The sequence below is a fragment of the Flavobacterium soyae genome, assembly GCF_021245985.1.
GTDB lineage: Bacteria > Bacteroidota > Bacteroidia > Flavobacteriales > Flavobacteriaceae > Flavobacterium > Flavobacterium soyae.
This window is the reverse complement of the sequence record NZ_JAJQXA010000006.1, coordinates 230,686-312,271: the sequence shown is the minus strand read 5'-3', so window position 1 is coordinate 312,271 and position 81,586 is coordinate 230,686. Positions and strand designations below refer to the sequence as shown.

The window sequence follows — 81,586 nt, the reverse complement described above, 5'->3', positions numbered from 1 at the left end:
CAAAAAATAGCGTGAAAACACAAATGGCTTTACACGCTATAGAGACTAGCTCAAAGACTGTCTTGAAAAAACAAAACTAATAAAAATTAAGATTTTAATTTGGAAATCAACACAGAATCTTTGCGGTTAAAAAAAACTTTTAGTAAATCTTACAAATCATTCTCAAAATTATACAAACCGTTGTAAATCTTACTTCGGAAATTTGCATTGTAATACCTTAAAAACGAAAAAACAATGACTCATCAATATATAATTTCAGGAATGTCGTGTAATGGCTGCCGTACCAAAGTCGAAAAAACACTAAATGAAGTTGAAGGAATTCATGCCGAAGTAACGTTAGACCCGCCAGTAGCAGCCATAACAATGGAAAAACATGTTCCAACAGAAAAATTTCAGGAAGTTTTATCTGCTGCTGGAAAATATACTATTGAAATGGATTCTCCTAAAAAAGCCGAATCTACAGTAAAATCATGTTGTTCAGGTCATAAAAAAGAAGATCATACTTCGCATTCTCATAAAAAAGAAAAAATGGTAATTCCTCATAATGCAACGGGAGTTTTTTACTGCCCAATGCATTGCGAAGGCGATAAAACTTATAACAAACCCGGAGACTGTCCGGTTTGCGGAATGGATTTGGTCCCTCAAATAGCAATTGGAACACAATTTACCTGCCCGATGCATCCGGAAGTTATTTCTAATGAGCCGGGCGACTGTCCAATCTGCGGAATGGATTTAGTGCCAATGCAGGCATCAGATTCTGAAGAAAATAAAACCTATACCGACTTATTAAAGAAAATGAAAATTGCGACGTTGTTCACACTTCCTATTTTCATTATTTCAATGTCGGAAATGATTCCTGATAATCCTCTTTTTAAAATCATGTCTATTGAAAAATGGAACTGGGTTCAGTTTCTGTTTTCAATTCCGGTTCTGTTCTACGCCGGATGGATGTTTTTTGTACGCGCCTGGAAATCAATTATTACTTGGAATCTCAATATGTTTACTCTAATTGGAATTGGGACCAGCGTTGCGTTTCTATTCAGCGTTGCGGGAATGTTCTTTCCGGATCTTTTCCCGTCCGAATTTAAATCGCATCACGGAACTATTCATCTTTATTTTGAAGCTGCAACGGTTATTATAACACTGGTTTTATTGGGTCAGCTATTAGAAGCCAAAGCCCACGGACAAACTAACGGTGCGATTAAAGAATTACTAAAATTAGCGCCAACCGAAGCTACTTTGGTTGAAAACGGAACTGATAGAACAATCTCCATTCATGATATTAAAAAAGGGGATTTATTACGAGTAAAACCAGGAGAAAAAATTCCGGTTGACGGAAAAATAACTTCCGGAGAAAGCAGTATTGACGAAGCCATGATTACCGGAGAACCTATTCCGGTTGATAAAAAAACGGGCGATAACGTAATTTCGGGAACTATAAACGGAACAAAATCATTTGTTATGACTGCCGAAAAAGTAGGTTCAGAAACTTTACTTTCGCAGATTATTCAAATGGTAAATGACGCAAGCCGTTCGAGAGCGCCAATTCAAAAACTGGCAGACCGCGTTGCAAAATATTTTGTTCCAACTGTTGTTGCCATTTCTATATTAACTTTTATTATCTGGGCAAAATTTGGCCCTGAACCTTCTTATATCTATGGATTAATAAATGCTATTGCGGTTTTAATAATTGCTTGTCCTTGTGCTTTAGGACTGGCGACTCCAATGTCGGTTATGGTGGGAGTTGGAAAAGGCGCTCAACATGGAATTTTAATCAAAAATGCCGAAGCACTCGAAAACATGAATAAAATTGATGTTTTAATCACCGATAAAACGGGAACAATTACAGAAGGAAAACCAACTGTCGAAAAAATTTATGCGATCGATAATAACGAAGATATTTTATTGCAAAACATTGCTTCACTAAATCAGCACAGCGAACATCCTTTGGCGCAAGCCGTTGTTAATTTTGCGAAAGAAAAAAATCAATCCTTACTTGAAGTTCCGGATTTTGAGGCCGTTGCCGGAAAAGGAGTTTTAGGAACCGTTAATAATTCAAAAATTGCATTAGGAAATAAAAAACTAATGGAACAGATTAAAGCTTCGATTTCTGATAATTTTGAAAGCAAAATTACAGCCGAGCAGAATCTTGGAAAAACAGTTTCATACATCGCCATAAACAATATTGTTGCTGGTTACGTAACCATTACAGATTCCATAAAAGCTAACAGTGCGAAAGCAATTAAAAATTTAATCGATCAGGGTATTGAAGTTATCATGCTTACGGGTGACAATAAAAACACAGCCAAAGCGGTGGCAGATCAGCTTCATTTAAGTTCTTTCAAAGCGGATTGTCTTCCTGAAGAGAAACTGAGAGAAATTGAACGTTTGCAAGCTGAAGGAAAAGTGGTGGCGATGGCCGGCGACGGAATCAACGATGCTCCGGCTTTGGCAAAAGCTGATATTGGAATTGCAATGGGAACCGGAACGGATGTTGCCATTGAAAGTGCTAAAATAACGCTTGTAAAAGGAGATTTAAACGGAATTGTAAAAGCTAAAAAGTTAAGTTTTTCGGTTATGAAAAACATTAAGCAAAATCTGTTTTTTGCTTTTATATACAATGTTTTGGGAGTTCCAGTTGCAGCAGGAATTTTATATCCGGGATTCGGGATTTTGCTTTCGCCGATGTTAGCTGCATTGGCTATGAGTTTAAGTTCGGTTTCGGTAATTGCAAACGCTTTACGATTGCGAAATCTCAACCTTTAAAAAATCAATATGAAACTACATACTATTTTAATTGTCTTTTTAATTGCTTTGAGTGCAAAAGCCCAAAAAGTAGTTCGTTATGATTTACACGTTCGGGACACGATTGTCAATTTTTCGGGAAAAGAAAAACGGGCTCTAACTGTAAACGGGCAAATTCCGATGCCGACATTGACTTTTACGGAAGGTGATATTGCAGAAATTTATGTGCATAACGATTTAAAAAATGAAGATACTGCCCTGCATTGGCACGGATTATTTCTTCCGAATAAAGAAGACGGTGTTCCGTATTTAACGCAAATGCCTATAAAACCTGGAACAACGCACAAATACACTTTCCCTATTATTCAAAATGGAACGTATTGGTATCACAGTCATTCAGGATTACAGGAACAAATTGGTTTGTACGGACTTTTCATTATCAATAAAAAGAAAGACGATACTACCTTTAGAAAAGGGATTGACGATTTGCCGACTGTTCCGGTTATTTTAAGCGAATGGACGGATCTTAAACCGGAGAATGTACAGCGAATGCTTCATAATGCTAACGATTGGTTTGCCATAAAAAAAGGAACAACGCAAAGTTATGCTGAAGCAATTAAAAAAGGTCAGTTTTCAACAAAAGTCACTAACGAATGGAAACGTATGAATGCCATGGATGTGAGTGATGTTTATTATGAAAAGTTTTTAATCAACGGAAAAAATGAAGATCAGCTTTCGCAGTATAAAGCCGGAGATAAAGTTCGATTACGAATTGCAAACGGAGGTGCATCAAGTTATTTCTGGCTGACATATGGCGGTGGAAAAATAACGGTTGTGGCGAGTGACGGAAACGATGTTGAGCCCGTAGAAGTCGACCGTTTGATTATTGCCGTTTCTGAAACTTATGATATCGTGGTTACGATTCCTGAAGATAAAAAATCCTTTGCTTTTTTGGCTACAGCCGAAGACAGAACCGGATCTGCTTCTTTATTTTTAGGCGAAGGAACCAAACAGTCTGTTTCTCATCTTCCCAAATTAAAGTATTTTGAAGGGATGAAAATGATGAACGATATGATGAAGATGAACGGCGAAATGAATGATATGGGTATGAATATGTCGCTGAACAAAATGGACATGAATGCCGTAATGTATCCTGAAATTTCCGGCGAAGAGGAATCTGCAAAAACTGAAGATCATTCGATGCATAATATGGGAGGTATGGAAATGTCTAATGATTCTATCGGAACTTCTGAAATTGTAACACTGAATTACGGAATGCTGAAATCTCCAACCAAAACAACATTGCCAAAAGACGCTCCGGTAAAAGAATTACGTTTTACATTATCTGGAAATATGAACCGTTATGTTTGGAGTTTGGACAACAAAGTCATTTCTGAAACGGATAAAATCTTAATTAAAAAAGGAGAAAATGTCCGAATCGTATTGTACAACGGATCGATGATGCGTCACCCAATGCATTTACATGGACATGATTTCAGAATCATTAATGAACATGGTGATTACTCTCCGCTTAAAAATGTGATTGATATTATGCCAATGGAAACGGATACTATCGAGTTTCAAGCAAATGCGGATGGCGATTGGTTTTTTCATTGCCATATTTTATATCATATGATGGCGGGAATGGGACGTATTTTTAGTTATGAAAATTCGGCTCCGAATCCGTTGATTCATCATCCTGAAATGGCTTACAAAATGCTAAAAATGGACGATCGTATGTTTCACTTTATGGCTGAAAATGATTTTGCTTCAAATGGAAATGACGGAGAAGCGATGTACAGCAACACGCGCTGGAGCATTGGAACAGAATGGAGACTTGGTTATAACGACAAACACGGTTATGAAACGGAAACGCATATTGGCCGATATATTGGGAAAAATCAATGGCTTATGCCTTTTATAGGTTTTGACTGGCGATACCGAAAAATGGGAATGGACGAACAGGAACAAAATCTTTTTGGACAAAAAAACACGAAAGACAATCGCTCGGTTTTCAGCATCGGTGCCGAATATACATTACCAATGTTAGTAAAAGCTCAGGTTGAAATGTATACGGACGGAAATGTGAGAGTTCAATTTGAACGAAAGGATATTCCGCTTTCGAGACGTCTGCGAATGAATTTAATGTGGAATACGGATAAAGAATATATGGCTGGTTTGAAATATATTGCGGGACGAAATTTCGGAATTACAACACATTATGACAGCGATATGGGAATTGGTTTTGGAGTGAATTTGAATTATTAACAATAATTTTAATATTGTTTTGATACGCATTAACTTATCGTTGACAATTTCCAAAACTAAATCGCATTATATTTGAACCAACATCTTCAATCAAAAAACGAAAATTACTAACAACTAAATTTCACAAAAAATGCAAAAATTATTTACTGTTTTAGCCATCGCTTTATTTACAATTGGATTACAAGCTCAGGATACTACACCTGCTAAGAAAGAAAAAGCTAAAAAAGAATCTTGCTGTAAAAAAACAGATGACAAAAAAGACAAAAAATCATGCTGCGCTAAAAAATAATCGCAACATGTATTGATGAATTTAAAAGGTCTCAAATATTTGAGGCCTTTTTTGTTGTGTTTTTTTCGCCACAGATTTCACAGATTAGCACAGATTTTTTTTAAACAAACTTTGTCAAAGTTATTCACTCAGAAATCTTTTTAATCCTTTTAATCTGTGGCAAAAAAACTTAAAAAAACTATTTCACCGTTGCAACATTTCCTGTTCTGGTCAGCACTCCCCAGCTTTGACTTTCGCCTTTTATTGCTCTTCGCAATGCTCTAAATAAAATTACATACATCAATTGTCTGTATACAAATCGCTGCGGAATTAGCCATATTAATTTAGTCAGTCTTTCTTTTTCGAAAATAAAAGCAACCACACTAACCAGCATATCTACAAGCATAAAAGCTATATAGTAAACCAATATTTTATGAAGACTGTCCGGATCATTGAAATTCCAGATTAAGCTCAAAATAAGAACTAAATCTGCCAGAGGCGCAAAGATTGGCAAAACGATTTGAAAAAGAAGAATGTTTGGCAGAGCGACCATTCCTAATCCTTTATATCTTGGGTTAAAACACGCATCCCTGTTTTTCCAGAAAGCCTGTATAATGCCATAACTCCAGCGAAAACGCTGTTTCATAAATTCTTTCAAACTTTCTGGAGCTTCTGTTACCGCAACGGCCTCAATGCAGTTTATAATACGATAATCGTTTCTTAAAATCCGAATCGTTAAATCGCAGTCTTCAGCAAGTGTATCGGTTGTAAAACCTCCTGCTTTTTCTATTGCTTCTTTCTTAAAAGCGCCAATTGCTCCGGGAACAACCGTAATTCCGTTTATTAAATCAAAAGCCCTGCGGTCAAAATTTTGTGCTGTTGTGTATTCAATACTCTGCCATTTGGTAAGCATTGTATTTTCGTTTCCTACTTTTACATTTCCCGCAATGGCGCCAATTTCTTCATTATTTTCTAACTGAATGGTAAATCCTTTCATTAATTGCGAAATAGCATCGGTTTTTAGCTGCGTATCGGCATCTATACAAACAACATATTCATTTTCGGTTAATTTAATTCCGTAGTTTAAGGCAGATGCTTTTCCTCCGTTAGGCTTGGTATTAACTTTTACTTTCGGGTTATTGGCAAAAGCTTCATTAATCATAGCGAAAGTTTTGTCTTTAGATCCATCATCTACAAAAACAATATCAAAATCAGGATAATCCTGACCCAATAAATTTTCGATTGTTTTTACTGCATTTATTTCTTCATTATAAGCCGGAACAATAATGCTCACTTTTGGAAGAACTTCACTAGATGGCTTATAAACAGGCGGATATTTGTGATCTTTCCACTTTTTTATAAAAGCCATAACAGCCATTAATGCAATTCGGAAAAAACCCAGAAAAATAGCAACCCAAAAAGTAGCCGTAATAAAATGTCCAAACCAATATCCGAAATCAAAAATTAAATTATCGACTGTAATAAAAGGCCCTTCTGCTTTTGGCATGATTTCGTCTTTGGTTTTACCAAGCAAATGAGCAACAGTTGTAAACTGAATATGTCTGTCTTTAAAATATTTAATAATTCGGGGCAGAGCAGCAACTGTAGCTTCTCTGTTTCCTCCGGCATCGTGAAGCAGGATAATTCCTTTATCGGGATTTGCTTCATATTGTTTTATGGTTCGAATATAGACAGAATCGGCACTGACGCCTTTTTCCCAATCATTTGGGTCGATACTTTCTCCAACGGTATAATAATTTTGTGCTTTGCTTAAGGCAATTGGTTTCAGTTCGGCTTCTGTTGTGGGTTCAGCATCTGCATTATAAGGCGCTCTAAAAAGCACGGTACTTTTTCCGGTAACGGCTTCGATTAATAACCGGGTCGTTTCCATTTCTTTCGCAGCCCTTTCCGGACTTACCAAAGCAATATTTGGATGCGTAAAAGTATGATTTCCTATTTCGTGGCCTTCTTTATAAATTCTTTGCAGCAGCGGAATATTATTTTCTCCCTGAATGCCAATCACAAAAAATACTGCCGGTACTTTTTCTCTTTTTAAAATATCTAAAATCTGTGGGGTATAAACAGGATCCGGCCCGTCATCAAAAGTTAAAATAACTTGTTTGTTTACGTTTCCAAATTTGCTGATTACGTATTTTGTTGGTAATTCTACATATTTCTGTTCTGTAATAATATCATCATCTTTATCGATTTCCAGTTCTATTTTTCCTGGTGCTGGATCGGCAATAACATTTAATATTTCGCCGTCACCAATATAAGCGGGACTTTCTATTCGTGTATTGACACGTTTCATTACATTAAAGTCAAGAGGCTTTTTATTGATGCTTTCGTTTGTTAAGCTGCGCTGATAAAAGCTCCACAAACGCTGATCTTCGCTTCCTAAACGCCACAAAGCAGTTCCTCCCAAACCATATTCGTCACTAAACCTTATGGTATTAAAATTAGTGGCGGCATCTTCAAAATTAACCACATGTTTTTTACCATTACCATCGGTATAATTAAAAGAGTTACTATAACTGTTATTATCAAATTTTATCACGGCATTATGCTGTTTTGCAATGGCAATTGCCTGATCGTAGGTTATGGTTTCTCCTTCTTGTTTTTCCTGCCAGTCGTAACCATAACCAGCAAAACAAAGAATAATTTTATCTGACGGAATTTCCTGCGCAGTTTTATCTACTATGCGTTCTATCCATTTTTGACTGCTTACATCTCCCGGAACACTGCTGGCATAATGTTCATCATAAGCCATCAAAAACATGTAGTCATTGTATTGTGCCAATGCTTTTACGTTAAAATCATCGTCTGATGCCATAATATCCTGCGAAACAAGATAACCCAGCGGATGCAGTTTTTCATATAAGGCTTTTTGAAAAGCGATTATGGGTTCATCGCTGTTTTCTTTAAATTCCTCAAAGTCAATATTTATCCCCTGTAAATCATATTTTTTTAATGCTTTTGCAATGTCATTAATTAGTCTTTCTCTTTTATTTGTATCGTGAAGAATGCGATGAATAAGATCGCCGTCAAATTCTCCTTCACCTAAAGATTCGTTAATGTTGTTAATTAACGGAAGGATTTTTACTTTTCCTTTTTTCATTGCTTTCAATGCTGCCGTATCAATTTCTGTTCGCAGCAAATCTGTTTTGGGATCAATAAAAAACCATTCCGGAACGACCATATTGAGTTTATCAATATTTTTTTGCAGTGAAAATAAACTCTGCGGATCCCAGTCTACATAAAAAGCAGCCCGAACCTCAGCAGCTGTTTTTGGTGCGATTGGTTGTTTTCGTAATTTATCTATTTTAGTTTTTTCTCTTAAGAAATAATCAAACCCTTTAAACTTTTTGAGTTCTTTATCACTTAAATCTTTTGGTGTAACAGGGTTTTCTAAACTATGTCCGGCTCGGCTGCTGTTAGCCAAAAGCGGTAAAGGCGGTTTTAATCCTCTTTTTAAAGTGATGAAAAAAATTGGAACCATTAAAATAAGAAGAAACAAAATAAGCCGGCTTGACCATTGAAAAGTTCTCCAGCGTTTTTGGGTAACCGTCTGAAATATTTGTTTTTTATCATCCATATACTTTACTTTTTTAGGTAAATGCTATAAATATTTATCATACTTTACAGCTTAATTTGAATGTAAAACTATTATTACTAAATGAAGATCAAATTAATATGCAGAATTTTTATAATGGGAATTACAGAATAAAATTACAAAAGAAAAACTCAACAAAACAACAAAAAGTACTGATTAACAAATAAATACAAATAAAAAAGACCTCAATTGCCTGAGGTCTTTCTTTATGTTTGTTTTTGCCGCAGATTAAAAGGATTAACACTGATTTTTTCTATACATAAACTTTGTCAAAGTTCTTCAAACTGAAATCCTTTTAATCTTTTTAATCTGTGGCAAAAAAACTAGAAAAATTATTTCAATCTAACGCTCCATTCAAAATCCATTTCAGAAACCTGAACGCCTTCTTCATTAGTTCCAATAGATTTCATCCAGAAGGTTTGCCCTTCGCCTGTTGCAATGGTCTGCTTAATGGCTTCAGCAATTAAATGTCCGTCATTGCAGACAAAAGTTATTCTTCCAGTTGCTTTTTTTGTGAAGTTTCCTTTATTATTTGCAACCAGCATTGAGATTTTTTTACCGCTTTGCTGAATTTGAGAAATAACCAAAGCTCCGGTTGTTAACTCGGCAGCCATTGCCTGAACTGCAAAATACATTGAATTAAAAGGGTTTTGATTGATCCAGCGGTGTTTTACACTTACTACACATCTGTCTTTGTCGATTGCTTTTACGCGTACGCCACAAAAGTATGCCGACGGTAATTTGAATAATACAAATTTGTTAAGTTTAGATACAGATATTGCCATTTGATATATTTTTTATGTAAAAATACAAAAAAACTATGCATGCACAATAAATTGATATTACTTTATAAAACTATCAGTAAAATCAATACTTTACAGTGATTTTCAGTTATTTATATTTCTTAAATTCACTTTGATTTTGTTAATATTTTGTTAATATTTGGTACTATGCAAAACAAGATACTGTCTTTTAGATATATATTTGCATAAGAAATTACTATATACTTTTAATCATGCAATCATCAACACCACTCATCATGGAAAAATCATCAGAAAAGAATACTTCGGCATTTGCCCATTTAAGTACATTAAGTCAATACATTATTCCGTTTGGAAATTATATTTTTCCAATCATCATTTGGTCAAGCTATAAAGACAAATCGGAGTTTGTAGATCATCACGGAAAACAAGCTTTGAACTTTCAGTTAAGTTTATTGCTTTACACGTTAATTCTGGCTTTAATCGCAATCCCGATTTTTGTTACGGTTTTTTTACAAAACCTTCCAATCGAAGCTGTTTTTAATGACAATGAAGATTTCTACATCAGAAATTTCAATTTTGACGGAAACATTGGCCTATTAAGTATTGGCGCTACGGCAGTAGTACTTTTTGGACTTTTAAAATTTGTTGAATTCTTTTTAGTGATTTATGCTTCTATAAAAGCTTCAAACGGAGAATTATACAAATATCCGCTAACGATTCCTTTTATAAAGTAACACTTCGATTTCGCTCAGTGTGACAAAAAGATTAAAGGTTATAGCACAAAAAACAATCAATCATCAATCAATTATCATCAATCAAAAAACGAATTGTTCAATCTAAAAAAAACAAAATGAAATTATGAACATTGAAAACACAAAAGCACAGATGCGCAAAGGTGTTCTTGAGTTTTGCATCTTATCAGTATTAAAAGAAAAAGACGCATATACATCTGAAATATTAGACACTTTAAAAAACGCAAAATTACTAGTTGTAGAGGGAACAGTTTATCCTCTTTTAACTAGATTGAAAAACGACGGTTTACTAAATTATCGATGGGAAGAATCGACATCCGGACCACCAAGAAAATATTATGGATTAACCGAAATAGGGCAGACATTTTTAAACGAACTTAGCGGTACCTGGACAGAATTGTCTGACGCTGTAAAACTAATCACCAATCAAAATCAATAAGTCATGAACAAAACAGTAAATATTAACTTAGGCGGTATGTTTTTTCACATCGATGAAGATGCATATTTAAAATTAACACGCTATTTTGACGCTATAAAACGATCACTTAACAATTCATCTGGACAAGATGAAATTATTAAAGATATCGAAATGCGTGTTTCTGAATTATTAACAGAAAAACAAAAAAGCGAGAAACATGTTGTTGGACTGAAAGACGTTGACGAAGTGATTGCAGTAATGGGACAACCTGAAGATTACATCATTGACGAGGAAGAAAAATCGAATCAGTCTTTTAAAAATTATAGCGGAAGAAGTCACAAAAAATTATACCGTGACAAAGAAAATGGTATGATTGGCGGTGTTGCAACCGGTCTGGCCCACTATTTTGGAATTGACGCTGTATGGATTAAAATCGTGTTCTTAATATTTGTTTTTGCAGGTTTTGGAACTGGGATTTTAGCTTATTTCGTTCTTTGGATTGTAACTCCTGAGGCGGTTACAACTTCTGAAAAACTTGAAATGACTGGAGAACCGGTTACAATTTCGAACATTGAAAAAAAAGTTCGTGAGGAAATAGATTCATTGTCTGAAAAATTTAAAAATGCAGATTATGACAAAATGGGAAACCAGGTAAAGTCGGGAGCTGAGAGAATAAGTAGTTCATTTGGAGACTTTGTTATGACGGTTTTTAAAATCTTTGCTAAATTTTTAGGGATAATTTTAATCATGTCAGGAATTGCCGTTTTAATCATGTTATTGATTGGGGTTTTTACTTTAGGAACTAATGCTTTTGTTGATTTTCCCTGGCAGAATTTTGTTGAAGCCGGAAACTTTACAGAATACCCACTTTGGTCTTTTGGTTTATTAATGCTTTTTGCCGTTGGGATTCCGTTTTTCTTCTTAACATTATTAGGATTTAAATTGTTGTCTCCAAACCTAAAATCAATCGGAAACATTACTAAATATACATTGCTTGCCGTATGGATTATCGCTATTGCAATAGCAATTAGTATTGGAATTAAACAGGCTACAGAAATCTCTCGAGATAATAAAGTGGTCGAAAAGAAAACAATTGCCATTACACCAAAAGATACTTTGTATGTAAAATTCAGATACAACGATTATTACGCTAAAGATTTATATCGTCATGGAGATTTTCAATTTGTACAGGATTCAGCAGGTAATGATTTAATTTACTCTACAGATGTTCGTTTACATGTTTTACGTACTGATGAAGCTTCTCCTTATATTCAGATAGAAAAAAGCGCAAGAGGAAATTCATTTACTAATGCTAAAAAAAGAGCAGAAAAAATCAATTTTAAGTACCAGGTTAACGGAAATCGTTTAATTTTGGATAATTATTTTCTGACTGATGTTAAAAATAAATTTAGAGGTCAGGAAGTAGATGTATTCTTATATTTACCAGAAGGTCAATTATTTAAACCAGATGCATCTATACAAGATTACGATGATTCTGAAGATGATTTCTTCAACCTGCACTTCAGCGGAAATTACAATTATAAAGTAGAAGGTTCAAAAATTAAATGTTTGAACTGCCCTGCAGAAGAAATTGACGATGAAGATAATGATGGAAATTATAATGAAGAAAATCATATTGAAAGTGATACTGTAAAAGAAGTTTCTATTAAAATAAACGGAAAAGAGGTCCTAAACGGAAAAAAAACTAACGGAAAGTTAACCACTGATAAAAACGGAGTTATAATTAAAATTAACTAAGCCATGATAAAAATAATCATTCATATTACGAAATTTATTATTGCCACAATTACTGCACTATTGTTTGCTTCATGTAATAACTTAAACCTGAACACCATTGAAGGCAGCGGCAATGTAACAACTGAAAAAAGAATTATTCAGGGAGATTTTAAAAACATCGAAGTGAGCAATGCAATAGATTTAGTTATTCAGCAATCTGATTCGGTAGACATTACAGTTGAAGCTGATGATAATATTCAGAAAGAAATCATTACAAAAGTCGAAAACGGAACTTTGGTAATTAAATGTAAATTCAGTTCTTTCCGTAATGTCAGCATGAAAAAAGTAACGGTAAAAATGCCTCATATTGGTAAAATAGAAGCATCGAGCGCCGCAAGTGTTTCAAGTAAAAATGCTCTTCAGGGAGAAAACATAGAGTTGGAAACGTCAAGTGCAGCATCGATGCATGTAGATGTAGAGTCTGATAATATTTCTTGTAATTCAAGCAGCGGAAGCTCAATTGACATTAAAGGAAAAGCATTAAAAGTGCAAACTTCAGCTTCTAGCGGATCTTCAATCGAAGCCGGAAAATTATTAGCAAATGATGTTGATGCCGAAGTTTCAAGCGGGTCAGTGATAAGCGTTCATCCTATTTTAAGTCTGAAAGCCCAAGCAAGCAGCGGTGGAAATATTAACTACAATAATGTTCCAAAAACGATCAATAAAGAGACAAGTTCCGGAGGAAGCGTTAGTCAGAGCTAACATTTTTTAACTGTTAAATATAAAAGAAATCATTCATCTAAAGTGGATGATTTTTTTATATTTGCCAAAATCAAATCTAAAATAAATGAAAAAAAATACAGCCCTGTTCCTATTGCTTTTGGTTACAACATTAACATTTGCTCAAAAAAGAGAAAAAATAAAAGGTTCTAAAATTGTAATTACTTCAATTAAAGAAGCAGGAAGTTTTGATGCCCTTGAAGTCGATGATAATATAGAAGTTTATCTTGAAAAAGGAGAAAAAAACGAAATAAAAATTGAAGCCGATGACAATCTTCATGAAATCATTGGAATGGACTTAAGAGATAAAACGCTTCGTTTATATACATCAAAAGAAAGTACTATTTTTAAAAAACTTTCGGTAAAAGTTACTTACACCAGTTCATTAACGAAAGTAATTGCAAAAAATGAAGCAAAAATTTATGCCATTCAGGAAGTTCAATTAGACGATATTACATTTAATAGTGTCGATTATTCTAAATTATACCTGAATGTTAATTCAAAAAAATTCAGTTTAATTGCTGATGACAAATCAAAAACAGAATTAAACTTAAAAGCTGAAGACGGAAGTTTGCAATTGAGCAAAAGTGCTTCGATTAAAACTCTGGTTTCTGCTATTAAATTTAAATGTGATTTGTACCAAAAAGCAAATGCAGCTATTGAAGGAATTGCCGAAAAAGCTACTATTCGTTTAGATAATAATTCGGTTTTCACCGGAACAAAGTTTACTTTGAAAGATGCTAATGTAACTGCCGAAAACAATTCTGTTGGAAGCATTTTAGCCGAAACAACTGTTTCTATTGCAGTTGGGGATAAAGCAGAATTATCTTTATTTGGAAATCCAAAAATTGAATTAACCCGCTTTTCTGAAGAAGCTAAACTGATTAAGAAGATTAAATAATTTGTTTCAGGTTTTCTTTGTTTCAGGTTTCAGGTTGAAATTAGGGACGTTAATTATAAAAAAATCCCAATCTAAAATTTAGATTGGGATTTTTTATTTTAAGTTTTACGCTCCAATAACTTGAAACAAGAAACCTGAAACTTTTAACTTACTCCTTTGAAGCTAAATAACGCTCTGCATCAAGTGCAGCCATACAACCCGTACCTGCGGCAGTAATTGCCTGGCGGTAAACGTGGTCTGCAGCATCTCCGGCAACGAAAACACCTGCTACATTTGTATTAGAAGTTCCTGGTGTATTTACGATATATCCAGTTTCATCAAGAGTGATGTAATCTTTAAAAATATCTGTGTTTGGTTTGTGACCAATTGCTACGAAAAATCCTGTTGCTGGAATTTCAATAGTCTCACCAGTTGTTTTATTTAATGCTTTAATAGCGTGAACAACGTTATTGTCACCAAGAACTTCAACAGTATCGTGATTCATTAAAATCTCGATATTTTCTGTTTTACGAACGCGTTCTTCCATAATTTTTGAAGCTCTGAATTTCTCGCTTCTTACCAACATCGTTACTTTTTTACAAAGTTTAGATAAGTAATGTGCCTCTTCACAAGCAGAATCTCCTGCTCCAACAATTACAACTTCTTGGTTACGGTAGAAAAATCCGTCGCAGACAGCGCAGGCAGAAACACCGCCGCCCATATTTAAATAGTGCTGTTCTGATGGTAATCCTAAATATTTAGCTGTAGCACCTGTAGAAATAATAACAGTTTCACAGTGCAATTCGATTGTATCGTTAATCCAAACTTTATGAATATCTCCAGAAAAATCAACCTTTGTAGCCCATCCATCACGGATATCAGCTCCAAAACGTTTTGCTTGTTCTTGTAACTGAACCATCATTTCCGGTCCTGTAACACCATCAACATAACCAGGGAAATTTTCTACTTCATTAGTCGTTGTCAATTGACCCCCAGGCTGCATACCCTGATATAAAACCGGATTCATGTTTGCTCTGGCCGCATAAATTGCTGCAGTATAACCTGCAGGGCCAGAACCTATAATAAGGCATTTAATTTTTTCGATTGTATCTGACATAATGTGTATTGTTTTTTTGTGATGCAAATGTAAACTTTATTATAAAAAATAACACCGAAAATAAATCTGAAATAGCTATCTCAAAATAAGTTTTATTTATTTTCATTTTTTCCTTTCGTAAACAAATTTTATTACTATATTTGCATCCGCTTACGGGCATTACAATAAATACATCTTCGGGGTGTAGCGTAGCCCGGTTATCGCGCCTGCTTTGGGAGCAGGAGGCCGCAGGTTCGAATCCTGCCACCCCGACAAAAGTCTTTTCATTTACTTGGAAAGACTTTTTTTTTGCCTTAAACTAAAATAAAATAGAACGGTTATCACGTCTCGATTAAAAATCGGGAAGACCACAGCTTCTCCCGAAAGTTTTCGGGACTGCCACCCCGACAAAAGTCTTTTCATTTACTTGGAAAGACTTTTTTTGCTTTAAACTAAAACAGAACGGTTATAGCTTCTTGATTAAAAATCGGGAAAATCGCAGAATACAAAAGATTGTTTCCACACAAGACAAGATGCCGATATGTGCAAATCCTATGGTTTAGCCGCTGCCGTTAATATTTAACAAGCGAGGTAGCTTTTTGATACAAAAGGATACCATAGTATGGCGAAGTTTTAATGAGGTTTGCAGATGAAATTTTTTATTGCATGACAAACTGAATAGGAATAGTTAAACTAGTTTGCTTTTAAAATCTGGGACTTTTAGAGTCTCCCTTCTTATTCTTATAAATACATTAATGACATTTTTACTAAAAAATATTTTTTATGAAGACCCAGGTTCTGACAATTAAAACCTATGACGACCACAAACTTTGGAATAAACTTAAAGCGGGTGACGAAAAGTCGTTTTCTCTGCTTTTTGAAAAGTACTATGGTGATTTAATTAAATATGGAAACTCATTTTCTCCTTTTGCTGAAAGAGTTCAGGATTGTGTTCAGGACGTATTTGTAGATGTTTGGTTATATCGTGAGTCCCTGCAAGAGCCAAATGTGGTAAAGGCTTATTTATTGTCAAGTGTACGAAAGAGAATTGCACGTATGTACGAACGGGATCATTTTTTAAGAAATACTACAACTACAGCTTCAATTGAATTTCTTTTTGATTTTTCGATTGAGAAAGAACTTATTGATGATGAAATAACAGCAGAAAGAGTTTTCTATCTCAATAAATTATTAAACGATTTACCCCCACGTCAAAAAGAGGCTTTATTTTTAAGGTATAATCAGGGGCTCGGTGTAGAAGAGATTGCAGAAATGTTAGACGTTAATTATCAATCGGCAAATAATCTTTTGCATCGCGGATTACTTAAACTTCGCAAAGAATGGAAAGGAAATCTTCCGATTATTGCATTACTGTCTTCAGGTCTTTTTAAATTTATTTAAAAAAAAATATAATTGGTGAGTATTTAATAACAAAGCCGCCCTCTGTGTTTTTGTAACCTTATTTTATAGATGCAAAAACGTAATTATTATATCGAAATTGAAGATTTCTTATCTGATGAATCATTCCAAACATGGATTTTGTCCAAAGTTGATGAACAAGGCTGGGAAGAATGGACTTTAGAAAATCAACAACGTGCCAAATTAGTTGAAGATGCCCGGCTTTTATTACTGGCAATGAAAGTACCTGCTATTGTTTCTTCTTCAGAACTAAAAACTGCATTACAATTAACATGGGTTAAAATTGAAGATTCAGAAAACACCCATAAATCTGCTAAAAGCAATACCAGCATCTACTTAAAAAAATATTGGTTAACAGGAGTTGCCGCTACTATGTTTTTTGCCTTTTTATCTATTTGGTTTTACAAAGATCAATCACAAACCAATCATACTGTAGTTACATATAAGGAACTTGTTAATGATAATAAAGAAGGACTTGTTGAGCAAACAAATAATTCTAACAAGCCTCAGGTAATTACCCTATCCGATGGCAGTTCTGTCATATTAGAACCCAATAGTAAATTAAGTTATCCAAAAATCTTTACAGGAAACGAAAGGAAAGTTTATTTATCCGGTGAAGGCTTCTTCGAAATTAGTAAAAATCCCCATAAACCCTTTTTTGTTTACGCAAACGAAATTATTACAAAAGTAGTTGGTACAAGTTTTCGTGTAAAGGCTTACTCGGACCGGCCAAATATTGAAGTGCTTGTTCGTACAGGCAAAGTCAGGGTAAGTTCAAATGAATTGGCTGCAGATTCAGACCTGAAAAAGGAGGTTGTTTTACTTCCTAATGAAGCCCTGCGCTTTTTTAGAAGTGATTTCAGTTTCAATAAGATCACTAATATCACAGAAGACAAAACATTGGCAAGTAAAGCTGGCAATATTGAACAATTGAGTTTTGAATTTACTGATATTCCTGTAAATCAAATTCTTAAAACAATAGAACAGGCATATCTGATCAAAATTGATTTTCCTAAGAATAAATTAAAAAATTGTCATTTAACAGCTTCATTAAGTGACGAGCCATTATCAGAAAAACTTAAAATTATTTGTAAAAGTATTGGCAGTGATACCAATTTTGAAATGAATGGAAATCAAATTATAATAACCTCACAAGGCTGCTATTAAGCAACATACAATCAAACTCAATATATAAACTTTAATAAAACTCAATTTTTGCCTATGTGACAAAACTATATTAAAAAAAGTGTCGAAATGTTGCAACATTTCGACACTTGATAAAATAAAATAACTCTCTGGAAAGAGTCATTTTATTGTGTTTCTAAAAAATACGCTTGAACAGTATTAATCAAAACAAATCAAAATTATGAAAAAATCAGTTGGTAAACAACGATTACTCTATCGAATAAGAAAAATAACACTATTTCAGTTCGTCTTGTCACTTGTGTTTTCAAGTGTAGCTCTGGCTAACAATGTAAATGGACAAAGAAAATTAGATACAAAAGTCACCATAGCTGTTGAAAATTTAAGTCTAGATAATGTTTTATCTAAACTTCAAAAGTCTGCACATGTAAAATTTTCATACAATTCAAGATTACCTCAGTTAAATCAAAAAATTAGTATACAGGCTCATCAGGAAACATTGTCAAGTATTCTCAACCGAATTCTGAAACCACTCAATCTAACTTATACAGAAATAAGCGATCAGATTATCTTGCAAAATAATCTAAAATTTGAGAGTCATACCGATCCTGTTATTAAAGGAAAAGTTACAGACCAAAATGGAGCACCCCTGCCTGGGGTAACAATCACGGCTAAAGGAACTAATACTATCGTAGTCACTGATTTTGATGGTAGTTTTTCTATAAAAATACCTATAACCTGCCACCATCTGATCGCTTCTTATGTTGGAATGGAGACCAAAGAAGTTGAAGCAGAAAGTACTTTTCTGACGATAGTTTTAAATGAAGTAGAAAAAAGCTTAAAAGAAGTCATAATTACAGGTTATGAAAAAACATCAAAAAGAACTTTTACAGGAGCTGTTAGTAAAATTCCCAATGAAGAACTTAAAGTAGACGGAATTGTTGATATAAGCAGGGCAATAGAAGGAAAAGCGGCAGGGGTTATTGTACAGAATGTTTCAGGAACTTTTGGTGCAGCTCCAAAAATTACAATTCGCGGATCTTCTTCAATTTTTGGAGACACAAAACCATTATGGGTTATTGATGGTATTGTTCAGGAAGATATTATTAATGTATCGGCATCTGATTTGGCCTCCGGAAATTCTGCAACATTATTAACCTCTTCTGTTACCGGAATCAATCCTAATGATATACTGAGCATTGAATTTTTGAAAGATGCATCTGCAACTTCTATTTATGGATCAAGATCCCTAAATGGGGTTGTGGTTGTAACTACAAAGCAGGGAAAAAAAGATTCTGCTTTGAAGATAACATATTCATTAGATCAAACGGCCAGAACAGTACCTAATTATAGTCAATATGACATCTTGAATTCAAAAGAAACAATGGGTATTTTGAAAGAAGTTGAAGCAAAAGGATTTTTAGATCTTCCTTCAACTGCACAGGGGCGTTATGGAGGGGTTTATAATATTTTAGCCAGAGGAATTAATACTTATATTCCCGAAACAGACAGCTATTTAGTAAAAAATGACAGGGCTGGACGTAATGCTTTTTTAAGAAAATATGAATTAGCCAATACCAATTGGTTTAAAGTACTGTTTAGACCTTCGATTGCCCAAAATCATTCCTTGAGTTTTTCGGGAGGAGATAAAAATAATGCTATGTACGCTTCATTAGCTTTTTATAATGATCCGGGATGGAGTATTGCTGATCATGTAAAACAACTTTCATCAAACTTAAAAGGTACTTTTTATGTTAACGATAAATTAGATATTACATTAACCACACAGGCTTCTATAAGGAATCAGGGTGCTCCTGGAAGTTATGATAGTGAAAAAGATATTGATTTTGGATCGAAAACCAGAAATTTTGATATTAACCCTTTTAAATACACCTTAAATACAAACAGAACACTAAGGCCTTATGATGACAATGGAAATTTAGAATATTATAGAAGTAATTGGGCGCCAATTAATATTTTAAATGAACTTGCAAATAATTTCATGGAAATTCAGGTAAAAGACATTCGTTTACAAATGGATTTAGATTATAAAATTAATCCTTACCTAACTTATAATTTTACCGGTTCAGCCCGTTATGCCAACACTGACAGAGAGCATAAAATTCTTGAAAATTCAAATGTAATAGGGGCTTATAATGCTGCAGAAACAACTATTGTAAGAGACGAAAATATATTTTTATATCAGAATCCAAATGATTTAACAGCTCCAAAAGTTTCAGCGCTGCCAAACGGAGGAATCTTAAGAAAATTTACAAACGACCTGACTTCCTATTATATAAGAAATAGTATAAACTATAAACGTATTTTAAATGAGAAACATGAATTTGAGGGATTGTTTGGTACTGAGTTAAGGTCTCTAAATAGAAACAGTGACAATTTTACTGCCTATGGGTTACAATACGATAAAGGCCTTACAGGTTTTACAGATCCAAGAATATTAGAAAAAACTATTACCGAAGGAGATTCGTATTTTGGATTTAATGAAGAAAGAGAAAGAACGGCAGGTTTTTTTGGAAAAGCAGGATATACCTACAATCGACGTTATACAGCATCTGTTACCGGGCGCTATGATGGTTCAAACAGACAAGGCAGTAATACTTCATCCCGCTGGCTTCCTACCTACACTTTTAGTGGAAAATGGAATATTAAGGAAGAGGATTTTATGAAAGAGGTTGAACCTATAAATAATTTAGCATTAAGAGCTTCTTACGGACTTACCGCTACGGCAGGACCGGCTACCAATTCATTAGCAATTTATAAAAGTTATATCACGAACCGTTTAAATCTTGATGACAGGGAATCTGGTATTAGTATAGACCAATTGCAAAATGCAAATTTAACATGGGAAAAACAATTTGAAACCAACTTAGGTTTTGATCTTGGTGCATTCAGTAACAGAGTGCAATTAACTACAGATGTATATAGCCGTAACGCTTATGATTTAGTTGATTATGTAATAACATCAGGAATTGGCGGACAAAAAATAAAACAAGGCAATAATGCCGATATGAAAACCAAAGGTCTTGAGATTAGTCTTGCCTCTAAAAATATAGTTACTAACAATTTTAAATGGTCAACCAATATTAATTTTTCTATATATAATCAGAAAATTACAAAACTGGGGAGCCAGGCAGCAGCTTATGATCTAATCGAAGGATCAGGAGGAAATACTATTGGTCATCCAAGAAACGCTCTGTATTCTTATCATTTTACCGGATTAAATAATCAGGGTCTGCCAACTTTTATAATGAAAGACGGACAATTGGATAACGTTGCCGGTGCAAATTTTTTTGATAATGATAATGTAACTAAATATTTAAAATACGAGGGATCTATAGAACCTAATAAATCTTTTGGACTTTCAAATACGTTTACTTACAAAAGTTGGTCATTATACGTTTTTGTTGTTGCATCTGGAGGAAATAAAGTTCGTTTAAATCCTGTTTATTCAAGCGAATATAATGACTTAACTGTTTTTACAAAAGATTTTACCAATCGCTGGATCAGTCCCGGAGATGAAAACAGAACCAATGTACCCGTAATAGCAGATAAAGCTTTGATTAATAATTATGATGCTCAGTCCAAATCATTAGAAATTGCTTATAACACATACAATTTCTCAGATGTGCGTATTGCAAATGGGGATTTTGTCAGATTAAAAAATGTATCCTTAAGCTGGGAATTCCCGAAAACTTTGAAGGAAAAATTAAGAGTAACAACTTTTACATTAAAAGGATCAGCAATTAATCCATTATTAATTTATTCTGATAAAAGATTAAACGGCCAGGACCCTGAATTTCGTAATACGGGAGGTGTAGCATTACCTGTTACAACCCAATATACATTTGCCCTAAATATTTCATTATAATCTATAAATTTTTATGAAAAAGTTAAAAATTATACCAGCATTATTACTGCTTATAACTATTAGCAGTTGTGATAATTTTCTTTCTGAAGTACCCGATAACAGAACACAAATAGACACACCTGAAAAAATTTCCGAATTATTGGTTAATGCTTACCCTGATGCATGTTATATGGAGTTTGCCGAAACCATGTCCGACAATGTTTTTGACAGCGGTGATCCAGGATTATTTGTACCTCTGAATACAGAAAATTACAACTGGGAAATGAACAACAGAACAGACATAGACAGCCAGGCCAATTATTGGAATGCCTGTTATAATGCAATTGCACGCGCAAATAAAGCACTTGAAGCTATTAAGCAATTGGGCGGTCCTGCAAGTCTTAATCCGCAAAAAGGTGAGGCTTTACTGGCCAGGGCTTATGCACATTTTATGTTAGTTTCTTTTTGGTCTAAACGTTATGATCCTGCTACTGCCGATACCGATTTGGGAATACCATATGTAACAGAGCCAGAAGATGTGCTGATTAAAAAGTACAAAAGAAATTCTATGCGTGAAGTTTTTGATTATCTTGAAAATGACATAGAAGAAGGCTTAAAATATGTTACAAACGAATACAATCAGCCAAAATTCCATTTTAATAAAGATGCTGCCAAAGCTTTTGCATCACGCTTTTACTTAATTAAAGGAAATTGGAACAGAGTCATTGAACTTACAAATGAATTAACTGCTAACCCGGAAGGAAAACTAAGAGATTACAGCTCTTATCTGAATCTTGATTATGATACTCGTTCCAAAATTTATGCTGACCAGAGCCAGGAAACAAATTTATTAATTGCCTCAGTATTGTCTTTGTATTCAAGATCTTTTTATCAAAACAGGTTTCAGCTTACAGTAGCCAAAGAAGGTGAAATCTTAAGTTCCTCAACAAACATTTTTAATAAAGACTGGTTCATTACAAGTACAACTTACAATTATGTTACATCATTCGTACCCAAATTTAGTGAATATTTCAAATATACAAATTCCAGTGGAACTGGTGGTGACGGATTTGATGCAATAGTATTATTGAGCAATGATGAATTTTATTTAAATGGAATAGAAGCACTTGTGATGACAGACAGAATAGATGAAGCAAGGGCAGCATTACAATATTTTATCGGAACAAGAACGGCAGATTATGATCCGGCAGCCGATATTTTGACAAATGAATTAATAGTTAGTAAATATCCTGTAATTCAAAATGAATATACTCCTTTTTATGCTTTAACCGATCTGCAGAATTCATACATAAAAGCAATAGCAGAACTACGCAGGAGAGACTTTATACATGAAGGCATCAGATGGTTTGATATTAAACGATTTAATTTAGAGGTTAAACACGAAATATACAATGGACCATCAAATGTTTTAACTAAAAATGACAATCGCAGGGCGTTACAAATACCACTTCAGGCATCAGCAAATGGTATCGAAAAAAATCCAAGATAATTTAACATCAAGCAAATGAAAATAGTAAAACAATATACAATGACATTTTTGGCATTAGCAGCAATTGCTTTTGCAGGATGTACACATGAGGATCTGCCTGAAGGGAGTGATTTAGATGTCTCAAATCCTCCTCAGTCAACATTAGATGAGTGGATTACGACTAATTATTTTAATCCTTATAATATAAATGTCCAATACAAATGGAACCCGAATAACGTTGACCTAAATACTTACCTGTACCCGCCGGAGGAAAATAAAGTACAGCCCGCTTTAGAAGTTATACAAAAAATCTGGTTAGATAGTTATCAAACAATTGCCGGTCCTGATTTTATAAAGAAAATTGCTCCCCGGGAAATTGTATTGGTTGGGGGAATAAGTTTGGATTTAAACGGAGTTACTACTTTGGGGCTGGCAGAAAGCGGGCAAAGAATAATACTTTTTGAAACTGATAAAATAGATAAAACGGACAGGGAAAACGTAAAAGAATTTATTCATACAATTCAGCATGAATACATTCATATTTTGAACCAGCATAAACCATACGATGAAAAATCTATGGCAAAAATAACACCATCCGGTTACACGGCCAGCTGGTTTGATACCTCAGATAAGGATGCTAATGAACAAGGGTTTATTACAGCTTATGCAAAAATGAATATTAATGAGGATTTTGCTGAAATGGCTTCTGTTATGCTGATTAATTCTAAAGATGAATATGAGGCTATTTTGGCAGGTATACAAAATGAAGACGCTGTTGCAGCCATAAGGGCCAAAGAAGCTGTTGTTGTCAAATATTTTGAAAAAGAATTCGGCGTGGATTTTTATGCTTTAAGGGATGAAGCACAAAAAAATACTACTGCTGTACTGAATGGAAATTAAAACTAATTTAAGTTAGGATAACTTAAAAAGAAAACATTATGAAAATAAAAAATATATTTAAGTTTCTAATTATTGCTTTTCTAACAGCACAATTAGGAGCCTGTGTTAGTAATGAAGCAGAACAAAAATTTGATCAGACACCTGCTGAAAGATTAAATGCCCGCGAAAAAGAACTTAATGATCTCTTGCTTTCGTCTGAATATGGGTGGAAAGCAGTTTATTTTACAGATAACACACAGCTTGGCGGATTTACACATTTGTTTAAATTTTCTGCTGACGGAAAAGTAGCCATGGCATCTGATTTTGACAGCAATACCAGTACTTATAACAGTGATTATAGTATTGAGATTGGGAGTACGATTAGTTTAGTGTTTACTACTAAAAACAGAATACACCTGTTATCTGATTCAAATAATTTTCCTGTGCCCGGATTAAAAGGCAGAGGATACGAAGGAGATTTTCAGTTTTTATATTACGGAGAGGAAAATGGCGAAATCATTTTTAAAACCAAACGCAGCTTTGAAGAATTACGCTTCGTAAAAGCAACTGCTGAAGATTGGACAGATCTGGAACTAAATACAGAAATGGCTCAAAATATAATAGGTTCAGATAAACGTTCTCTTTTTAGATTATTGGAAATTAATGATGGTACCAATATCCATAAACTAGATTTTAATTATGCTCCCAGACCCCGGTTTGCAATTGCAAATTCTGTAGAGCAGGGTTACAATATGAGTTATAATATGGGTATTGCGTTTACAAAAACAGGTATTATTGTGAGTCCGCCAGTAGTGGTCAACGATCAGAAATTAACTGAATTTATTTATGATGACAGCACAGGTAGTTTTACTGCAACGGGTACAAATGGTGTGAGTGCTGCAATTAAATATACTGATAAACCTTTGATTTTAACGGATGATTATACATTACTATTGCCCGGAATTGGAAATGGAAATAATGCCTATGCTTATATACATGATTATACAGAACTTGAAGGAGCAAACTCTGCATTATTTTTATCTTTATTAAATGATATAGAGGAAGCTAACGGTGAACCCCTGCAAAGAGCACAGTTTTGGTTTAATAATGCTGATGGCACTAATTATGTAGAATACAGAATTGGAAGCGTAATATATTATCATTACTTTACTTTAAAAGCAGATGATGTAAACAAAACAATCACATTTATTCCTGATGCCTGGAAATCTGGTCGTAATCCCAAATCACCAACAATCACAGCCCCTTCTTTTTTAAAAACACTCGATGATGAATTTATGAATCCTCAAGGTCTTTATTTTGCAGAAATACCGGTTGTTGGTTATAGGGCTTATACTTTTACAAGTACAACAACCCCTTTTAGAATGGTTGCTTACTCATTTCAATAATTAATTTAAATACGATTTAAAAAGAAAATAATCATTACAAGATTCAGAAAAGAGGACTTCCAAAACAAAGATTCACACTCCTGATGATGAAAATTACACTCAAATACAAAACGATCCGCATTATACCATTATTTCTCCGGCAAATGCGAGATTAAACAATCCCAGTCTGTACTGTACCTACAGTATTTTAAAAAAAGTCGTCTCAATTTAAAACTTGAGGCGGCTTTTTGATTTTTTCATATAAACAAAAATTGTTAAAGACGTAAATTCAGGTATAATCAGCCGCCTGTTTTGTTTTATTAAATTCAGGAACCAATAATTGGTACATTGAAATATATAAATGCTTAAAATTTATAACTTATTCCTGCCTTCAGGAAAAAAGGGGTACCGGGAGTAAAATGAATTTCTTCTACACCAGTCGTTTCATTCTTTAATCTGGATTCTGTGGCAAACTGAGTTTCATTCCATTTTGAATTGAATATATTTTCAATCGATACTCCAAAAACTATTCTTTTAAATGTATAATTTATATTGAAATCAGAGATAAAATATCCTTTTGCAACAATCGAATTATCTTCGTTGGCTGGACGATTTTTCATGTATCGGTAACGTAAACCTCCTGAAAAACCTTTCCAGTTTTGAAAACTTAGCCCTCCCGTGGAAGTAAAATCCGGGGCCAGCGGAATGTAATTTTTCCCTTCAGGCTCATTAATACTTCGTGCATATGTATAATTGGCATCCAGATTAAAAAAGAAATAATCACTTAGCTGATAGCGAACTCCCAAATCAAAACCAGCCCGCCTCGTTTCTCCGCTTGGCTCAACAACTCCTGCATCGCCTACGTATACAAACTCTTGCTGCAAATACAAATACCACAAGGCCGAATTAACAATTAATCTTGGAAACGGTTTCCAAATCGTGCCTAAATCTGTACCAACTGCAGTTGGTAAAATTTCTTTTCCATTATTTGCTGTCACAACTCTGGCATCATTCGAGTGAAACCCCATTCCTGTTTTGAGATAAAATTGTAAATCATTATTTTGTGAGTAAACAAAATTTAGTTTTGGCGATACTTTTACCTTACTTTCGGTCTGTGTTTTGTAATTAGCAGCCAGCTTATCCTGATACCCAAACTTAAAATAATCCAGTCGAACAGCAGGATTAATCAGCCACTTACCCAAACGAATCTCTGAGTTTAAATACGTAAATATATTTGACTCATCAATATCGCCTAATTTAATTTGTTCTAAAGTGGTTTTTCTATTCAATGTATGTGACAATTCGGTATTGGCTGCAGCATCGTTTCTCACACCAAATCCCAGTTGAAATAATAAATCAACGGATTCTTTATGAATGTTTTTATTCAGCTCTGCATTGATTCCGAAAAGATTTCTATCTTCTTTTTGCTTAATCTGATCCCCATTTACAGGATCTTCCAGAAAAAAAGTAAAATTCGAAAACAATTCGAATTTATAATTTGAATAAAAGGTATTGGCTTTCAAAAAAGTATTCTCATCGACCGGTTTAATCAATGAAACATTAAAATTAGATCTTGAAGTTGATCCGCCTTCTGTATCATCTACAGATCCAAATCTCGAAATCGTTCCGGCATCCACCAATCGCTGCGGCACTTGTCCTGAGGCATCCCATTTGCTGGTGAAACGGGAAGCTGTAACTGAAAAACGGCTGTTATCTTCTAAAACAAAAGAATATTTTCCAAACAAATTAATTCTGTTAAAATTTTGAGGCGAATCAAATGGTCCGTCAGTAAGAATATATTCGGCAGCAATATAAGCACTTTGCTTTTTGTTATTTCCCAAAAGATCAAACAAACCTACTGTTCTAAAAGTATTAAACTGCCCTGCTTCTATTCTAATACTGCTAAAATCGAGTTTTTCTTTTGTTCCAAAATCAACATATCCGGCCGTTGCAAAATCACCTTTGTCTGCATAATACGTTCCTTTTCCAAAATCTATTTTCTCGACCGTTTCCGGGATAACAAAATGTAAATCGGCATAACCTTGTCCATGCGCATGAGAAACCATATTTACGGGCATTCCATCCACATTAATTGCAATATCAGTACCATGATCGATGTCAAAACCCCTTAAAAATATTTGTTCTGCTTTACCCCCGCCGGCATGCTGTCCAATAAACAATCCCGGTACTTTACGCAAAATTTCCTGCGAAGAATTCACCGGAGTGGTTTCCAGATCAATTTTAGAAATCACATTAATTGCCGCTATTTTAGACTGAATAACCACTTCTTCCAGTTTAAAACTATCACTTTCCATCACAATACTAATTTCAGAATTGGTAATGGCATAAATCATTTTTTTGTACCCAAATGCAATTATATTCAGTACATCTCCAATATTAGATTTATCAATATTAAATACTCCGGTTTCGTTAGTATGCGAATGTGTATTTGATTTTGGATTAGTAATCGTGGCGTTTTCTATTGGTTTTCCGTTTTCATCAATAACAATTCCTTTTTGAGTCTGGCTGAAAGTGGTTAAACTAAATAATAATGCGAAGGTAAAAGCATGTTTTCTCATATTTAAATCAATTGGCACTTTAAAAACAGTTCAGGAAATGGTAGATTGGTTTGTATTCTTTTTACGTTTGATCCAGTAGTGTCCTCCAAAAATAGTTAAGGAAAAAAGTGCTAACATAAAAATTCCCCAAGGAGCAAGCCCATAATTATTTTGTATTAGGATTGATATCTTATTTGGTTTTTCAAAAACCCGTTCCGAAATCCAGGCCAGGGAAGCAATTCCGGCTAACAGTGCCCATACAACTCTAACCCATTTATATACAGGAGTCTGACTCAATAGAATTAGCCATGGAATTATGAGAATAACTACAAACATCTGCATTATTTCTATACCAATATTAAAACTCAAAATACTTAAAGCCATAACACCTGCATCTAAATTTAAAACGGAAAGTACTGTCGCAAAAGCCAAACCGTGCACTAACCCAAAACCAGCTGCAACATAAACTTCTTTGTTTGGAAAAATAGGATAAATGGCATGTATTGCAGAAATTAAAATAGAAACAGCAATTAAAATCTCAACAGGTTTCACCGGCAGGTTAACCCAGCCTGATGCTCCAATTAAAAGTGTAACAGAATGTCCAATTGTAAAAGCGGTGACAATTTTCAGCAATCGCATAATGCTGTATTTGGTTCCTCCAAAATTTCCCCATTGTTTTCGTTTTATCACCAGAGGGGCCGGTAATAATAAGACAAGCAGAAACAATAGATGATCGGTGCCTTCACGTATATGTTCCATTCCTAAAAAAAACATTCCTTTGAAACCTGTCCACCAATTACCTCCTTTTTCTAAATTTATTTCTAATGGATAAATAAGCGATGATTGGGTGTCTACTCTTATAACGCCAGCTTTTACAGGCTCTTTGTTTGTTTGTCCCAATTCCCAGTCACTACGAATAGAAACCAAAGCACTATGGGTGACCAATTGATGCATAATTACATCATAATCAAAAATGAATTTTCGGGTACTTTCTCCTGTTGGGGGAATAAGAACAAGTTGTACAGTAATTTCCTGATATTGCCCGCTCCCTGTTTGTTCAGCTTTTCCAACAATCATATTGGTCACTTCAACTATCCAGGGTTTATTTTTTTCAGTCATTGGATGAATATGCGCTAATAAATATTCTTTGAGCTGTGATCCAAATTTTTCAATTAAATGCTCAGGGTCTTTTGTAATTTCATGCCCAAAAGCAAGTTCTAATTCCCCAAGAGGCAATTGGAGTTCGACAGAAACCGCTTTAGGATTTACATCTAATAATACAATCGTACTTGGTGTTTGATGCGCAAATATTCCTTGAGAAGTACAGCACATTACCAATGTTAAAAAGAAAAACAACCTCCATCCCAAAGGATGGCGGTTGCTTAAAATTAATTTATGAATCATAGTTTCGTATTATTTTACAATCCGATATAATCACGGGTATGATCTCTAAAAACGGTATGATAATGAATTCCTGAAAGCACTACTCCGCTTTGGCATATAAATTCTATCCAAACACTTGGCCCATCAATTCTCACATAGTCAGTATTTGCTGTTAGAAAACTACTTGCACTTCCTGAAACACCACTATTATTGCTCGCATAGGTTACATAAGTATTGGCCAATTCATTCGTATATAGGGTCGTAAATGTCGCTGCTGACGCTGCATCTACATCATTAATCCAAGGCAGCATTGCTGCTAAAACTTTTGCCTGGGCAGCTGTACTTAATTCGCTTACCTTAATCCCTAATTTTGTAGACGGGAAAGTATTTGTTGTAGAACCAGGTACCATTAAACAGTCAGAAAACGTTGAAGAAGTTTTCGCAGCAGCTAATTCGGCAGTTGAAAAAGAAGCAAGCATATTTGCCATTGCAGCTTGTTCCGATGCTAATGGACTTGTATATGTTGTACCGCTGTAAGTAAAAGAACCTGCCGGCTCAACCGCTTCGTGCATAGGCGTAATACTTGTTACAGCTCCTGCATCATAAGTAATATTTTGAGCGTAATGATGCCCGCCAAACTGCAGCATCCATTTTCCGGTTGTACTTGGTGTCCCTAAAAATGCAATTACATAATTACCTGACGAATACCCGGATGCCGTTGTTCCTAAATAATCATCTGCTGTTCTAATTGTACTAAATTCATCATACCCTTCGCCAGAATCAGTACCTGCAGCCGCTTTAATTAATGCTAATGCAGCTGTTTGCTGAGCAGAAGTAAGACTGCTAAATAATAACCCATTTCTACAGGATAAGGCACAAGGCAGATTAGACCATCTTTTGGCATTGGAAAGATTTAGTGTAAGCATCACTGATGTTTGCTGCGTTGTAGTTAATGTAGCCAAAAAAGCATTGGCTAAACAAACTACTTTTGTAACTCCGGTTTCTGAAGAGCAATCTACCGTAGTGGCAGAATTTACCGTTAAAGTAATGGTTACAGTCTGCCCTCCAAATGTAATTACAAAACTGGCAGTCCCTGATGATGCAGGTGTTCCTGTAATAGTGTACGTCAGGCTGCCGGCACCGTTTGCAAGTGTTCCTGCCGTCAGGGTAGCTGTTAATCCGGTGACACCAGTTGAGGCAATAGCTGTTCCTGCTGAATAAGACACGCCGTTACCGCCTGTGTAAGGGAGTGTAGCAGTTCCTGTATAAGCAACATTAATAGTGGCTGTTGAAGAAAAAACAGCAGATCCGCTTACAAGTGTCGTAACCGAGGCTGAACTAGAAGAGTCATCATCACTTTTGCTGCAGGCAAATACAATTGCTAAAAGGAAAGCAATAACTCCTAATAAAATTAATTTTGTTTTTTTCATAGTAATTTATAGGTTTAAAGGTTTATTGGATTTTCAAACTTCAAAATTATATGATTATTTCAGCGGGGTTCTTTTTTGTGGCCAACAGTACTTTTGTAGTGGTAAGTAAATGAAAATCATCCCCTTTTCTTTTCACAACAATATACACAACTACATTTTCCCATTTCACCACATTTTTTTTGCTGCTGTTTAATATTGTATAATTTTACATCATTATGCAAGAGAAACTAAAATCATATTTGTTTTTAATTATAGGAAGCTTAGTCTTTCTGTTTCTTCCTCTATTGTTTTCTCCTCGTCCTCCTGAGGAGGAAAATTATTTGTTTACAAAAGCTACCCAACGGGATTTTTTAGCCAATTTGTTAATGCTTCTTTTCTTTTTTCTTAATTTTTATGTTTTGATTGAAACTCTTTATATAAAAAAGAAATATGTTTTGTATGGTTTTATTATTATCATTTGTTTATTGATTGTTTGTATTGTACCGTCTATCCTTACAGGTCATAATCCTTTTACCCCGCATAATGAATTTCTTCCCGACATCCATAAACCTGACAGGGATTTTATGCCTAAAAAACGTCCAAACGGATTCTTTTTTCTCGAAGAAATCAGGCATCATATTTTTCTATTTACAGCCGTAATTTTTTCTTCTGCGTTTCTTAGGGAAAAAGTTCGGAACAAAGTCATTGAAAACGAGAAATTACAAGCAGAACTTTCCCATCTTAAAACACAAATTCATCCTCATTTTTTATTCAACACTTTAAATAGTATTTATGCTTTGTCTATCAAGAAAGACGATAAAACTGCCGAAACAATTGTAAAATTATCGGAGTTCATGCGCTATTTGCTTAAAGATTCTAATCAGGACGAAGTACTTTTAGAAAAAGAGATTACCTATATTGACAATTATATTGATTTACAAAAATCTCGATTGCGAAATGCGGTCGATTTAGAATATAAAACCAACGGCGATTTTTCAAAGTACAAAATTGCACCATTATTATTATTCCCGTTTATAGAAAATGCTTTTAAATATGGGGTAAACCCTGATGAAAATTCAGTTATAAAAATAGCAATTGAAGTATCTGAAAACCATTTAAGTATGACGGTTTTTAATCACAAAGTAAGCATTATAAATATAGAATCTTCAAAAATTGGCCTGCAGAATACCTATGATAGATTACAGTTATACTACCCCAAAAAGCATACTTTAAAAATTGAAGAAAATGAACATATTTACACTGTAAATCTAAGAATTGAACTAGTATGATAACAGCAATTGCATTAGACGACGAATTACCGGCACTGGAAGTTTTAGAAGCTTTTTGCAATCAAAGCAAAGAAGTGAATTTAATAAAATTCTTTACAAAAACGCAGGATGCACGGTTTTACCTGGAAGAATATCCGATAGATTTACTTTTTTTGGATATCAATATGCCTTCTGTCTCCGGAATTGATTTTTACAAGTCAATCTCACAACAAACAACAGTAATATTTACAACGGCTTATGCAGAATATGCTGCAGAAAGCTATGAATTGAATGCTGTAGATTATTTAATGAAACCATTTAGTTATGACCGCTTTTTGAAAGCTATTGATAAAGTTAAAAAGCTAAATCAAATTCAAAAAGCTGATAAACAAAATTATATTCTTTTTCGTGTTGATTATGGTTTGACCAAAGTGTTACTATCAGATATTTTATACATCGAAGGATTAGATAATTATTTAAAAGTACATATCAAAAATCAAAAGACTTTGGTTGTAAGAATGACAATGAAAATGTTATTAGAAAAATTACCTTCGCAAGAATTTTGCAGGGTGCATCGTTCTTATATTGTATCCCTATCTTATGTACAGTCTTATCGCAATAAAATTATAAAAATTAACGATCAGGATATTCCGTTAGGGAATAATTATGAGACTGATTTTTTACAGATATTTAATGATTTATCTCAGTAATATTCAGGAAATAATTAAATTTCTTTATATCCCACGGTTGAAACCTTGGGATACAAATCTCATAAAAATATAATGTCCTTCAATGGTTTCAACTGCTGGCAATACTTATAATAAATTGAGTTTTACTTTGTTTGAAAAATTTTCCAGTGTGTATCTTTTCTTATTTACTTCTCCATAACAATATACGCAGGATATGATTCACGATTGGGCAAATCAAATTCTTCATCAAAAGGTTGTGTGCCTTCTCTATTATTGTATAATGCCACACGTTTTACACCAGCTGCTGTGCTGCCGCCAATACCATTAATAACGTTTTGAATATTACCCGGGCCAGCAAAACGGGTGATACACATTTTTTCGAGTTTCACATTTGGGTTGTTAGGCGCTTCAAAGCCATTTTTCTTATTCACATTACCATCAGTTCCTGTAAAAACTGCATAAGAACCCATTCCTATACTATGATAATCTTTTACAGTGTTCGCTATTTTAAATGCTGCATAACCATCAACTTTACCTCCCTGACTGCTCCAGCTTGCTTGATTTGGAGCATCGTATGGCGGTTCATTTTGGAAGAAATAAGTTCTGCCGCGTTCTCCTAACCATAAAACTTCATATTCCTGAAAATGTTCTGTAAACAAAGCATAAAGTGTAACATCATTTCCTGCAACAATAAGTCCGTTTTTACATCTGTCCCTTGTCCATCGCAAATCTCCGCCTTTCTGCGAACCATGATCGGCACGCCACAACCAGAAGTGATCGCCCGCCACATTACTGCTGTTTATTTGCATAGCTGTATGTATCTGAATATTTTTTGACTGAACCCCGCCTACTCTACAAGTAATATCTGATAGCAAAATCGGATTTGCTGCATGGTCTGCTTTTGCACCTTCCTCACCAATTCTAACCTGATACGTTGTACTATTAAATGAATCTGTAAGAAGTCCGGCAATGATAATTCCATCCTTGTCATCAGCATAGATACATCCCCAAATATTTTTCTCAGTAGGCTCCAGTGTAACCGAAGCTATACCGGCACCCAGAAGGATTGCATCTTTTCTATTTACCTGAATAGGCGCATTCAACGCATAATGCCCCGGTGTAAAAAATATATTTTTACCTGTCTTTAATGCATTATTGATTTCTACATCGGTGTCACCTTCTTTAGCAACGTACCAATCAGTAAGTAAATCTTGAATTTTACCTTTTCCTATATCAGTTGACGACCATGAAACTCCTACTCTATCTTTTTGCCATGCCGGAACAAATACTTTGTATTCACCATCATTATCCATAAAAAGAAAAGGTTTTTCTCTGATAACAGGTGTAGTAGGAATTGGAGAGTTGACATCATCTGCTTGCGGAGGATTAACACAGCCTTGCCAAACCATATTATACGAGCCTCCCATAGCTCCTGAGTCCGACGGAAAAATAGTATTTCTCGTGTACCATTGCTGCTGTCCGCCCCAATTTGGTCTGTTTGATGTATAATGAGTATCGGCAATAAAACCGCCGCTGCCCCAAAAGTTGGTGTTTCCAACATCTGAAATATATTTTGAAGTACTTTCAATCAGCATTCTTCGTGCGCTTGTTGATTGAGAAACTGTCCAGGCAAAATCCCGTATTACTTCTACATTTTCTACAGAACGCCAAAATGTACACGTCGCATTTGCCCCGCCAGAAAGGTGAGGTCTTGTGAAGATAGAACCCAATTTAACATCTGATGGCACTTTGCCCAAACCTCCAATGTGAGAGTAGAACCCTAATTCTATTGAATTGGCCTCTGCCGATGATGCAGAACCCAACCCGCCTGAATCATAAGTCTGGCCATGAACATTTGCTTTAAAATAATAGGCCTGACGTTTTGTTGTCCATTCACCATTTGCTCCGCCCATGCCAATAGCACTAAATTGCGAATTAATATCAATTCGTGCAGTTTCAGCTTTTTCATATTTTCTATCGTAGAAATACATATTACTGCCAAAAATTTGGTTTTCCAGCGAAACTATTATTGTTATATCGCTGCGAGTAATTTTATAATAGTTCTCGTATTTATCTTTGTTTGGTTTATTATCTGTAAATGTCAATTTTGAAGTCGAACCCACCGACACAAAATTGGATGCCAGACGACTGCCTCCTCTTGTAATCACATAATTTCCCGAAGAGCCAAATGCCGGCCACGATAATGTTATGTTATGCTTTTTCTTGTTGTAAACAATTTTACCTTCTGTTTTATTCTCCTGTTTTTTCTTATCAGATGAAGATGAACTGGATGCTGCAAAACTGCATAAAATCAGCATAAACACAAATGCTGTAAATACTGAGGTTAACTTTTTAATCATAAAAATTGTTTTTGGTTTAATAGTTTTTAGGGTTCCTAAAATAGTCATAATCTTTAACCTGTATCTTTCAATTTTCTTATCAAAAACTATACAACGGTGCCAAATATGCCTTTTAATAGCATAAATAAACCGTATACGATATTCTCATTTTTTAATAATAGATTTTTTTTGCGCCCAATAGAAATTAGAAAATGAAAATAATACTACTCTATATTGCTTTAGCCTTTTCAGCAGCAGCCGCAGCACAAGAAAACTCAATTGATACAGACCCCAATGCTGAAAACAACCAGTATATCTTATATAAAGAAAATGCGCACGCTTCTTATTATCATGATAAATTTAATGGAAGAAAAACAGCAAGCGGTACAAGATTCAACAATGATGAGCTGACTGCTGCCCATAAAAAACTTCCTTTTGGCACAAAACTTAGAGTTACAAACGAAAAAAATAATAAATGTATTATATTAGTAGTTACAGATAGAGGACCTTTTATTAAAGGAAGAGAAATTGACTTAAGCAAAAGAGCTTTTATGAACATTGCTTCAAATATAAAGAGCGGTTTAGTTTATGTAAAAATTGAGATTATAAAATAAAAATCTTGTTCATTATTTTTTATTATTGATATTTTTAGAAAAGAAAAAACAGAATGAGATCATTTCTACAAAGTAAATTTTAAATTCGTTCACTTTTTACTGCAAAAACAACTTTCATCATGACCAGAATCTGGTCTGTAATTCTGCTCAAAACTTAAATTAATTTCTGCCGAACACGCACGAAACAACGATTAAGCGAAGTTTCATAAATGTTAACAAAATAGATTTTCAAAAACCATAAATAATTGTATTTTTACGGTTCAAAATTCAGAAAATAAATGGGCAAAATCATTGCGATTGCTAATCAAAAAGGAGGCGTTGGAAAAACTACAACATCTGTAAATCTTGCAGCCTCATTAGGTGTTTTAGAGAAAAAAGTATTATTGATCGATGCTGATCCTCAGGCAAATGCTACATCTGGCCTTGGGATTGATGTAGAATCTGTTGAAGTTGGTACCTACCAAATACTTGAACACAGCCATACACCAAAAGAAACTGTTATACAATGTACAGCACCAAATGTTGACGTTATTCCTGCTCACATTGACCTTGTTGCCATCGAAATCGAATTGGTTGACAAAGAAAACAGAGAATATATGCTTAAAAAAGCATTAGAAAGTGTAAAAGACGAATATGATTATATCATTATCGACTGTGCTCCTTCATTAGGTTTATTAACCTTAAATGCTTTAACAGCTGCCGACTCAGTAGTAATTCCAATTCAATGTGAATATTTTGCACTTGAAGGATTAGGAAAATTATTGAACACTATAAAAAGTATTCAAAAAATCCACAACCCTGATCTTGACATCGAAGGTTTATTACTTACAATGTATGACTCAAGATTACGTTTATCTAATCAGGTTGTTGAAGAAGTTCAAAAACACTTTAACGATATGGTTTTTGATACCGTTATTCAGCGAAATGTAAAATTAAGCGAGGCACCAAGTTTTGGAGAAAGTATCATTAATTATGATGCTACAAGCAAAGGGGCCGTTAATTACATTCATTTAGCTCAAGAAATTATAAAGAAAAACAGTAAATAGTTTTTATGACAAAAGCAATTAAAAAACAAGCCTTAGGAAGAGGATTATCAGCGTTATTAAAAGATCCGGAAAACGACATTACATCAGTAGAAGACAAAAATGCTGACAAGGTTGTTGGAAATATTATTGAGCTTGAAATAAGTGCTATCGAAATAAATCCGTTTCAGCCTAGAAGCAATTTTAATGAAGAATCATTGCGCGAATTAGCCACTTCTATTAAAGAACTTGGTGTGATTCAGCCTATTACTGTTCGAAAATTAGATTTTAATAAATACCAGTTAATTTCTGGAGAGCGTCGTTTGCGTGCTTCAACTTTAGTTGGTTTAACTCATGTTCCGGCATACATTCGTATTGCTAATGACAATGAGTCTCTTGTTATGGCACTAGTTGAAAACATTCAGCGTCATGACTTAGACCCAATCGAGATCGCACTTTCTTATCAGCGTTTAATTGACGAAATTCAATTAACACAAGAGCAAATGAGCGAGCGCGTTGGAAAAAAACGTTCTACAATTGCCAATTATTTACGTCTTTTAAAACTTGATCCAATTATTCAAACTGGTATTCGCGATGGTTTCATTAGTATGGGACACGGCCGTGCCATTATTAATATTGAAGATTTAGACGTTCAGACTGATATTTACCAAAAAATCGTAAGTCAAAATTTATCTGTTCGTGAAACAGAAACTTTAGTAAAAAATTATCACGAAAGTTTACAGCCAAAAGCAGAAGGAAAGCCTAAAGCAGATTCTTCGTTTGTGGTTAGGGAAACACAAAAAAACACTTTCAATGATTATTTTGGTTCGAAAGTTGATATAAAAGTCGCTGGTAACGGAAAAGGAAAAATCACAATCCCGTTTAATTCTGAAGCCGACTTTAATCGAATTATAAAATTAATAAACGGATAGTGAATAAAATTGTCCCCATAAGTCTATTGTTCTTTCTCATAGGAACCGTTTCTCTTTTTGCCCAGGCAAAAAAAGACACGGTTTTAGTCGTTAAAGACACAACTGCATTAATAGAAATAGATCCGCTTACACCTGCAAAAGCAGCTTTCTATTCGGCTATTTTACCTGGTTTGGGTCAGGTATACAATAAAAAATACTGGAAAGTCCCGCTCGTATACGGAGCAATTGGTACAAGTTTATACTTTTATATTGATAACAATAAAAAATATCATGATTATCGTGATGCCTACAAACGAAGATTAGAAGGCTATAATGATGATAAATACCAATATCTTGACGAAAGCAGACTTATTGCCGGTCAGAAATTTTATCAGAGAAACAGAGATTTATCTGCCTTATTTGTTGTTGGCTTTTACGTTTTAAATATCATTGATGCCAATGTTGATGCGGCTCTGATTCAATTTAACGTAAACGAAAGATTATCACTTCGTCCAGAAATTTATCCCGCCGATGTAACATTTAAACCAAATGTCGGACTAACTTTTAATTATCGTTTTTAAATAGTTTCTTCTATTTAAAAATTCACAAATACATACAAAATGAAAATTGCGCTTTTAGGATACGGAAAAATGGGTAAAGTAATCGAACGAATTGCTTTAGAAAGAGGTCATGAAATTGTTTTAAAGAAAGACGAATTCAATACATATGACGGACTTTCGACTGCAGATGTTGCGATCGACTTTAGTGTTCCGTCAGCGGCAGTCGACAATATTACTGCATCTTTTAATGCTAATGTCCCTGTAGTTTCAGGAACAACAGGATGGCTGGAACATTATGATGAAATGATTGCTCTTTGCAATGAAAAAAAAGGAGGCTTTATTTCCAGCTCAAATTTCAGTCTGGGCGTGAATATCTTCTTTGGGTTAAATGAATATTTAGCCAAAATCATGAATCAGTTTGATTCTTATAAAGTTACGATGGAAGAAATTCACCACATTCACAAACTTGATGCTCCAAGCGGAACTGCAATTTCTTTAGCACAAGGCGTTATTCAAAACAGTGATTATTCGAACTGGACTTTAGATGAAGCAAAAAAAGGTGAAATTCATATTGAAGCTAAAAGAATTGGAGAAGTTCCGGGTACACATACCGTAAACTACGATTCTGCTATCGACAGCATTGAGATTAAACATACTGCCCACAATCGTGAAGGTTTTGCCCTTGGCGCCGTTATCGCAGCAGAGTGGCTTGCAGGAAAGCAGGGAATTTTCACTATGAAAGATGTATTAAACTTACAATAAATTGATAAAAATTCTGGATTAAACCAAACATTCAATCCAGAATTTGAAACTTAAAATACTATATTATGACTCTTTACTCTTGGTTCGTATTTTTCTTAGCTGTTCAAATTATTCATTTCGTTGGTACTTGGAAATTGTATCAAACAGCAGGGAGAAAAAGCTGGGAAGCGGCAATTCCGGTATATAATTCAATTGTTTTAATGAAAATTATCAGCCGCCCAACCTGGTGGACATTATTACTTTTCATTCCAATTATTAACTTAATTATGTTTCCGGTTGTTTGGGTTGAAACACTTAGAACGTTTGGCAAAAAATCAACTTTAGATACTATTTTAGGGATTTTTACTCTTGGTTTTTACATCTACTATGTAAATTACACACAGAAATTAGAATATAACGCTGACAGAAAATTAACTCCTGAAAACAAAACAGCAGATACTGTAAGCTCTTTACTTTTTGCAATTATTGTTGCCACTTTAGTACATACTTACGTTATTCAGCCTTATACAATTCCAACTTCTTCCTTAGAGAAATCATTATTAATTGGAGATTTCCTGTTCGTAAGTAAGGTAAATTATGGCCCAAGGGTTCCAATGACAACTATTGCGCTGCCAATGGTTCACGATTCTATCCCGTTAACGAAAAGAAAATCATATTTAAGCTGGCCGCAATTACCCTATTTCAGGCTTCCGGCTTTTGAACAAATAAAAAGAAATGACATCGTAGTATTCAACTGGCCGGTTGATACGGTACATTATTTTTATGAGCCAAAAGGAAGACCGGGTGTTATTAAACCAATCGATAAAAAATCAAATTATGTAAAAAGATGTGTTGGTATTCCTGGCGACAGTTTATCAATTAAAGACGGCTTAGTTTTCATCAACGGAAAAAAACTTATTTTACCTGAAAGAGCAAAACCTCAATATTCTTATTCTGTAGCTTTAGACGGAAAAACATCTATTGATTTTGAATCTTTATTTAAAGAATTAGACATTACAGATCCAGCAGGTTTTAGAACTGAAAAAAGAGATACGCTTTATTTTAGAGCTCTGACCGAAGCAAGTGCTGAACGTTTAAGAAATACTCCTGGCGTTACTGCTGTAAAAAGAGAGATTGACAAAGGAAATGACAATGCCATTTTCCCGCATATCAACAAATGGAATCAGGATAATTTTGGCCCAATTTATATTCCGGAAGCTGGTAAAACAGTTGCTTTAACGAATACATCTCTTCCGTTTTATAAAGAGATCATCACGAATTACGAAGGAAACACTTTAGAACTAAGCGGCTCTAAATTTATCATAAACGGAAAAGAAACAAACACTTATACCTTCAAACAAAATTACTATTGGATGATGGGAGACAACCGTCACAACTCTGAAGATAGTCGTTATTGGGGTTACGTTCCTGAAAATCACATTGTAGGAAAACCAGTTTTCATCTGGATGAGCTGGGACACAAACGGAAAAGGTATCAACAAAATTCGCTGGAGCAGAGTTTTCACTACTGTTGACGGTGAAGGACAGCCGCAATCGTATTTCAAATATTTCCTAATTATTCTTGCCCTATACTTTGTTGGAGAATTTTTCTGGAGAAAAAGAAAACAGAATAAAGCATAAAAAAAACGTTAATTCGTTGAACTGGTAAATCGTTTAATCGTTTCTTAAAAGTACGGTTAAACGATTTACCGATTAAACAAAAAAAAATAATCATGAATTCCTTATTACTTCCTACATATTTTCCATCAATTAGCCACTTTGCAGTTATGGCTCAATCTGAGAATATAACTTTTGAAATGGAAGATAATTTTCAAAAGCAGACAAATAGAAACAGAACGTATATCTATAGTCCGAATGGAATTCAATTATTAAACATTCCTGTTAAGCATTCTAAATCTGCGCATCAAAAAACAAAAGATGTATTGATTGAAAACGAATTTGACTGGCAGAAACAGCATTTTAAATCCTTAGAGGCAGCTTATAGAAGTTCTCCGTTCTTTGAGTATTTTGAAGATGATATCGTGCCTATTTTCGAAAAGAAACATACTTTCCTTATGGATTTAAATATGGAAGTTTTTGACACGGTTACAAAGTGTCTCCGAATGAAATTAGAATTTGGCAAAACTGCTGAATATTTTCATGAAGTTGAAAATATTTCTGATTTCAGATACCTGGCAAATGGAAAAAAAGATCAAAATTCTTTTGAAAAATATACTCAGGTTTTTGATGACAAACATGGTTTCATCAACAATTTAAGTGTTTTGGATTTACTTTTTAACGAAGGTAAGTTTGCAATGGATTACTTAAAAACTCAGCAACTAATATAAGTTATAAGTCAAGACTTATGAGTTTAAAGTTTGAAGTGTAATGATTTATAACTCATAACTTAACTCATAACTTTTTTTAAAACTCTCTACTAAAACTGTTCTATTGAAAGTCTGGTCATTATTGGGTAATGATCTGAATTTTCAAAATCAGAAAAGCTTTCGAACTGCTTTACTTTCATTTTAGTATCTGTAAAAATATAATCGATTCTGGCCGGATAATATTTAAATTTATAAGTCGCTCCAAAACCTTCTCCTGCTTCTTCAAAAGCATCTTTAAGTTTTCCTTTAATATTACGGTAAACGTATGAAAACGGACTGTTATTCATGTCTCCGCAAATAATAATCGGATTCTTGCATTGTTTGATGTTTTCTTTAAAAATTTCAGCCTGTTCCTGCTGTTGTGTAAAACCTTTGCTTATTCTGGCATAAATACGCTGAGATTTCTGCTGGTTTACCTTATCAATATCATCAGAGATCTCACTTACATCAGGAGAAATTTTAATCGACTGCAAGTGCATATTATAAACACGAATTACGTCTTTCCCGCGTTTAATATCAGCATAAATCACATTATTATCTGATTTAGGAAAAATAATATTGCCTTCGTTTATAATTGGAAATTTAGAAAATATTGCCTGTCCGGTTTTAATCTGGTTTCCGTCAATAAAAATATAGCGGTGCGGATACACTTTTAAATCCAGATGCGCTGAGTTTGAATATTCCTGAATACATAAAATATCCGGGTCTTTTTCATCAATAAATGCTTTTATATTTTCCGGGATATCATCACGGTCCAGCCATTTAAAGACATTAAAAAGGCGCACATTATAACTCATTACAGAAAAATCCCTTTCGTCTTTTACGTATTCTTTAGCCGAGAATTTATAAAATTTGCTAATAAAAGTAATTCCGGTAAGCAAAACCAAACCAGATAAAATAAGGCGTTTTTTAAACTGAATTGCCCAATATAAAAAGAAGAGTCCGTTTGCCACAAAAAAGGCCGGCATAAACAAAGTAAGCACCGATAAAAGCGGAAAGCTCTTAGGTGCTAAAAACGGCAAAACATAGACACTAAATGTAAGCACAGTCAGTACTATATTCAAAAAGAACATTATTTTATTAAACCACGAAAGGTTTTTCATATTTTTTTGCTAAGGATTATTTTCCAGCTTTAAATAAAAACTCTTTTTCTTCTTTTGTCAGGCAGTCATATCCAGACTGGCTGATTTTATCTAAAATCTCATCAATTTGCTGCTGCGTTTTGTCTTTTGTAACAATTCTCGATGAAGTTTTTTCTGTAGGTTTTTTGTAATTTTTATGAACTTTTGTAAATGGGGTCGTTGGGGATTTTCTAAAAAGATTAGCAAAGAAATCTAATGTTCTAGAAACAATAATACTTAAATCTGTACCATTCTGAAGTAATTTTATATAGGCAAATCCAAAGAATGCGCCTGCCAAGTGCGAAATATGCCCGCCCATATTACCTGAACGTAATTGCACTAAATCTAAAATCAAAATTACAGCCGTTATATGCCAAAGTTTTACGTTTCCGAATAAAAACAAGCGAACATTCATTAATGGAAAATAGGTCGTAGCAGCAACTAAAATTGCCATTATTGCAGCCGATGCGCCAACTATTGAAGCAGAAGTTCCTAAAACATAAAAACTTAAGACAAAAACAACTCCAGCAAAAAGAGCACTTAAAAGATATAGTCCTAAATACTGTTTCTGATTAAAAAAAGTCAAAAACAAATTACTTGCAAAGTTCAAGACCATCATATTAAATAACAGATGCAAAAAATCGAAATGAAAAAAAGCATAAGTTAAAAATGTCCAGGGCTTAAACAAGAATACTTGAGGATCTGAAGACAGAGCCAGCCAATTTGGGTAAGCAAATGCTCCAGCAAAATTCGGCCAGAAAAATACTAAAGAAATAAGAAAACAAGCGATGTTCCAATAAATAACCTGCATCGCAATGCCGCCTAATTTATATTGAAGTTTTAAATCGTCAAGAATATTCATAAAGTCTTCTTTTGGTTTTTAAATTTAATTAATTAAAGTTAAAAATTAATTCCATCGATTATTGTTAAACTGATTTTTTTTCCAGTATAACATCATTAAAAAACCAGCAACTGCACCGCCAATATGTGCAAAATGTGCAATTCCTGTTCCTCCGCTTCCAAATAATGAACTTCCTTTAAATCCTAAAAACAAATCGATTGCCAAAATTCCAGGAACGAAATACTTTGCTTTGATTGGAACCGGAATAAATAACAAAGCAAGCTGTGCATTAGGAAACATAAAAGCAAACGCAGTCAATAAACCATAAATTGCTCCGGAAGCACCTAACACAGGGGACTGTACAATTCCGGCTGCCTGTCCTAAAACATTAAATTGTTCTTGAGTACAATGTGCGTTTTTTAGAATAGCTGCAACCTCACCTTGTATAATTTCGCCAGATTCATATCTTGTATTCAAAATCAAATGAAGGTCAGCTTTAGATAAATTTAAATCTGACACAGAATTTAAAAGAGATTGTAATTGCAGATAATTCACTCCTGTATGAAGCAATGCTGCTCCAAGTCCGCAGGAAATGTAGAAAAACAAGAATTTTTTTCCTCCCCAAAAATGCTCTAGCGCAGAACCAAAACTATATAATGCAAACATATTAAATAAAATATGGGCAAAGTTTGGTAATGGTGCATGCATAAACATGTGGGTAATAACCTGCCAAATCCTAAAATTATCGCTTTCCGGATAATACATTGAAAAATATTCATAAGAAACCGGCACCAGCTGAGCACCAATAAAAAATATAATATTAATAATTAGCAGTTGTTTAACTACTGGAGTCATATTCATCATAAGGCAAACTTTTTATCTATATCTTCAACACGCATAGTGATGAAGGTAGGTTTTTGAAAAGGTGAAATATTAGGATCTTTACAAGCAAACAAACCGTTTACTAAATTATCTTGTTCTTTTTCGGTTAAATAAGATCCTGTTTTAACCGCTAAACTTTTTGCCATCGATTTAGCAATGGTATCATTTTGACTGTAGCTGCTTGCCGGAATTCCGTCCTGCAAATCGCTTAGTAATTGTTCAATTACAATAGAAACTTCACTTTCGGTAATGTTTACCGGAATTCCCGAAATTACAATATGATCTGTTTTTGCTTCTTCAAAAATAAATCCGGTTGTTTCTAACGAAGGCTTTAATTCTTCGATTAATTTCATTTCTGCAGAAGAATAAAATAAATCTAAAGGAAAAAGCAATTTCTGACTTGAAGCTTGGTTCACAGTCATATTCAACAAAAATTGTTCGTATAAAATACGTTGATGCGCACGCTGCTGATCAACGATTATCATTCCTGATTTTATTGGCGAAACAATATATTTTTTATGAATTTGATACGTTTTCTGAGCTGCCTGTTCAACTTCATCATCATTAAATAAAGATGATGTTACTTCTTCATTTTCGAATGTAAATGGTGAACTTTCGATACTTTCAGCATTTTCTGTATCTAAACCAACATACAAACTTTCCCAGCTTACTGTTGGCTCTACTCTTTTTGAATAGCCTGAATAAGACGAAGATGAATTTGAAGAGGAAGAAGATCCTGAACTATAACCAGAACTTGATCCTGAACCCGCTTTTGTGTAATGTTGATTGGTTTTATCATCTGTAAAAGGATTAAAAGTTCCATCAACCTGAATTGTTGGCACTTCTGCTTCTACATCTTTATAATGATAAGGTGTATCTAAATTTGAATCTCTGTCAAAATCTAAAACCGGAGCCACATTAAACTGCCCTAAACTATGTTTGATCGAAGCTCTTAAAATAGCATATAAGGCTTGTTCATCATCAAACTTAATTTCGGTTTTTGTGGGATGAATATTGATATCGATTGTATTTGGCGGAACTTGCAGATATAAGAAATAACTTGGCTGAGAACCATCTTTCAAAAGTCCGTCATAAGCTGCCATAACCGCATGATGCAGATAACCGCTTTTTATGAAACGATCGTTTACAAAAAAGAACTGTTCTCCCCTGTTTTTCTTGGCAAATTCTGGTTTACAGACAAATCCCTGAACATTTATAATTTCTGTATCTTCATTTACTGGAACTAATTTTTCATTGGTTTTACCAGACATAATCCCAACAATACGCTGACGATATCCTGCCGCAGGAAGATTATACAATTCGCTTCCGTTATGATAAAAACTAAAATGAATATTTGGATGCGCTAACGCCACGCGTTGAAATTCATCCATTACATGGCGAAATTCAACTGTATCTGATTTTAAGAAATTACGACGCGCCGGAATATTAAAAAACAAATTCTTAACAGCAAATGATGTTCCTTTTGGTAAAACAGCCACTTCCTGCGAAACAAATTTACTCCCTTCAATAACAATATGTGTTCCTAGTTCATCCTGTTCTTGTTTAGTTTTCATCTCCATGTGTGCGATTGCCGCAATAGAAGCCAATGCTTCGCCGCGAAAACCTTTTGTAGCAAGAGAAAACAAATCTTCGGCCTGGCGAATTTTTGATGTAGCGTGACGTTCAAAACACAAACGTGCATCTGTAACGGTCATTCCCACGCCATTATCAATAACCTGAACTAATGATTTACCGGCGTCTTTTATAATCAATTTAATATCAGTTGCCTTTGCATCAACAGCATTTTCTAACAGCTCTTTTACAACTGAGGCGGGTCTTTGAACCACTTCTCCAGCAGCAATTTGGTTAGCAACGTGATCAGGAAGTAATTGAATAATACTCGACATTGAAAATTTTAGATTGTAGATTAACGATTTAAGATTTTTGATTTAAATCTAAACCAAGCTGCACAAATTTAGTGAATTTATACTGGCTTTTTGAATATGTGAAATCATAAAAAAAACAAAAAACCTATACTATTATGACACAGTATAGGTTTTAATATTTTAAAACAAATGTGTTTTTATTCGTTCTCTATTTTTCTTGGAGAATCTTCTATCTGAAGTGCACCAGAAGTCAATAAAGGCTGATTAAAAGGATGCGAGATAGAGGCCTGCTGGCGAATGTATGCCATTTTTATGGCAGCAATTGCAGCTTCAGTCCCTTTGTTTCCGTGAGCACCGCCGCTTCTGTCAATTGACTGCTGCATATTATTATCTGTTAAAACACAAAAAATAACCGGAATATCTGTTTGAACATTCAAATCTTTAATTCCCTGCGTTACACCTTCACAAACAAAATCAAAATGCTTGGTTTCTCCTTGAATTACACATCCAATTACGATTACTGCATCAACGTTTTGTGTTTGAAGCATTTTTTTTGCACCATAGATAAGCTCAAAACTCCCTGGTACATTCCAGCGAATAATTTGCTGCGCGGGAACATCACAATCAATTAGTGCGTCAAAAGCGCCATTGTAAAGTCCTTCTGTTATAACATCGTTCCACTCAGAAACAACAATCCCAAATCGAAAGTCTTTCGCATTTGGGATTGTGTTTTTATCATATTCTGATAAATTTTTATTTTCAGTAGCCATCTTTAATATTTAAGATTTTAGAATTTTGATTTCAGATTGTAAAAATACAAATCTAAAATCTAAAATCTTAACTCTACAATAATATTATTGCGCTAATCCAATCAAGGCATCAACAGCACCAGCTTCTGGAGCTGCATCGAAGTTATCTTTAATATCGTTTAGATATTTTAAAGCATCTTCTTTTTGACCTAAAGCAATTGCTGTTTTAGCAGCTTTTAACAAGAAACGAGGTGTTGTAAAATCGTTTTTGTTAGCCTCAGCAGCTTTTACATAATAGTTTAAAGCTTCTTTTTGATTGTTTTTTTGAGAGTAAGCATCTCCAATTGCTCCTTTAGCCAGAGCGCTTAAGATTAAATCATCTGATTTAAATTCTCCTAAATACTTAATAGCATCATCAAATTTACCTGTATTTAAATATGCCATACCAGCATAGTAATTTGCTAAATTTCCAGCGTCAGTCCCAGAATATTCGTCAGCGATTTTTACAAATCCAAATTTACCTTCAGACCCGTTTAATGCTAATTTATACAATGAATCACTTGCAACACCATCAACAGCTTTTTGAAAGTTCTGTTGTGCAACAAACATTTCGTTTGCAGCTTCGTCTTGTTTAGGATTTTCAATAAATTTTTGGTAAGCCAAATAACCAATAGTAGCAACTGCAATACCAGCAACTAAACCAATAATGATTTTTTGATTTTTAGCAACCCAATCCTCAGTTCTTGAAGCAGTTTCATCTAATTTAGAAAAAACACCAGCTGTTGTGCTGTCTTTTTCGTCAATAATTACCTGTTGTTCTTCATTTACTTCTTTAACTTCCTTTTCTTTTGGTGCTTTATATCCTCTTTTATTGTAAGTAGCCATTTAAAATTAATTTAGTGAACGGCAAAAATAAAATTTTTCTTGAAACTGAGGCAAAAAAAATCAATTTTATCACTATTTTAAAACAAATATTTTTAATAATCCTAACTCCTTTCGCATCAGCACCAAAATAAATCAACTTGAAACGCACCAAAAGTCCTTTATATCGATAATTTTCGATAATTTGCACCCTCAAATTTTTGATGTTTCAAATAACATTTTTCTGAGCTAAAGCTTGGTTTTAGCCACAGATTTCACAGATTTTCACAGATTAAAGAGTCTCTGTAAAAAAATCTTTTTAATCATTTTAATCTGTGGCAGAAGAAAAAAGGCAGCAAATTAATAGAAAACATCAAATTTTATCTTTTTAGAAGTCTCTTAAAAATGCATTTAAACAAAATTTCTTTATTCAATTATAAAAATTTCGCTGAAGCCAGTTTTGATTTCGACATCAAGATCAATTGTTTTGTTGGAAAAAATGGAATTGGAAAAACCAATGTACTAGATGCCATTTATCATCTGGCTTACGGAAAAAGTTATTTTAATCCGCTGGCGATTCAAAATATCAAACACGGAGAGGAGTTTTTTGTCATTGATGCCGAATTAGAAAAAAACGACAGAACAGAACAAATTGTCTGTAGTTTAAAAAAAGGCCAAAAGAAGATTTTAAAAAGAAACGGAAAGGCTTATGATAAATTCTCAGATCATATTGGTTTTATTCCGCTCGTAATTATTTCTCCTGCTGACCGTGATTTAATTGTTGAAGGAAGTGAAACACGCCGTAAGTTTATGGACAGTGTTATTTCGCAGTTAGATTCGACTTATCTGCATCAGCTTATTCAATATCAAAAAGTAATTGTACAGCGAAATGCACTTTTAAAATATTTTGCGCTCAATCATACTTTTGATAATGATACCTTATCTATATATAATGAGCAGTTAAATGAATACGGAAAATCGATTTTTGAAAAGAGAAAAGATTTCCTGGAACAATTTATACCTATATTTAATGTACATCATCAAGCAATAACCGGTTCTGAAGAAACAGTTCAGTTAGTTTATGAAAGTCATTTGTTCGAAAAAGATTTGTTGACACTTTTACAGGAAACCATCAATAAAGATCGCGCACTGCATTATACAAGTTCTGGAATTCATAAAGACGATTTGTCTTTTGAAATTGATTCGCATCCCATAAAAAAATTCGGATCTCAGGGACAGCAAAAATCTTTTTTGATTGCATTAAAACTGGCTCAGTTTGAGTTTTTAAAAAAACAAAGCGGTGTAAAACCTATTTTATTATTTGATGATATTTTTGATAAGCTGGACGAAACCCGTGTTGCCAAAATTGTCGAAATGGTAAACAGTGAAACTTTTGGACAGCTTTTTATTTCAGATACACACCCGGAACGAACTGAAGCAATTGTAAAATCTACGCATCAAACCTATAAGATATTTAATTTATAAAGTTTTTTTTGCCACTAATTACACGAATTTTCACGAATTAAAACTTTGTCAAAGTTGTGCGATAAGCAATTAAAAAATTAGTGTAAATTCGTGTAATTAGTGGCAAACTTAAAACAACTGCAATAAAAACACATAATATGCTTACGAAAGAATCATTACAGTTTTTAGACGATTTAAAAAAGAACAACAATAGAGACTGGTTTCAGGACAATAAAAAGCGTTATGAAATCTTCAAAAAAGATTATCATCAATTAGTGAGTGATTTTCTGGATGTAATGAAACCTCTTGATCCTTCGCTGGAATTATTGGAAGTTAAAAACTGTACTTTTAGAATTAACCGAGACATTCGTTTTTCTAAAGACAAATCTCCTTATAAAGCACATTTAGGCATCTGGCTTTCATCTGGCGCAAAAGGTCTAAACCGTTCGGGATATTATGTTCATATTGAAAAAGGAGCTAGCTTTATAGCAGGAGGATTTTATTCGCCTGAAGCGGAGGATTTGAAAAAAGTACGTAAAGAAATTGCTTTTTTCCATGATGATTTAGAAGCTGTTTTAGCAGATAAAAATTTCAAAAAAGAATTTGGAAGTTTAGATGTTGATGAAAATAATTCGCTTAAAAATCCGCCGAGAGGTTACGAAAAAGATCATCCGGCTATTGAATTTTTAAAGTTGAAAAGTTTTACAGCTTCCCAAAAATATGATATTTCTGAAGTGACTCAAAAAGATTTCGTTTCAAAAATGAGTAAAAAACTGATTGCTTTAAAACCTTTAAACGAATTCATAAACCGTGCTTTAGACACTGATGAATCTTAATTTTATCTGCCACAGATTTCACAGATTAAAATGATTTTTTTTCGCTACGCCCCGAGCGATAGCGAACAGGTGAAGCAATTACACAAATTAGCACTAATTAATGAATTTGACAAAATTTTTTAAACTTTGTCAAAATTAAACCAATCACAATTAAAAATTTGTGGAAATTTGTGCAATTCGTGGCAACTTTACTATAAATCCTTTTAATCTGTGAAATCTGCGGCAAAAAAACTCATTTAATGAAAAGAAAAATACTTTTTCTTGGTGAATCATATCGCGCCGATGCTATAACCTGGACGAAAGGCTTGAAAGAATTTGGCGATTTTGAAATAATTACCTGGGAACTTCAATCTCCCAGCAATTCAAAACTTAACCGATTCAAACGCATTTTAGAATATTTCTTCGCTCCTGTTTCGATTCGAAAAATAATCAGGACAGCAAAACCAGATATGGTTATTGCCGAAAGAACTACAAGTTACGGATTTCTAGCTGCTTTATCTGGCTCAAAAACTATTGCTGTTGCACAGCAAGGCCGAACTGATTTATGGCCGGAAAATTCTGTTTTATATCCATTTAAGAAATTCATTCAGAAATATGCTTTCAAAAAAGCGCACTTAATTCATGCCTGGGGGCCAGTTATGACGATTTCCATGAAAGCCATTGGCGTTGACATGAACAAAGTTTTGGTTCTTCCCAAAGGGATTGATTTATCGCTTTTTACACCTTCAGCAAACCATTCAAATAAAATTGAAGCGATTGTTACGAGATCGCTGCAACCGGAATATCGACATGATTCTATTTTAAAAGCATTTGGTATTTTACATCAAAAGGGAATTGATTTCTCGCTGACTATTGTTGGCGATGGAACAAGGCTGCAATTTTTAAAAGATTTAGCTAAAGAACTGCAAATCGAAAACAAAGTAATTTTTACAGGAAGAATCCCAAATACAGAACTGCCAAAATTATTACAGCAATCGAATATTTATATCAGCATGCCAATTACCGAAGGTGTTTCGGCATCATTATTTGAGGCTATGGCCTGCAATTGTTATCCTGTAGTTTCAGATATTCCGGGAAATCAAAGCTGGATTACGCATCGTGAAAACGGACAATTAATTGAAATTGATAATATTGAAATGCTTGCCGATGAATTAATTTGGTCTTTTGAAAATCCTGAATCCCGAAATGAGGCAATTATTCGAAATAGAAAATTTGTAGAGGAAAATGCTAATTATAATATTAATATGAAGGTTATTGCGGATAAATATCATGAACTTTTAGATTCCCGAAAAGCAATTTAACCGCAAAGAACACAAAGTTTTACGCAAAGTTCGCTAAGGTTTATGCCCTTAGCGTAAAACTTTGTGTTCTTTGCGGTTAGAAAAAAATTATAATCCTTACTTTTGACCTCAGATTAAAAAGCCTTTTACACATGCATATCCAATCCAATTTTTCTTTAAAAAACTATAATACTTTCGGCATAGAAGCCAAAGCTAAAAAATTTACTGCAGTACACTCTGTTGAAGAACTGAAAACTATTTTAGAAAAAAACAAAAACGAGAAAAAATTTATTCTTGGCGGCGGGAGCAATATGCTTTTAACAAAAGATATTGACGCATTGGTTATTCATATCGATTTAAAAGGCAAAAAGATTATTAAAGAAGACAATGATTTTGTCTGGGTTGAAAGTCAGGCTGGCGAAGTATGGCATGATTTTGTACTTTGGACAATCGACAACAATTTTGGCGGATTAGAAAATATGTCTCTAATTCCGGGAAATGTCGGTACAACTCCTGTTCAAAATATTGGTGCTTACGGAACTGAAATTAAAGATACTTTTGTTTCCTGCGAAGCGATGAACATTGAAACTCAGGAAATAAAAACTTTTACCAACACCGAATGTAATTTTGGTTACCGCGAAAGCATTTTTAAACACGAAGTAAAAGATCAATTTATTATTACTTCGGTAATTTATAAATTGACAAAACGCAATCATAAAATCAATACATCTTATGGAGATATTTTGGCTGAATTGGCTAAGAATAATGTCTCTGAACCTACTTTAAAAGATGTAAGCAACGCTGTAATTGCTATCAGGCAAAGCAAATTACCTGATCCTAAAGAATTAGGAAACAGTGGCAGTTTCTTTAAAAACCCCATTTTATTGAAATCTGATTTCGAAAAAATCCATCAAAAATTTCCTGAAATGAAGTTTTATGAAGTTTCTCCAACCGAAGTAAAAGTACCTGCAGGATGGCTTATTGAACAGGCAGGCTTTAAAGGAAAACGTTTTGGTGATGCCGGAGTTCATAAAAATCAGGCTTTGGTTTTAGTAAATTACGGAAACGCAACCGGCCGGGAAATTTTAGACGTTTCAAAACAGGTGCAGCAAACAGTTTTTGAAATCTTCGGTATTCAAATTGAAGCCGAAGTAAATGTGATTTAAAAAAACTCATACTTTACAAGCTTACCAACCAAACCTTAATGAAAGAATTAAATATCAAAGTTATTTTACTCCAAATATTCGGAATGATTTTCCTTATAAATGGTATTCTGCAGCTTAGATTTTATACAGTATCTGAAAAAATCATCTGGGCAGAAACACATTCTCAATATCAGCACTCACAATACTGGAATAAATTATTACCCGCAGATGAAGGTGTTTTTAACTTTTGGCCAAGTGTATATGTCTGGATATTTTTAGGTTCATTGATTGGAATTGCTATACTTTCTTTTGTAAACTGGAAGAGTAAACTTTCATCACTCAATTCAATTATAGTTGCAATTGTATTATACATTCTGTTAAGAGTTAAGTTTTTCAGAAAAGAAATAGTATCACAATTATTTCGTCCCGTTAGAACCTTATTTTCTGATGATTTTGGAACACAATGTTTAATCGAAGGAATAATTTTTACTTTTATCGGTGTTACTATTTTATACCTAAGCGTAATTCAAATTTATTTGAACTCAAAAAAATTGAGCTGAAATTTAAACTGATGATTAAAAAATCTTCCTTATAAATTAACAACATCAAAAACCGAAAAAGTTATAGAAAGTACCTTTGAATTATCAACAAATCTTTATCTTCGTTTTGAAAAATTCAAGAATTCATATTGATGCTGAAGTGAACGCAGTAACAAAAAAATCTTGAAAGCAAATTCAGAAAATGTACACACCAGAATTATATAAAGATGAAGATCCGGAATCAATCAGAACTTTTTTAAAAGAGAATAGTTTTGGAATCCTAATCAATCAGACTAACGAAAAATTATGTGCAACGCATATTCCGATAGAATTAGAAATTAACGCTGATGGAAAAGAAATCCTTCAAGGGCATATTTCTAAACTGAATCCACAAGCTGAAGGTTTTGCAGAAAACGACCAGGTTTTAGCCATTTTTACAGGTCCGCATAGCTATATTTCATCCTCTTGGTACGATCATGAAAATGTTCCAACATGGAATTATATAGCTGTACATGTTTACGGAAGAATCAAAATTGTAGATTACACCACAACTGTAGAGCAGCTCAAAAAGCTTGTTGACAAATACGAAGCAAACTCTGAAAACCCAGTTCGCGTTGAAAATTTATCTGCCAAAACCATGCGCGAAGCCAGAGGGATTTTTGGTTTTGAAATAGAAATTAATGAAATTCAGGCCACTAAAAAATTGTCTCAAAACCGCGACGACCACAATTATAAAAACATAATTTTGGAGCTGGAAAAAACAGAAAACCCTCAGTCTATTGCTATTGCAAAAGAAATGTCAAAATGCCGAAAGTAAATTAGGATTAAACATTGAAAATTAGGAATTCATAACTACCTTTGTTCTCGCAAAATTTGGAACATTAACAGACATTAAGACCATATGCTTATAATTTTACTTTACTTTTTTATTGCTATTGTTTTTATTCAACTTTTCTATTATTTAGGGATTTTTGGAAAATTTGCTTTTGGTAAACCTCAAGATGTTAAACCAAAAAATGTTCCGGTTTCTGTTATTGTCTGTGCAAAAAATGAAGAAGAAAACGTAAAGAAATTTATTCCGTTATTAGCAGAACAAAATTATCCTGATTTTGAAATTGTTTTAATTGACGATGCATCGAGTGATGAAACCCTTGAAGTATTTGAAGAATTTGAGCAAAAATATCAGAACATCCGCTTGGTTAAAGTTGAAAACAACGAAGCTTTTTGGGGAAATAAAAAATACGCTTTAACCTTAGGAATTAAAGCTGCAAAAAAAGAATACTTATTATTTACAGATGCAGATTGTTATCCTACTTCGAAAGAATGGATTACTACAATGGCTTCGCAATTTACCACAGAAAAAACTATAGTTTTAGGTTATGGTGGCTATGAAAAAATAGAAAATTCTTTATTAAACAAAATTATTCGTTTTGAAACTGTTTTAACTGCTGTTCAGTATTTTTCCTGGGCAAAAGCAGGACTTCCGTATATGGGTGTTGGGAGAAATTTAGCTTATAAAAAAGACGAATTTTTCAATGTAAATGGTTTTATTGATCATATCCAGGTACGTTCCGGCGACGATGATTTATTTATCAATCAGGCTGCAAACAAATCGAATACTACAATATCATATACACCGGAAAGCTTTACTTATTCAAACCCAAAAGAATCTTATAAAGACTGGTTTACACAAAAACGAAGACACGTTTCTACGGCTGAACATTATAAATTTTTTGATAAATTTCAATTAGGACTTTTCTTTGTTTCACAATTATTTTTCTTTTTATTAGTTATAATCCTGCTGGCTTTTCAGTTTCAGTGGATTGCTGTTGCAGCAATTTTAGCAACACGTTATACTGTAGTTTGGACAGTAATTGGCTTTTCTGCAGGAAAACTCAAAGAAAATGATATTAAAATTTGGTTTCCTGTATTAGAAATTGCGCTTATTATAACGCAAATTAATATCTTTATAACTAATATTTTTTCAAAACCTGTATATTGGAAATAAATTCTAAAATAGAAAAAGCAAAAAAAGGTGACCAGGTCGCCTTTACTTTTTTATTAGATTATTTTTGGAATGAAGTTTATGGCTTTATGCTTAAACGCACAGAAAATGAAACTACGGCAGAAGATATCACCATTGAAACTTTCTCAAAAGCATTCGATAAAATAGGTTCTTATAACCCCGAATTTCAGTTTAACACTTGGTTAATTGCAATTGCAAAAAATGTTTATATTGATTTATTACGTAAAAAGAAAACCAATCTTTTTATAGAAATCACTGATACTGAAGATCAACAGGCATATAATATTGCCGACACTACTCCATCTGCAGAAGACGCATTAATTAAAGAGCAGAACCTCTCCCGTTTGCTTTTATGCATCAAAGAATTAAAACCCCATTATCAGGAAGTGATTCATCTTCGTTATTTTCAGGAAATGTCCTATCAGGAAATTGCCGACAAAATTAATGAGCCTCTAAGCAGCGTAAAAGTGAAATTACTTCGTGCTAAAAAATTATTGGCAGAAATCATCGAGCGTAATAGATAATTTATTATCTTTAGAAAAAGAATAAAATATAATCATATTTTTTCTTAAAAAAATAATTTATTCACACACTAAAACAACAACTTCTGCGTTGTTTGCTAAAACCCAATTCCATATCGCGTATGATTTAAAGTTACTTAACCTTAAAATCCAAAAATCATGACTAAATTAAGCATCTATGAAAACAAGTGGATCGATCTTGTTTTCGAAAACAAAAACAAAGAATACGGAGCGTACCAATTACGCCAGGAAAACTCTAAAACAACAGTTACGGCATTATTTATGGCCTTGTTGTTACTAACAGCCTTAGGAAGTGTATCGATGCTGATTAATAAATTTAGAACACATGATCCTGTTGAGGAACCAGTTCCTTTTGACCCTGTTATTCATTTAACAGATGTTGACCCAATAGTAATACCAAAAACAACGGAACCTATTGCTCCTCCAGTGCAATCAACTGAACCGGCGGCACCAATAGTAGAGTCAAGCCAATTGACACATCCGGTTATAGTAACATCAGATCAGGCAACACCAGACATTGCACCTAACATTAATAACACTCCTCATGTAGACAATGCTACAGGGACAGATGGAACGGTAGTAAATGCAGTGCCAGGAACTGGCGGTGGAGAACCAGCAATTGCTGATTCAGGCAGCAATGGAACAACAATTGTAAACACAAGTGTTTTAGACAAATTACCAGAGTTCCCTGGAGGAATTAAAAAGTTTTACACTTATGTTGGTAACAATTTTACAAAACCAGAATTGGATGCAGAAAGAACTTTGCGTGTTTACGTTTCATTTGTAATTGAAAAAGACGGTACAATGACTGACATTATTGTTAAAAACGATCCAGGATTTGGAATGGGAAAAGAAGCTGTTAGAGTTTTAAAATCATTAAAAACAAAATGGGCTCCGGGCATATTAGCTGGAAAACCAGTTCGTACGGCGTACAATCTTCCAATAACAATACAAACAGGACAAACTGAATAAAAATAAAATATAGAAAAAGAAAAAGCAGAATTTAGGTTCTGCTTTTTTTATGGCTAAAAATAGAATTTCACCATTAAGAGATTAAGAAAAATAAGTTGAGCTTCTAATCCAAGTCTTAATTTTTCTTAATCTCTTAATGGTTAGAAAACTTTTTTATTCTCCATTTTACTTATTTTTACAAGATATTCAAAGACAATTAATCAATTTAAAAACAATAAAATGGGAATATTTTCAGCTCTTATGGGCAATGCCGGTACAGTAAGTCAGGAAGATTTACTTAAAAAATACGGTCAGCTTTTAACCGATAACGAAGAAATTGAAATGGGATTCAAACTTATTCGTGATACTTTTATCTTCACAAACAAAAGATTAATTTTAGTAGATGTTCAGGGATTAACAGGTAGTAAAACAGAATACAAATCTATCGCTTACAAAAGCATTACTCGTTTTAGCGTAGAAACAGCCGGAACATTTGACCTTGATGCCGAACTAAAAATCTGGGTGTCAAGTGAATTAAATCCTAGTATCGTAAAACAATTTAATAAATCTGTAAACGTATATGATGTTCAAAAAGTTTTAGCACATCATGTTTTAGGTTAATTATAAAATAAAAAACGGCAAATCTAAGACTTGCCGTTTTTACATGATATCAAAAACTATTTTTTCTTTGTTGTTGTCTTCTTTGTTGTTTTTTTCGCAGTTGTCTTTTTAGGAACTGTATTATCGATTTTTTGCTGAACGTATGGTTTATATACTCCATCTTTTTCTGCTCTTGCCTTTGCATCATCAGCTCTTTTCTTAGAATCAGGATGCGAACTCATCATTTGATCAATAAATGAAGCTTCGGCTCCTTCACTCATTTTAGCTAAAATTCTGAAAGCAGATTCTTCAGCATTTACATTATAACCGTTTTTCTTTAAGAAGTTATAAGAGTATAAATCAGCTTCTGTTTCTTGTTTACGGCTGTGTTTACTATCGATTAAAGCACTTCCAATTTTTCCTAACTGGCTGTCTGTTACTGCAGATATTTTAGCAGATTGTGATGATGCTCCATCAATTAATGCTTCTTTTTGGTAAGCCGCACGCATCGCATCTCTTGAATCATTATTAGCAACGTGACCAATTTCATGGCCAATTACGGCTAATAATTCGTTATCATCCATGATATCCATTAATCCTGAATACACACGTACACTTCCATCTGCAGTTGCAAAAGCATTTACTTCTTTTAATTTATATACTTTATAATTTAAAGTAAAACCATCACCTGCTGTATGTTTTCCAAAAATTCTATTTAATCGCAAAGTATAACCATCATTTGGTCCTGCTACTTGATTTTCGGTATCTAATTTAGCTACTGCTTCTTTTGAAAGTGTTGCGGCATCAGCATTTGTTAAAGTGAAAGCTGTTACACCTTTCTGAACCGCTCCTATCGCTTTTTCACCTAAATTAATCTGTGCATTCATTTTTGTAAAACCAAAAACAACAAACAAAACCCCTAATGCGATAATTTTCTTTTTCATATCTAATTCAATTTACAATTTAACACCAAATGTATTACAAATAAAATTTCAAAATAAATTCTTTTAAGTTTATTTTATAACAATTAAAGGTATAAAAATTAAACGAGTAATAATCAATCAACTATGAATATTAATATTCTAAGATTTAAAATATAGAGAAAAGACACAATGCAAAACCGTTTTATTTCACAAAACACAGCTTTTTAACTTTCCAGCAAAACAATCCTCATTTTGCCAGACAAAAACAAAAGTTCATATTTTCAAAATAACCATCAAACAAATCATCAAATAAACAACATTCCGTATCTTTGTGTTCTGATTTATGATATATGGAAACAGTCATTGAAAACATACCGCCTGCAAAACCGAAATGGTTAAAGGTAAAATTACCAATTGGACAAAAATATACTGAACTGCGCGGTTTGGTTGACAAATACAGCTTAAATACGATCTGCACCTCTGGAAGCTGCCCAAATATGGGAGAATGCTGGGGAGAAGGAACAGCAACTTTCATGATTCTAGGAAATGTATGCACCCGTTCCTGCGGTTTTTGCGGTGTTAAAACCGGACGCCCGGAAACGGTAGATTGGGACGAACCTGAAAAAGTAGCGCGTTCTATAAAAATTATGAATATTAAACATGCTGTAATTACAAGTGTTGACAGGGATGATTTAAAAGACGGAGGCTCTATCATTTGGATGGAAACTGTAAAAGCAATCCGTAGAATGAACCCAAATACTACTCTTGAAACTTTGATTCCGGACTTTCAGGGAATTGAAAGAAATATTGACAGAATTGTTGAAGCAAATCCTGAAGTAGTTTCTCATAATGTTGAAACCGTTCGCCGTTTAACCCGCGAAGTTCGTATTCAGGCAAAATATGATCGCAGTTTAGAGGTTTTACGTTATTTGAAAGAAAAAGGAATAAACAGAACCAAATCTGGAATTATGCTTGGTCTTGGCGAAACTGAAGAAGAAGTTTTTCAAACCATGACCGATCTGCGTAATGCAAATGTTGATGTTGTTACCATTGGTCAATACCTGCAGCCAAGTAAAAAACATTTGCCGGTAAAGGAATTTATAACCCCTGATCAATTTGCAAGATATGAGAAATTTGGTCTTGAATTAGGATTTCGTCATGTAGAAAGCGGACCGCTTGTTCGTTCTTCATACAAAGCACAAAAACATATTTTATAAAAAAGTTTAACTGTTTAATCGTCAATTTGTTTAACCGTACTCCGATTAAATGATTTACCGATTAAACAATTAAACAAATAAACAAAACATTGAAAACAAGAATTGCTATTAATGGTTTTGGAAGAATTGGAAGAAATTTATTTCGTCTTCTTATAAATCATCCTGAAATTGAAGTTGTTGCAATTAATGATATTGCAGATAATAAAACCATGTCGCATTTAATAAAATACGACAGTATACACGGAGTTCTGCCTTTTCCTGTAAGTTATGATGAAACAGGAATTATTATAGATGAGAAGCATTATTTATTTTTTCATGAAAAAAATATTTCAAATCTGGACTGGAAAAGTCAGGCAATAGATTTTGTAATTGAATCGACGGGGAAGTATAAAACGCATGAAGAAATAAATGCGCATATTGAAGCCGGAGCAAAAAAAGTGATACTTTCTGCACCATCAGAGGTTGATACTATCAAAACAGTAGTTCTTGGAGTTAATGAAAACATACTAGACGGAACAGAGAATATTGTTTCAAATGCAAGCTGTACGACAAATAACGCCGCTCCGATGATAAAAATCATTGAAGAGTTATGCGGAATTGAGCAAGCATACATTACAACGATACATTCTTACACGACAGACCAAAGTCTTCATGACCAGCCACATAAGGATTTACGCAGGGCTAGAGGTGCAAGTCAGTCAATTGTTCCAACAACTACAGGTGCAGCTAAGGCATTAACAAAAATTTTTCCTAAATTGCATGAAAAAATAGGAGGCTGCGGGATTCGTGTCCCTGTTCCCGATGGTTCATTGACAGACATTACATTCAATGTTAAGCGCGCTGTTACTATTGAAGAAATTAACATTGCATTTCAAAAAGCCTCAAAAACAAATTTAAAAGGAATATTAGATTACACAGAAGATCCTATCGTTTCTGTTGACATAATTGGCAATACACATTCGTGTTTGTTCGACGCACAATTAACTTCTGTCATTGATAAAATGGTAAAAGTCGTGGGTTGGTATGACAATGAAATTGGCTATTCATCAAGATTAATTGATTTGATTTTACTGATAAGAAAAACATAAGATTCATTGTAAATGCACTGCCATACATGAAGTACTATCTTTTATCTGTTGTTTGTTTTTTTAATTCATTTTTGTATTCTCAAATCAAACAGAATACAGACAGTGTTTCCTATTATAATAAACTGGCAAATAAAAAACTAAACAGCAAAGAGTACAGTCAGGCCGTTTTTTACACTAAAAAATCAATTGATTTTTGCGAAACTAATGACATCCCTGAAAATTTAGCCAACCAAACTTTTAAGCTTGGAAAAATTTACTACAACCAGCGGAAGTATGACGAAGCATTAAAAAACTTTCACAAAAGTGTTTCTTCATTTGACAGCGTAAAACCAACTTGCACTAAAATCTTAGCATTCCAATATATTGGAGCAGTAAATACCGCAAAAGGTGATTATAAAACTGCAGATATTTATTATGCAAAAGCCCAAAAACTTTTAAAACAGCTTGGCATTGTTGATAGTTCTGAAATTTTAGATTATCAAAAAGCGCTCGCATTTAAAACAAATAAAAATTTTCGTTTAGCTGCCAAAACCTTCCAAAAAATCATCAGAAAACCAGATAATCCATTGATTTTAGAAACCAAAAGTGATTCTTATTATCAACTTGGATTAATTGAAGCACAGCTTAAACGGAATGATTCTGCTATGATTTATTTTGAAAAAGCTCTTGATTATACTGATAAAACAAATAATCTTTCGCAAAAATCAAAAATAACTTTAGCAATAAGTCAATATTATAAACAAAATAGAAATTTTGATTTAGCTTATTCTTACTTAGATGAACATTATCAGTTAGAAAATTATATTCTAAAATTAAAAAATGCGAAAATAGATTTTAACGAATTTCAAAAATTCAAAAAAAATCAAACCTTAAACAATACGCTTAAACGAGAAAGCGAAGAAAAAATCCAGCTAAAAACGTATCGTTATTCTAAATTAGTCAGTATTTTGGCGATTGCCTTAATTTCGATTCTATCACTTTTGAGTTTAGCATTGTACAAAAACAATATTATTCGAAATCAGAATAATTTACTTTTAAGAGAAAAAAACAAAGAACTTATCCTGGCAAAAAATAAAGCCGAAAAAGCATCAAAAGCAAGATCAGAGTTTTTATCAACTGTAAGTCATGAACTGCGGACGCCTTTAAATGCGATTAACGGAATCACACATTTACTTCTTGAAGATAATCCAAAAAAAGCACAGTTAAAATACTTAGAATCGCTAAAATTCTCAGGAAATTATCTTACTACTTTTATAAACGAAATTCTTGAAATTAATAAAATTGACTCAACTAAAGTTGAAGTTGAAAACATTAGTTTTAATTTAAAAGAATTACTTTTTAATATTCAAAGTTCTCTAAAAGAACTGGCAACGGCTAATAAAAACTATTTCAATCTCGAAATTGACGATGCAATTCCAGACAGTTTAATTGGCGACCCTACCAAATTATCTCAAATTATATTAAACCTAATTAACAACGCACTAAAATTTACACAAAACGGAAATGTAAATGTAATTGCGAAATTATTTGCACAGGAAGATGAAAATGCAACCATTTATTTTGAAATAGTCGATACCGGAATTGGTATTCCCGAAGATAAACTGCAAACCGTATTTGAAAGTTTTTCACAAGGTTCTATTGAAGTAAATCGAAAATATGGCGGCACAGGATTAGGGCTTACGATTGTTAAAAAGTTAATCGAACTTTTAGGAGGTGAAATCAAACTAAAAAGTGAAGTTGGCAAAGGATCAACTTTTACTTTCAAATTAAATTTTAAAATTAACAACGAACCTTTGGAAGCGGTTACAGAGGAAAAACCATATAACGACAAACAATTAAAACACAAGTCTATTTTACTGATTGAAGACAACAAAATCAATCAAATGATTACGCGTAAAATGCTTGAAAACAAAATGATTTGCTGCGAAATTATCGACAATGGCGAAGATGCAGTCGAGCTTTTAAAAGTAAAACGTTTTGATATGATTTTAATGGATGTGCATTTGCCCGGAATTAACGGAACTACTGCAACACAGCAAATACGGGACTTTGATAAAACAACTCCTATTATTGCATTGACAGCTATTTCGCTTGACGAAAACAGGGATATGCTTTTATCTTTTGGAATGAATGATGTAATTACAAAACCTTTTGTTCCCGACGAGTTTTACAGTACAATTGCTAAGTTTTTTGATTAGTAAAAGCTTCTAAGATGCTGAGTTTCTAAGATTCTAAGTTTTCTTTTATATACTGTAAAATCGAAACATCAAAATTTTGCTGATGATTGATAAACATGCTTTTTATTGGCAGGTAATACAATTGAGAAACCAGCTTTGAATCTTTTAAGCGAACATAATCTTTCTCGGTTGTAATAATTTTTCTTCCGTTTGCTTTATTTTGGATAGAATCTAAATCGGCATCAGAAAAATGATGATGATCCGGAAAAATCAAACATTCGTCATTTTCATTTTTTAAATAATCAAAAAATGGTTTTGGTTTTGCAATTCCTGCTAAAAGCAGCTTTGATTCTGATTTAATTTCATCAACAGCAATCTTTTCATTTTTGCCATAAATTACAGTATCATAATCTATAAAAGTAAAGAAAATCTGCTGTGAATAATTTAGCTTTAATTTCAAACGAATCTCAGCTTGTTTTTCTTCCGATAAATTATTTGGACATTTAGTAACCACAACAATATTAGCTCTGTTGGCTCCACTTCTGCTTTCTCTTAAATTTCCTGTTGGCAGCATAAAATCATCTGCATATAAATCTCCGTAGGAAGTCAGCAGAATATAAAATCCAGCTTTTACTTTTCGATGCTGATAAGCATCATCTAATAAAATTACCTGTGGCTTATTTTTTTGCGAAAGCAATTGTGTAATTCCGTTTGTACGATTGGCATCAACTGCAACCTGAACATTTGGGAATTTTTGATAAAATTGAAAAGGCTCATCGCCCAGAATTTCAGCATTCGAAACTGCATCTGCCAAAACAAAACCTTCCGATTTTCTTTTATAACCCCGGCTTAAAGTCGCCACTTTATATTTATCAGATAATAACCGAATCAAATATTCAATTTGCGGAGTTTTCCCGGTTCCGCCTACGCTTAAATTTCCAACTGCAATAACCGGAATATCAAAAAAAGTTGATTTTAAAATTCCTTTGTCAAAAAGAAAATTACGAATGCTGGTTATGAATCCGTATAGAATGGCGAAAGGGAAAAGTATTTTTCGAAGTAAGTTCATAGAATTATTTATCTGAATAATGATCCATTGCAGAAACAATAATAACAGTCACAATTTCCTCTTCTACCCTATAAATTAGTCGGTCTTTTTTATTGATTTTTCTCGACCAATAACCTGTATAATTGTATTTCAATTCTTCTGGCTGTCCTTCCCCAGAAAAAGGACTTTCCGTTAATTCTAAAAGTATTTTTTCAATTTTTTTAATAGTAGCTTTATTTCCTGATTTATAGTGATTTTTTAAATCCCTACGAGCAATATCCTCAAAGTCTACAAAATACTTCCCCATATATCATCAGGATTTAATCTTGTAGTTTTTCCTTTTTTAATATTTGCTTCTGCTTTTTTAATTTTCGCAACAAATTCAGGACTATATATACTCTCTGTTTTTTTAATTTTTTTTGAATCTGTTTCAATAATCTCTATTCCATCTGCATTTTTAAAAAAAGATTCAGACATAGCGATAAAAGCTTTTCCCGCTTTAGTGCGTTCGTTAATTTTTATTGTTATTGTAGTCATGTTTATCAATTTAAACACAAAGATACAAAATTAGTAATAGCCGTAATACTGTATTATCCGTATTACTAACTACAAAAAAATATCAAATATTTTAAAGTTGATATGTTTCTTCGTTAATTTGTTTTAGCTTTAAGGTTTGTCATCTGTTGAAAAAACTTGAAACCTGAAACAATAAAACTTGAAACAAAAAATGAAGATCAAAGACATTATAACCGTACTAGAAGAAATGGCACCTCTCGCCTATGCAGAGGATTTTGACAATGTGGGACTTTTAGTAGGAAATCTGGAAAACGAGAGTAACGGAGTTTTAGTTTGTCATGATGCGCTAGAAAATGTAATTGAAGAAGCAATAACTAAAAATTGCAATCTCGTAGTTTGCTTTCATCCTATTTTATTTTCTGGAATTAAAAAAATTACCGGCAAAAACTATGTCGAGCGAGCTATTTTAAAAGCCATTAAAAATGATATTGCAATTTATGCCGTACATACTGCTTTAGACAATCATTCGCAGGGAGTTAATAATATTTTCTGTAATACCTTAGGTTTAATAAACACCAAAATTTTAATTCCAAAACAGCAATTTCTGCAAAAATTAGTTACTTACACCGTTCCTGAAAATGCTGAAAAAGTTCGAAATGCCATGTTCGAAGCCGGTGCAGGAACTATAGGAAATTATGATAACTGCAGTTTTAATTCTGAGGGCTTTTTTACTTTTAAAGGAAATGAAAAAAGCAATCCGGTTATTGGAGAAAAAGAAAAATTACATACCGGAACCGAAATAAAAATTGAAGTTATTTTTGAAAAACATTTACAATCCAGAGTTTTAAAAGCACTCTTAACGAATCATATTTATGAAGAAGTGGCTTATGAAATCTACGATTTACAAAACGCACATCAAAATATTGGTTTAGGAATGATTGGCGAATTAGAAAATGAAATGGATGAAAAAGAGTTTCTACTTTATGTAAAAGAAATTATGATTGCACGCGGTATTCGTCATTCTGCCTTTACCGGAAAAAAAGTAAAAAAAGTAGCTGTTTTGGGTGGCTCGGGAAGCTTTGCCATAAAAAATGCAATTCAGGCTGGAGCCGATGCATTTTTAACTGCTGATTTAAAATATCATCAGTTTTATGAAGCAGAAAACAAGTTACTTTTAGCCGATATTGGTCATTTTGAGAGTGAACGCTATACAAAAAACTATATTGTTGATTATCTTCGAAAAAAAATTCTTAATTTTGCGATCATTTTATCGGAAGAAAATACAAATCCAGTTAAGTACTTATAGAATATGACGAATACGAAAGAATTAAGTGTTGAGGACAAGTTAAGAGCAATATATGATTTACAGCTTATTGACTCTAGAATTGACGAAATCAGAAACGTTAGAGGAGAACTTCCTTTAGAGGTTGAAGATTTAGAAGATGAAGTTGCAGGTTTGAGCACTCGTTCAGAAAAACTGAAAGGTGAACTTGAAGTGATTGAGGAGCAAATCAAAGCAAAGAAAATTGCTATTGAGGAGCATAAAGAGGTTATCAAGAAATACACAAAACAACAAGAATCAGTTCGTAACAACAGAGAATTTAATTCTTTGACAAAAGAAGTTGAATTTCAGGAATTAGAAATTCAATTAGCTGAAAAGCAAATCAAAGAAATGAAAGCTTCTATCGAGCACAAAAAAGAAGTTATTTCTAATTTAAAAGAAAAACTTGATGCTAAAAGCTCTCATTTAAAACATAAAAAATCTGAATTAGATGCTATTATGGCTGAAACTCAAAAAGAAGAAATCTTCTTATCTGAGAAATCAGCTGAATTTTCAGCTCAAATCGAAGACAGATTATTAGCTGCTTACAACAGAATCAGAAGCAGTGTTCGTAACGGATTAGCTGTAGTTTCTATCGAAAGAGGAGCTTCTGCAGGATCTTTCTTTACGATTCCGCCGCAAACTCAGGTTGAAATCGCTTCAAGAAAGAAAATCATTACTGATGAGCACTCTGGAAGAATTTTAGTTGACACTCAATTAGCAGAAGAAGAAAAAGAGAAAATGGAACAATTGTTCTCAAAATTCTAAATATCAAGTCCCGATTAAATCGGGACTTTTTTTTGCCATTATTTTTGCCGCAGATTAAAAGGATTAACACAGATTAAATTATTCTTATGCTGAATAAAATCTTTTTAATCCTTTTAATCTGTGACAAAACATTTTTTACCTTTAGAAAAAATTTAAGTTTTGGGAATTAAAAAAGGCATTCGTTTTATTACATTAAAATCAGTTGGATCTTATATTAACTTTTTGAGTTATGTGCGCCCGCAAAAAGCTATGGAACTTTCTTATGCTCTTTTTAGTCAGCCAAGAATTGGGAGATTAAAAAAAGAAACACTTCCAAAAGTTTTAAGAAATACAGAATCAGAAATTTTCCATCATAACGAACATCATTTTCAAACCTATATCTGGAAAGGAAATGAAACCAAAATTTTATTGGTTCACGGTTGGGAAAGTAATGCTTCACGCTGGAAAAAAACATTACCTCATCTACAAAAATCAGGAAGTACTATTATTGCAATTGATGCGCCCGCCCACGGTCAAAGCAGCGGAAAAGAATTTAATGTTCCGCTTTATGCCGAATTCATCAATAAAGCCGTAGAAAAATATCAGCCAGAAATTATTATTGGACATTCTATTGGCGGTGCAGCCTGCGTTTATCATCAGTATTTATTTCCGAATACGAGCATTAATAAAATGGTTATTCTTGGCGCTCCGTCTGATTTAAAAACTTTGATTGATAATTACATTTCAATGCTGAGTCTAAACAGCAAAATGTTAACTCTTTTAGAAAGCAAATTCATAAATCGCTTCAACTTTAAACTGGAAGATTTTTCAGGACAAAAATTTGCATCTCAATTTACTATTCCTGGTTTCATTGCGCATGATACTTCTGATAAAATTGTGGCTTTCGCCGAAGGAAAAAAAATAGCCAGCAACTGGAAAAACAGTCAGTTTATTGAAACCAAAGGCTTAGGCCACGGGATGCATGATGATGAATTGTATCAAAAAGTGATTGAGTTTCTTTTTGAAGGAACAAAGTAACAGAGGTTCAAAGGGACAAAGTTTTTCCAAAAATCTAAAATCTGAATTCTAAAATCAAAAATCAAAATGATCGCAGTAATTTTTGAAGTTATTCCTAATGAAGGAAAAAAAGAAGAATATCTTGATATCGCTGCAAGTCTGCGTCCTGAATTAGACCATATTGAAGGTTTTATTTCTATTGAGCGATTTCAGAGTTTTTCTGATCCTTCAAAAGTTTTGTCATTATCTTTTTGGAAAGATGAAGAAAGTATTCAGCAATGGAGAAATCTTGAAATACATCGAGCTGCGCAGGCAAAAGGCCGAAATGAGGTTTTTAAAGATTATCATTTACGAATTGCAACTGTTGTTCGTGATTATGGAATGTTTGAAAGAAAAGAAACTCCTGAGGATAGTTCGATTTTTCATGATTCTTAGAAAAGGTTCAAAGGTGCAGAGGTTCAAAGTGACAAAGGTTTTTTTTATAGATTCTGAGGTTCTGAGTTGCTAAGGCCCTAAGTTTCTTTTTTGGTATAAGCTTTTGAAAATCTTAAATTCTAAGAAGTCTAACAATCTAAGAAGTCCTAAATTTTAGCTACTTTTGCAGTATGGAAGAAAATCTTAAACGTCTTAATAAATTTATTGGTGAAACGGGTTATTGTTCCCGTCGTGAAGCCGATAAATTGATTGAAGAAGGGCGTGTAACAATAAATGGCGCTGTGCCGGAAATGGGAACTAAAGTTTCGCCAGATGATGAAGTACGCATAGACGGAAAATTAATCGTGGAAAAGCACGAAAAAATGATTTATTTGGCTTTCAACAAACCGGTTGGAATCGAATGCACCACCAATCTTGAAGTTCGAAATAATATTGTGGATTATATCAATTATCCGAAACGTATTTTCCCAATTGGAAGATTGGATAAAGCGAGTGAAGGATTAATTTTTATGACGAATGACGGTGATATCGTAAATAAGATTTTACGCGCCAGAAACAATCACGAAAAAGAATATACGGTTACCGTAAACAAACCTATTACAGATCGTTTTATTCAACGAATGGGAAATGGTGTCCCGATTTTGGATACTGTTACCAAAAAATGTAAAGTAGAACAAATCAGTAAATACACTTTTAAAATAATTCTGACCCAAGGTTTAAACCGTCAGATTAGAAGAATGTCTGAATATTTGGGTTATGAAGTTACGGCTCTTAAACGTATCCGAATTATTAATATTTCTTTGGATATTCCGGTTGGTCGTTACCGCGATTTAACCGATGCTGAAATTAAAGAATTAAATCAGTTAATTGAGCCTTCGAGTAAAACAGAAGAAGCTAGTCTTCCTAAAGTTGAGGCTCCAAGTCAAAGTACTAATCGAAGAACAACGTTTATTTCTAAACACGATCCCCGATTTAAAAAAAGAGGTGACAACAATTAAATAAAAGTCCCATTTGAAATTTCAAATGGGACTTTTAAATTTATTTCTTATTATCTAAAAATTCATAATACAAAGCCTTAGATAAAAAACCTGCATTTTGATAATTTGAAATTAATTCTTCTCTTATACCTTCATCATAACCTCCGCTTAGATTATTTTTTGAAAAATAGTCTCTTCTGGCATCATCATTAAAGTTTAATCCGCTTAAAAATACTGGTTCTACTCCTTTATTTACCGAAATATTATAACTGGTTACTAAATTTCCCCAATTTACATAACTGCATATCAATATTGTTGCATAGAAATACCAAACCATTTGATTGAAAAGATAGGCATTTGTTTTTTGTTTCGTTATTTTTAAGAAAGAATAAACTAAACCGATAATGGCTAAAATTAAAAAAGCATAAACTCCGAGACGTTTGTATGTTAAACCGTAAAAAGAAACATATTCTGAGTTTTTAACTATGGCACTTACAATTAAAACTACATTTAATACAATCCATGTTTTTGCCAGTTTTTTTAATGTTGTGGCTTTTTCATCAAAATTGAATCCACCTTTAAAGTAAAATAAGATTACGCCAACTGCCATTAAGATTGAAAATATAACTGCATTTACTCGTTCGTGCGTATCTGCACTTAGGTTTGTTTTTTCGACTACTTCAAAAAATTGCTCGTAATTATATGTTCCAATGAAGATTAGAAGCATAATATTCAACATAAATAATGTGATCACCCCGCTTTTTCTTTCAAAATCCAAGTCTAAGAATGAGAATGTACTTTGATTTTTTACTTCAGAAATATTCGTGAATTCATTGTTTAGTTTTGGATTGAACTGATAAGAAATATCCGGAACCCAATAATTCCAAAAACTGAATGAGATATAAAATCCTAAAATGCACATAGCTATTAATTGAGGCAGATTAATATCTAATGTATAATCAGTAAACAATGAAGAGAAATGATTGCTTCCGAATGAGTAAACGATAAAAAATAATCCAAGAAATATTACCGGAATAATTACAAACGCTACTATTTTTTTAGCAAAATCATTGTGAATTTTTCGTTCAGGAAGCCATTGGCTAAATATAAAAATACGCCCTATTGTAGTGATTCCGTTTAGGAATATTAAGGGGAAAATCTGAATGATTTTAAGTTCTCCATCCTGTGTTTTAAATTGCAAAAACAAAATTGATAATGCTAAAGCAAAAAATGATGCAGCGTCTCCATACCACGCAAAGGCGAAACAAGACAAAATAGAGGTCATAACAAGAACAAGATGTGATCTGTTTACAAACTTTTCCTGAAAGAAATAACTAATTAACAGAGTAAGTATCACTCCAAAAATAGAAATGTTGATTCCCACAGATTCATTGTAAAAAAGCAGTATAAAAACCGCTGTACAAGCTAGAATAATTTGATGTTTTTTCATGATTTTAATTTTTAAAAGTACTTTGTAATTCAAAGTTTTTAGGTAAAAAAATATAGTTATTAGGATTTCATTAATTTTTCGAGATAAGAAAGGTGTTCTTTAAACGCTGCGCGGCCTAGCGGCGTTACCTGATAAGATGTTTTTGGTTTTTTACCAACAAATTCTTTCTTAACTTCGATGTATTCAGATTTCTCCAATGCTGAAGAATGACTTGCTAAATTACCATCGGTGATATTTAAAAGCGTTTTCATCTCGGTAAAATCTACCCAGTCGTTAACCATCAGAACGGACATTATACCCAATCTGACACGGCTTTCAAAATCTTTATTTAGTTTATCAATAATTCCCATTGGGTTATTTGTATTTTTTGAACATCACCAATCCATATGCGATATGCAGGATACCAAATCCTAAGATCCAAAATAGTAAACTATATCCAATATAAAAAAGCGAAATACATCCTAACAAAAGCTCAGAAAAGCCTAGATATTTTATATCTGAAAATGTATATTTTTCAGCATTGATAACGGCTAGTCCATAAAATAATAAAGTAGACGGTGCTACTAAACCGTAATATCCGTGGTATATTAATGCTAAACAAAATATTCCTCCTGCTGCCAGTGGAACTGCCAGATTAAACAACATATTTTTTGTGGCAGAGGTCCAAATTGGCAAATTGTATTTTTTGCTTTTTCTAACAGTAAAAAAAGTTCCAAATACAAATGCGCAAACTAAAATTATTACCCCAATCCAGATTAATTCTGAAACTAAGCTTCCGGATAATATTATATGTTCATCCGTAAAATATTCTATGCCATTTACTTTAAAAAGCTGATAGACATATAATCCGCCTATCAATGCCGAAAGTCCCGCGAAAACTCCTGAAAGTCCGCTTAACGATATAAATCTTGAAGAACGTTCCATCATGGAACGAATATGTGCTAAATCTTCTTGGTGCTTTTGATTCATAATTAAAGTACTTTGCATTACAAAGTTATTATTTATTTTGAATTAACAAATAAAAAAATGCATTTTTATTTTAATTATTTGTAAGTGTAAAAATGAATTGCGTTGCGTAGGTATGAAATGTGTAATCCCTACGGGATATTTTATCACGGGGATATAAATATTATGCTACCGATATATAACTCCTAACGGAGTATCTAGGAGAGATTAAATATCGGTAGATAAAAACATATGTCACGAATTTTGTCCTGTAGGGCAATATCATTAAGTTAAGCTTTTAGAAAATAAAATTATTGCAAATCAAATCCGTGTTTATCAGCGTTTTTACGAAGTAAATCTGTTTTATCCGCATCACAATTAGACGCTGATTTTACTGATTCGCTAAAGCGAAAACGCTGATAAAAACTGATTTTTCTAATGACTTTCTTAATTAAACTGTTAAGTAATTTTATAGATTTCTTCTTAACTTAATGACATTGCCCATAGGGACTACACATTTAATTGATCCTGAAATTATACCTACAAGGTTTTGGAAACCTTGCAGGAACGGGATTTGTTTTTACCTGAGTGTGCGTGAGGGATAGGAGCTGGCTACCGAAGTAGCGCGGATAGCCCGACCGTCCCGATATAAGAAGGCCTATTTACATAAAGTATATTGGCCTTCTTATATCGGGACGGTCACGCCCAAAGTATAAAAACAAAAAAGCCTATTCGTAATGAACAGGCTTTTACATTATTATAAAATTTCAATTTAAAACCATCTTCTTCTTTTGAATAAAAAGACTCCGAAAGTTGATAAGATAACGGAGACTAACAGCAGAATCCAGATTCCGTATTTACTTTCTTCCAGACCATTTGGCACGTTCATTCCGTACAAACTGGCGATTAAGGTCGGAATCATTAAGATGATCGAAATTGAAGTCATCTGCTTCATGATGTTATTCATGTTGTTTGAAATTACCGAAGCGTAGGCATCCATCATTCCGGTTAAGATGTTGCTGTAAATATTAGCGGTGTCTTGTGCCTGGCTTAATTCGATTTCAACATCTTCCAGTAAATCTGAATCGTAATTTGCTTTATACGCTTTTAGGTTTTTAATGCGTTGAAACAAAACATCGTTTGCTTTTAATGAGGTAATAAAGAATACCAAACATTTTTCGATTTGAAGCAATGCTTGTAGTTCTTCATTTTTAATTGACTTTTCTAAATTATCCTCTGCCAGTTTTATCTTTTGATTGACTTGTTTTAAGTATTTCAAATACCAAACGCTTGATGAAAGAAGCAGTCTCAAAACCCAGTCGAAATTGTCTTTAACCTGAATATTTTTGCGTCGGGAATACAACATAAAATCATATATGATTTCTGTTTTGTAAAAAGTTATGGTTACGCAGACATCATTTTTAAAAATTACGCCTAGCGGAATGGTTTGAAAAGGGAGTTTAATATCGTTACTTTTTATAGGAACGCGCATGATGATAAGCGTCCAGCCGTCTTCAATTTCTATACGGGGTCTTTCGTCAATATCTTCAATATCATTGTAAAAAGCTTCGGGAATTTGAAGTTCTTCTAGTAAATATTTTTTTTCTGTTTCTGATGGATCTTCAATGTTTATCCAGCAGTTTGGAGTCCATTTTGGTATTTCTAGTAATCCGTTGTCATTTGTGTAAAAGGCTTTCATTTCAAAATACAGGGGTTTAGCGCAGCATTTTGAAAGATTTCAAAAGCTGCTTTTAATTTAATACTAACGAATAATAATCGTCCATTTGGAGAAGTGTTTTTTAAGTGTGGCAAAAGTATCCTTTATTTTTAAGAACCAAAACTTTAAAGTATTAATTAAATATTAAAATGGTTTTTAAACACATAGAAACATAGATATTATAAGTGTAAAAAGGCATTTCATTTTTTCTAAGCAAACATAGTTAGAGCCAGCTATGTGAGAGAAATTTGCTTCTCTTTTGTATTCTTTTATAGACTTAAATCTATGTTTCTATGTGTTAGAAAATTTTCAGTTGTATAGTACAAAAAAGCCTGTTCAAATTGAACAGGCTTTATAAATTATATTAGAAACAAATTACTTGTTTTTCTGGCTTCTCATTTTACGTGCTAAAAGTGTATTTTTAAGCAGCATTGCAATTGTCATTGGCCCTACTCCACCAGGAACTGGTGTAATAAATGATGCTTTTTTACTTACTCCGTCAAAATCAACATCACCTTTGATAACGTATCCTTTTGGGTTTGATGCGTCATCTACGCGAGTAATTCCAACGTCGATAATTGTTACTCCTTCTTTTACCATATCAGCTTTTAAGAATTCCGGAACTCCTAAAGCTGTAATAATAATATCGGCATTTTTAGTAAACTCGGCTAAGTCTTTAGTACGGCTGTGAGTTAGAGTAACTGTCGAATCTCCCGGGTTTCCTTTGCGGCTCATTAAAATACTCATTGGTCGGCCTACGATGTGGCTTCTTCCAATTACTACGGTATGTTTTCCTGAAGTTTCTACTTTGTAGCGTTCTAACAATTCCATAATTCCAAATGGTGTTGCCGGAATAAAACTTTCCATTTCAAGTGCCATTCTTCCAAAGTTAGTCGGGTGAAATCCATCTACATCTTTATCAGGATCGATTGCTAATAGGATTTTTTGCTCGTCGATATGTTTCGGTAAAGGGAGCTGTACGATATATCCGTCTAGGTTATCATCTTCATTTAACTCTTTAATTTTAGCAAGCAGTTCATCTTCGGTAATTGTTTCCGGCAGACTTACTAAAGTTGAATCAAATCCGATTTCCTGGCATGATTTTACTTTACTTCCTACGTAAGTTAAACTTGCTCCGTTTGTTCCAACTAAAACGGCTGCTAAATGAGGTACTTTTCCTCCGGCTGCTTTTATGGATTGAACTTCGGCTGCAATTTCGTTTTTAATGTCGTTAGATGTTTTTTTACCGTCTAGTAGCTGCATTTGTTTTGTTTCAGGTTTATCTTTTTGTTTCAAGTTTCAGGTTTCACGTTATTTGTGAAACTTAAATATTATGTAATTAAAAAAGTTTCAAGTTTTGGCTTCTTAACTTGAAACCTGAAACTTGAAACTTTTAATTTTATTATCTCGGCATTCCTCCTGGCATTCCTTTCATGCCTCCCATCATTTTCATCAGGTTTTTTCCGCCTGGCCCCTGCATCATCTTCATCATCTTGCTCATTTGGTCAAACTGCTTCATTAACTGATTTACCTGCTCGACTTTCGTTCCGGAACCTTTTGCAATTCTGGCTTTTCTTTTTACGTCGATAATGGCTGGTTTGCTTCTTTCTCCTGGTGTCATGGAGTGAATGATTGCTTCAATATGTTTAAAAGCATCATCTTCTATTTCTACATCTTTCATGGCTTTTGAAGCTCCTGGTATCATTCCTACCAAGTCTTTCATATTACCCATTTTCTTTACTTGCTGAATCTGCGTTAGGAAGTCGTCAAAACCGAATTCGTTTTTAGCGATTTTCTTTTGAAGTTTTCTTGCTTCTTCTTCATCAAATTGTTCCTGAGCTCTTTCTACAAGCGACACAACGTCTCCCATACCTAAAATACGCTCAGCCATACGATCTGGATAGAAAACATCAATTGCTTCCATCTTCTCCCCTGTACCTACAAATTTGATTGGTTTGTTTACAACCGATTTGATCGAGATTGCTGCTCCACCACGAGTATCACCATCTAATTTCGTTAAGATAACTCCATCAAAATTCAGGATATCGTTAAAAGCTTTTGCTGTGTTTACAGCGTCTTGTCCTGTCATAGAGTCGACAACGAACAATGTTTCCTGAGGCTGAATTGCTTTGTGTACACGCGCAATTTCGTCCATCATTTCCTGATCGACTGCTAAACGTCCTGCAGTATCGACAATAACTACATTGAATCCGTTTGCTTTTGCGTGTTTGATTGCGTTTTGAGCAATCTCTACAGGATTTTTATTTTCTGGTTCTGAGTAAACCTCAACACCTATTTGATCTCCAACAACGTGAAGCTGATTGATCGCCGCAGGACGGTAGATATCACACGCTACAAGAAGTGGTTTTTTATTTTTTTTCGTTTTTAAGAAGTTGGCTAATTTTCCTGAGAAAGTAGTTTTACCAGAACCTTGAAGTCCAGACATTAATATAACGCTTGGATTTCCAGATAAATTAACCCCGGCAACATCACCTCCCATTAATTCTGTCAGCTCATCTTTTACCAGCTTCACCAATAATTGTCCTGGCTGAAGCGTTGTTAAAACGTCCTGACCAATTGCTTTTTCTTTTACTTTGGTTGTAAAATCTTTAGCAATTTTAAAGTTAACGTCGGCATCAAGTAAGGCACGACGAACTTCTTTTAAGGTATCGGCAACGTTTACTTCTGTAATTTTACCGTGTCCTTTTAATATATGGAACGCTTTATCTAACTTTTCACTTAAATTATCAAACATACTATTTTCTTTATTTGAAGTGCAAAGATAATCTAATTAGATATTTCAGGCAATTTTTATTTGTGTGCAATTTTTTGCCACGAAGGCACAAAGACACAAAGTTTATTTTGTTTTTTCTTGTCAAGGTACCAATTTTTTCTTTTTCGCAGATTTAGCAGATCGGCAGATTATTTTTTAGATAGAATATGAAAAAATCAGCTATATCTACTAAATCTGCGAGAAAAAAAAGCGCAAAAGAAAAAACCTTTGCGCCTTTGTAACTTTGTTCCTCTGAACCTTCTAAATTAAAATTGGAAATAGATAAACGGTTGTGAGCCGGCTACTGCTGTTGCGTAAACGATCCAGTAAACGAAGCCCAGAATTATTGCTTTTATTAGTAATGGTGTATTATCAAAAACCAATTTCATTTTGTCTGTGATAACTTCTGGTAAGAAATGCCAAACATATCCGAATAACATTAATAGGAACACATTTTTATATCCTAAAACTATGGCTTTCCAGTTTTGCGGCTCGAAAGTTAACTGACCAATATTATTTATTACCTGCAAGGCTGTTTCGAAATCTCTTGCACGAAAGAAAATCCAGCAGAAAACTACAAAATGGAATGTTATTAAGATTGAAAAGAATCTCCATAAGAAATTACTTTTCCCATCTTTTTTAGAAGGAAAGAATTCAAGGAAAATTTTGTGAACCGCTAAAGCTAATCCATGTAAAGCTCCCCAAACTATAAATTGCGCTCCGGCTCCGTGCCACAATCCGCCTAAAAGCATTGTGGTAAAAAGGTTAAAATTGGTTACTAAGGTTTGCTTTCTTTTACTTGAAAACAGAAATGATAAACAAAAAAGCAAAATGGAACCAAACGCAACAATCAACGGAATTATACTGGTATTGTAACTTGTAATTCCCCAAAGCAATAATCCGAAGAAGAATAAACTTGGGAATAAAAATCCGGCAAATGAACCTTCTCTGTTTCCTCCTATCGAAATGTATAAGAAATCTTTTAACCAGGTCGAAAGTGAAATGTGCCATCTTCTCCAAAAATCGGTAATCGAGGTTGATTTATATGGCGTTCTAAAGTTGGCTGGTAATTTGAATCCTAGCAACAAAGCGATTCCAATTGCCATATCTGAATATCCTGAAAAGTCGCAATAAATCTGGATGGCATATCCGTAAGAGGCCATTAAATTTTCGAACGAAGTATAAGTCAATGGCGTATCAAAAACACGGTCAACAAAGTTTACTGAAATGTAATTTGAAATTACTGTTTTCTTAATTAATCCGCCAATAATCAAAAACAAGGCGTTGTTTACATCTTGTTTTGTCAAGTTTAATTTTTGGTAAATCTGCGGTAAAAAATCTTTTGCACGCACGATTGGTCCGGCAACTAACTGCGGAAAAAACGAAACAAAAAACAAATATTCAATGTAATTTTTAGTAGGTTTAATTTCTTCACGATAAATTTCGATAATGTAACTCATCGATTGAAAAGTGTAGAACGAAATCCCGACTGGAAGAAAAATATCATGAAATTTAAAATGTCCATTGAACATATCGTTGTATGTTCCAATCATAAAATTCATGTATTTGAAATATCCTAATAATCCCAAATTCAGGATTACACTAATTACAAGATATATTTTCTTGGCAGCGACTTTTGTTTCTTTATAGATAATCTGGCTCAAGCCATAATCTACAACTGAAGAAAGTAGTAACAGTAAAAAGTAAATTCCGCTTGACTTGTAATAAAAGAAAAGCGAGAAGAGAATAACGTACGTTAATCTTAAATAAAATGTTTTGCGTAAAAAGCCGTACACAAAATAAAAAACCAGAAATAATCCTAAGAATAAACCTGTATTAAATAATAGTTTTTCGTCTGGATTATAAATAAACCAGCTTTTAACTTGTTCTATTGTAATTGCACCAAAATCTTGAATGAACCAATTATTGATGTTATCTATTGTTATCAACTTACTTCTTTAATTTAAAATTATCGTATGCTTTTAAAAATGCCTCTGAAAACAAATTCCCTTGTTTTTCGTATCCTTTTTTAGAATAATGAACCCAATCCGGGCCAATTAATTTTGCCGATTTTAGATTTCGAATTCCTTCCATTCCTCCAAATTCATCGTATAAATCCCAAACTGCAAAACCATCTGTCTGCGCGATCTCGATAATTTGTTTTGTGTAATTTTGAATGAATGTATTTGGTCTTTTTCTAAGCAGCGATGGCGGCGGCGTCATTACAATTATCGGAACATTTATATTCTGCGCTTTTATATTGCTTATAAACTCTCTTAATTGCTTTATATAATTTCCCGATTCTAATTTCTCGTAACTTTCATTTGTTCCGAGAGAAAACACCAGCATATCCGGATGTAAAGCTTTTAACTGCTCAAAAAACAACGGATATTTATTATAATCTGAATATTTTGCTCCGTTTACTCCAATGCCGCTGTAGATTAATCCCGGTGAGTCTTTTTCTAAAACAATTCCGTTTAGTTCAAATTTTGAAGCTTTTTTATTCGGAATCAAATAAATTTTATCTAAAGCTTTTTCTGAATTATAATAGTGCGAATACGAGTCAGATTCCATGTTTAAAGAAACATATTCAGATGTTTTTATATTTCTTGACTGCGTTTCGTTTGTTGGAATTTTCAATATTCTTCCTGCACGAATGTTATTTGATTTTAGCGAATTCGCTCTTTTTATCTCAGCAATTGAAACATTATATTTATCAGCAATTACAGAGATGGCTTCTCCTTTTTTAATTTTATGCTTAATTATTTTAGGTTCTGCTGTTTCAATAAATTTTGTTTGAGATGCTGTTGACAAATCAAACATATCTTCATTTTTGGGAGTTATTATTTTTATTGAATTAAACTTATACGACGGATCTTTAATATTCAGTTCTAAAACAAATCCGCCAGAATCTCTCCAAAGTCCGATACCGCTTAAACCAACAGGATAATTTCTAACCGGATAAATGTTTCGATATGTTTCCCAAACTCTGTTGCAGCGAAAACGCTCGTTATATGATCCGTTTGTTTTAGCCAGTTGATACGGAAAAACTAATCCGCGGCCGGCATTACCGAATTTTCTTTGCAGATTTTTCCTGATTTCATTGGTCATTAAATCTCCCTGAATGTGAGAATCTCCAATATGAACAATATTTATTTTTTGATTATTGTTGCTTTCATTGTCTTTTAATTTCTTAAAAAAACTTTCTAAAACTTTCGCATTATAAATATTATTTCCGTTGAAAGATTCAACAGTTGTTGAATCGACTTTACTAACCATATTTTTAGTTATTGGAGGTGAGACTGGATTTTGCGGTTTATCATTTGTTGAGAAAAATAGACAACAAAAGAAAATAATAAGTTTATTCATTTACGCTATCTTTTTCTACAGAGACGGAATCTGCTTTGGGTTTTCTAATCGCTTTAGGTCTAACGCTTGTTTCACGTTTTTGACGTAAAATTTTATACTGCTCGTATCCGTTATTTAACTGACTGTATAACAAATTACCAATTGCTCTTGCGCCTCTTTGGTTAAAGTGTGTATAATCTTTATTGGCTTTTGCCGGAGATTCATCAACCCATTTTACCATCGATCCGTCACCGCCCATCAAGGTATATAAATTCACAAATCCAGATTCGGTTTCTAAAGCGTATTTTTTCTGTGCTTTCATTAATGGAACAACTGCTGAATCTGTTTTCATTTCTAAATCGTATTTAGTCGATTTATCTGCTGTTGAAACAATTAAAATAGAGACTCCCGGAAATGATTCTTTTATTTTGTTTACAGTTTTTGTCATTCCTTTTTCATACCAGAAATAGTTTTTGGTTCCGTAATTCAAAACGTTAGTTCCGTAATGAAGTACAATTAAATCGTATTTGAGGTTATTATCAAAAGCCTGCATTACACTGGCATCAAACATAGAAATTGGCAGTCCTGAATTTCCTCTTTGAGAGAAATTATCAACGTGAACACCAATGCCGTTATCAAAATTAAATCCGTAAATCGGGATTGAATCGGCATGAATAAAGTTAGCTTTGAAAGCTTTTATACTTCCCGAAGTAACTTTTAAGGTATTTACCAAGTTGTTTGGAGAAAGGCTTTTTTTCAATGTATCTTTTCCGATAATGAAATTTACGTTTCCTCTTTTAGACGATCTTCCGTAAAATAAGGTTGGATTATCTAAAGTAGTTGTATGCTTTGGAAGCCCAGCTTCATATTGAACCCAGGTTGGGTTTGTCTGATCATTTGCAAAAAACACATGCCCGTTTACACCAAAAGGGCTTGCCGGTCTTTTTACATTTAGGTACGATTGTGTTTTCCAGTTTTTAGAATAGGTAGCTTTAACCGAACCTCTTGAGGCTGCAGATTCTGAAGTTATGGATACGAAACCAACTCCGTTTCCGCCAAAACGATCCTGATAATTGTTACGCACATCCTGAACAATTAAATCTCCATCGGTCATAGAATCTCCGTAATAAGCAATTCTAACATGCCTTTGCGGATTCTGTTCCAGTTGATATAATTTTTCGTAAAAGGAAATCAGGTATTGATATCCTTTGTAGTTATCGAAGGTTTCTGATGGAAATTCGATTCCTTCAGAGGCATCGTAAACAATTTTCTGCTGGCCTAATCTACGCTCGCTTTCTTCGATGCTGTCACTTTTTAGCGACAATGAATCTTTAGCTACCGATTCCAAAAGCAAGCTGTCTATAAGTACATTTTTGGAATCTATTTTACTATCAGAAAAAATTTTATCTGGTAAGATCTGTTTAAAACCAATAAAAGCAACAAATGCTAATGCTACGATTGCAAAAGACTGAAAGAAATATGACTTAGTATTCACTTAATAAATTAAATTTAAGAAAAGAACTACAAAAATTAAAGAATATGTAAAATTCCTGTTAATTCTTAATATATAAATGCAGACAAAGATAGAATTAAACATTCATTTATAATAATAAAGAAATAAAAAAAAGAGGTTAGATAAATCTAACCTCTAAATCAAAAAAAAAAAAAAAATAAAAAAAACAAAGCTAATGATTAACTAAATTTTTGATGCTAAAGCATCCTAAAATTAGAATGAAATAATCTTTATATTTTTTAGATTCTTCATTATGAATTATTTTAAGATAGCGTATTCCAAAGTTGGATATCCTCTTTCTCCTGCAGCATTTGTCATTCCTAGGAATTTAACTTTATAATAATTTCCAGCAGCATCCTTCACAACATAAAAACGATCTGTTCTGATACTTGGCAAAGTGTTTGGTCCACCACCACTTCTCCAGTTAGCACCAATCATTCTTTGATCTGTAGCAGAAACTGTAAAATTAGCTTCTACAACTTTAGCTTTTGTAAAATCTGCATAAGTAACACCATCAGCAACTAAAACTTGGTAAGCTTGAGTTCCAGCTTTTGCATTTGTTGTGATAAAATCAGAATATCCGTAAGTAACTTCAGTTCCTGCATTTAAATAGTTAGTAAATACCGTAAAATTTAAATCCCATTTTGCTTTTTGAGGCTCAACAGAAACTGTATTTCCTGTTGTTAAACTAAAAAATGTGAAGTTAAAATCAGCATCTTTAGTAATAACTTTTTCAGTAAAAGTAGCAGAAGCTAAATCAGCATATTGAATTTTATATCCATTTCCGCTTCTCAAAATTCTAACTTTTTTCCATCCTCTTGCATCTCCATCTACACTAACTGAACCTATTGCAGGTTGAGTCGTAGAAACTGCAAATCCTAGATTTACTAAATAAACTTTATTGTCTGCATCTGTAGCAGAAATCTCTGCAATTGCAGTTCCAATTCCTGCGCCTGCGCCTGCTAAAACTCCAGTTGGATTATCAACATATCCATTTGATGCTGCTGTAGTTCCTGCCCCAACTGCTACATCAGAATCACTTTCCTGAGGTAATGTAATATCAGAAGTTGCTAATTTTTTTACCGCCATTTTAACAGACCCATTGATTACTACTCTAAATTCAGAACCTGTAGAAAATCCAAAATCCCAAGCAGCTCTATTTACTGATTTAGATTCTTCAGAACTTAAATCAAGATAAACTTGGTTTGGTTGGTTTGGTCCACCTACTGCTGGTTGTAAAGTTGCTCCAACCGTTGGGATTTCAACT

At 33.5% G+C, this 81,586-nt stretch carries 68 protein-coding genes and 1 tRNA gene (1 of these 69 cut by a window edge); 42 read left to right on the top strand and 27 right to left on the bottom strand.

Features of this window, described 5'->3' with window-relative positions:
* Positions 1 to 234: 234 nt before the first annotated feature.
* The 3 genes from LUU93_RS10525 to LUU93_RS10515 all read left to right on the top strand — a co-directional run bounded on the left by LUU93_RS10525 (position 235) and on the right by LUU93_RS10515 (position 5,302).
* Complete coding sequence (locus LUU93_RS10525) at positions 235 to 2,766, top strand: heavy metal translocating P-type ATPase (RefSeq protein WP_232680976.1); 2,532 nt, start codon at positions 235 to 237, stop codon at positions 2,764 to 2,766.
* Between the two features lie 9 nt (positions 2,767 to 2,775).
* Positions 2,776 to 5,013: a multicopper oxidase family protein gene (locus LUU93_RS10520; RefSeq protein WP_232680975.1), complete on the top strand. Its 2,238-nt coding sequence runs from the start codon at positions 2,776 to 2,778 to the stop codon at positions 5,011 to 5,013.
* A gap of 130 nt (positions 5,014 to 5,143) precedes the next feature.
* Positions 5,144 to 5,302, top strand: a complete 159-nt coding sequence (locus LUU93_RS10515) for a hypothetical protein (protein WP_232680973.1) — start codon at positions 5,144 to 5,146, stop codon at positions 5,300 to 5,302.
* 178 nt (positions 5,303 to 5,480) lie between these two features.
* Here LUU93_RS10515 and LUU93_RS10510 read toward each other — a convergent pair whose 3' ends face one another.
* Both LUU93_RS10510 and LUU93_RS10505 read right to left on the bottom strand, forming a co-directional pair.
* Entirely contained in the window at positions 5,481 to 8,876 is a 3,396-nt protein-coding gene (locus LUU93_RS10510; RefSeq protein WP_232680971.1) for a trifunctional glycoside hydrolase family 18/polysaccharide deacetylase/glycosyltransferase family 2 protein, read from the bottom strand.
* Between the two features lie 350 nt (positions 8,877 to 9,226).
* Positions 9,227 to 9,679 carry a DUF4442 domain-containing protein gene (locus LUU93_RS10505; RefSeq protein WP_232680970.1) on the bottom strand — a complete coding sequence of 151 codons (453 nt, stop codon included), beginning with the start codon at positions 9,677 to 9,679 and terminating at the stop codon, positions 9,227 to 9,229.
* A 254-nt stretch (positions 9,680 to 9,933) separates the two neighbouring features.
* Between LUU93_RS10505 and LUU93_RS10500 the strand changes: the two genes are divergently transcribed.
* From LUU93_RS10500 to LUU93_RS10480, 5 genes are all read left to right on the top strand, one after another.
* On the top strand, positions 9,934 to 10,392 hold the full coding sequence (locus LUU93_RS10500) for a DUF4870 domain-containing protein (RefSeq protein ID WP_232680969.1): 459 nt from the start codon (positions 9,934 to 9,936) through the stop codon (positions 10,390 to 10,392).
* Positions 10,393 to 10,516: 124 nt separating this feature from the next.
* On the top strand, positions 10,517 to 10,849 hold the full coding sequence (locus LUU93_RS10495; RefSeq protein WP_017498072.1) for a PadR family transcriptional regulator: 333 nt from the start codon (positions 10,517 to 10,519) through the stop codon (positions 10,847 to 10,849).
* A gap of 3 nt (positions 10,850 to 10,852) precedes the next feature.
* Complete coding sequence (locus LUU93_RS10490) at positions 10,853 to 12,586, top strand: PspC domain-containing protein (RefSeq protein ID WP_232680967.1); 1,734 nt, start codon at positions 10,853 to 10,855, stop codon at positions 12,584 to 12,586.
* Positions 12,587 to 12,589: 3 nt separating this feature from the next.
* On the top strand, positions 12,590 to 13,327 hold the full coding sequence (locus LUU93_RS10485; protein ID WP_232680964.1) for a head GIN domain-containing protein: 738 nt from the start codon (positions 12,590 to 12,592) through the stop codon (positions 13,325 to 13,327).
* Between the two features lie 85 nt (positions 13,328 to 13,412).
* Entirely contained in the window at positions 13,413 to 14,246 is an 834-nt protein-coding gene (locus LUU93_RS10480) for a GIN domain-containing protein (RefSeq protein WP_232680963.1), read from the top strand.
* A 148-nt stretch (positions 14,247 to 14,394) separates the two neighbouring features.
* On the opposite strand, the gene trxB is transcribed toward LUU93_RS10480, so the two are convergent.
* On the bottom strand, positions 14,395 to 15,342 hold the full coding sequence (trxB, locus tag LUU93_RS10475; RefSeq protein ID WP_232680961.1) for a thioredoxin-disulfide reductase: 948 nt from the start codon (positions 15,340 to 15,342) through the stop codon (positions 14,395 to 14,397).
* Between the two features lie 177 nt (positions 15,343 to 15,519).
* Between trxB and LUU93_RS10470 the strand changes: the two genes are divergently transcribed.
* The 7 genes from LUU93_RS10470 to LUU93_RS10440 all read left to right on the top strand — a co-directional run bounded on the left by LUU93_RS10470 (position 15,520) and on the right by LUU93_RS10440 (position 25,525).
* A tRNA-Pro gene (locus tag LUU93_RS10470) sits at positions 15,520 to 15,594 on the top strand.
* Positions 15,595 to 16,104: 510 nt separating this feature from the next.
* Complete coding sequence (locus LUU93_RS10465; RefSeq protein WP_232680960.1) at positions 16,105 to 16,722, top strand: RNA polymerase sigma factor; 618 nt, start codon at positions 16,105 to 16,107, stop codon at positions 16,720 to 16,722.
* Between the two features lie 69 nt (positions 16,723 to 16,791).
* Entirely contained in the window at positions 16,792 to 17,907 is a 1,116-nt protein-coding gene (locus tag LUU93_RS10460; RefSeq protein ID WP_232680958.1) for a FecR family protein, read from the top strand.
* Between the two features lie 199 nt (positions 17,908 to 18,106).
* Positions 18,107 to 21,772 (top strand): SusC/RagA family TonB-linked outer membrane protein, encoded by a 3,666-nt coding sequence (locus LUU93_RS10455; RefSeq protein WP_232680956.1) that lies wholly within the window; start codon positions 18,107 to 18,109, stop codon positions 21,770 to 21,772.
* Positions 21,773 to 21,785: 13 nt separating this feature from the next.
* A complete protein-coding gene (locus tag LUU93_RS10450) occupies positions 21,786 to 23,261 on the top strand; it encodes a RagB/SusD family nutrient uptake outer membrane protein (RefSeq protein ID WP_232680952.1) in 1,476 nt (491 codons plus the stop codon).
* 15 nt (positions 23,262 to 23,276) lie between these two features.
* Positions 23,277 to 24,140, top strand: coding sequence for a substrate import-associated zinc metallohydrolase lipoprotein (locus LUU93_RS10445; RefSeq protein ID WP_232680951.1), 864 nt, complete (start codon positions 23,277 to 23,279; stop codon positions 24,138 to 24,140).
* 38 nt (positions 24,141 to 24,178) lie between these two features.
* Positions 24,179 to 25,525 (top strand): DUF4302 domain-containing protein, encoded by a 1,347-nt coding sequence (locus LUU93_RS10440; protein ID WP_232680950.1) that lies wholly within the window; start codon positions 24,179 to 24,181, stop codon positions 25,523 to 25,525.
* Positions 25,526 to 25,869: 344 nt separating this feature from the next.
* On the opposite strand, the gene LUU93_RS10435 is transcribed toward LUU93_RS10440, so the two are convergent.
* From LUU93_RS10435 to LUU93_RS10425, 3 genes are read right to left on the bottom strand one after another with little or no spacing between them, the layout of a single operon-like run.
* Positions 25,870 to 28,083 (bottom strand): TonB-dependent receptor, encoded by a 2,214-nt coding sequence (locus LUU93_RS10435; protein WP_232680949.1) that lies wholly within the window; start codon positions 28,081 to 28,083, stop codon positions 25,870 to 25,872.
* A gap of 30 nt (positions 28,084 to 28,113) precedes the next feature.
* Positions 28,114 to 29,466, bottom strand: a complete 1,353-nt coding sequence (locus tag LUU93_RS10430; RefSeq protein WP_232680948.1) for a HupE/UreJ family protein — start codon at positions 29,464 to 29,466, stop codon at positions 28,114 to 28,116.
* Between the two features lie 14 nt (positions 29,467 to 29,480).
* On the bottom strand, positions 29,481 to 30,875 hold the full coding sequence (locus LUU93_RS10425) for a DUF3500 domain-containing protein (protein WP_232680946.1): 1,395 nt from the start codon (positions 30,873 to 30,875) through the stop codon (positions 29,481 to 29,483).
* Between the two features lie 398 nt (positions 30,876 to 31,273).
* Here LUU93_RS10425 and LUU93_RS10420 point away from each other — a divergent pair, with 398 nt between their 5' ends.
* Complete coding sequence (locus tag LUU93_RS10420; RefSeq protein WP_232680944.1) at positions 31,274 to 32,143, top strand: sensor histidine kinase; 870 nt, start codon at positions 31,274 to 31,276, stop codon at positions 32,141 to 32,143.
* Positions 32,140 to 32,832 (top strand): LytR/AlgR family response regulator transcription factor, encoded by a 693-nt coding sequence (locus tag LUU93_RS10415; RefSeq protein WP_232680942.1) that lies wholly within the window; start codon positions 32,140 to 32,142, stop codon positions 32,830 to 32,832. The genes LUU93_RS10420 and LUU93_RS10415 overlap by 4 nt, the downstream gene beginning before the upstream one ends.
* Before the next feature lie 164 nt (positions 32,833 to 32,996).
* Here the strand turns inward: LUU93_RS10415 and LUU93_RS10410 are convergent, their stop codons facing one another.
* Positions 32,997 to 35,171 carry a pectate lyase-like domain-containing protein gene (locus tag LUU93_RS10410; protein WP_232680941.1) on the bottom strand — a complete coding sequence of 725 codons (2,175 nt, stop codon included), beginning with the start codon at positions 35,169 to 35,171 and terminating at the stop codon, positions 32,997 to 32,999.
* A 191-nt stretch (positions 35,172 to 35,362) separates the two neighbouring features.
* On the opposite strand from LUU93_RS10410, the gene LUU93_RS10405 reads away from it, so the two are divergent.
* The 7 genes from LUU93_RS10405 (at position 35,363) to LUU93_RS10375 (ending at position 41,345) form a co-directional block, all read left to right on the top strand.
* Positions 35,363 to 35,764: a septal ring lytic transglycosylase RlpA family protein gene (locus tag LUU93_RS10405; RefSeq protein ID WP_232680940.1), complete on the top strand. Its 402-nt coding sequence runs from the start codon at positions 35,363 to 35,365 to the stop codon at positions 35,762 to 35,764.
* 278 nt (positions 35,765 to 36,042) lie between these two features.
* Positions 36,043 to 36,810 (top strand): ParA family protein, encoded by a 768-nt coding sequence (locus LUU93_RS10400; RefSeq protein ID WP_232680938.1) that lies wholly within the window; start codon positions 36,043 to 36,045, stop codon positions 36,808 to 36,810.
* A 5-nt stretch (positions 36,811 to 36,815) separates the two neighbouring features.
* Positions 36,816 to 37,718, top strand: coding sequence for a ParB/RepB/Spo0J family partition protein (locus tag LUU93_RS10395; RefSeq protein WP_056200983.1), 903 nt, complete (start codon positions 36,816 to 36,818; stop codon positions 37,716 to 37,718).
* A complete protein-coding gene (locus LUU93_RS10390) occupies positions 37,718 to 38,278 on the top strand; it encodes a DUF5683 domain-containing protein (RefSeq protein ID WP_232680936.1) in 561 nt (186 codons plus the stop codon). The genes LUU93_RS10395 and LUU93_RS10390 overlap by 1 nt, the downstream gene beginning before the upstream one ends.
* 39 nt (positions 38,279 to 38,317) lie before the next feature.
* A complete protein-coding gene (dapB, locus tag LUU93_RS10385) occupies positions 38,318 to 39,019 on the top strand; it encodes a 4-hydroxy-tetrahydrodipicolinate reductase (RefSeq protein WP_232680935.1) in 702 nt (233 codons plus the stop codon).
* A 65-nt stretch (positions 39,020 to 39,084) separates the two neighbouring features.
* On the top strand, positions 39,085 to 40,638 hold the full coding sequence (gene lepB / locus LUU93_RS10380; RefSeq protein WP_232680933.1) for a signal peptidase I: 1,554 nt from the start codon (positions 39,085 to 39,087) through the stop codon (positions 40,636 to 40,638).
* A 92-nt stretch (positions 40,639 to 40,730) separates the two neighbouring features.
* On the top strand, positions 40,731 to 41,345 hold the full coding sequence (locus LUU93_RS10375; protein ID WP_232680932.1) for a WbqC family protein: 615 nt from the start codon (positions 40,731 to 40,733) through the stop codon (positions 41,343 to 41,345).
* Positions 41,346 to 41,434: 89 nt separating this feature from the next.
* Here LUU93_RS10375 and LUU93_RS10370 read toward each other — a convergent pair whose 3' ends face one another.
* The 6 genes from LUU93_RS10370 to LUU93_RS10345 all read right to left on the bottom strand — a co-directional run bounded on the left by LUU93_RS10370 (position 41,435) and on the right by LUU93_RS10345 (position 47,748).
* The gene (locus LUU93_RS10370) at positions 41,435 to 42,487 is read right to left on the bottom strand and encodes an endonuclease/exonuclease/phosphatase family protein (RefSeq protein ID WP_232680931.1); all 1,053 of its coding nucleotides are present in this window, start codon (positions 42,485 to 42,487) and stop codon (positions 41,435 to 41,437) included.
* A 16-nt stretch (positions 42,488 to 42,503) separates the two neighbouring features.
* A complete protein-coding gene (locus LUU93_RS10365; RefSeq protein ID WP_232680929.1) occupies positions 42,504 to 43,367 on the bottom strand; it encodes a rhomboid family protein in 864 nt (287 codons plus the stop codon).
* A gap of 45 nt (positions 43,368 to 43,412) precedes the next feature.
* Positions 43,413 to 44,210, bottom strand: a complete 798-nt coding sequence (locus LUU93_RS10360) for a rhomboid family intramembrane serine protease (RefSeq protein ID WP_232680927.1) — start codon at positions 44,208 to 44,210, stop codon at positions 43,413 to 43,415.
* Positions 44,207 to 46,135 (bottom strand): DNA mismatch repair endonuclease MutL, encoded by a 1,929-nt coding sequence (mutL, locus tag LUU93_RS10355; RefSeq protein ID WP_232680925.1) that lies wholly within the window; start codon positions 46,133 to 46,135, stop codon positions 44,207 to 44,209. Before mutL ends, LUU93_RS10360 begins: the two co-directional genes overlap by 4 nt.
* A 176-nt stretch (positions 46,136 to 46,311) precedes the next feature.
* Positions 46,312 to 46,884, bottom strand: coding sequence for a 6,7-dimethyl-8-ribityllumazine synthase (ribH, locus tag LUU93_RS10350; protein ID WP_232680924.1), 573 nt, complete (start codon positions 46,882 to 46,884; stop codon positions 46,312 to 46,314).
* A gap of 84 nt (positions 46,885 to 46,968) precedes the next feature.
* The gene (locus LUU93_RS10345) at positions 46,969 to 47,748 is read right to left on the bottom strand and encodes a tetratricopeptide repeat protein (RefSeq protein WP_232680923.1); all 780 of its coding nucleotides are present in this window, start codon (positions 47,746 to 47,748) and stop codon (positions 46,969 to 46,971) included.
* A 381-nt stretch (positions 47,749 to 48,129) separates the two neighbouring features.
* Between LUU93_RS10345 and recF the strand changes: the two genes are divergently transcribed.
* The 10 genes from recF to LUU93_RS10295 all read left to right on the top strand — a co-directional run bounded on the left by recF (position 48,130) and on the right by LUU93_RS10295 (position 57,128).
* Complete coding sequence (recF, locus tag LUU93_RS10340) at positions 48,130 to 49,209, top strand: DNA replication/repair protein RecF (RefSeq protein WP_232680921.1); 1,080 nt, start codon at positions 48,130 to 48,132, stop codon at positions 49,207 to 49,209.
* A gap of 137 nt (positions 49,210 to 49,346) precedes the next feature.
* Positions 49,347 to 50,024: a DUF2461 domain-containing protein gene (locus tag LUU93_RS10335; protein WP_232680919.1), complete on the top strand. Its 678-nt coding sequence runs from the start codon at positions 49,347 to 49,349 to the stop codon at positions 50,022 to 50,024.
* Positions 50,025 to 50,263: 239 nt separating this feature from the next.
* The gene (locus LUU93_RS10330; protein WP_232680917.1) at positions 50,264 to 51,325 is read left to right on the top strand and encodes a glycosyltransferase; all 1,062 of its coding nucleotides are present in this window, start codon (positions 50,264 to 50,266) and stop codon (positions 51,323 to 51,325) included.
* Between the two features lie 131 nt (positions 51,326 to 51,456).
* Positions 51,457 to 52,470 (top strand): UDP-N-acetylmuramate dehydrogenase, encoded by a 1,014-nt coding sequence (gene murB, locus LUU93_RS10325; protein WP_232680916.1) that lies wholly within the window; start codon positions 51,457 to 51,459, stop codon positions 52,468 to 52,470.
* A 38-nt stretch (positions 52,471 to 52,508) separates the two neighbouring features.
* Positions 52,509 to 53,009, top strand: a complete 501-nt coding sequence (locus tag LUU93_RS10320) for a hypothetical protein (RefSeq protein ID WP_232680914.1) — start codon at positions 52,509 to 52,511, stop codon at positions 53,007 to 53,009.
* A gap of 181 nt (positions 53,010 to 53,190) precedes the next feature.
* On the top strand, positions 53,191 to 53,805 hold the full coding sequence (locus LUU93_RS10315) for an FMN-binding negative transcriptional regulator (protein ID WP_232680912.1): 615 nt from the start codon (positions 53,191 to 53,193) through the stop codon (positions 53,803 to 53,805).
* 84 nt (positions 53,806 to 53,889) lie between these two features.
* Entirely contained in the window at positions 53,890 to 54,996 is a 1,107-nt protein-coding gene (locus LUU93_RS10310) for a glycosyltransferase (RefSeq protein WP_232680910.1), read from the top strand.
* Complete coding sequence (locus tag LUU93_RS10305; RefSeq protein ID WP_232680909.1) at positions 54,987 to 55,538, top strand: RNA polymerase sigma factor; 552 nt, start codon at positions 54,987 to 54,989, stop codon at positions 55,536 to 55,538. Before LUU93_RS10310 ends, LUU93_RS10305 begins: the two co-directional genes overlap by 10 nt.
* Positions 55,539 to 55,694: 156 nt before the next feature.
* Positions 55,695 to 56,528 carry an energy transducer TonB gene (locus LUU93_RS10300; RefSeq protein WP_232680907.1) on the top strand — a complete coding sequence of 278 codons (834 nt, stop codon included), beginning with the start codon at positions 55,695 to 55,697 and terminating at the stop codon, positions 56,526 to 56,528.
* 219 nt (positions 56,529 to 56,747) lie between these two features.
* Entirely contained in the window at positions 56,748 to 57,128 is a 381-nt protein-coding gene (locus LUU93_RS10295; protein ID WP_012022332.1) for a PH domain-containing protein, read from the top strand.
* 56 nt (positions 57,129 to 57,184) lie between these two features.
* On the opposite strand, the gene LUU93_RS10290 is transcribed toward LUU93_RS10295, so the two are convergent.
* The gene (locus tag LUU93_RS10290; protein WP_232680905.1) at positions 57,185 to 58,051 is read right to left on the bottom strand and encodes a M48 family metalloprotease; all 867 of its coding nucleotides are present in this window, start codon (positions 58,049 to 58,051) and stop codon (positions 57,185 to 57,187) included.
* 329 nt (positions 58,052 to 58,380) lie between these two features.
* Here LUU93_RS10290 and lipA point away from each other — a divergent pair, with 329 nt between their 5' ends.
* The 3 genes from lipA to LUU93_RS10275 all read left to right on the top strand — a co-directional run bounded on the left by lipA (position 58,381) and on the right by LUU93_RS10275 (position 62,533).
* A complete protein-coding gene (lipA, locus tag LUU93_RS10285) occupies positions 58,381 to 59,247 on the top strand; it encodes a lipoyl synthase (RefSeq protein ID WP_232680903.1) in 867 nt (288 codons plus the stop codon).
* Between the two features lie 89 nt (positions 59,248 to 59,336).
* The gene (gene gap, locus LUU93_RS10280; RefSeq protein ID WP_232680900.1) at positions 59,337 to 60,335 is read left to right on the top strand and encodes a type I glyceraldehyde-3-phosphate dehydrogenase; all 999 of its coding nucleotides are present in this window, start codon (positions 59,337 to 59,339) and stop codon (positions 60,333 to 60,335) included.
* A 26-nt stretch (positions 60,336 to 60,361) separates the two neighbouring features.
* Positions 60,362 to 62,533, top strand: coding sequence for a tetratricopeptide repeat-containing hybrid sensor histidine kinase/response regulator (locus tag LUU93_RS10275; protein ID WP_232680898.1), 2,172 nt, complete (start codon positions 60,362 to 60,364; stop codon positions 62,531 to 62,533).
* Positions 62,534 to 62,558: 25 nt separating this feature from the next.
* Here the strand turns inward: LUU93_RS10275 and lpxK are convergent, their stop codons facing one another.
* The 3 genes from lpxK to LUU93_RS10260 are packed head-to-tail and all read right to left on the bottom strand — an operon-like array spanning position 62,559 to position 64,097.
* Positions 62,559 to 63,581, bottom strand: coding sequence for a tetraacyldisaccharide 4'-kinase (gene lpxK / locus LUU93_RS10270; protein ID WP_232680896.1), 1,023 nt, complete (start codon positions 63,579 to 63,581; stop codon positions 62,559 to 62,561).
* A 4-nt stretch (positions 63,582 to 63,585) separates the two neighbouring features.
* Positions 63,586 to 63,867, bottom strand: a complete 282-nt coding sequence (locus LUU93_RS10265) for a Txe/YoeB family addiction module toxin (RefSeq protein WP_232680891.1) — start codon at positions 63,865 to 63,867, stop codon at positions 63,586 to 63,588.
* Entirely contained in the window at positions 63,849 to 64,097 is a 249-nt protein-coding gene (locus LUU93_RS10260) for a DUF2683 family protein (RefSeq protein WP_073486552.1), read from the bottom strand. The genes LUU93_RS10265 and LUU93_RS10260 overlap by 19 nt, the downstream gene beginning before the upstream one ends.
* A 190-nt stretch (positions 64,098 to 64,287) precedes the next feature.
* Here LUU93_RS10260 and LUU93_RS10255 point away from each other — a divergent pair, with 190 nt between their 5' ends.
* From LUU93_RS10255 to rluF, 5 genes are all read left to right on the top strand, one after another.
* Positions 64,288 to 65,382 (top strand): Nif3-like dinuclear metal center hexameric protein, encoded by a 1,095-nt coding sequence (locus LUU93_RS10255; protein WP_232680888.1) that lies wholly within the window; start codon positions 64,288 to 64,290, stop codon positions 65,380 to 65,382.
* A 3-nt stretch (positions 65,383 to 65,385) separates the two neighbouring features.
* Complete coding sequence (locus LUU93_RS10250) at positions 65,386 to 66,165, top strand: zinc ribbon domain-containing protein (protein WP_232680886.1); 780 nt, start codon at positions 65,386 to 65,388, stop codon at positions 66,163 to 66,165.
* A gap of 159 nt (positions 66,166 to 66,324) precedes the next feature.
* Positions 66,325 to 67,182, top strand: a complete 858-nt coding sequence (locus LUU93_RS10245; protein ID WP_232680884.1) for an alpha/beta fold hydrolase — start codon at positions 66,325 to 66,327, stop codon at positions 67,180 to 67,182.
* A 66-nt stretch (positions 67,183 to 67,248) separates the two neighbouring features.
* Complete coding sequence (locus tag LUU93_RS10240) at positions 67,249 to 67,596, top strand: antibiotic biosynthesis monooxygenase family protein (RefSeq protein ID WP_232680883.1); 348 nt, start codon at positions 67,249 to 67,251, stop codon at positions 67,594 to 67,596.
* 170 nt (positions 67,597 to 67,766) lie between these two features.
* Positions 67,767 to 68,594, top strand: coding sequence for a 23S rRNA pseudouridine(2604) synthase RluF (gene rluF, locus LUU93_RS10235; RefSeq protein ID WP_232680882.1), 828 nt, complete (start codon positions 67,767 to 67,769; stop codon positions 68,592 to 68,594).
* A gap of 40 nt (positions 68,595 to 68,634) precedes the next feature.
* Here the strand turns inward: rluF and LUU93_RS10230 are convergent, their stop codons facing one another.
* From LUU93_RS10230 to LUU93_RS10185, 10 genes are all read right to left on the bottom strand, one after another.
* A complete protein-coding gene (locus LUU93_RS10230) occupies positions 68,635 to 70,023 on the bottom strand; it encodes a DUF4153 domain-containing protein (protein WP_232680881.1) in 1,389 nt (462 codons plus the stop codon).
* A gap of 59 nt (positions 70,024 to 70,082) precedes the next feature.
* Entirely contained in the window at positions 70,083 to 70,373 is a 291-nt protein-coding gene (locus LUU93_RS10225; RefSeq protein WP_053472423.1) for a winged helix-turn-helix domain-containing protein, read from the bottom strand.
* Between the two features lie 4 nt (positions 70,374 to 70,377).
* Positions 70,378 to 70,992, bottom strand: coding sequence for a hypothetical protein (locus LUU93_RS10220; RefSeq protein WP_232680880.1), 615 nt, complete (start codon positions 70,990 to 70,992; stop codon positions 70,378 to 70,380).
* Positions 70,993 to 71,740: 748 nt separating this feature from the next.
* A complete protein-coding gene (locus LUU93_RS10215; protein ID WP_232680878.1) occupies positions 71,741 to 72,667 on the bottom strand; it encodes a magnesium transporter CorA family protein in 927 nt (308 codons plus the stop codon).
* Between the two features lie 393 nt (positions 72,668 to 73,060).
* Positions 73,061 to 73,948 (bottom strand): bifunctional 5,10-methylenetetrahydrofolate dehydrogenase/5,10-methenyltetrahydrofolate cyclohydrolase, encoded by an 888-nt coding sequence (locus tag LUU93_RS10210; RefSeq protein WP_232680876.1) that lies wholly within the window; start codon positions 73,946 to 73,948, stop codon positions 73,061 to 73,063.
* A 139-nt stretch (positions 73,949 to 74,087) separates the two neighbouring features.
* The gene (gene ffh, locus LUU93_RS10205) at positions 74,088 to 75,440 is read right to left on the bottom strand and encodes a signal recognition particle protein (protein WP_232680875.1); all 1,353 of its coding nucleotides are present in this window, start codon (positions 75,438 to 75,440) and stop codon (positions 74,088 to 74,090) included.
* Between the two features lie 284 nt (positions 75,441 to 75,724).
* Entirely contained in the window at positions 75,725 to 77,407 is a 1,683-nt protein-coding gene (locus LUU93_RS10200) for an MBOAT family O-acyltransferase (RefSeq protein ID WP_232680874.1), read from the bottom strand.
* Position 77,408: 1 nt separating this feature from the next.
* A complete protein-coding gene (locus LUU93_RS10195; protein WP_232680872.1) occupies positions 77,409 to 78,737 on the bottom strand; it encodes a GDSL-type esterase/lipase family protein in 1,329 nt (442 codons plus the stop codon).
* 82 nt (positions 78,738 to 78,819) lie between these two features.
* On the bottom strand, positions 78,820 to 80,301 hold the full coding sequence (locus LUU93_RS10190) for an SGNH/GDSL hydrolase family protein (protein WP_232680870.1): 1,482 nt from the start codon (positions 80,299 to 80,301) through the stop codon (positions 78,820 to 78,822).
* A gap of 276 nt (positions 80,302 to 80,577) precedes the next feature.
* Positions 80,578 to 81,586 carry the 3' portion of an HmuY family protein gene (locus LUU93_RS10185; RefSeq protein ID WP_232680868.1) on the bottom strand. It continues 77 nt past the right edge of the window, so 1,009 of the gene's 1,086 nt are visible here — the last part of the coding sequence; its start codon lies off the right edge, out of view; its stop codon occupies positions 80,578 to 80,580.

What these genes read in the sequence shown, in the direction of transcription:
- LUU93_RS10225 (WP_053472423.1), bottom strand. Translation starts at nt 70,373, where the DNA reads ATGGGAATTATTGATAAACTAAATAAAGATTTTGAAAGCCGTGTCAGA.
- LUU93_RS10330 (WP_232680917.1), top strand. Translation starts at nt 50,264, where the DNA reads ATGAAAAGAAAAATACTTTTTCTTGGTGAATCATATCGCGCCGATGCT.
- LUU93_RS10195 (WP_232680872.1), bottom strand. Translation starts at nt 78,737, where the DNA reads ATGGTTAGTAAAGTCGATTCAACAACTGTTGAATCTTTCAACGGAAAT.
- recF (WP_232680921.1), top strand. Translation starts at nt 48,130, where the DNA reads ATGCATTTAAACAAAATTTCTTTATTCAATTATAAAAATTTCGCTGAA.
- LUU93_RS10255 (WP_232680888.1), top strand. Translation starts at nt 64,288, where the DNA reads ATGAAGATCAAAGACATTATAACCGTACTAGAAGAAATGGCACCTCTC.
- lpxK (WP_232680896.1), bottom strand. Translation starts at nt 63,581, where the DNA reads ATGAACTTACTTCGAAAAATACTTTTCCCTTTCGCCATTCTATACGGA.
- LUU93_RS10260 (WP_073486552.1), bottom strand. Translation starts at nt 64,097, where the DNA reads ATGACTACAATAACAATAAAAATTAACGAACGCACTAAAGCGGGAAAA.
- lipA (WP_232680903.1), top strand. Translation starts at nt 58,381, where the DNA reads ATGGAAACAGTCATTGAAAACATACCGCCTGCAAAACCGAAATGGTTA.
- LUU93_RS10455 (WP_232680956.1), top strand. Translation starts at nt 18,107, where the DNA reads ATGAAAAAATCAGTTGGTAAACAACGATTACTCTATCGAATAAGAAAA.
- LUU93_RS10485 (WP_232680964.1), top strand. Translation starts at nt 12,590, where the DNA reads ATGATAAAAATAATCATTCATATTACGAAATTTATTATTGCCACAATT.
- mutL (WP_232680925.1), bottom strand. Translation starts at nt 46,135, where the DNA reads ATGTCGAGTATTATTCAATTACTTCCTGATCACGTTGCTAACCAAATT.
- LUU93_RS10375 (WP_232680932.1), top strand. Translation starts at nt 40,731, where the DNA reads ATGAATTCCTTATTACTTCCTACATATTTTCCATCAATTAGCCACTTT.
- trxB (WP_232680961.1), bottom strand. Translation starts at nt 15,342, where the DNA reads ATGTCAGATACAATCGAAAAAATTAAATGCCTTATTATAGGTTCTGGC.
- LUU93_RS10365 (WP_232680929.1), bottom strand. Translation starts at nt 43,367, where the DNA reads ATGAATATTCTTGACGATTTAAAACTTCAATATAAATTAGGCGGCATT.
- lepB (WP_232680933.1), top strand. Translation starts at nt 39,085, where the DNA reads ATGACTCTTTACTCTTGGTTCGTATTTTTCTTAGCTGTTCAAATTATT.
- LUU93_RS10520 (WP_232680975.1), top strand. Translation starts at nt 2,776, where the DNA reads ATGAAACTACATACTATTTTAATTGTCTTTTTAATTGCTTTGAGTGCA.
- LUU93_RS10295 (WP_012022332.1), top strand. Translation starts at nt 56,748, where the DNA reads ATGGGAATATTTTCAGCTCTTATGGGCAATGCCGGTACAGTAAGTCAG.
- LUU93_RS10480 (WP_232680963.1), top strand. Translation starts at nt 13,413, where the DNA reads ATGAAAAAAAATACAGCCCTGTTCCTATTGCTTTTGGTTACAACATTA.
- LUU93_RS10410 (WP_232680941.1), bottom strand. Translation starts at nt 35,171, where the DNA reads ATGATTAAAAAGTTAACCTCAGTATTTACAGCATTTGTGTTTATGCTG.
- LUU93_RS10495 (WP_017498072.1), top strand. Translation starts at nt 10,517, where the DNA reads ATGAACATTGAAAACACAAAAGCACAGATGCGCAAAGGTGTTCTTGAG.
- LUU93_RS10320 (WP_232680914.1), top strand. Translation starts at nt 52,509, where the DNA reads ATGAAAGAATTAAATATCAAAGTTATTTTACTCCAAATATTCGGAATG.
- LUU93_RS10500 (WP_232680969.1), top strand. Translation starts at nt 9,934, where the DNA reads ATGGAAAAATCATCAGAAAAGAATACTTCGGCATTTGCCCATTTAAGT.
- LUU93_RS10515 (WP_232680973.1), top strand. Translation starts at nt 5,144, where the DNA reads ATGCAAAAATTATTTACTGTTTTAGCCATCGCTTTATTTACAATTGGA.
- LUU93_RS10220 (WP_232680880.1), bottom strand. Translation starts at nt 70,992, where the DNA reads ATGAATCAAAAGCACCAAGAAGATTTAGCACATATTCGTTCCATGATG.
- LUU93_RS10435 (WP_232680949.1), bottom strand. Translation starts at nt 28,083, where the DNA reads ATGAGAAAACATGCTTTTACCTTCGCATTATTATTTAGTTTAACCACT.
- LUU93_RS10460 (WP_232680958.1), top strand. Translation starts at nt 16,792, where the DNA reads ATGCAAAAACGTAATTATTATATCGAAATTGAAGATTTCTTATCTGAT.
- LUU93_RS10395 (WP_056200983.1), top strand. Translation starts at nt 36,816, where the DNA reads ATGACAAAAGCAATTAAAAAACAAGCCTTAGGAAGAGGATTATCAGCG.
- LUU93_RS10400 (WP_232680938.1), top strand. Translation starts at nt 36,043, where the DNA reads ATGGGCAAAATCATTGCGATTGCTAATCAAAAAGGAGGCGTTGGAAAA.
- ffh (WP_232680875.1), bottom strand. Translation starts at nt 75,440, where the DNA reads ATGTTTGATAATTTAAGTGAAAAGTTAGATAAAGCGTTCCATATATTA.
- LUU93_RS10360 (WP_232680927.1), bottom strand. Translation starts at nt 44,210, where the DNA reads ATGATGAATATGACTCCAGTAGTTAAACAACTGCTAATTATTAATATT.
- LUU93_RS10450 (WP_232680952.1), top strand. Translation starts at nt 21,786, where the DNA reads ATGAAAAAGTTAAAAATTATACCAGCATTATTACTGCTTATAACTATT.
- LUU93_RS10445 (WP_232680951.1), top strand. Translation starts at nt 23,277, where the DNA reads ATGAAAATAGTAAAACAATATACAATGACATTTTTGGCATTAGCAGCA.
- LUU93_RS10465 (WP_232680960.1), top strand. Translation starts at nt 16,105, where the DNA reads ATGAAGACCCAGGTTCTGACAATTAAAACCTATGACGACCACAAACTT.
- LUU93_RS10370 (WP_232680931.1), bottom strand. Translation starts at nt 42,487, where the DNA reads ATGAAAAACCTTTCGTGGTTTAATAAAATAATGTTCTTTTTGAATATA.
- LUU93_RS10275 (WP_232680898.1), top strand. Translation starts at nt 60,362, where the DNA reads ATGAAGTACTATCTTTTATCTGTTGTTTGTTTTTTTAATTCATTTTTG.
- LUU93_RS10215 (WP_232680878.1), bottom strand. Translation starts at nt 72,667, where the DNA reads ATGAAAGCCTTTTACACAAATGACAACGGATTACTAGAAATACCAAAA.
- LUU93_RS10425 (WP_232680946.1), bottom strand. Translation starts at nt 30,875, where the DNA reads ATGAAAAAAACAAAATTAATTTTATTAGGAGTTATTGCTTTCCTTTTA.
- LUU93_RS10525 (WP_232680976.1), top strand. Translation starts at nt 235, where the DNA reads ATGACTCATCAATATATAATTTCAGGAATGTCGTGTAATGGCTGCCGT.
- LUU93_RS10405 (WP_232680940.1), top strand. Translation starts at nt 35,363, where the DNA reads ATGAAAATAATACTACTCTATATTGCTTTAGCCTTTTCAGCAGCAGCC.
- LUU93_RS10490 (WP_232680967.1), top strand. Translation starts at nt 10,853, where the DNA reads ATGAACAAAACAGTAAATATTAACTTAGGCGGTATGTTTTTTCACATC.
- LUU93_RS10345 (WP_232680923.1), bottom strand. Translation starts at nt 47,748, where the DNA reads ATGGCTACTTACAATAAAAGAGGATATAAAGCACCAAAAGAAAAGGAA.
- LUU93_RS10240 (WP_232680883.1), top strand. Translation starts at nt 67,249, where the DNA reads ATGATCGCAGTAATTTTTGAAGTTATTCCTAATGAAGGAAAAAAAGAA.
- LUU93_RS10290 (WP_232680905.1), bottom strand. Translation starts at nt 58,051, where the DNA reads ATGAAAAAGAAAATTATCGCATTAGGGGTTTTGTTTGTTGTTTTTGGT.
- LUU93_RS10210 (WP_232680876.1), bottom strand. Translation starts at nt 73,948, where the DNA reads ATGCAGCTACTAGACGGTAAAAAAACATCTAACGACATTAAAAACGAA.
- LUU93_RS10415 (WP_232680942.1), top strand. Translation starts at nt 32,140, where the DNA reads ATGATAACAGCAATTGCATTAGACGACGAATTACCGGCACTGGAAGTT.
- LUU93_RS10250 (WP_232680886.1), top strand. Translation starts at nt 65,386, where the DNA reads ATGACGAATACGAAAGAATTAAGTGTTGAGGACAAGTTAAGAGCAATA.
- LUU93_RS10440 (WP_232680950.1), top strand. Translation starts at nt 24,179, where the DNA reads ATGAAAATAAAAAATATATTTAAGTTTCTAATTATTGCTTTTCTAACA.
- LUU93_RS10430 (WP_232680948.1), bottom strand. Translation starts at nt 29,466, where the DNA reads ATGATTCATAAATTAATTTTAAGCAACCGCCATCCTTTGGGATGGAGG.
- LUU93_RS10335 (WP_232680919.1), top strand. Translation starts at nt 49,347, where the DNA reads ATGCTTACGAAAGAATCATTACAGTTTTTAGACGATTTAAAAAAGAAC.
- LUU93_RS10265 (WP_232680891.1), bottom strand. Translation starts at nt 63,867, where the DNA reads ATGGGGAAGTATTTTGTAGACTTTGAGGATATTGCTCGTAGGGATTTA.
- LUU93_RS10300 (WP_232680907.1), top strand. Translation starts at nt 55,695, where the DNA reads ATGACTAAATTAAGCATCTATGAAAACAAGTGGATCGATCTTGTTTTC.
- dapB (WP_232680935.1), top strand. Translation starts at nt 38,318, where the DNA reads ATGAAAATTGCGCTTTTAGGATACGGAAAAATGGGTAAAGTAATCGAA.
- LUU93_RS10510 (WP_232680971.1), bottom strand. Translation starts at nt 8,876, where the DNA reads ATGGATGATAAAAAACAAATATTTCAGACGGTTACCCAAAAACGCTGG.
- rluF (WP_232680882.1), top strand. Translation starts at nt 67,767, where the DNA reads ATGGAAGAAAATCTTAAACGTCTTAATAAATTTATTGGTGAAACGGGT.
- LUU93_RS10230 (WP_232680881.1), bottom strand. Translation starts at nt 70,023, where the DNA reads ATGAAAAAACATCAAATTATTCTAGCTTGTACAGCGGTTTTTATACTG.
- LUU93_RS10505 (WP_232680970.1), bottom strand. Translation starts at nt 9,679, where the DNA reads ATGGCAATATCTGTATCTAAACTTAACAAATTTGTATTATTCAAATTA.
- LUU93_RS10315 (WP_232680912.1), top strand. Translation starts at nt 53,191, where the DNA reads ATGTACACACCAGAATTATATAAAGATGAAGATCCGGAATCAATCAGA.
- ribH (WP_232680924.1), bottom strand. Translation starts at nt 46,884, where the DNA reads ATGGCTACTGAAAATAAAAATTTATCAGAATATGATAAAAACACAATC.
- LUU93_RS10310 (WP_232680910.1), top strand. Translation starts at nt 53,890, where the DNA reads ATGCTTATAATTTTACTTTACTTTTTTATTGCTATTGTTTTTATTCAA.
- murB (WP_232680916.1), top strand. Translation starts at nt 51,457, where the DNA reads ATGCATATCCAATCCAATTTTTCTTTAAAAAACTATAATACTTTCGGC.